The sequence below is a fragment of the Jatrophihabitans endophyticus genome, from assembly GCF_900129455.1.
GTDB lineage: Bacteria > Actinomycetota > Actinomycetes > Mycobacteriales > Jatrophihabitantaceae > Jatrophihabitans > Jatrophihabitans endophyticus.
In genome coordinates this window covers 847,950-962,249 of the sequence record NZ_FQVU01000002.1, presented here as the reverse complement: position 1 = coordinate 962,249, position 114,300 = coordinate 847,950, and the positions used below count along the sequence as shown (strand labels likewise).

The window sequence follows — 114,300 nt, the reverse complement described above, 5'->3', positions numbered from 1 at the left end:
CGCCGCACCCGCTACCCGCTCGCCGGGGCCTGGGCCGTCGCGTGCGCGGCCGTCGCCAACCTCTGGAGCGGCCGTGTGCCGTTCCTGCTCGGCGCGGCCCTCGCCATCGGCGCGGTCATCGCGCTGCGGCGTCGCAACCGGTCGCTGACGGTGGCGCTGACGCTGGCCAGCATGCTCGCCTCGCCGGTGTCGGGTGCGTTCCTCGTCATCGGGCTGTCCGGGACGTTCCTCACCACCCGCACCCGGGCGTGGCGGCCCATCATCGCGTGGGCGGTCGGCGCCACCCTGGTCGCGCTGGTCGCGGTGGCCGTCGTCTTCGGCACGCCGGGGCCGGAGCCGTTCTCGGCGTGGCTCGCGCTCGAACTGCTGGTGCTGCTCGCGCTGCTGTGGTCCGCGACCCCGCCCGACCACGTCCGCACGACGATCCTGTGGTCCGCGGCGGCGATCGTCGTGCTGTGGGCGGTGCCGAACGGCATGGGTTCGAACTTCGCCCGCTTCGTGTGGTTCTGCCTGCCCGTCGTGGTCCTCGCGACGACCCGTCGCCCCGTCCGGATCGCCGCCCTGCTGGTCGCGCCGGCGCTGATCGCCGGCGCGTCCGGCACGGTCGCGGACCTGCGCAACTCGGCCCGGCCGGTGTCCTCGGTCGAGTACTACCGCCCGTTGGCCGACCGCCTGGACCAGATCGGCGACCTGTCCAACTACCGGGTCGAGGTCGTCAACCACGGCGCCCACGCCGGCTACGACGCCCTGCTCGACCACGCGATGCTGGCCCGCGGGTGGGAGACGCAGCAGGACAGCGCGCTCAACCAGTCGCTGAAGCAGGACCCGCTCGCCCCGATCACGTACAAGCTGTGGCTGGACAACAACGCCGTCGGCTACGTCGCGCTGCCCGCCGCGTCGGTCGGCCCGTACCCCGAGTACGACCTCGTACGGTCCCGCACACCGCGCTACCTGCGACTCGTCTGGCGTTCCCCGGACTGGAAGCTCTACCGCGTGGGCAACCCCACGCCGATCGTCGGCGCCCCGGCCCGCATCGTCCGGCACACGCAGTCGACCATGTCGGTGTCGGTCCCCTGCGCCTGCCGCATCGCCGTCCGGGTGCGGTACTCCAAGTTCCTGCAGGCGAGCCTCGTCCCGGCCACCGGGTCCGGGCGGCGGCCGACCACCTCGCGCCCCGAGGTCGTGGCGCGGATCGGCGACGACGGCTCCGACTGGACGACGATGACCACTCCCCGGGCGGGGACGTACGAGCTCAGCGGCAGCCTGCGCGGCCTGCTGCGCTGACGACGGCCGCGTCAGCAGGCCCGCCGGCGGGTACGTTCCCGACGTGACGACCCCAGCCCAGCCCGACGGCACGGCCGAGCTCGACGCCCTGCGCGACGAGTTCGCCGAGGCCCTCGCGGCCGAGCGCGCCGACGCGGCCCGCCGCCTCGACGAGCAGCGGCGCGAGTTCGCCGAGGCCCTCGCGGCCGAGCAGGACGCCGCGGCCCGGGCGGACGCCGCGGCAGGCGAGCGCGAGCGCGCGCTGCAGGCCCGAGTCGACGACGCCGAGCAGGCGCTCCTGCGCGCCCGCGACGAGCGCGGCCGCATCGCCACCGAGCTCGACGAGATGCGCACGCAGCTGGCGGAGGTCGCCGCGGACCGGGTGGGTGCCGACGAGGCCGCGGCACGGGAGCGGTCCAGGGCCGACGACCTGCGCCGGCGGGCGCGTGACGAGCTCGCCGCCGTCGCCGACGGGGAGCAGGCGCTGGCGACGGCCCTGGCCGCCGCCGAGCAGGCCCGCGCCGAGCTCGCCACCCGGTTGCAGGCGGCCGAGCGCGGCCTGACGACCGACGACACCCCGGCCTGACCCCGAGCCGGGCGTGACGGACGTCACCGCCCGTCTTGGAAGTTGAGTCGGCCCCACTCAGTTCTTTTGACATGAGCCCGACGACCTGACCAGTATTGAGTCAGCGGGCCGTACGACCCGAACCACGGATTTCCACCCGTACCCAGCTACGAAGGAGCACCAGACATGGCACGAGCCGTCGGCATCGACCTCGGCACCACGAACTCCGCCGTCGCCGTCCTGAGCGGCGGCGAGCCGGAGGTCATCGCCAACGCCGAGGGCGCCCGCACCACCCCCAGCGTCGTCGCGTTCGCGAAGAACGGCGAGGTCCTCGTCGGTGAGGTCGCGAAGCGCCAGGCCGTCACCAACGTCGACCGCACCATCCGCTCGGTCAAGCGCCACATCGGCGAGGGCGACTGGACGGTCAAGATCGACGCCAAGGACTACACCCCCCAGGAGATCAGCGCCCGCGTGCTGCAGAAGCTCAAGCGCGACGCCGAGTCCTACCTCGGCGAGGACGTCACCGACGCGGTGATCACCGTCCCCGCCTACTTCTCCGACGCGCAGCGCCAGGCCACCAAGGAGGCCGGCCAGATCGCCGGCCTGAACGTCCTGCGCATCGTCAACGAGCCGACCGCGGCCGCGCTGGCCTACGGCCTCGACAAGGGCGAGACCGACCAGACCATCCTCGTCTTCGACCTCGGTGGCGGCACCTTCGACGTGTCGCTGCTCGAGATCGGCGACGGCGTCATCGAGGTCAAGGCCACCAACGGCGACAACCACCTCGGCGGTGACGACTGGGACCAGCGCATCATCGACTGGCTGGTCGACAAGTTCCGCAGCGGCCACGGCATCGACCTGACCAAGGACAAGATGGCGATGCAGCGGCTGCGCGAGGCCGCCGAGAAGGCGAAGGTCGAGCTCAGCTCGTCGTCGTCGACCTCGATCAACCTGCCCTACATCACGCAGGACGCCGAGAAGAACCCGCTGTTCCTGGACGAGACGCTCTCGCGCGCCGAGTTCCAGAAGATCACCAGCGATCTGCTCGAGCGCACGAAGCAGCCGTTCAACAACGTCATCAAGGACGCCGGCATCAGTCTCGGCCAGATCGACCACGTCGTGCTCGTGGGTGGATCCACCCGCATGCCGGCCGTGACCGAGCTGGTCAAGGAGCTCACCGGCGGCAAGGAGCCCAACAAGGGCGTCAACCCCGACGAGGTCGTCGCCGTCGGCGCGGCCCTGCAGGCCGGCGTGCTCAAGGGCGACGTCAAGGACGTCCTGCTGCTCGACGTCACGCCGCTGTCCCTCGGCATCGAGACCAAGGGCGGCATCATGACCAAGCTGATCGAGCGCAACACCACGATCCCGACCAAGCGTTCGGAGATCTTCTCGACCGCCGAGGACAACCAGTCCAGCGTCCAGATCCAGGTCTACCAGGGCGAGCGCGACATCGCGGCCTACAACAAGCGCCTCGGCGTCTTCGACCTGGACAACCTGCCGCCGGCGCCCCGCGGCGTGCCGCAGATCGAGGTCACCTTCGACATCGACGCCAACGGCATCGTCCACGTGTCGGCCAAGGACCGCGCCACCAACCGCGAGCAGGGCATGACGATCACCGGCGGCTCGGGCCTCACCAAGGACGAGATCGACCAGATGATGAAGGACGCCGAGGCCCACGCGGCCGAGGATGCCGAGCGTCGCGACCAGGCCGAGGTCCGCAACTCCGCCGAGGGGCTGCAGTTCACGACCGAGAAGTTCCTCACCGAGAACGGCGACAAGATCCCGGCCGACAAGAAGACCGAGCTCGAGGCCGCGCTCGAGGAGCTGCGCACGCAACTGCAGGGCGCCGACTACGACGGCATCAAGGCGGCGCAGGAGAAGCTCTCCACGCTCGCGACCGAGACCGGCGGCGCCATGTACGCGGCGGCGCAGGCCGAGACCGACGCCGCCGGCGGTGCCGCCGGTGCCGGCGCCGGCCCGGACTTCTCCAAGCCGGCCGACGCGGGCGACGACACCGTCGTCGACGCCGAGGTCGTGGACGAGGGACCGGCTGAGGAGAACAAGTGACCTCGGCAGAAGGCGCTCGCCCGGCCGAGCCGGAGGAGCCACCGATCCGCTTCACCGACAACCGCAAGATCCGCATCGACGACGACGCTCCGCCCGCGGCTCCGGCCGCGGGCGGCCCGCCCGCGGACGCCGCCCCGTCGGCCGACGAGACAGCGGCACCGTCGACGCAGGCCGAACCGGACGTGCCCACCGTCCCGCTGGAGGACCTGCAGCGGCTCTCGGCCGAGTACACCAACTACCGGCGACGCGCCGAGCGCGAGCGGCTGGCGGCAGGGGAGGTCGCGACCGGCAAGGTCGTCACCGAGCTGCTCCCGGTGCTCGACGACCTCGACCGCGCCAAGGCGCACGGCGACCTGACCGGCGCGCTGAAGGCGGTGGCCGACAAGCTCGACGCCGTCTTCGGCAAGCTCGGCGTGGCCGCGTTCGGCGAGGTAGGCGATCCGTTCGACCCGTCCCGGCACGAGGCCGTCATGCACGACGAGAGCGACGCCGTCACGGTGCCGACCTGCACCACGGTCATGCGGCAGGGTTACCTGCTCGGCGACCGGCTCGTCCGTCCCGCCATGGTCGGGGTCAGCGACCCGGTCGGCGGCGCGGGCCCGGAGGTCGCCGACGCGATCGAGGACGCCACCGCCGGCGCCGAACGCCACACGACCGAGGCCGACGACGCAGCAGAGCAACCCCAGCAGAGCAACTGACGATGTCGCTGCAGCGGTTCGGGACCGACCGTCTCCCCGGCCTGCTCGGACGGAAGAGCGTGTCCTCGCCCTGACGGCCGGGGAGCCAGTCCGTCCCGAACCGCTGCGGCCGGTCGACGGTCGACCTGCGGACCGTCAGAGGCGGACACGCTCTTCCGTCCGCCAGGTCCGCAGGTCGAGCGTCGACCGGACGTACCGCACCAGACACGACGAAGGAAGGTGACCCGCGCGTGGCCAACGTGGAGAAGGACTACTACGCGGCGCTCGGCGTCGCCAAGGACGCGTCGCAGTCGGAGGTCAAGAAGGCCTACCGCAAGCTGGCCCGCGACAATCATCCCGACACCCATCCCGGGGACACCGCGGCGGAGGGCCGGTTCAAGGACGTCTCCGAGGCCTACGGCGTGCTGTCGGACACCGCGAAGCGGGCCGAGTACGACGAGCAGCGCGCGCTGTTCGCCGGCGGCGGACCGCGCTTCGGGGGCGGCGGCGGGGGGTTCCCGGGCGGGGGCGCGTCGCAGTCGTTCGACATGTCCGACCTGTTCGGTGGGCAGAGCGGCAACATCAACGACCTGTTCGACGGGCTGTTCGGCGGGGGTGGCGGGGGCCGTACCCGCACGACGTCGGGGCCGCGGCGCGGCCGTGACGTGAACGCGACCGTCGATCTCGGGTTCGACGAGGCCGTCCGCGGCACCACGCTGCCGCTGAAGCTCTCCTCCCCGGGGGCGTGCCGCAACTGCCACGGCAGCGGCGCGCGCCCCGGCACGACACCGCGGCGCTGCCCGACGTGTGGCGGCAGCGGCTCGGTGGTGCGCAACCAGGGCGGGTTCGGGTTCAGCGAGCCGTGCGTCGAGTGCCGGGGCACCGGTCAGCTCATCGACGACCCGTGCCCGGTGTGCGCGGGGTCGGGCACGACGACCGAGACGCGGACCATCACCGTCCGCATCCCCGCGGGCGTGCGTGACGGCGCGAAGGTCCGCGTGCCGGGCAAGGGCACGCCGGGGGCCAACGGCGGTCCGGCCGGCGACCTGTTCGTCACCGTCGCGGTGGGCACGCACCGGCTGTTCGGCCGGGCGGGCAACGACCTGACGTTGGCGGTGCCGATCAGCTTCACCGAGGCGGCGCTCGGAACGACGCTGCGGGTGCCGACGCTGGACGCGCCCGTGAGCCTGCGGATCGCCCCGGGGACGCCGTCCGGACGTACCCTTCGCGTGCGGGGCAGGGGCGTGCCGACCAAGAGCGGCGCCGGCGACCTGCTCGTGACCGTGGAGGTTGCCGTGCCGCCCGAGCTCGACGACACCGCCCGCGCCGCGCTGCAGGCGTACGCGGCCACGCAGGCCGGGGATCCGCGCCCGGAGATCACGGCCGCATTGGGGGCGGCGACCGGGAGCGCCCCGTGACCCGGCACCAGCCACCGCCCGAGGACGCGCCGGTCTACGTCATCTCGATCGCGGCGGAGCTGGCCGGCATGCACGCGCAGACGCTGCGCCAGTACGACCGGTTGGGGTTGGTCACCCCGGGCCGGACCGCCGGCGGCGGCCGCCGCTACTCGCTGCGCGACGTCGCGTTGCTGCGCGAGGTGCAGCGCCTGTCGCAGGACGAGGGCGTCAACCTCGCGGGCATCAAGCGCATCATCGAGCTCGAGTCCCACGTCGACGCGCTGCGGCTGCGGGTCAAGGAGCTCGCCGACGAACTCGACCACGCGCGGGCCGAGCTGGCTGCCCGCTCGGGCGCCTCGACCGCGCTCGTGGTCTGGCAGCCGCAGCCCGCCCGGCGTCGCCGTCGCTGATCCGGCGTGGGCCTCGTGCCACGACGATGACACGCTGTGCGGCGTGAGCTTCGACGTGCTGTTCGTGTGCACCGGCAACCTGTGCCGATCCCCGATGGCCGAGCGACTGATGCTGGCGCGGCTGCGGGTGGGCGCCGACGTACGGGTGCACAGCGCCGGTACTCGCGCCGCCGTCGGCCGCGGCATGGACCAGCCCTCGGCGCAGGTGCTGCGCGAGCTCGGCGGCGACCCGGAGGGCCACGTGGCCGTGCAGCTGCAACCGGGCGACGTCGAGCGAGCCGGGTTGATCCTGACGGCCACGTCGGAGCACCGGTCGCGCGTGGTGCAGGAGACGCCGCGCGCCATGCGGCGCGCCTTCACCGTGCGGGAGTTCGCGCGGCTCGGCGCGCGCGTGGAGCCGCCGGAGTCACTCGTCGCGCAGGTGGCGGCCGTGGCCGCCCAGCGCGGGTACGTCGACCCGCCCGAGGCGGGCGCCGACGAGATCCTCGACCCGATCGGGCAGTCCGCCGCGTTCGTGCAGGAGGTCGGCCGGCAGCTCGACGACAGCGTGGCCGAGGTCGTCCGGATCCTCGGCCTGGACCGCTAGCGCCCCGGGACGGTCTCGTCGGTCGCGGTGTCGCGGTCCTGCGGCGTGAGCTGGTCCGGCGAGAGCTCGGCGGCGCCCTCGCCCCGCTTGCCGTGGCCGTCACGCTCCGGGCGATACGTGTAGTAGTAGTTGTTCTCGTAGTCGTAACGGCCGGTCGTCCGGCTGACCATGTTCAGGACGACCCCGACCGGCGCCTCGCCGACCTTCTCCAGCGCCGCCACCGACCGGCGCGCCTGCTCGCGGGTCGTCTTCCCCGCGCGGTGCACGACGACGGTCGCCTGCGACATCGCCGCGACCTCGGCACCGTCGGCGACGGGGAGCAGCGGCGCGGTGTCGATGACGGTGTAGTCGACGTGCGCGGCGACCTCGGCGATCACGTTGCGCGCCTGCTCGGAGTTCAGCAGCTCGCTGGGGTTCGGCGGCACCGGCCCCGAGGTGAGGACGGCGAGGTTGCGGCCGATGTTCTGCAGCGCGTCCAGGACCGACGTGCGGCCGATGAGCACGGTGGTGAAGCCGACGTCGGTCACCAGACCCAGCGTCTTGCCGATGGTGGGACGGCGCAGGTCGGCCTCGATCAGGCACACCCGGTGGCCGGCCTCGGCCAGGGCGGCGGCGAGATTCATCGACGTCGTCGACTTCCCCTCGCCCGGGATCGCGCTGGTGACGGCGATGATGCGCGGCGCGTTGTCGACCTTGACGAACTGCAGGTTCGTGCGCAGCTGCCGGTAGGCCTCGGATCGCGTGCTGTGCGGGTCGCCGCGGAACGCGACCGGGGTGCGTGCGGTGCGCTTGTCGAGCGGGATCATCCCGAGCACCGGCACCCCGACGTTCTCGAAGTCGGCCGGTCCCTTCACGGTGTTGTCGAGGAGGTCTCGCAGCACCACCAGGCCCAGCCCGACCAGCAGGCCCAGGACGAACCCGAGGCCGACGTTGACCGTCCGGTTCGGCTTCACCGGGCTCGTCGGGACGGTCGCGGGGTGGATCACGGTCAGCTTGACGACGGGCTTGCCGGCGGAGTCGGTCTGCTCGACCTTGCGCGCCACGACGGAGTCGAACTCCTCGGCGACGGCGTTGGCGAGCCGCGCGGCACGCGTCGGGCTGCCGTCGGTGACGTGCAGGTTGATGAGCGTCTTGTTCTGCGGCGCGTCGGCGGTGATCTTGTCGGCGAGCTGCTGCGACGTCAGCCCGAGGCGCGTCCGCGCGACCACGGCGTCGGTCACGTCCGGACTGTTCGCGACGCTCGTGTACGACTGCACCCGGTCGGAGGTGAAGGCGTTGCCCTGGGCCAGCTGCGAGGCGTCGCTGGTCGGCGACGTGGCGACGAAGACCTCGACGCTCGCCTCGTACACCTTGGACGTCGCTGCGGTCAGTCCGATGCCGGCGGCGACCCCCAACACGGTGCACACGAGCACCAGGGGCCAGCCCCGGCGGAGAATGCGCAGGAACTCACGTGGGTCCATCTACCGTCCTTCTGAGCGAGCCGGCACAGAATAACGCGAATCGCACGCAGTGGACCCGTCGCAGTGCCCGAGCGTGTCCTGCACGGACAGTTCGCTTCGCACCCGGACGATATGACCGTACGTGCACACGCCACCATGCGACATCAACACCGGGACGGTGTTAGGTTGTCGCGTCCCAGCGGGGAAGGACCTTCGGCTGATGTCACGAAGCATCCCGGGCTCGACGGTGCTGATCACCGGAGGGACCGGGTCGTTCGGCTCCACGATGGTCCGACGGCTGCTCACGGGCGACGTCGGCACGGTCAAGATCCTGAGCCGGGACGAGGCCAAGCAGGACGACCTCAGGCGCGCCCTGGGCGATCCCCGCGCGAAGTTCTACCTGGGCGACGTGCGCGACCGCGACAGCGTCGCCGAGGCGATGGACGGCGTGGACCACGTCTTCCACGCGGCCGCGCTCAAGCAGGTGCCCTCGTGCGAGTTCTTCCCGGCCCAGGCCGTGCGGACGAACGTCCAGGGCAGCGCCAACGTCATCGACGCCGCCGCCGACGCCGGCGCGGCGTCCGTCGTCTGCCTGAGCACCGACAAGGCGGTCTACCCGGTCAACGCGATGGGCATGACGAAGGCCCTGATGGAGAAGACCGCGCAGGCCTTCGCCCGCAACAACCCGGCGTCGGGCACCGTCGTCTCGGTCGTCCGGTACGGCAACGTCATGTACTCCCGGGGTTCGGTCATCCCCCTGTTCGTGGAGCAGGCGCTCGCCGGCCGGCCGCTCACGGTCACCGACCCGCACATGACGCGGTTCCTCATGTCGCTCGCGGAGTCGGTGCAGCTGGTCGAGTACGCCTTCGAGCACGCGAGCCCCGGCGACCTGTTCGTCCGCAAGGCACCCGCGTCGACGGTCGCCGATCTCGCCGCGGCGGTCTCGCGGCTGCTCGGCGGCGAGCAGGCGCCGGTGACCATCGGCACGCGGCACGGCGAGAAGCTCTACGAGACCCTCCTCAGCCGCGAGGAGATGGTCTACGCCCAGGACCGCGGTGACTACTACCGGGTCCCCCTGGACGCCCGGTCGCTGGACTACGGCCTCTACTTCGACGAGGGCGACCGTCGCCAGATCGACCAGGACGACTACACGTCGCACAACACCCGCAGGCTGGACGTGGAGGGCACCGTCGAGCTGCTGCACACCCTGCCCGAGGTGCAGGCGTTGCTCGGCGGGCGCGCCGGATGACCGTCGTCGTCACGGGTGCGGCGGGCTTCCTCGGCTGGCACCTGCGCTGCGCGCTGCGGGCGGCGGGGGTCACCGACGTGCGTACCGTCGACCGGGCGCAGTGGTCGTCACCGGCCGAGCTCGACGCGGCGACGCGGGGCGCCACGACGGTGTACCACCTCGCGGGCGCGAACCGTGCCGAGCCCGACGAGCTGCGCGATGCGAACTCCTCGCTGGCCGCGACGCTCACGGCGTCGCTCGACCGGACGGTGCCGACGCCGCCCACCGTGGTCTTCGCCAACTCGATCCAGGCCGGCAACGGGACGCCCTTCGGCGACGGCAAGTCGGCCGCGAGCAGCCACCTGGCCGACTGGGGACGCAGCCGCGGTGCACGCATCGTCGACGCCCGGTTGCCGAACCTGTTCGGCGAGCACGGCCGACCGCGCTACAACTCGGTGGTCGCCACGTTCTGCGACCAGCTCGCCCGCGGCGAGGAGCCCACGATCCACGAGGACCGGGAACTGCCCCTGCTGCACGTGCAGGACGCCGTCGACCGGCTCGTCTCGGCGGCCGACGACGGCTCCACCACCGATCCACGGTTCGACGTCGAACCGACGAGCGTCTCGGCCGTGCTCGGGACGCTGCGCGAGTTCAGCGGCCGGTACGCGACGGGCGACATCCCCGACGTCGGCGACCACTTCCGCCTCGCGCTGTTCAACACCTACCGTTCGTTCACGTTCCCCCACGCCTTCCCGATCCTGCCGGTGCTCCACGCCGACGACCGCGGCCGGCTGTTCGAGTTCGCGCGATCCGGTGGCCAGGGTCAGTCGTTCGCGTCGACGACGGCGCCGGGACGGGTGCGGGGCGAGCACTGGCATCGACGCAAGGTCGAGCGGTTCCTGGTGCTGGCGGGTACCGCGGAGATCAGGCTGCGTCGGCTCTTCGACGAGGAGGTCGTGACGTTCCGGGTCGACGGCGACACCCCCGCCATCGTCGACATGCCCACCATGTGGGCGCATTCGTTGACGAATGTCGGCGACGGCGAGCTGGTGACCCTGTTCTGGGCCAGCCCCCTGCTCGACCCGGAAGATCCCGACACCTTCCGCGAGCCGGTCGACCATCACCAGGTCGCGTAGCAGCATGATCACGGGAAAGCGGAGAGCTGGAACGCGCTCGTGACGCGATCGCAGAACGTCGCCATCGTGGGGCAGGGTTACGTCGGCCTGCCGCTCGCCATGTGCGGCGTGGCCGCGGGCCACCACGTCGTCGGAATCGACAGCGACGAGCGCAAGGTCGCCGGTCTGCGCGACGGGGTGTCCCACGTCGAGGACATCACCGACGCGCTCGTCGCCGATGCGCTCGCCGGCGGCCGCTACCGGCCGACGAGCTCGTACGACGACGCCGCCGGCTTCGACGTCGCCGTCATCACGGTGCCCACGCCGCTGCAGGACGGCCTGCCGGACGTCTCTCACATCGAGACCGCCGTGCGGCAGCTCGCGCCGCAGTTGCGACGGGGCGCGCTGGTGGTCCTGGAGTCCACCACCTACCCCGGCACCACCGACGAGATGGTGGCGCCGCTGCTGGCCGAGCTGACCGGCCTCTCGGCGGGAGCGGACTTCCTGCTCGGTTACAGCCCCGAGCGCATCGACCCCGGCAACCCGCAGTGGCACATCGGCAACACGCCCAAGATCGTGTCCGGCATCGACGCGCGGTCGCTGGCGGCGGTGGACGAGTTCTACTCCGGCCTCGTGGACGTGACCGTCCCCGTCGCCAGCACCCGACAGGCCGAGCTCGCGAAGCTGCTCGAGAACACCTTCCGCCACATCAACATCGCGCTGGTCAACGAGATCGCCGTCTTCGCCCACCAGATGGACATCGACATCTGGGGCACGATCGACGCCGCCGCCACCAAGCCGTACGGGTTCATGAAGTTCGTCCCCGGGCCCGGGGTCGGTGGCCACTGCCTGCCCGTCGACCCGAGCTACCTGTCGTGGCAGGTCAGGCGCACGCTCGGCCGATCGTCCCGGTTCATCGAGCTCGCCAACGACGTCAACAACCACATGCCCGACTACGTGGTGCAGCGCCTGATCGAGGGGCTGAACCGCCGCGAGAAGAGCCTGCGCGGCAGCCGCATCGTGGTCCTCGGCGCGTCGTACAAACGCAATAGCGCAGACCTGCGCGAATCTCCCACCATCCGGATCCTCGAACTGCTCAAGCAGTTCGACGCCGTGGTCACCGTCGTGGATCCGCTGGTCGCCGCCGATGCGCTGCCGGCCCACGTCGCGCGAGCCGACCTGACCGAGAGCGTCGTGCGCGGCGCGGACGCCGTGCTGATCGCGGTGGCCCACGAGGTCTTCGACTTCGACTTCGTCCAGCGTCACGCTGCCTACATACTCGACACCCAGAGAGTGACTGATGGACCAGCCACCGATCTGCTCTAGGACGGCTCGATGCTCAAGGTCATGACCGTGGTTGGCACCCGGCCGGAGATCATCCGGCTGTCCAGGGTCATCATCCGGCTCGACGACGAGTTCGACCACCAGCTCGTCCACACCGGCCAGAACTGGGATCCGCAGCTCAGCGACGTGTTCTTCCGCGAACTGGGGCTGCGGCAACCCGATCACTGGCTACAGGTCCCCGTCACCTCGCTCGGAGCCACGCTCGGCGGCGTCCTGTCGGGGGTGGAGCCGGTTCTGGCGGAGCAACGGCCGGACGCGGTCCTCATCCTGGGCGACACCAACAGCTGCCTGGCGGCGATCATGGCGAAGCGGATGGGAATCCCGGTCTTTCACATGGAGGCCGGCAATCGGTGTTTCGACGAGAACGTGCCCGAGGAGACGAATCGGCGCATCGTCGACCACACCGCCGACTTCAACCTCTGCTACACCGAACACGCCCGGCGCAACCTCCTGGCGGAGGGGCTCCCCGCCCGCCGGGTGTTCGTCACCGGGTCACCCATGGCCGAGGTCCTCGCCGCCTACCGGGACCAGATCGACGGCTCGGACGTCCTCTCGCGGCTCGGCCTGGAACCGGGTGACTACTACGTGGCCTCCCTGCACCGGCAGGAGAACATCGACGACCCGGCGCGGCTGGCGACGCTGCTGGCTGCTGTCGACGGGCTCGCCCGCGACACCGGCCGTCGGGTGGTGGTCAGCACGCACCCCCGCCTGCGACGTCACCTCGGTGCGCAGCAGGACGGCCACCACAGCGGTGTGCAGTTCCTCGAACCCTTCGGCTACTTCGACTACAACCAGCTCCAGCAGCACGCCCGGTGCGTGCTGTCCGACAGCGGCACGATCAGCGAGGAGTCCGCCATCTCCGGCTTTCCCGCCGTCACCGTCCGCGATTCGATGGAGCGCCCCGAGGCGCTCGACGGCGGCAACATCGTGCTCACCGGCGTCGACGAGGCCGCGATCCGCCGGGCCGTCCAACTCGTCAGCGCCCAGTGGGAGTCGGGCGTACGGCCGGCCGTCCCGGCGGCGTACGCGGTGCCCGACGTCTCGCTGCGGGTGAGCCGACTCATCGCCGGGCTCGCCGGCGTGCACGGTGGATGGCTCGGGCTACGTGCTCCCGCAACCACTGACCCGACTCGATGACCACGTCACTGCTTCTCGGCCTGATCCTGCAGGCCGTCGCCGTCGCCCTGTTGTTCGTCGTGTTCCGGCGATCGATGTTCCGCCGCACTGGCACGTACCTCCTGCTCGCCATGGTCGTCTTCCACGGCGTCACCGAGCTGCTCCAACTTGCCTCGGGCGCCCGGTCCCAGTACCGGTCCTCGATCCCCCAGCACTCCCTCGACGCCTGGTACCTCGACATCGGTGCCGCGTGCGTGGTCTACGCGGCTGCGTACGCGCTCGTCGCCCGGCGTAGCCCGGCGCCGGTCACGGCCGGCCAGGTGGCGCGCGTCCTGACCGTCTTCGACTGGCGCGTCCTGGCCGTGTTGACCGCGCCGCTCGTCGCCATCGTCGCGCGGGGCGGTTACCACGTCAGCGTCGCCGGCCCCGTGACGAACTTCGACCCGACGCAGTCCGGGCTCGCCGGCCAGTTCACGACCCTTGGTATCACGCTCACCAGCATCAGCTTCATCGCCCGGCACCCGCGCGCGTTCGTCCCGGCGTTCCTCGTCGAGATGGCCGCCGAGGTGCTCGTGGGTCAGCGGCTGGACGTCCTCACCGCCGCGCTGGCGACGGTCGTCGGACTGGCGGTCATCGGCCGACGGGTGCGGCTGCGAGCCGTCGTCGCCGCGGCGCTGATCGCCGGCTTCGTCGGGCTGTCCTTGAACGCGGCACGCGCGCAGTTCGGGCGCGATGAGTACAACAATGCGACCTCGGCAACCGCCCGACTCAGCCTGATCGCCCGGGGCTCCGCCGCACTCGTCACCGGCGCGTCGGCCAAGTACGACAACGCCACGCAGCCCACCGCGATACGCATCGACGGCAACACGTTCGCAGCCGGCGAGACGGCCGCGCTGGCCGGCGGCACGCGCCCGGCAGGTCTCGGGACCGTCGTGAACGACGCCAAGCTCGCAGTCCCCAGCTTCCTAGCCCCGGGCAAGCTCTCGACGTCCCTCGCGGACAGGTCGGAGAAGTTCGCGTTGCAGGACCACTTCTCGCTCAGCTACTCGGCGGACTTCATCCCCACGCAGATGGGAGCGGCTCTCGGCTACTTCGGGCCGATCGGGCTGCTGTTCTTTGCAGGCCTCTTCGCGGTCGGTTTCGGCCTCGTGGACCGGGCTGCCGGCCGCAGACTGACGGCCTGGACGTATCTACTGACCATCGGCTCGCTGATCGCGGCACTCTCGTACGAGGGCACCAACGAGACCTACTTCGTAACGGCGCGCGGCGTCGTCGCCGCGTACGTCCTACTCGCAGGACTCGCGTGGCTGCGGACCAGGCGTTCCGCGCCGCGTGACGAGCACCCGGATCTCGCGCCGGAGCGTGCTGCGCTGACGCCGGCGTAGCCCTACCGCTCGGTGGGTACGAGCGGCTTCGAGAAGACGGCGACGACGTTCTGCGTGACCAGATGACCGCGCAGCACGCCGGTCTCACTCGCGAGAGAGAGCTTCATGGCCAACGAGAACACCCTCCACACCAAGCCGCGGACGTTGCTGATCAGCCCGTGCCGGATCGGGTCGCAGGGGTGGACGTCGGCCTGGTCAAAGCCGGTGGCGGACCCGATCTGTCGCAGACTGCGAGCCGTGAAGGCCGTCTCGTGGGTGAAGTCGCCGAAGTGGTAGTTACCGGCGAACGGACTCACCATGTTCGGAACGCGCGCGATGAACCGACCGCCCGGCACCAGCAGGTCGAGCACGCGGTCGAAAGCCTCCACCACCTCGTCCTTGGACAGGTGCTCCAGGAAGTCCGTCGCCGTCACCACGTCGAAGCTGGCCGGCGGCAGATCGCTGCGGAAATCGCCCAAGGTCACCGACGCGATACCGGCAGCGTGGGCCAGCTCCACCTGCTCCGGACTGACGTCGATGCCCTCGGCCGCGGCGTAACCGCAGTCGCGCAGCGCGCGGACGAGACCGCCCTGCCCGCACCCGACATCGAGTGTGCGGATCGCACGGTCGGCGGGTAGATGGGGGTAGACGTCGCGTCGGAACGCCAAGTCGTCGTCGGCCGAGGCGCGCACGCCGGCATGGGTAGTCGCGTAAGCCCGGTAGAATCGCGACTTGGTCTGTTCGGACATTCCCATGGCGTCTCCTTCACATCCGACCGGGTTTCGGCGGACGGCCGTCAAGCGTGCAATTCGCCCAGCATGGCGGTCAGCCTGCGTTCGTAGGAGTGCTCATGGCGGGCGCGTTCGGATGCCGCGGCTCCGACGGCGCGCCCGACGTCCGGTCCGGCCAGCAGGGTCCGGCAGTGCCCCAGCAGCTCGTCGTAGGACGAGAACGCGAGCACCTCGCTCGGCTCGTCGAAGACATCGCCGAGTCCGTCGCGACGCTCGCACAACACGGCGCCACCCGAGGCCGCGGCCTCGAACAGGCGGCAGTTGACGCCCACCATCTCCCCCGGGTGCAGGTTGTTGAGCACGCCGCGCGCGCGACGGAAGGCCGCCGCCTTCTCTTCGCGGGCGATGTAGGCACCCCGCGGCACGTCGGCCAGGGCGCCCCCGGCCAGCCACCGCGGCAGCCCGTTGCCGTGAATCTTCAGCGGCACGCCGTCACGGATCAACCGCTCGAGCAGTCGGGCGCGCGTCGGGTAGACCGAGCCCACGACGACGATGTGCGGTTCGCGGCCGTAGTCGCCGATCGGCCGATGCCACGTCGGGTTGCACGCCTCGGGCAGGTAGTGGGCGGGCAGGCCGTAGACGTCGCGCAGCCGCTGCGCCAGCCAGCTGTCCTTGAAGAACAGCGCGTCGTAGGGCGCCGCAGCCATGGCCATGCGGCCGACGTTGGCGACCGCGTCCGGGTACCAGAGGCAGACCTTGTCACTGACGTCCTTGAGCGCGGCGACGATGTCGGGCATTAGACCGTGCAGGATCGAGATGACGACGTCGCAGCGCGCCCTCGCCGCCCGCGCGACGACGGCCCGCTGAGTCAGCTGCTCGGCCTCGGCGCCGAATCGGCGCGCCAACTCGGTGACCTTGGCCGACAACTTCCCGACGGGAAGGCCGGGGCTGCCGAGCGAAACGGCGTCGTATCCCATCTGCTGCAGCGTGACGACGACGTTCTCGGCGAAGCTGTCGTCGTAGATCGGCCCGACGACGCCTACGCGCACCGCCGCCTCCCAGGCAGCGAACGGCTGCGGTTCCGTACGTCAGGACGCAAAGCGTGCTCCGTTCACAGGGCTAGGGAGGCCGGCGTCGCGCTCCCGCAGGGCCCGTCGCAATGCCAGCCGCAACAGTACGTGCACCGCTACGTACACCGCGGTAGACGTCCACGCCGCGGCAACAGCGCCGTAAGTGGGCGCGAAGAGTGCCAAGCCGGCCACGGTGCCGACCACGCCGGTCCACTCACACCGGGACACGAGACCCGGCCGGCCGAGACCGCGCAGCAGGTCGCCGAGGACCTGGTTGACGGTGAATGCGACCGCGCCCGGGGCCAGGATCAGCAGCAGGTGCACCACGTCGCCGAACTGAGGGCCGAATAGGGCGGGCACGATCCAGGGCGCCACGACGACGATCACGATCTCGATGCCGAGCGCGAGGACGGTCGCCCCCCGGACCGATCTGCGGATCGTGTGCAGTGGATCGGAACCAGCGGCCAGTCTGGGGAAGGCCACGTTGCCGAAGGCGACGGCGAGCGGACCGGCGAGCAGGCTGAGCGTTACCGCCACGGCGTACTGCCCGAGCGCCGCCGCCGAACCCACGACGGCGAGCACGAGCTGGTCGAACCTGCCGTTGATGTTGTTGGGCGCGGTGGAGGTGACATTGAGCAGGCCGTAGCGGAGCAGGTCCCGCGCCACGTTCCGGTCCCACCGACCGCCGTGACCCCAGCGAGCGAACCAGCGGCGCGCGAACAGCGTCTGACCGAGCAGCGAGACAGCGAGCGCCCACATGGTGGTGGCGATGGTCAACGCGGACGCCGACCAGAGCACCGCGACCACCACCAGGAACAGCACCGGCTGCAGCAGCCGGGTGAGGTTCCATCCCGTCAGTGCGGTCGCCTGCAGCGCGAAGGTCGCGCCGGTGCCCGCGAACGAGACGACGATGCAGGCAGGCACGATGAAGAACGCCGTGCGGGCCGAATGCTCGTCGAACGCCGTGGCGCCGAGTACCACCGCGAGCAGGCTCGCCGCAACGCTCAGCGGGACAAGCAGCAGGCCGCACGTGCGCACCTGCGCGGCCCGGCGATCCGGGTCGCGCGCGGCGTAGTAGACCACGGCCGACCCGAGGCCCAGCTCGAAGAAGACGAGGGCGATGCCGAAGTAGGTCGTGGCCGCGGCGTAGACGCCGCGGCCCTCGGCGCCCAGGACGCGCGCCAGCCCGATGCTCGTACCGGCGGCGACGACGCTGGTGGCGGCGTTCGCGAGCGCGGTACCGCGCACCGTCCCGAACCCGATCACGGCCGAGGCCCGACGACCGACGCGGGCCCAGCTGCCGATCGGCGGCGTGTCCTCGGGTACCTGCGCCGTCATCGGGGCCGCGCGGTTGCCGTCAGCCGCTCGTACTCGTCGACGAATCGGCGTATCCCGGCCTCGGTCGAGAAGCGTGTCTCGCACCGCTCGCGGGCGATGCGAGCCATGGTGTGCCCCTCGGCGTCGAGGATGCCCGTGACCGCGTCGGCGACCGCCGCGGCATTGCCTGCGTCCTCGTTACCGACCAGCACGCCGGCCCGCTCGTCGCCCAGACACTCCTGCGCACCGGCGGTACGCGTGGCCACGACCGGAATCCCGCTCGCCATCGCCTCGAGCACCGACACACCGAGACCCTCTTCCTGCGAGGTCTGCAGGTAGACCGACGCCGAGCGGTAGAGCTGCGGCAACGCGTCGGCGGGCAGGTCCGCCCGCACCGAGATGCGGTCGGCGCATCCGCTTCGTGCGACGAGCGCCGCGAGGTCGTCGGGCACCGGACCACGGCCGGCGAGCAGAAGCGGCGGGGCGTCCGGCCGGCGTCGCGCGAGCTCGGCGTACGCCGCCACGAGCCGATCCAGCCGCTTACGACGCTCACCCAGTCGACAGACCGACAGCACGGGACCGGCGCTCTGCCATCCGGCCGGGTGCGGCCGGAAACGGTCGGTGTCCACGCCCGGGGGCGCGAGCACGGCGCGACGCGCTCCAGAGCGCTGCGCGTGGGCGAGCATCTCGGTGTTCTCGACGAACACGACGTCGGCGCGACGGAGCGCTCGATCCTCGACGCGCGACGTGGCGGCCGTCATCAGCCCGCGCCACCTGGCCACGGCCGCCGAGCCGTCCACCCCCTTGGCCGCGCGTTCCCACGCCACGGTGGTGGCCACCTGCAGCGCGACGGGGCGGCCCACCCGCGACGCGATCCAGGCCAGCGCCGGCGCGCCCGCCACCACCTGGACGAGGTCGTAACCGGCGAGCACGCGGGTGAGCTCGCGCCGCGGCCGGTAGCGCATCGGCTCGAGCTCGACGAGGTTCGCGCCCCACAGGGTGGCGTCGAGGTCGTCGGAACGGCCGCCGCGGAGCGACGGTCGCACCCAGGTGCGCGGCCGCGTGAGCCCGCGACTGTGCGGGTCGCGGCCCGACGTCGCCACGTCGTGGACGTCGACGGTGAACCCCTCGGCGCGCATCGCGTCGCGCAACCACCGCGCCACCGACGGGACGCCGCCGCCCACGCCGAGGCCCTGCGTCAACAGCGCGATCCGCGTCGTCATCGCGCGGCGGGCGTCGTGAGAGCGAGCGCGAGGACGCCGGGCCCCGACTGCTCGGCGAGCCAGGACGCGTAGGCGTCGCGTGCCTGCCGACGGCGGCCCACGCGCTCGTCCACCGACAGCGCGAGCCACCGGTCGAGGACCGCCGCGACGGCCGGCGGCGTCAGGTCGGGCAACACCTCGCCCCCACCGGCCGCCAGGCATGCGCTCCACGGGGTCCGGTCCGAGCAGATGACGGGACAGCCGACGGACAGGCTCTCGGCGATGACGTGCCCGAAGTTCTCCCCCAGCGTCGGCAGGACGAACGCGTCGTAGCGGGCGAAGGTGTCGGCCACCTCGGCCGGCGTGACCACGCCGCGGTACTCGACGGTCACCCCCGGTGGCAGAGCGGCGATCGCCTCCTGACAGCGCCGCCAGTACTCCCCGTCCTCGACCGGCCCGTAGACGTCGAGGGCGGCCGGGCCGCGGACGTGACCGAGCGCCGCCAGCACGGTGAGCAGGTTCTTCATCGGGACGATGCGGGAGACGAAGACCAGGCGGACCGGTCCCGGACGCGGTTCGAGCGGCGCCGTCGACGGCACGTGCGGGCTCGACTCGGAGACCACGAACACCCGCCGGTCGGCTCCGAACGCGCGGCGGATGTCCGCCTCGTCCATGGCCGACGAGGCGTGCCAGGACGGTCGCAGGACGCCGAGCAGGGCGCGCAGCACCGGCTTGACCACCTTCTTCTTGCGCGCCTTGATCGACAGCGCCCCGGCCGACAGCTCGCCGCGCGGCGCCACCAGCACGCGGCGCGCGGGTACCACTCGCAGCACCGACAGCAGCAACGGCAGGATCGTGAACCACGGGTCCCAGAGGCTGTTCACGTAGAGCAGGTCGACGGGGCCGCCGCGGATCGTCTTGATCGCCCGCCACCAGTGCCCGGGTCGACGCCGGTCGAGGTAGAGGATGTCGAGGTCGCCCCGGGTGACCGTGCGACCGGACAGGCCGGGGTACGGCGCCGTGTCGCCGAGGTCCCGGTCGTTGGTGAGGAGCAGGATTCGGATGCCCTCGGCCGAGCTGACGATCTGCTTCACCGACGGGATCGGGCCACCTGCCTTGTACCCCGGCTCGAAGTAGGCGCTGGTGACGACCACGCGGGGCCCGCTGCCGGTCACCGGCCGTCCTCGCCGCGAGCCCCGGGGGTCTGCCGAACGCCGGCCAGCAGGTCCGACAGCGCCCGCGCACCGGCACGCCGCGACAAATGGGCCAGGTAGTACTCGCGCCCCGCGGCTCCGCGCTGCGCCAGCGACGCGGTCTCGACCGTGGCGATCCGGGCCACCGCGGCCGCGAGTTCGGCGGCCTCGCCCGGAGTCGTCGTCCAGCCCGCTCCCGAACGCTCGATCAGGGCGGCGGCGTCGCCCTCGACGCAGCCGAGCACCGGTTGTCCGGCGGCCAACAGCGACTGGATCTTGCTCGGCAGGGTGCGCCGGAACAGCTCGGTAGGTCGCAGCGAGACGAGGTGCAGGTCGGCGACCGCCAGCACCGACGGCATCTCCGCCGGCGGCTTGGAGCCCAGGAAGTGGATGTTGTCGAGCCGGGCGTCGGCGGCCCGCCGGCGCAATGCCGGCTCGGCGACCCCGCCCCCCACCAGCGCCACGTCGATGTCGGCGTGCTCGCGCAGCAGGGCGGCGGCGTCGATCACGGTCTCGAGCCCCTGGGCCTCGCCGAGATTGCCCGCATACATGACGGTGAACGGCCGTGTCAGGCCGAGCGAGCTCTTGAGCCGCGAATCGAACGGCTGCGGCCGGTACCGGTCCTCGTCCACCCAGTTGGGCACGAAGTGCACCTTGTCGCGGTCGATCCCGCGGTCGGCGATCAGCTCGGCCATCCCCGGCGACGTGACCGCGATCGCGCCGGCGCTGCGGTAGATGGCGTCGCACAGCCGGTGCAGGGCGCGCTGGGCGGGGCCGTCGGCCGAGCCCTGCGACATCCCGCTCGCCGTGACGCTCTGGGGCCACATGTCCTCGACCAGGAGCACGAACGGCGTCCCCCGCCGCGCCTTGATCGCCATCGCCGGCAGGGCCGCGGTGATCGGGCTCGAGTAGACGAGGGTCGCGTCGGCCACCGGCAGGGTCGAGGCCGCGACCATGCTGGCGCTCGTCGCGAAACTCAGGTAGTTCGCGGCCCGTCGCAGCAGGCGCGTGTCGTGGCTGGGGTACAGCGGGGCGCGATGGACGGGCACCGAGTCCACGACGTCACGCTGGTGGAACCGCTGCCGGTACCCCGGGAAGACCTTGCCGTCGGGATAGTTGGGGAACCCCGTCAGCACCTGCATGTCGTGGCCGAGCCCGGCGAGGGCGGTGACGATCTCCTTCGGCACGCCGCCGTCACCGAACTCGGGCGCGTACCACTGCGACACGAACGACACCCTCATCGGTCACCGCCGGCCGGGTACACGCGTCCGCCCCTCACGACGCGACGTCCTCGGGCGCGAGCTCGGCGAAGCTCGTGATCTCGCGATCCACCTCGCCGCTGCGCGACGGCACAGCCGCGTGCAGTCCACCGGGCCGGGTGATCCGTACCGTCGTCCACCCGAGCCGGCGCGCCGCCACGAAGTCCTTGCCGGGGTTGTCACCGACGTAGGCGCAACGCTCGTGCGCGACGCCGAGGCTCGTCGCGACGTGGACGAAGGCGCGCACCGCGGGTTTGTACCACTCCGGCCCGTGCGAGTCGGTGACGACGATCGATCCCGCGGCGGCCTCGAGGCCGAGGGCCCGGATCTTGGCCCACTGGCTCGCCGCCGGCCCGTCCGTCACGATCCCGAGCCGGGACGGTGGCAGCGTCGCGACGAAGGCGGCCGCGTCGCCGCACGGCCGGATGGCCGGTGCGTGGGTCCGGTAGACCTCGACCATGGCCGCGACCTCCGGGGGCGAGAGCGGCCGTCCCCGCGCGGCGAAGGCGTCGGTCAGCGTCGACCGGCGCGTGCCGGCCAGGAAGAGCTGCCACGCGGTGTCGCCGACGCCCGTGACTCCGACCGCCGACGCCCCCCACTCGCCGACGGCGTCGAAGCCGCTGCGCACGTAGTCCCGTTCGAGGTAGACGGTGTCGTCGACGTCGAGCACCCAGGCGGTGATCGTCATGTGGTCAGGTCCGGGAAGCGGTCCGCCTCGGCGAAGACGGCGTCGTCGTAGCGCAGCATGACGAGATCGGGACGGGCGTCCGCCGGCACCGGCCCGCCGGCGCCGGCGACGAGCAGGGGGAAACGGCCGCCCGCCTGCCAGGTCAGCGGGAAGCCGCCGCCGAAGCGTGGGTTCAGCTCGAGGAACGTCACCGACCCCGTGCTGTCGTCGACGAACACCTGCACGTTGAGGACGCCGAACGCGCCCGGCAGCGTGTCGACGAACTGCTCGACGGCGCTGCGCAGCGCCGGGAGCTCGACGGTGACCGCCTTGGCGACCTCGCCCGCCCGCACCGCGAGCCGACGGCGCGCGCCCATGCCGACGAGCGCTCCGCGGCGGTCCACCCCGAAGTCGACCGTCACCTCGTAGCCGGGCACCTCGCCCTGGACGATGTAGTCGTCGGGCAGCGACGCCAGCATCGCGGGATCGCACCGCTCGGACCGGACCAACCCCACGGACGACGATCCGCCGCGCGGCTTCGCGACGACCGGGCCGACGAGCTGCCCGGCACGCTCGTCGCGCACCTCGAACGTCGTCGGAGACGCGAAGCCGTGCCGCGTCAGCCAGTCGTGGAAGAGCCACTTGTCGCTCCCCAGGCCGACGACCTCGGGAGACGAGACCCAGACCGTGCTGCCGGCCGCGGCGAAGCGATCCGTCGCCGCGGCGAGGACGGCGAGCTCCGGGTCGATGGTCGGCACGACGTGCGTGATGCGATGGCGGCGGCAGACGTCCAGCATCCGCTCGACGAAGGCGGGGTCGTCGGCCCGCGGCACCAGCTCGAACTCGTCGGCCAGCAGCCCCGCCGAGGACAGTGACGAGCAGTCCACCGCCACCACGGTCCCGCCGCCGAGCAACGCGCCGGCCTCGCGCAGGATGCGAACGAGGTGGCCCCGCCGGCCCGCGCTCGACACCAGCCAATTAGTCGACGACACGCAACGCCCCGTCGAACTCGGGCATCGTCACGTCGCCGTCGGCGGCGATGCCGTCGCGACGCAGGACCGAGCCGAGCGTGCGCCGGACGATCTGCAGGTCGAGCCGCAACGAGCGGCGGTCCACGTAGTCGACGTCGGCGGCGAACCTGGCCTCCCAGTCCAGCAGGTTGCGACCCGACACCTGGGCCAGACCGGTGACGCCGGGGCGCACCTCGTGGCGCCGCGCCTGCGCCGGCGTGTAGCGCTCGAGGTACCGCACGAGCAGGGGGCGCGGGCCGACCAGGCTCATGTCGCCGCGCACGACGTTCCACAGCGTCGGCAGCTCGTCGAGGCTGGTGCTGCGCAGGAACGCCCCGAACGGGGTCATCCGGTCGGCGTCGGTGACGAGCCCGCGCGCCGGATCCGGTTCGCGCATGGTGCGGAACTTGGTGAGCGTGAACGGTTGGCCGTGGCGTCCCGGCCGCGGCTGGCGGAACAGCACGGGACGGCCGAGACGGCGGGCGACCAGCACCGCGATCACGGCCTGCACCGGCGCCGAGATCACGAGGGCCGTGCCGCCGACGACGACGTCGAGGACCCGCTTCACCCGGTCGTAGGGTCGCGCGACCGCCGCGGCGGCCGTCACCGGGCGGCCAGGAAGTCGTCGATCGCGGCGCGGACGCGCGCGAGGTCGGGGTCGGTCATGCCCGATCCGCTGGGCAGCGTGAGGCCGCGCGCGAACAGCCGCTCGGCGGTGCCGTCGACGAGACGCTCCGTGTTGGCGAACACCGGCTGCAGGTGCATCGGCTTCCACATCGGCCGGCTCTCGATGCCCCGCGCGGCCAGGTGCTGCGACAGCTGCGTCGGCGACCACCCGGCGGTCGGGTCGACCACGATGCAGGTCAGCCAGCAGTTGTCGGCCGCGTCGTCGCCACCGAACACCTCGACCCCGACCACGCCGTCGAACTGCGCGCGGTAGGCGGCCCGCACGGCCCGGCGCCGCTCGATCATCCGGTCGAGCCGGGCGAGCTGGGCACGGCCCAGCGCGGCCAGCACGTTGCTGAGCCGGTAGTTGTAGCCGATGTCGGTGTGCTCGTAGTGCGCGACCGGCTGTCGCGCCTGGGTCGAGAGGTAACGCACCCGCTCGGCGAGCGCGCCGTCGTCGGTCAGCAGCATGCCGCCGCCGGACGTCGTCATGATCTTGTTGCCGTTGAACGAGAACACCGACGCGGCGCCGAACGAACCGGACGGCCGTCCGTCGCGCGTCGCGCCCACCGACTCGGCGGCGTCGACGAGGAGGGGCACCTCGAGCTCGGCGGCGAGCCGCTCGATCGCGGCGAGGTCGCAGCACTTGCCGAGCAGGTCCACCGGCACGATCGCGCCGAGGCGCCGCCCGCTGTCGACCACCGTGCGCGCGGCCTCGGCGAGCAGGCCGACGTCGACGTTGCCGGTCGCGTCCGAGTCGACGAAGAACGGGCTCGCCCCGGTGTAGGCGATCGCGTTGGCGGTCGCCGCGAAGGTCATGGTCGAGGTGAGGACGACGTCCCCGCGCCCGACGCCGAGGGTGAGCAGGCCGAGGTGCAGGCCCGCGGTGCCCGAGGACAGCCCGACCGCGTGGCCGACACCGACGCGGGTCGCCATCTCGGTCTCGAACGCGGCGAGGTCGGGCCCGGCCGGCGCCACCCATCCCGACGCGAGCGCCGCGGCGACGTACCTGCTCTCCAGCTCCCCGACGTCGGGGGCCGAGAGCAGAACGGCGGTCACCTGCTCAGCGAACCATCTGCCGGCGGTTCTCGCCCGCAGGCCCGCGGGACGCGGCCAGCCGAGCCCAGGGCTCGGCCGCGATGCGCCCCGGCTCCAGGGCGGGGACGTCGACGTGCGAGATCAGCCGGTGGAAAGGACGCTGCTCGGCCTCGCCGTCGGCCAGCAGCTCCTCGTGCAGCTTCTCACCGGGCCGCAGTCCGGTGAACACGATCTCGACGTCCTTGCCCGACATCGCGATCATGCGCGACGCGACGTCGACGATGCGCACCGGCTCGCCCATGTCCAGGACCAGCACCTCGCCGCCCCGACCGATCGCGCCGGCCTGGATCACCAGCTGGCATGCCTCGGGGATGGTCATGAAGTAGCGGCTGACACCGGGGTCGGTGACGGTCACCGGGCCGCCCTTCTCGATCTGCGCGGCGAAGGCGTGCAGCACCGAACCGCGGCTACCGAGGACGTTGCCGAAGCGCACCGAGATGTAGCGGACGCCGGGGTGCCGGCTCGCGAACCACGAGGTGAGCCGCTCCGCGAGGCGCTTCGAATGGCCCAGCGCGCTCGACGGGTTCGCCGCCTTGTCCGTCGAGATGTTGACGAAGTGCTCGACACCGTTGGCCGCAGCGGCCTCGAGGACGTTCAGCGTGCCCTCGACGTTGCTCTTCAGCGCCTCGTACGGGTAGCGCTCCAGCAGGGTCAGGTGCTTGAGCGCGGCCGCGTGGAAGACGACCTGCGGCTGGTGCTCGAGGAACACGTCGGCGACCGCCGCGCGGTCGCGGATGTCGACGAGCACGATCTCGGGCGACTCCAGCAGCGCCCGGCCGTGGATGGACAGCTCCACCGCGTGCAGCGCCGACTCGTCGCGGTCGAGCATCACGAGTTCCTCGGGTCCGAAGCGGTGCAGCTGACGGCACAGCTCCGAGCCGATCGAGCCGCCCGCTCCGGTCACGAGCACCCGGCGACCGGTGACGTACTGCGCGATCGCGCGCACGTCGGTGTCGACCGGCTGGCGGCCGATGACGTCGGCGACGTCGAGCTCGCGCAGCGAGGACAGCCGGACCTGCGGGCCGCGCAGCTGGTCCTTCAACGGCGGCAGCACGAGCAGCCCCACCCCGGCCTCGGCCGCGATGTCCGAGAGCCGACGCAGCATCGTGGCGTCCGCGTCGTTGACGGCCACGACGGCCCGCGTGGCGCCGGTGAGGGCCGCGACCTCGCCGAGCTCGGCGAACCTCCCGCGCACCCGGACGCCGTGGACCTGCAGGTGACGCTTGCCCGGGTCGTCGTCGACGAAGGCCACCGGGACGAACGGCGAGCTGGCGTCCTGCCGCATCCGCTGGGCCAGCGCGGACCCCACCCAGCCGGCGCCCATGATCACGACCTGCTCGGCGTCGTGGTCGTGCTTCACCGACGCGTGGATGATGAGCCGCTTCGCGACCCGCACCGCGGCCAGCCCCATCACCGCCAGCGGCCACGCGAAGAACGGCACCGACCGGGGGATGCCGTCCGGCTCCAACGCAGCCACCACGGTGAAGGCGAACGCCGACACCGCAGTCGCGCTGACCGCCACGTTGCGCATCTCGTCGAAGCTGCCGACTACGTAGCGTCGCCGGTGGATGAGTCCGATGGCGCCGAGCACCAGCTGGCCGCCGGCCAGGAACAGCGACAGGACCGACACCGGACGCCACGGCACCGTGCCGGGTTCGAAGTCGTATCGGGCGATCGCGGCGACGTCGGTCGCCACGATCCACACCACGACGTCGGTGAGGATCGCCGAGATCAGGCTCTTGGACTGGCCGAACGCGTTGTCGCCGCGCGGCCGCGCGTCGGACGGAACGCTCACGGGAGGGGCCTCTTTCACTACGGTCGTCGCAACGACGGGCCGCCCCCCGACATCCCGTACCGGTTGCGAATGTAGGTGACGTGTTTATGCGCGGCAACCGGAGAATCGGGGGACGGACGCGGCGCGACGAATTCCGACCGTGCCATCGGCAGGTCGCGGCCATTCCTGAGGTGACAGAATCCCCGCATGTCCGAACCGCCCGAACGACGCGCCGGCCTCGTCCGACGCGTGCGCGCCTGGGCCCGGGGGACCCCCAACGGCGACGCTGCGCTGGTCATGCTGGCGGCGGGCGGGATGCTGATCGTCGTCGCCGCCGTATTGGCGATCGTCGTTCTCTAGGGACTTTCCGCCCGCATTCGGGACTCCGACTTGCATGTAAGAAAACTGTTGTGTTAGCTCTGAGTCGGTTACTCTCAGATACGCCCCGTCCGGCTCCGCCCCCAGGCCGCCCAGGAAGGCCCCCCGCCTCATGTCCAAGATCACGCGCATCGTCGTCGCCCTCACCGGGCTGGCGCTGCTCGCCCTCGGCCTGGCCGTCCCGTCCGCCGCGGCGCCGTACACGCCCGGCGACGAGACGGCGGCCGTCAGCACCACCAACCCCGAGCCCGGGGGCAGCCTGACCGTCTCCGCGTCCGGCTTCGGTGCCAACGACCTCGTCACCATCGACCTCCACAGCCGCGTCTACCGGCTCGGCACCGCCCGGACGAACGCGAACGGCGACCTGTCGGCCACCGTGACGCTGCCCGAGGGCGTCACCGGCTCGCACGAGATCGTCATGACCGACACCGTCACCGGCCAGGTCGTCTCCACCGCGATCACCATCAGCGACAGCACCGCCGGCAGCACCGACTCCGGCTCGGCGAGCGGCGGCAGCTCCGGCAGCTCGGGCGGCACCGCGGCCACGGGCGTCGCCGTCGCCAGCATCGGCGGCGTGGGCGTCCTGCTGTTCCTCGGCGGCGCACTGCTGCTGGTCATGGGCCGGCGCCGCCGGGTCTCCGCCTGACCATCCTCGCTTCCGTCAGGGACGGCCGGTCTCCGGCCGTCCCTGATTACTGTCCGGTGCCATGACGACGCCCGCGGAGCCGGAGCCCGGCGCGGACCCGTTCGACGGGCCCGAGTGGGCGACCAGCAGGCAGCCCGACGTCGTCGACGGCGCCGACGGGACCGCCCGGTCGAGCCGGCACCGGCGCCGCGTGTCCCGACGCCGGCTGCGTCGACGGCGCCGGTGGGGCGTCGTGCTGATCACGCTCGGCGGCCTCGTCGTCCTCACCGGCCTGTGGATCGTCGTCACCGGACTGCTCGCCCGCGGCGAGCTGAACTCCGCGCGGGGCGACGTCGCCACGCTGCGCGAGCAGATCGCCCAGGGCGATCTCGCCGGGGCCCGCGCGACCGCCCGGACGCTGTCCCACCACGCCGACCGCGCGCACGGACTCACCACCGGACCGTTCTGGGCGGCCGCGGCGGCCGTCCCCGGCGACGGCAACCCGGTCCGGACCATCCGCGAGCTGACCGACCAGATCGACACCCTGGGCGACGACGTGCTGCCGCGGCTGGTCGACGCCAGCACCAGGCTGGACCCGCAGCGGTTGCGACGTCCGGACGGTTCGATCGACCTCGCCCGGATCACCGCCGTGGCACCGGTGCTCGACGACGCGCGGGGCGCCGTCGACCACGCCACCGCCGAGGTCGCCGCCCGGCCCGCGCGGACCTGGTTCGGGGTGGTGGACGCCGCGCGGGCGCAACTGCTCGCCCAGCTGCGCCAGCTGGGCGCGACGGTGCGCTCGGCCGACCTCGCCGCGCGCATCGCGCCCCCGATGCTCGGCGCGGACGGCGTGAAACGCTACTTCGTCGCGTTCCAGAACGACGCCGAGGCGCGCGGCACCGGCGGCATCCCCGGCGCGTTCGCCATCCTGCGCGTCGACCACGGCCGGTTCTCCTTCGAGCGCTTCGAGTCCGACGACCGGCTCGGCGAGATCCCCACCGGGTTGGACTTCGGCCCCGACTACGCCGACCTGTTCGACGGCGCGCGCACCACCAGCCTGTACGGCAACAGCAACCTGAGCCCGCACTTCCCGTACGCCGCGCAGGTGTGGATCGCCATGTGGCGCAAGGCGTCGGGCGAACGGCTCGACGGCGCTTTCGCCCTGGACCCGACCGCGCTGTCCTACCTGCTGCAGGTCACCGGCCCCGCTCCGCTGAAGGACGGCTCGCAACTCACGGCCGCCAACGTGGTCGCCCTGACGCAGAGCGACGTCTACGCCCGCTTCCCCGCGTCGTCGGACCAGACGGCTCGTAAGCGCTACCTGCTCGACGTCGCCGCCGCCGCGAGCCGGCGTCTGCTCGACAGCCGGGCCAGCGAGACGGCGTTGCTGCGCGCCGCCGGCCAGGCGGTGGGCGAGCGGCGCATCCTCGCCTACAGCACCGACGCCGCGGTCGAGGCCGACCTGGCCCGGACGGCCGCCGGCGGCATCGTGCCGCGGACGACCGCCCCCTACGTCGGGCTGTCGATCGTCAACGAGGGCGGCAACAAGCTCGACTACTACCTGGATCGCGCCATCACGTGGCGCGCCGACGGCTGCCGTCCGCGGCGGGCCGCCACCGCCACCGTCACCCTGCGCAACGACGCCCCGGCCCGCGGACTGTCCTCGTACGTGACCTCGCGCAGCGACCGACACGGCCCGGGCGTGCGGCCCGGTGACCAGCGGCTGCTGGTGTCGTACTACGCCACGCAGGGCGCGCAGCTGAGCTCGGTCACCGTCGACGGGAAGCCCGCGACCGCGTCCGCCGGCCACGATCTCGGCCACTCCGTCTACACCGTCGATCTCGAGCTGCCCCGCGGCACGACGCGCACCGTCGTCCTGCATCTGGACGAGCCTCGCGGCGCGGGCGCCCCGGTGGTCCTGCGCCAGCCCGGCGTCCGGCCGCTGCAGGTGGACGTCGCGGCTCCCGACTGCGGCTGACGGCCGGACGTCAGACGGTGAGCACGATGATCACCGCGACGGCGACGAGCACCAGCCCCAGCGCCATCAGCGCGCCGGCGATCTCGCCGTTCGGCGTGTGCCGCATCCAGCGCAGCAGCCGCCGGTAGGGCCGGCCCAGGCGGCTGCGCCGGCCGTGGCGCTCGTGTCGCTCGTGGCGGCTCGCGCCGTCCGGACGGGTCACCGCCGCGATCCTCGCGCCGCCGTTGCCATCCGCACGCGCCGATAGTAGGCCGCGCCCGCCAGCGGACGAGGCACACGAGACGGCCGATAAGGTTGAGCGGAACAGACTCAACCCTGGCGGCGTTGCACTGTGTGGAGCCCGTACCTACAGGAGATAGTGACGACATGGACATGACCACCCGCAGCCAGCAGGCGGTGAACGGCGCGATCGCCTCGGCGCAGCAGCGCGGCAACCCGACCGTGGAGTCCGCGCACCTCGCTCTCGCACTGCTCGACGACACCGAGACGCTCACCCGGCCGTTGCTGCAGGCGGTGGGCGCCGACGCCGACGCCCTGCGCGGCGAGCTCACCCGCGTCGTTGACCGGCTGCCGTCGGCGACCGGCACCTCGGTCGCGAAGGCGGTCGCCTCGACCGGCCTCTCGGCGGTGATGCGCAGCGCCGAGACCGTCGCGCGCGATCATTCCGACGAGTTCATCTCCGCCGAGCACCTGCTGCTCGCGCTGGCCGCCGTCCGCGACGGCGGCAGCGAGGTCGCCGACCTCCTCGCCCGCAACGGCGCCACCCCGGCCGCCCTGGACGAGGCGCTGACCTCGCTGCGCGGCTCCGCGCGCGTGACGTCCGCCGACCCCGAGTCGACCTTCCAGGCGCTCGAGAAGTACGGCAACGACCTCACGCAGGCGGCGAAGGACGGCAAGATCGACCCGGTCATCGGGCGCGACACCGAGATCCGCCGGGTGGTGCAGGTGCTCTCCCGCCGCACCAAGAACAACCCCGTCCTCATCGGCGAGCCCGGCGTCGGCAAGACCGCCGTGGTCGAGGGGCTCGCCCAGCGCATCGTCGCCGGCGACGTCCCCGAGAGCCTGCGCGGCAAGAAGGTCATCGCGCTGGACCTCGGCGCGATGATCGCCGGCGCGAAGTTCCGGGGCGAGTTCGAGGAGCGGCTCAAGGCCGTCCTCAACGAGATCAAGGACTCCGGCGGCCAGGTCGTCACCTTCATCGACGAGCTGCACACCGTCGTCGGGGCCGGCGCCACCGGCGAAGGCGCGATGGACGCCGGCAACATGCTCAAGCCGATGCTGGCCCGCGGCGAGCTGCGGCTGATCGGCGCGACCACGCTGGACGAGTACCGCGAGTACGTCGAGAAGGACCCCGCGCTCGAACGTCGCTTCCAGCAGGTGCTCGTCGCCGAGCCGTCGGTCGAGGACACCATCGCGATCCTGCGCGGGCTCAAGGGCCGCTACGAGGCGCACCACAAGGTGCGCATCAACGACGGCGCGCTGGTCGCGGCGTCCACGCTGTCCGATCGCTACATCACCTCGCGCTTCCTGCCCGACAAGGCGATCGACCTCGTCGACGAGGCCGCGTCGCGGCTGCGCATGGAGATCGACTCCAAGCCCGTCGAGATCGACGAGCTGCAGCGGGCCGTCGACCGCCTCCGCATGGAGGAGATGGCGCTGACCAAGGAGACCGATCCGGCGTCGGTCGAGCGACTGGCGCGGCTGCGCGCCGAGATGGCCGACCAGAACGAGCAGCTGGACGCCCTCAACGCCCGGTGGGAGCACGAGAAGAGCGGGCTCAACCGCGTCGGCGAGCTCAAGGAGCGCATCGACGACCTGCAGACGCAGATCGAGCGCGCCCAGCGCGACGGCGACCTGGAGACCGCTTCCCGGCTGCAGTACGCCGAGCTGCCCTCGCTGGAGAAGGAGCTGGACGCCGCGAGCGCGGCCGAGAGCGCGCTGCCCGCCGACGACGTCCTGGTCAAGGAGGAGGTCGGCGCCGACGACATCGCCGACGTCGTCTCCGCCTGGACCGGCATTCCCGCCGGCCGGATGATGGAGGGCGAGACCGCCAAGCTGCTGCGCATGGAGGACGAGCTCGGGCACCGGGTCATCGGGCAGCGCGGCGCCGTGCAGGCGGTCGCCGACGCCGTCCGGCGCGCCCGTGCCGGCATCGCCGACCCCAACCGGCCCACCGGGTCCTTCCTCTTCCTCGGCCCCACCGGCGTGGGCAAGACCGAGCTCGCCAAGGCGCTCGCCGAGTTCCTGTTCGACGACGAGCGCGCGATGGTGCGCATCGACATGAGCGAGTACTCCGAGAAGCACGCGGTGGCCCGGCTCGTCGGCGCCCCGCCCGGCTACGTCGGCTACGAGGAGGGCGGGCAGCTGACCGAGGCCGTGCGGCGCCGGCCGTACACCGTCGTGCTGCTCGACGAGGTCGAGAAGGCCCACCCCGACGTGTTCGACATCCTGCTCGCGGTGCTCGACGACGGCCGCCTCACCGACGGGCAGGGTCGCACCGTCGACTTCCGCAACACGCTGCTGATCCTGACCTCGAACCTGGGCTCGCAGGCGCTGGTGACCGACCTGCCCGACGACGCGAAGCACGCCGCGGTGATGGACTCGGTGCGCGGCCACTTCAAGCCCGAGTTCCTGAACCGGCTCGACGACGTGGTGGTGTTCGACGCGCTCTCGACCGACGACCTCACCCGGATCGTGGACATCCAGCTCGCCTCGCTGTCGGCGCGTCTCGCGTCGCGCCGGCTCACGCTCGACGTCACCGACGCCGCGCGGGAATGGCTGGCGCTCACCGGTTTCGACCCGCTCTACGGGGCCCGGCCGCTTCGCCGGCTGGTGCAGTCGGCGATCGGCGACGCGCTGGCCCGCGCGCTGCTCGGCGGCGAGATCCGCGACGGCCAGACCGTGCTCGTGGACGCGACCCCCGACCGGCTCGGGCTCACCGTCGGTGTGCCGGAGCCCGTCGCCGCCGATGCCTGATCCCGGCTCGCCCGAGCCGTTGTGGGGCGAGTCGGCCGACCGGCCGGTCGCCCCCCGGCGGTTCGCCGAGACCCCGGCCGTCCCGTCGCGCGCGACCGAGGAGCACGCCGCGGAGCGGGTAGGCGAGGAGCCGGCGCCGGCCGAACCTCGCGACCCCGTGGCCGTCGCCGCGGTGGCCGCGGGGTTCGCCGGCATCCTCGTCCTGGGGCTGCTGCTGGCCCTCGTGGCCGGCATCCTCGGGGCCTGGGCCGGGCAGCGCGCCCGGGACGCCCGGCGCAGCCTGGAGCTGCCCGCCCTGGCGCTCGTCCTCGCCGCGGTCGACGGCGTCGTCTGGATCGCCGTGCAGGCGAGCTTCGACGTCCCGCACTGGATCGGCTGAGCCGCCGGCGGAACTGCGCGTCAGCGCCCGCTGTTCGTCGCCAACCACCTGTTGATCGGGTTCGGGAAGGAGAACGCGAGTGACAGGATCGCGAGCGCCGCGAAGATGACGGCCCACACGATGTAGCCGTCACCGGCGTCGTGGAAGCGGTCGCCGTTGAAGCGCACCAGCCAGTACACCGCCGTGGCCAGCACGATCCCGCAGCCGACCGAGAGCAGCAGCCGGCCGCTCGCCTTGCCGCCGGTGAAGGTGACCGCGCCGGCGATGAGCAGACCGGCGGCGATGAAGTTGACCACGCCGTCGAGGGCGAACTCGGTGCCGTAGTCCGTTCCGCTGCCCGCGTTGTCCTCGATGTCGGACACGATCGCCGAGCCGAACAGCAGCAGCGCGCCGGCGAGGATCAGCATGCCGGCGTTGACGTACGCGAGGATCGACGCGGCGAGCACCAGACCGGGCCGCTGCGAACCGGGTTGCGACCCCGCCCCGTACGCCGGCGGGTAACCAGGCTGCTGTCCCCAGCCGTAGGGCTGCTGCGGGTACCCGTACGGCTGCTGCGTCGGGTACTGCGGCGGGTAGCCGTGGGGATCGTAGGGCTGCTGCTGGTACGGCTGCTGGTAGGACTGCTGCTGGTAGGGCTGCTGCTGCGGCTGGGACCGGAACTGCTCGGTGGGCGGCGGCCCGCCGTACGACCCCCGGGACGGGTCGGAATTGTCGTGCTCCGTCATTGCGTACTCCAGCGTGCGGCGGCGGTTGCGGGCAACAGTAGCGGTGATCGACACTCCGGGTCGTCGTCCGTGAGGCGGAATCGGCCGCCGTTCGGCACACTGTTCGCGCACACGTGTGACGCCGAGGCGCGATCTCGGACGGGGCAACGATTCCGACGGAGGGACCGCCATGAGCTACGACCAGCAACCCCCTGGCGCCGAGTACGGCCAACAGGGGTACGGCCAGCAGCAGGGCAGCGGCCAGCAGCAGGGCAGCGGCCAGCAGCAAGGCCACGGCCAGCCCTACCCGCAGCAGTCCTACGGCGCGCCCTACCCGCAGCAGCAGCACTACGGCCAGGGCTACCCGACGCCCGGATACCCCACCCAGCAGGGCAACGGCATGGCGACGGCCGCGCTCGTCTGCGGCATCGTCGGTCTCGTCCTGTTCTGGCTGCCGGTGATCGGGTGGATCCTCGCCATCCTCGGCATCGTGTTCGGCGGCGTCGGGTTGGCGCGCGCGAACCGCGGTGCGCCGAACAAGGGCATGGCCGTCGCCGGCATCGTCCTGGGCATCGTCTCGCTGGCGATCTACGTCGTCCTCGTCGTCATCGCCGTCAACACCTGACCCCACCACCCGGCCGTGCCGGCAGGACGAAAGGAACAACCGTGAGCTATCAGCCGTACCCGCAGGACCAGGGCCAGGGCTATCCGACGCCGCAGCAGCAACCGGGCAACGGCCTCGCCATCGCCGGCATGGTGTGCGGCATCGTGGGCCTGCTGATCTTCTGGTTCATCCTCGGGCCGCTCGCCATCATCTTCGGCGGCATCGGGTGGTCCAGGGCGAACCGGGGTGCCAAGTACAAGGGCATGGCCATCGCCGGCGTGGTCCTCGGCATCGTCGACATCATCGGCTACGTGATCCTCGTGGCCGTGGTCCTCGACAATCCGAGCGTCTTCGCCTAGCGCACGTCGCCGCCCGGTCCGGCGGCGAAGATGTTGTCGCGGACGCACTGGTTGAACCCGGGGTCGTCGCTGCCGGCCGCGCCGCCGCAGCGGTCGTAGGCGCGGAACGCGAAGATCGTCAGGACGGTGACCAGGACGACGGCCACGCCGGCACAGACGAGGCCGACGATGGCCTGGGCGCGGCCGGCGCCACCGCGCGACCTGGCCTCGGCGATGCCGAGCGAGCCGAACACGACGGCGGGCACGATGAGCAGCAGGTCGAGCAGCGACAGCCAGCACAGGACGACCGCGACGATGCCCAGCACCATCGAGGTGATCGCCTTGCCGTTGCCCTGCGACGCGGCGCCGGGTGGCGTGGGTCGCTGCGCGTAGGGGGCTTGCCCGTAGGGGGACTGCCCGTACGGCTGTTGGCCGTAGGGGGACTGCCCGTACGGCTGTTGGCCGTACGGAGCCTGCCCGTACGGGGACTGGCCGTACGGGGACTGGCCGTACGGGGACTGGCCGTACGGCGGTGCGCCGGTCGGGTACGCGCCGGGCGGCCCGGCCGGCGGCCGGCCGGGCGGGGTCGGCGGCACCGGAGCGGCCGGCGGGTCGGGCACGTAGCCCGGCGGCGCGTACTCCGGCGGGACCGGGAAGTCGGGCTTGCCGAAGCGGTACGGGTCGAACGGCACCTCGGACGCCTCCGCGGCGCCGGCGGCGTCGTCGGACTCCGCCGCGCGCTTGCCGAGCTCCACGGGCCGCTCGTCGTCGCCCGGGGACGTGGTCATCTGCACTCCGCTCCGCCGGTGGTCCGAGGTCCGCCCACGGATCGCCACGATGATCGCGCCGGCCCGTCGAGGGTAGCGAGCGCACCCGGGTCCCTCCTGGGAACCGGGCGGGGTCCACGGCTGCGCGACGTACACTCCCCCGCGTGACCGACACGCCCGGCGGCCCGTCCCTGCACAAGTCCCCTGCCACGGACCCCGCTCGCCCGCGCCCGCCCCGCCTGGTCCTCTACGCCATGGTGGCGCTGATCCTGTCCGGTCTCGGTGCCGTGCTGGCCTCGGCGTCGCTGTACACCGGCTCGGTCAAGACGTGGGTGCGCGACGGCGCCCGCGACTCGCAGGCCGACAAGATCGTCGACAAGCTCGACGACTACAAGAAGGCGGGGCCGACCGCCGGCAACCGGGCGAGCGAGCTCGCGACGCTGCGCACGCAGGTCCGCGACCTCAAGAAGGTCCCGAGCGACCAGCTCTCCCCCCGCATCGCCCAGCTCAAGCCGGCGGTCACCGCGCTGCAGACCGGTGCCAACAGCAAGCAGCGGGGCCTCGTCGGCGACATGCGCACGCAGTTCGACGACCTCGACAAGTTGCCCAAGCAGGTGTCCGCGCAGCAGAAGGGCGCGCTCATCTCCTCGCTCATCGTGCTCGTCGCGCTGGCGGTCGCGGCGTCGGCGGCCTACCGAGGCCGGTACTGGACGCGCTGGGCGGTGCTGGGCCTCTGGGTGCTGGCCACGTTCACCGGCACCCTCGCCGGGCTCGGCTCGGTCATGTCCGTGGCCGCCGACATCCCCGCGCTGTTCAAGGTGCCGGCCTTCGTCGCCGGCCTGGGGCTGGTCGTGGCCGTCGTCCTCGTCAACCTCCGCCCCAGCGTCGCGTTCTTCAACCTGACCCGTCCCGCGCGTCCCGCCGGCCAGCAGCGCCGCGGCCTGTTCCAGCCCGCCCCGCGCCCGAGCGGACCCCGCGGGGGCGGCGGCCTGTTCGGCGGGGGTGCGCGCGCCGCCACCCGGCAGCCGACGGTGCCCGAGCGCGAGACCTCGGCGGGCACGGAGCGCGCCCGCGCGAAGCAGCGCAGCAACGCCGAGGCGGTCGCCAAGGGCGCCGACCTCGCGCGGCGCCGCGCGAAGGCCAGCAAGTCGCGCCGTACCGGGGTCTGAGCGTGCCGCTGGCCCTCGTCACCGGCGCGTCCGCGGGCCTCGGCGCAGAGTTCGCCGACCAGCTCGCCGCGGCGGGCCACGATCTCGTCCTCGTCGCCCGCGACGCCGGGCGGCTGGCCGCCGCGCAGCACGCCCTGTCGGCGGCGCACGGCGTCGCGGTCGAGGTGCTGGCGGCCGACCTCGTCACCGACGCCGGCTGCGACGCGGTAGCGCAGCGTCTCGCCCGTGGCGACGTCGACGTGCTGGTCAACAACGCGGGGGTGGGCACCTACGCCGCCTTCGGCGAGGCCGACCTCGCGCGCGAGGAGGCGCAGCTCGATCTCAACGTGCGGGCGGTGCTGCGGTTGACCCACGCCGCGGTCCGCGCGATGACCGAGCGCGGGTCGGGTCGCGTCGTCAACGTCTCGTCGGTCGCGGGTTTCGTCCCCCGCCCCGGGAACGCGACGTACTCGGCGAGCAAGGCCTGGGTCACGACGTTCAGCGAGGCCCTGGCCCTGCAGACGGCCGGCACCGGCGTGCGCGTCACGGCGGTCTGCCCGGGCTTCACCCACACCGAGTTCCACGACCGAGCCCAGGCCGACATGGGTCACGTCCCCGCCCGGATGTGGCTCGACGCCCGCGACGTCGTGCGCGAGGGGCTGGCCGACGCGTTCGCGGGCAAGCCGGTGAGCGTCCCGTCCCGGCGCTACCAGGTCCTCGTCACCGCGGCCCGCACGATCCCGCGCCCGCTGCTGCGCCGCATCATGGGCGCCCGCGGCTACTGAGCCGCGGCGGCGTCTCTAGGCTCGTCGCCATGACCGAGCTGCCCGACTACAAGCGCGAGTTCATCGAGTTCGCGCTGGGGCACGACGTGCTGCGCTTCGGCGAGTTCACGCTGAAATCGGGCCGGGTGTCGCCGTACTTCTTCAATGCCGGACTGTTCAACACCGGCGCGCGGCTCGCCGGCCTCGGGCGCTACTACGCCGCCGCCATCGACGCGGCGACCGTCGAGTTCGACGTGCTGCTCGGGCCGGCCTACAAGGGCATCCCGATCGCGGCCGCCACCGCCGTCCAGCTGGCCGAGCAGTACGACCGCGACGTCCCGTGGGCCTTCAACCGCAAGGAGGCCAAGGACCACGGCGAGGGCGGGACGATCGTCGGCACGCCGCTGACCGGTCGCGTCCTGCTCGTCGACGACGTCATCACCTCCGGCGCGGCGATCCGCGAGGTCATGACGATCGTCGACGCCTCCCCCGCGCGGCTCGCCGGGGTCGTCGTGTCCGTCGACCGACAGGAGCGCGGCACCGGCACGCTGTCGGCGATCCAGGAGCTCGAGCGCGAGCGCGGAGTCCCGGTGCACGCCATCGTCACCGTCGGCGACCTCGTGACCTACCTGCGCGGGACGGGCCGGTACGCCGAGCACCTCGCCGCGATGCTCGCCTACCGCGAGCGGTACGGCGTGACCCGGTGAATCGCCGAGTGGTCGCTCCCGGCGGCGAGTGGTCGCGACTCCGGTGACCACCGGGGGCCGGGACGACCACCCGGCGGCCGGAGACGACGGTCGGACGCACTCCGACGAGGTCGGCGTCGGGCCGCACCCCGAGCCGTGGCCGGACGACCCGCGTCACGACCCCACCCTGTTGCGCGAGGGCGACCGCCGCAACGTCGCCGACCGGTACCGGTACTGGACGGTCGAGGCGATCGTGGCCGAGCTGGACTCGCGCCGCCACGACTTCGCGGTGGCGATCGAGAACTGGCGCCACGACCTGAACATCGGGACGGTGGTGCGCACCGCCAACGCGTTCCTCGCCCGCGAGGTCGTGATCGTCGGCAACCGCCGCTGGAACCGGCGTGGTGCGATGGTGACCGACCGGTACCAGCACGTCCGGCACGTCGCGACGACCGACGAGCTGGCGACCTACGCAGCCAGTGCGGGATACGACATCGTCGCCGTCGACAACCTGCCCGGCGCCGAGCCGCTCGAGTCGAGCACGCTCCCCCGCCGCGCCCTGCTGCTCTTCGGCCAGGAGGGCACGGGTTTGAGCGATTCCGCGCGAAAGACTGCGAGCGCCGTCTACTCGATCGCGCAGTACGGGTCCACCCGCTCGATCAACGCCGGCGTGGCCGCGGGCATCGCGATGCACGCCTGGGTCAGAACCCACGCGGCGCCGCCCGGCTGACCGCCGACCGATCAGTCCTGCGCGAGCAGGTACCGGCCGAAGTGCGGGACGGTGAACGCGATGCGCCCGCGCTGACCGGAGTAGACGAGTCCCTTCTTCAACAACCCGTCACGCGCCGGGGAGAGCGACTGCGGCGCGCGGCCGAGGACCTTGGCCACGAGCGCGGTCGGCACGGTGTCGCCGTCACCGGCCACGCCCGCGAGGTCGGCCATGGCCCGCAGGTACTCCCGCTCGGCCGGCGTCGCCCGCTCGTAGCGCGAGCCGAAGAACCCGACCGCGAGCTCGGCCTCGGCCTCGGGTGCGGCCACCGCGACGTCGGCCGCGGTGACCGGCGAGCGGGGGGCGACGTCCCAGACGACCTTGCCGTAGGCCTGGACGAAGTACGGGTAGCCACCGGTCAGCTCGTACATCGCGGCCAGGGCGTCGTCGTCGAAGTCGGCGTCCTCGTCACGGGCGGGTCCGCGCAGGGCACGATCGGCCGCCGCCCGCTCGAGCCGGTCGATCCGGGCGTAGCGAAAGAGCCGCTCGGAGTAGGACTTCGACGCCGACAACACGGCGGGCAGGTGCGGCAGGCCGGCGCCGACCAGGACCAGCGGCAGGCCCTGCTGCGAGATCTCGTGGCAGGCGGCGCAGATCGCCGACACGTCGTCCGGCCCGAGGTCCTGCATCTCGTCGACGAAGACCGCGACGCCGTGCCCGGCATCGGCGGCGAGCCCCGCGACGTCGCTGAACAGCTCGACGAGATCGATCTCGATGTCGCCGGAGTCGGCGCGGCCGGGCACGGCGGGCACGTCGATTCCCGGCTGCCAGGGGCGGGCCGCCCGCCCCTTGCCCTCGACGTCGCGCTGGGCGAAGGACTTGAGGACCCCCAGGACGTGACGCGACTCGTCCTCGTTGCGACCGGCGAGCTCGCGGATCGCGAGGTGCAGCGCGGCGGCCAGCGGACGCCGGACGGTCTGGTCGGGGCGGGCCTCGAGCTTGCCGGTGCCCCACCCGCGACGCACCGCCGCGGAGCGCAACGCGTTGAGCAGGACGGTCTTGCCCACGCCCCGCAGGCCGGTCAGGACCATCGAGCGTTCCGGCCGCCGCCGGGCGACCCGCTCGAGCACCACCTCGAACCCTGCGAGCTCGGCGTTGCGGCCGGCGAGCTCGGGGGGCCGCTGGCCGGCACCGGGGGCGTACGGATTGCGAACCGGATCCACGATCGGACTGTATCGGGGTTTCTAGCGAAATCCGGATAACCCGCGATACACACCGATCGGGTCCTCCCGTACCCGGTCCGCTGTGAGCCAGGACATGAAGCGTTTGCAGCCCCGCGTTTCCGGGCCTGCGTCACGCAACGGATACCTCTCGGCCCCCAGTGGACAGCTGACGGATACACATCGGTAACGCTCGGCCGTTACGGTCGAATCGAGACAACGGAGCAGCCAGCGGGGGCGCAACGGCTGCGAGACCACCCATGGTCGGCCGCGCTGGAGCCACCCGGCGACGACGACCGTGCAATGCGATGGGCGCGATATCAGGACGGTCGCGTCCCACCGGGGGAGTAATCCATGTCGGCTGTCGTCCGCAAGATCGTCGAGGAGATGACGGAGGTCGTGCCACCGGGCCAAGCCCGGCTCGACTACCGCTCACGCGAACACCTGCACCGCCTCACCACCCTGCTCGTCGACGCCGACGCCACGGCCGAGGCGGAGTACGAGCGCTACCTGGCCATCGCCGACCGGGGGCTCGACACGGCGCCGGTGCACGACCGGCTCGTCGCCGCCTACGGCGGACAGCGCGTCCTCGTCACCGGCGGCACCGGCTGCATCGGGTCGGTGCTGAGCCGCGAGCTGCTGGCCTTCGAGCCGGCCGAGGTCTTCTGCATCTACACGACGCACGACGACTTCGTGCCGGTGCCCGGCGTCGTCTACGTCGACGTCGACATTCGTGACGAGGCGGCGGTGCGCGACGTCGTCGGCCGGATGCGCCCCGACGTGGTCTTCCACTGCGCCGCCCAGCGTTCGCCGGGCCTCGCCGAGCGGGAGGTCGCGCGGACGCTGCAGGCCAACGTCGTCGGTACGCGCAACGTGCTGCGGGCGGCTCGCGACGTCGACGTCCGGCGCTTCGTGCACGCCAGCACCGGCAAGGCGATGCGGTACTACACGACCGACGTGTACGCCGCGAGCAAGAAGGTCGCCGAGTGGCTCGTCGCCGACTACGGCGCCGAGGGCCGCGCGACCGGAATGGCGCGCTTCACCCACGTCGTCGACAACGCCGTGGTGCTGGAGAACGTCGAGAACGCCCTGGCGCGACCCGACGGCGTGATCCGGGTGCACGACCCGGATCTCGAGTTCTACGCGCAGTCGGCCCGCGAGTCGGCCCAGTTGCTGCTGCTCGCCGGTCTGGACGCCGCGACCGACCGTCCGCACGGACTCGCGATCCGATCACTGGGCGAGCCGGCCCGCCTGCTCGACGTCGTGGTCGGCAAGATCAAGGCGAGCCCACGCGGCGACGAGGCCGCGATCTACCTGTCCGGCTACGACAAGGGCTACGAGCGCGGCAATCCGCCCGGGCTCTACGACCCGGAGAACGCGACGGAGCTGTCGCCGCTCGTCAACGCCATCGAGGCCGCGACCGCGGTCCCGCACGACGCGGCCGACAACGTCGACCGCTTCGAGATCGCGCTGCCGCCGAGCGGGGGCGACGTCGACGCGCTCGTGGACGCGATCGACCACGCGTGTGCCGTCGGCGACCCGCTCGACGCCTCGGCCGAGCTCGCCCGGGCGGCGAAGCAGGTGGCCGACGCGATGTTCCATCGCTGTCCCGACCCCCTGTTCACCCGCATCCACGCCATGGCCGCCCGGGCGGACGTGGCCCTGCCGACGACGCGGCGACCGGCCGCGTAACCCGTCCGACCCCACCCGCGAACCGTCGCCGATGCGGTTCGCGAGTCGCTCCCCCGTGCCCGTACCGCGGCCGCGTGCGTCCGCGAACACCGAAGGATCTGCCATGAGCCCCACGACCTACGACCTCAGCGTGGTCGTCCCGACCCGCCACGAGGCGACCAACATCGACGAGTGCCACCGGCGCGTCGCCGCTGCCCTCGGTGACGACGTCACCTGGGAACTGCTCTTCGTCGACGACTCCGACGACGAGACCCCGCAGGTCATCGAGGCCCTCTGCCGCCGCGACAGCCGGGTCAAGCTGTGCCACCGCAGCGGCGAGAGCCGGACCGGCGGCCTCGGCGGTGCGGTCACGCGCGGATTCGCGCTGAGCACGGGCGACGCCGTCGTCGTCATGGACGCCGACCTGCAGCACCCGCCGGCGGTCGTCCCGGAGCTGCACGCCGCCCTGCTGGAGGGTGCCGACGTCGCGGTCGCGAGCCGCTACGTGGGCGACGGCTCCACCGCCGGTCTCGACGGCCGCTACCGCCAGGGCGTGTCACGGCTGTCCAAGACGCTGGCGCGCCGGCTGCTGCCGCGCATCCGCCACACCACCGACCCCCTCTCGGGGTTCTTCGCGGTGCGCCGCGGCGTGATCGCCGGCGCGAGCCTGCGCCCGGACGGTTACAAGATCCTGATGGAGATCCTCGCGCGCGGCAGCTGGGACAGCCTGGTCGACGTGCCGTACACCTTCTCCGACCGGCACTCCGGCGACTCGAAGTCCGACGTGCGAGAGGGCCTGCGCTTCGTCCGTCACACGTTCGCGCTGCGGCGCCGGTCCCGCGGCCGTAGCGGCGACGCCGCCCGACGCGTCCGCGGCGAGTCGCCGGACGGGCTGCGGGTGCTCATCCTGACCTCCGAGGCGCCGCCGGTCGTGAGCGGCATCGCCAAGACCGTGGAGATGCTGCAGCGTGGGCTGCGCGAGCGAGGGCACGAGGTCGACATCACCAGCCGGCAGGACTTCCCGCGGCTGATGCGTCGCGAGATCCGGCTGTCGGCCTTCGCCTTCTTCTGGCCGCGGGTCGCCCGGGACCTGCCGACGTACGACGTCGTCAACCTGCACGGACCGGTGCCGACGATCAGCGAGACGTTCCTGCTGCTGATCCGCACGATGCGCCGGGCCGAGCGCCCCGCCGTCGTGTACACGCACCACAGTGACCTCGCGATCCCGCGACTCGAACGGTGGTGCGGCATCTACAACCGCCTCGCGAAGGCGCTCGCGCACTCCGCGGACGCGGTGGTGGTGAGCTCGAGCGCGTACCAGTCCAAGATCGGGCGCACCGACGGCAAGGCGGTCGAGGTCATCCCGTGGGCGGTCGAGGCACCGGCCAAGGCACCGGTGCGGGCGGCGTCCCCGCGTATGCGCGTGCTGTTCGTCGGGCAGCTGCGCAGCTACAAGGGCCTGCACGTGCTCATCGACGCCGTCGCCCAGCTGCCCGAGATCGACCTCACCATCGTCGGTGACGGCCCGCTGCGCGACGAGCTGTCGACGCGCATCCGCAGCCACGGCGCCGCCAACATCACCATGGCCGGACGACTGTCCGACGACGAGCTCTGGCAGTCCTACGGCAACCACGACGTCATCACGCTGCCGAGCCTGACCCGCGCGGAGGCGTACGGCATGGTGCTCGCCGAGGGCATGGCCGCCGGCTGCGTGCCCATCGCGTCCGACCTGCCCGGCGTGGCCGAGGTCGCCTCGCCCACCGGTGTCGTCGTCGAACCCGGTTCGGTGGACTCGCTGCGCGACTCGCTGGCCGAGCTGCAGCACGACCGCGGCAAGCTGGACCGGCTCAGCCGCGCCTCGGTGGAGCGGGCCCGCTCGCTCACGGTGGACGGGATGGCCTCCAGCTACGAGGCGGTCTTCAGCGACGGCGTCCGCACCCGCTCGCAGGAACGTGGTCGGCTGGCCGTCCCCGAGCGGTGGAGCGGCCCCCAGGAGGTCGTCCACGCGCTGGAGAACGCGCTGCCCGACGCGAAGGTCAGCGTCGCGCTGGTCACCCGGACGTCGCGGCAGTCCTCGATCCGCGTCTGGTGCGGCGGCGAGCAGATCGCGACGAGCGACTACGACGCGGCGCGGTACGCCTTCGACCTGAGCGAGCCCGAGGTCGTCGCCTCGGCCGGCGGGCTGGACGCCGGCGCCAAGATCCTGCTCGACGAGCAGGGTGCGACGTCGGCCATCTTCATCCCCATGCGCAAGAACCGTGGCACGGTCTCGGTCATCGGCGTCTCGAGCAGCGACGACGCTCGCCGGCTCGGCGACGCCGACCTCGACCGGGCCATGGCCGTCCTGCGCGGACTTCCGAAGGAGCGTTTCGCGGCCTGAGAAGTCGTCGCGACCCGCCCGGGTCGCCCACACGACTTCGGTAGCGTCGTCCACTTATGTCTGATCACGGGGAAACGACCGCACGCTGGTGGCGGCGGCCGGGCATCGTCACCCTGCTGCCCGCCGCGATCGTCCTGATCGTCTACGTCGTCAATCTGCAGAAGTCCTACGACTTCAGCCTCGACGAAATCACGTACACGACGGTGAGCCAGCGCGTCATCGGCGACAACGCCATCGCCACCGCGTCGCGGCCGTTCCTCGTCCATCCACCCTTCTACTTCCTGCTCGCCGGGCTGTGGGACCTCGTCACCGGCCACCGCGACTCGGACACGCTCGCGGCGCTGCGCTCGCTGCGCTACCTGCAGGCCGTGCTCGTCGCCGTGGCGGCGTGGGTGGTCGGTCTCGTCACCACGGCCGCGATCCGCTCCGCCGGGGTGCGTGTCCGGACGTGGATGCCGACGCTCGCCATGGCGATCTTTGCGTTCAGCAGCTTCGTCCTCTCCTTCGGCCGCGCGGTGCTGCTCGAGACCGGCGCGGTGCTCGCCAGCGGCCTGGTGGTGCTGGTCGCCCTGCGCGTGCGCACGCGACCGGCGCTGGTGCAGATCTGCGCGCTCGGCGCGCTCATCGGCGTCGGCTGCCTCGTCAAGCAGACCGTCATCTTCGCCGGCGCCGCTCCCCTGCTCGCATCACTGGTGCGCCGCGAGTGGCGCGCCGCGGCGACCCAGCTCGGGGCCGTCGCGGTCGGGGGGCTGGTCTGGAGCTCGTTCTTCGTCTGGTCGGTGACGCAGGGGCACGGCCGCGACTTCCTCGACCAGGAGTCGGTGTCGCTGCGCCGGCTGTTCGGCGTCCTGCACACCAGTGGGGTCAACAAGCCCAACCGCCCCGCCGGGACGGCCGGCCCGCTCGACGACATCAAGGCGACGTACGTGCAGTACCTGGCGGGTTACCTCGTGTTCGCCGCGGGAGCGCTGGCCCTGCTCGTGCTCGTCGCCCGCAGGCGGCTGTTCGCACGTACGGACCGGCTGCCGTTCGCACATCACCTGGTCCTCTGCTTCGGCGTCCTCGACTACGCGTTCGTCGCGTTCTCCTTCGCCTTCGGCCAGGGCAACGAACAGCTGATCATGTACAGCGCGCCGCCCGCGGCGATCGCGACCGTCTACGCCGTGGTCGTGGTCGGCGGCGCCGAGCGGCGACGCGGGTTCGCCGGCGTGATGCGCCCGGTGCTCGCCCTCGTGGCCCTCGCCGGCATCGTCGTCGGGGCCGGCACGTGGGGCTATTACTACGTCGCGCACGACGACGACGGCACCGCCCGGATGGCCTCCTACGTCAGCCGGACGACACCAGGGTGCGTGGCGATCAACGCGAGCGGCAACTCCGAGCGCTGGCGCGCGGTGCTGCCCGACGCGAACGTCACGGGGTACGACGACGGCCGCCGCGCCGTGGCGCGGGGAACCCGGCTGTTCGTCGTGTCCAGCAAGGACGCCTCGCACGCCTACGGCAACATGAGTCCGCAGTTCGCGGTGTGGGCCAAGCGGTACGGCACGCTCGTGCACTCGGTCGACAGCCGCAGCTACGGGACCATCTCGCTCTACCGGGTCGGTGCGGCGAGTGCGGTGCGCGCCGACCCCGCGGTCTGCCGCACCGCGGCCGCCGCCCGCGCGACGCGCATCACCCACACCGCGGCGTCGGCCCTCGTCTACTACTCGATCCTCGCCGGCGCGCTCGTCGTGGTCGGCGGGGTGGGCGTCGTCACCGCGCGCCGGTCGTCAGCCCCCGGCCGGCGCCGGGGGTAGCGCGTCGGGCCCGGCGAGCCGGCCGAGGACGTCGACGCTCACGGTGCCGTCGCGCACCTGGTCGTCGTGGGCCCAGTACAGCCCGAGGAAGCCGCAGCCCTTCGCCTGCGCGTAGGCGCGCGCCGCCAGACCGTCGTCGGACGGGTCGCGGTAGTAGGCGCGGCGCTTCGCCGAGTCACGCAGGCTGGGGACCTCGCCCGCCACGCTGAAGCCGTTGTGGCGGGCCAGCCGGCTGATCCAGCGCGCCGCGGACCAGTCCAGCACCGTGCGGGACTCGAGCCGCACCGCCTCGTCGTCGGGGCCGCACGCGTCGTCGTCGCCCGAGCCGTCGGCCACCGACGACACGTAGGCGGTGACGCCGTCGCGCACGGTCAGCCCGGCGTAGACCCACGACCACACGGCACCGCGGCCGAACAACCCGTTCGGCAGGCCCGCTGCGACCCGCGGGGCGACCTGTGCGGGACGGATGCCCTGGCCGGGCGTGAGCAGCTGCAGGTAGCCGGTGAAGCCGAGTCGGCGCAGCTCGCCCAGCTGCCAGTTCGCGACGTCGGTCAGGCCTGCGACGTACCACCTGGCCCACGCCTCGCGCTGCGCCAGGGCGGGCGAGGTGTCGCCGGTTCCGGGGCGCCACCCGGGCAGCGGGTTGGGGGCCATGGAGGCCGGACGCTGCGGACCGCCCTGCGCGCCGTCGCTGAACGCCCAGTACCGGTTGCCCCGCGGGTAGAGCAGCTCGGCATTGCCGCCGGCCGTGACGCGGACGGCCCAGAAGTGCTGGAGGCCGATCAGCTCGTCGATCTTCGCGAGGTAGCGGTCGGCCAGCCGCCGCAGGTCACGGTTGAAGACGAGATCCGGCTCGTCGGAGCGATGGCCGTCCTGGTCGACGAAGCGGCTGCCCGGGATGGCGAGCAGCCACGCCGGCGCGTAGTGCAGCCCCAGCCCCAGGGTGACCTGCATACCGGCCTGCTCGTAGGTGCGGATCCGTGCGCAGACACGGTCGGCGTAGGCCGCGTCGAACCGACCCTTGGCCGGCTCGAAGTCGCGCCACGCGAGCTCGACCATGGCCACCTTGATGCCGGCACGCGACTCGTCATCCGCCGTCTCGGGGTGGGTGCCCAACGTGCCGACGAACGGTGCCGCCGAGGGGGTGCCGACGCGGGAGATTCCCTGCCCGGCCGGCAGGTCGGCACAGGCGTCGGAGCCACCGTCGCGCGTCACCAGCACCACCACGAGCGCGACCGCCACCGCCACGGCTGCGAGCAGGCCGAGCAGCACGCGGGACCGGGCACGCCGGGCCACCTCACGTACCGGGGCGCAGGCTCGCGGTGACAGCCTGCTCGAAACGCCGGGCGAGCACGCTGTCGCGGTGGTCGCGCCTGGTGCGCAGCGCCGTCTCCTGCCGGACGTCCGGGGTGGGGGGTTCGGCCGCGAGCCGGTCGAGCGCGTCGGCGATCGCGTGCGCGTCGTCGGGGGTCACCAGCCGACCGAGCGGTTCGCCGGCGAGTACGTCCACGGGACCGCCCTGGTCGCTGGCGACGACGGCGAGACCGGCCGCGAGCGCCTGGATGACGACCTGACCGAACGGCTCGGGATGACGCGACGCGACGACCAGCACGTCGTGCTCGGCGAGCAGCGCGTCGACGTCGGCGACGTGACCGACGAAGTCGACGCGCAGCCCGGGCGGGTTCGCGTGGCGCCGGAGGTCGGCCGCGTAGTCGTCGTCGCCCGCCGCGACCGACCCGGCGACGGTGAGGCGGACAGCCGTGCCCCGCGTCGCCACCTCCACGGCCGCGTCGACGACGAGGTCGATGCCCTTCCACCGCGCGATGCGGCTGAGCGAGAGCACCCGCAGTTCGCCCGCGGGCGCGGCAGCGGACCCGTCGGCGGGTTCGACACGCGACGGCGGCTCCGCGGCGTCGATGCCGCACAGCGGGTGGGCGACCTCGACGTGCCGCCGGCCGCGGCGGCCCGGCGGCAGCGTCGAACCCGTCCACGCGCTGTTGGCGAGATAGCCGTCGAAGCGCGGGAAGGTGAGCCGGCGGACGATCCAGTGCCGCACCCCGGTGATCCACCCGTCGGCGAAGTCCTCGCGCATGTAGTAGACGAAGCGCCGGCCCCGCTTGGGCGTCGCGGCGAGCACAATCGCGGCCAGCAGGCTGTTGGCGACGACCACGTCGTCGGCGCGGCGCAGGTGGCGCCGGACCAGACCGAGCCACGCGAGCGGCAGGTGACGGCGGGTGCGGCCGGGTTGCAGGACGACGGCCGGCACGTCGCCGTCGGCCGCGGCGTCGGCGACGCGGTTGGGGGCGAGCAGGAGCAGCTGCCGGCGTCGACCGCTCGGCTGCCGCAGGTAGCGGCCGAGGCCGAGCTGGCCGCCGCCGTCGACCAACCCGTCGTCGACCAGTACGAGGAGGGGGTCAGCCACGACGCGCCGCCACGGCATCGCGGTACACCGAGACCAACCGCTCGGCCTGGGCGTCCCAGTCCCGGTCGACGAAATCGGGCCGGTCCCCACGCTTTTGCGCCGCTGCGCGCAAGTTGTTCAGTGCCGCGCGCAGCGTTTGCCCGTCGAGCGGCGGATCGTAGGTCGCGACCCAGTCGTGCCCGACCTCGTCGGCCAGGCCGTCGCCGAGCTCGGAGCGCGGCACGACCACCGGGCGCCCCAAGGTGAGCGCGAGCAGCAGCGAGCCGGAGTTGTACAGGTACTCGTACGGCAGCACGACCGCCTCCGCCGAGGTGACGATGCGGCTCAGCTCGTCGTCGGGCACCGGCTCGAGCCGCAGGTCGACGCGGGGGTCCGCGGCGGCGAGGGCGCGGAGCTCGCGTTCGAGCTCGCCGTCCACGACGCTGCCGGCGACCACGAGCCGCAGCGCCGCGTCGGGTGACTCCGCGACCGCGCGGAGCAGGCCGTCGACGTTCTTGTACCGGTGCACGCGGCCGAAGTGGACGAGCCGGCCGGGTTGCGCCGGTACCCGGGGGCGCTCGGCGTACCAGTCGTCGTAGTCGCCGTGCGGGAAGACGTGAGCGCGCGAGCGCGGGTCGGTGTCGCGGGTGTCGTGCAGATAGATGCGATCCCCCACGATCGTGTCGAGGCGACGCAGGAGCGCGGCGCTGATCCGGCTCGGCACCGCGTGCGGTTCGACGTTGTGGATCGTCTGCACGACGGCGATCCGTCGCACGCGGACGACGACCAGCAGCAGCGCGAACAGCACCTGCGCGACGGTGCGGCGCAGCCACTGCCGGTTGCCGATGAGGTGCTCGGGCCAGTGGCAGTGCAGGACGTCGTAACGGCCGGCCAGCGCCCGCGGCCAGGTGAAGCGGTGCACCTCGCAGCGCGGACGTAACGAGCGTTCGAGCAGGCTGGTGTACGGGTTGACGCTGACGTCGCCCCGGTCGGGGGTGAACGACTGCAGCACCCGCAGCGGTGGGGCGCTCACGTGTCGCCGCCGGCCGGGACACCGCGCAGCAACGCCCCGAGCTGTCCGGCGGCCCGCGTCCACGTCGCCTCCCGGGCCAGCGCCGCGCCGCGCTCGACGAGACGGGCCCGGTGGGCCGGGTCGCCGACGCGCTCGATCGCCGCCGCCCACCTGCCCGCGTCGCGCAGGGGCGCGAACTCCGCGGCGTCGGCACCGATCTCGCGGAACACCGGGACGTCGCTCGCGACGACCGGCGCGCCGGCAGCCATCGCCTCGAGCAGCGGCAGCCCGAAGCCCTCGGTGACCGACGGGTAGGCGAAGGCGTGCGCGTGCCGGTAGAGCGTCAGCAGCTCGGTGTCGGTGACCTCGGACAGGTCGTGCACGCGGTCCGCCACCCCGAGCTCGGCCGCCACCTTCATGGTGTGGTCCGGCCAGCGGTCGTCCGCGCTGCCGACGAGCGCGAGCTGCATCGACGGGTCGAGGCGGGCGAGCACGCGGACGAGGAAGGGCACCCGCTTGTGCGGCCGACGGGCGCCGACGTGCAGCAGGTAGGGCCCCGTCACCGGCGGCCGGGCCGTCGGGTCGGTGGGCGCGGCCGCGAACCGGGGCGACACGCCCCACTCCACGACGTGGTCCGCCGGGACCCGCACGCCGTAGAAGCGCTCGACGTCCGCAGCGGTCGCTCGGCTGGGCACGACCACCGCGGCACGGCGCAGCAGCAGGCCGGTGAGCCGGCGGTGCAGTGCGGCCACCCGGTGGGTCGGCGCGTACGTCTGGTTCTGCTCGAACAGGCAGTCGTGCACGATCGTCAGCTGCCGCGGGCCGCCGACCGGACATGCACCCAGCTGGTACGGGAAGAGCATGAGGTCGACCGGCTCACGACGCAGCACGAGCGGCCAGCGCGCGAACTGCACCGGTGAGGGCAGCGGCACCGGGAAGTCAACGAAGCGCACGTTCGGCCGGCGCAGCGACGAGACGTCGAAGCGGTGTGCGGGCTCACCGGGGTCCACGAAGATCACGAACTCGAGCTGCGGGTCGTCGACGAGGATCGACAACAGCTCGAAGGTCACCCGTCCGATGCCGTGGTAGCGGTCGACCAGGACCCGGCCGTCGACGCCGATACGCACCATTGCCTCGATGCTACCGAGGTTTCGTCAACGCACCCGCCGCTCAGCCCGCCCGCCGTGTGACGGTGGCAACGACGCGGCGCAGGTGAGCGGGACGCAGCTGGGCGACGGCCGCGCGACGCGTCGCCGCCGGGTCGGGGACGTCGATGCCGAACTCGGCCGCGCGCCGCCGGCCGAGCGGCACCCCCAGCATCGGTGCGCCGCTGCCGGAGTGGTTCTGCCCGTGGTTGACCGCGTACACCGCGGCCGGGAAGGGCACGGCCGCGAAGCCGTAGCGCCGCCGCAGCGTGCGGTGCGAGCCGAGCTCCTCGACCACCCGGTCGTGGCCGAAGGCGGCGAGCACGTCGTCCGCCGCGGGGTCCGGGCCGAGGTCGGCGTCGGGCATCAGGTCGCGCCGCCACACCAGCGACGTCCCGCACACGTCGTTGAAGTGCCGCTGCGGGCGGAACAGCCCGGTGACGACGTCGTAGCGGACACCGCGGTCCACGAACCACCCGGGCGCGTCCCCGCCGTGGTCGGCGACGAAGCCCACCAGCCGTCGGCTGACGAAGTCGTCGGAGTCCAGGCACATGGCGTGCGTCGCCCGGCTGCGAGTCATCGCGACGGCCAGCTTCAGCCCCTTGTCGAGCTTGATCGCCGCGTGCTTGTCGTCCTTGGTGGCGAACTCGCGCGGCGGCGCGGCGAAGCCGACCGTCGCCGTCGTCACGGCGAAACCCAGGCCGGGCGGCGGCGAGTACGGCCGGTTGGCGACGACGACGACCTCGAAACGACGGTCCAGCTGGGCGTCGAGCGAGCGCAGCGTCTGCCCGAGCAGGTGCTCGACCCCCGCGTAGTCGTCGGTGGTGTCGGGATGGCGCAGGGACGTGACGAAGGTCAACACGGTGTCGGCCATGAGTCGCTCCTCGGCTCGGGGCGGGTGGTCGGGTCCGTGCAACGATGCTGACATGCCGGGCGTGACCGTCGTGCACTGGAACCCGAGACGTATCGCACGTCTCGGGCTGCTGGGCGAGCTGCTGCCGGTCGGGCCGCGGGTCGGCAACTTCGGCGACCTGCTCGGCCCCATCGTGGTGGCCGGCCTGCTGCGGCAGCGTGGCATCGACCCACGCACCGCGCCCGCGCAGCGACGGCTGCTCAGCGTCGGGTCGATCCTGCACAAGGCGCGCGAGGGCGACACGGTGTGGGGCAGCGGCGTGAACCTCAAGGTGCGTCCGCGGGAGTACCGCTTCCGGCAGCTCGACGTCCGTGCCGTCCGCGGCCCCCGCACCGCGGCCTGGCTGCGCGAGCGCGGCATCGCCGTGCCGGACGTCTACGGCGATCCCGGGCTGCTCGCCCCGGTCGTGCTCCCGGAGCTGCGCGACTACGCGGCCGACAAGCGCCACGCGGTGACGATCGTGCCGAACCTGCACGACGCCGCCGCGACCGACACCACCGACGACCGCGTGCTCGACCCGCGCACGCCGGTGCACGAGTGCCTCGAACGCATCGCCCGCAGCGAGCTGGTGGTCGGTTCCTCGCTGCACGGGGCGGTCGTCGCCGAGTCGCTGGGCATTCCCGCCCGGCTCGTCCGTGCCGGTGCCGAGCCGCCGTTGAAGTACGTCGACTACTACGCCGGGACGGGCCGCTCGGACGTCGAGTTCGCCACGTCGGCGGAGGAGGCGATCGAGCAGGGCGGCGTCCGACCGCCGCAGTGGGATCCGCAGCCGCTGCTCGACGCGTTCCCCGAGGACCTCTGGCGCTGACCGTCGCGGGCCGCGACGCGCATGACAGAACCCCAAGCGAGACCCCCGCGGTGATCCGTCGGGGCCGATAGAATCGCGGGTCATGGGGACGAAGGGCATCCGACGGCGTCAGCACGGCTGAGCCATGTCCGCGTCCCCCATCCGGAGCCGGCCCTCCCCGGTTCCCGCACCGCGACGTCCGTCGCCGGTCCCCACCGCCGCCCCGTCACCCGCCCCGTCACCCGCTGCGCAGCCCGGTGCGCCGATCTCTCCGCCGCCCGATCCGCACGGTGATCTGCGTGGCACCGCGATCCGCTCCGCGCTGTGGGTGGCCCTGGGCAAGTGGGGCAACCAGCTCGCGACGCTCGTCGTCTTCACCCTGCTCGGCCGGCTGCTCGCGCCGTCCGAGCTCGGCCTGGCCGCGCTGGCGACCGTCTTCGTCACGCTGTTCCAGGTGCTCTCGGACCAGGGGTTCTCGACCGCGCTGATCCAGAAGAAGCACGTCGACGACGCCGACCGGAACACCGCATTCTGGATCTCGGTCGGCTCGGCGCTGGTCCTGATGGCGCTGGTCGCCGCGCTCGCGCCCCTCGCCTCCTCGGCCTTCGACCAACCGCAGCTCGGCGCCGTGCTCGTCGGGATGTCGCCGATGGTGCTGTTCACCGCGCTGGCCGGGACGCCGCAGGCCCTGCTGGAGCGGGACTTCCAGTTCCGCTCGCTGACGATGCGCACGCTCTACGGCTCGGTGATCGGCGGCGTCGCGGGCGTCGTGGTCGCCTTCCTCGGCGGCGGCGTGTGGAGCATCGTGGTGCAGTCGGTGGTGACGTCGTTCGTCGCCGTCGTGTTCCTGTGGACCGTCACCAAGTGGCGTCCCGGCCTGCGGGTGAGTCGGCGCTCGGCGCGCGAGCTGCGCGACACGGGGGTGAGCGTCCTCGGCATCCAGCTGATCGGCCTCGCCAACGCGCAGGGCGACAAGCTGATCGTCGGCGCCGCGCTGGGGCCGGTCCCGCTCGGCTACTACTTCGTCGGCACGCGCATCGTGACGATGCTGACCGACGTCCAGACGTCGGTGATCGACGCGGTGTCACTGACCACGCTGTCCAAGCTGCAGTCGACGCGGGAGCGGCTGCGCGACGCCTTCTACGGCCTCACCAGCATGGGCGCCGCCACCGCGATCGCGACGTTCGCAATCATCGCCGCGACCGCCGACGTCTCGCTGCCGTTCGTGTTCGGACCGCAGTGGGAACCCGCGGCGCCGGTCATGCAGATCCTGTGCCTGATGGGGTGCCTGAACGCGGTCATCGTCTTCGACCGGAACGCGCTCATCGCGGTCGGTGCCGCCCGGGCCGCGCTGGTCATCACGATCGTCCAGTGCGTCATCGGGCTCGGCGCCGTCGCCGCCGCCGTCCCGTTCGGCGTCATCGTGGTGTCGTTCGCGGTGGTGCTGCGGCAGTACGCGGCGTGGCCGCTGCGGCTGCGCACGCTGCGCCGCCACGTCGGCATCTCGATCCGCACCTACCTCGGGCACTGGTCGGGGCCGATGCTCGCCGGTGTCGTCACGTTCGGCGTGTGCTGGGGCGTCGGCCGCAGCTGGGATCCCGGACGCTCGGTCGCCGCGGTCGTGCTGTTCCTCGCCGTCGAGGCGGTGCTGGGCCTCGGCGTGTACGTCGCGTCGCTGCGGGTGACCGGGCCGCCCGCGTACCGCGAGCTGCGCGGGCTCTACCGCGCGCTGCGCTCCCGGGTCGCCCCGCGGCGCCACACCTACAACGCCTACGTCTCGCGGCACGCGCACTCCGGCGCCGACCAGCCGCCGGCCGCGGCCCCGATGGTCGAGCCGGACGGCGTCACCCCCATCCGGTGACGCCGCCCGGCTCAGCTCGCGAGGGCCGGCAGCGCCGCGCTCGTCGAGGAGTACTGGGCGAGCCGGGAGAGCGGGACTGTGCCGTCCCACACCTGGTCGTCGTGCGCCCAGTACAACCCGAGGAAGCGGCAGCCGCTGGCCTGGCGGTAGGCCGTGGCGAGCAGCCCGCTGTCCGACGCGTCGGCGTACGCCGCCCGGCCCGACGCCGAGGCGGGATAGCCGGGCGTCTCGCCGGCGACGGTGAAGCCGTTGACCGCCGCGACGCGGGCGAGGTAGCGGGTGGCGGAGAAGTAGTAGGCGGTCCCGGAGTCCAGCGCGACCGTCGCGTCCGAGGCCTGGCAGACGTCGTTGCCGGCCGACCCGTCCGCGACGGAGCTGACGTAGGCGGTGACGTGGGTGCGGTGGCGCAGCCCGGCGTAGACGACGCTCCACACCGCGCCGCGGCCGAGCAGGCCGTTGCTCAGCCCGGCGGCGACCAGCTTCGTGTACTGCGTGGGCCGCAGCCCCTGCCCGGGGGTGACGATCTGGAAGTAGCCGGTGAAGCCGAGCGAGGTGGCGACGTCCATCTGCCAGTCGGCGACGTCGTCGAGCGCGGCGAGGTACCAGTCGGCCCAGGCACGCCGCTGGGCCTCGCTCGCCGAGTCGCCGGGGCGCCAGCCGGGCAGCGGGTTCGCGGCCATGGTGACCGGCCGGGTGGGGCCGTTCTGCGCGCCGGCGGAGTAGGCCCAGTACGTCCCGGAGGCCGGGTAGAGCATCTCGGCCCCGCTGCCGGAGGTCACCCGGACGGCCCAGAAGTTCTCGAACGGGACGATCTTGTCGAGCGCGCGCAGGTAGTCGACGGCGAGGTCGCGCACGGTCTGGTTGAAGACCAGGTCGGCCTGGGCGGACACGGTGCCGGTCTGGTCGACCAGCCGGCTGCCGGCCAGCGCCAGCACCCAGGCCGGCGTGTAGTGCAGGCCGAGGCCGAGGGTGACGCGCATGCCGGCGGCCTGGAAGGCCTTGAGCTGCTTGACCAGGCCGGTGGCGTAGCCGCTGTCGACCTGCCCCTGCCTGGGCAGCAGGCTGCGCCAACTCACCTCGAGCATCGCCATCTTCAGCCCTGCCTGGGACTCCTGCCCGGCGGTGCCCGAGTGCGTGACCAGCGTGCCGAGGAAGGGCTTGCCGACCGTCGCCGCCGCGGTGGCGGTGGCCGACGGAGTCGAGGCGGCGGCCGCGGAGGCGCTGGGGGTGGCGGTCGGGCTGGTGGCGGTCGGGCTGGTGGCGGTGGCCGTCGGGCTGGTGGCGGTGGTGGGGCGCGCCGGCGCCGCGGTGGTGCTCGCGGCACGCGGGCTCGGCAGCGAGGTCGAGACGCCCTGACCGATGGCGTAGCCGCGGCCCTTGGCGTCGGCACCGCTGGTCACGGCACCGGCCACGAGCGTGCCGGTCACGCCGACGGCGAGTACACCGAGCAGCGGGTGGGGGATCCGGCGGCGGGTGCGGTGCATGGGCGGGTCCTTCGTCGAGGCGACCCCCGCCTTGTCGGCTAAGCTAACACAGATCTAACGCAAGGGACAATGGTCCCGCCGGGACTCGCGCTCGACCCGCGTGTCGCACCCGTGTCGCACCCAGGTCGCACTCAGGGCGCGCCCGCTCATGCCGCCGCTGGTGCCGTCGCCGAGGGTGAGGTGTAGGCCGCCAGCGTCCGCAGCGGCATCGTGCCGTCCCACACCTGGTCGTCGTGCGCCCAGTACACGCCGAGGAAACCGCACGACGTCGCCTGTCTCATCGCGGTCGCGAGCAGGCCCGCGGCGGAGCCGTCGCGGTAGTGCGTGAGCGCGGCACCGGCGGTCGCGGGTCGCCCGGGTGGCTCACCGGCGATCGTGAAGTGGTTGTAGTGGGCCACCCAGGCCAGCCAGCGGGCACCGGACCAGCGGGAGAAGTCCGTGCCCTGCAGCGGCTTGGCCGCGTCCGCCGCCGTGCACAGGTCGTCGTCCGCGGTGCCGTCGGCCAGCGAGGAGAGGTAGGCGGTGACGTGGGTGCGTTCCCGCAGCGAGGCGTAGAGCACGTACCAGGCGGCGCCGCGGCCGAGTGTGCCCTCGGCGAGCCCGGCCGCCATCTGCGCGTTCCACTGCCCGGGGCGGATGCCCTGCCCCGGTGTGACCGGCTGGAAATAGCCGCGGAACCCCAGGTTCGTCACCGTCGCCATCTGCCAGTCGGCGACGTCGGCGAGCGCGCCGACGTACCAGTGCGCCCACGCGTTGCGCTGGTCGCGGGTCGACCTGTCCCCCGGCCGCCAGCCCGGCATCGGATTCGCCGCCAAGGTCTTCGGCCGGTTCGTCGCGGTCTGCGCGCCGGGCGAGTACGCCCAGAACGTCGACGACGGGTACAGCAGCTCGCTCGACCCGCCGGAGGTCACGCGCACCGCCCACATGTTCTCCAGCCCGAGCCAGCGGTCGAGCTGCGCGAGGTACCAGTTGCCCCGGGCGCGCACCGCACGGTTGAAGACGAAGTCGGCCTGCGTCGAGTACGTGCCGTGGTTGTCGACCAGGTGGTTGGACTTGTAGCTCAGGATCCACGACGGGGTGAAGTGCAGCCCGAGCCCGAGGGTGACCTGCATGCCGGCCTTGCGCAGCTTGTCGAACTGCGCCTTGATGCCCGTCGCGTAGTCGGTGTCGACGACGCCCCGCTGCGGCTCGAACCGGTTCCAGTGCACTTCGAGCATGCCGACCTTGAGGCCCGCCGCCGACTCCTGGTCGGCGGTGTCGACGTGGGTGGCCAGGGTCGCGACGAACGGTGCGCTGCCGGCCGCGGCGGCCGCCGGACGCGGCGAGGCGATGGCTCCGGCGGCGATCGCCGTCACGGCGAGCAGGACGAGGGTGGCGACGATCGCGCCGGGCCGGTTGCGCATGCGCGGTCCTTTCGGGGGTTCCGCGGCATGGTGCCAGCCCGGCGGTCAACGCGGCGTAACGCGTACCGGACACGCCGTCGGCCACCTCGCCGCACGGCCGGCCCGGGCGTCTGCCGGCGTCAGTCGGACGGGCTGGTGAGGATCTCGACCCCGTCGTCGGTCACGACCACGGTGTGCTCCCACTGCGCGGCCCAGGAGCCGTCCTCGGTGAGCACGGTCCAGTCGTCGTCCCACATGTACCAGGCGTAGCCGCCCAGGGTGAGCATGGGCTCGACGGTGAAGGTCATGCCCGTCTCCAGCACGGTGTCCGAGCGGGGCTCGTCGTAGTGCAGGATCGTCGGCCGAGTGTGGAAGCTGGGGCCGACGCCGTGCCCGGTGTAGTCGCGCACGACGCCGTAGCCGAACCGCTTCGCGTAGGACTCGATGACGCGGCCGATGACGCTGATCGGACGGCCGGGCCGCACCGCCCTGATGCCGCGCAGCATGGCCTCGCGGGTGCGTTCGCCGAGGTCACGGACCTCGTCGCTGACGTCGCCGGCGTAGAAGGTGGCGCAGTTGTCGCCGTGGACGCCGTCGATGTAGGCGGTGATGTCGACCTTCACGACGTCGCCGTCGCCGAGCGGCCGGTCGTCGGGGATGCCGTGGCAGATGACCTCGTTGACGCTGGTGCACAGCGACTTCGGATAGTCCTTGTAACCCAGCGTCGAGGGGTAGGCGCCGTGCGCGATCAGGTACTCGTGCCCGATGCGGTCGAGCTCGTCAGTGGTGACGCCCGGGGCCACGTGCCGGCCGACCTCGACCAGCGCGTCCGCCGCGATGCGGCCCGCGACACGCATCCGCGCGATGGTGTCGGCGTCCTTGACCATCGGGTCGTCGAAGTCGGCACGGGTCTTCGGCCACGTCCCGACGTAGTGCGGTCGGACGATGGAACCCGGCACCTCGCGCCGCGGCGACACGGTGCCCTGCTCGAGCGGGGTGCTGACGGTCATGGCTCCATTGTGCCGCGCCGGGGGCGCACGTGACCCGACCGGCCGCCCGCGGCGGCGACGGCCGTCGTCCGGCCCCGACGGCCGCGCCGACGACCAGCGCTAGCGGCACGCTGCCGCCGACCCAGCAGATCGGGATCAGCCACAGGCCCACGGGTGTCCATCGGCAGGACGGCCGCCGACCTGAGCGATCACCGGCAGCGCAGGAGGTGGACGTGCCGGTCCGTGCGCGACGTGTAGGCGACGGTTCCGTGCGCGTCGACCGCCCGGGAGGGCAGCCCGACGTCGCGGAGGTACTGCTGCGGCAGCCGGGCGAGCGCACCGCGCGACGTGATCAGCCGACCGCCCCGACCCGAGGCGAGCACGAGGTCTCCCCGCGGGCCGACCGCCGACGGGAACCCGGGATACCTCGTCACGACCGTGCCGTAGATCGGTCCCGCGCCGGCCCCGCTCAACGTCCACCGGTGGACGCCGTCCTGCTCGGACGAGAACACCGCCCCGCTGCCGGCGAGCCGTGGGTAGAGGTAACGCGACACGTAGTCGGCGGAGGCGGCCGTCCCGAGACGCAACTGGTGCACGGTTCCGTCACGGAGCCGGGCGTAGGCGTATCCGTCGGATCGGGTCCAGACGACATCACCCTCGGCCGTGGCGGTGACGGTCGCGGGGACGCGTCCGAGGTCGGCGAAGACGTGCGGCTTGGCCGAGTTGGCACGGGCCCATCGCACCGCCCAGTAGTGCGGCTTCGTCGTGCTTCCGGTGATCGCGTAACCGACCACTGCTCCGGCACTCGTCACCGCGGTCGGCACGTAGGACCGCCAGGAGTGGCGGTGGGCGAGATGCTGCTTACGACCGTGGGCCCAGTACAGGCCCTTCACCGGCACCACCCCCAGGTCGGCGTCGCGCGGCTGCGGGTCCTCGACCGCGGCGACGATCGCCCCGGACGGCGTGACACCGACGGGAGTCACCGAGTACTGCGGGTCGAAGGGCACGTCGACGTAGCGATAGCTGGCGATCACCGACGCCCGGTGACCCGCGCGCCAGGTGATCAGGTAGATCCGGCTGTCCTGGTAGCGGTAGGCGGTGCCCGCCCACGAGCTGCCCCGGTTCACGGTGAGCTGGGCGAAGTCCACCTGTCGCAGCCCGCGGGCGGTCTTGGCGAACGGGAACGGGAAGGCGGCCCTGCTCGCCGTGCAGGACGCCTTCCTCGCGGCGGCAGTGGCCGTCGGCGACGTTCCGCCGGGTCGCGGGGCGGCGGCCGCGCTCGGCATCGTCCCCGCGACGACCAGCAGTGCCCAGGCGATCGCCGTGACGACGCGCTTCATCGCTTCCCTCCCTGACGGGTCGATGAAGTATCGCCGTTAGCTACCTGTTATGCCAGGGACGTCCGACTCGTTCCGCTCACACCTCGACGACCTGCGGCATCAGCATCGGCCGCCGCCGGTACTGCCGATCGACCCACCGGCCGACCGTCCGCCGGATCAGGTGCTGCAACGCGTCGGCGTCGCGGGTGCCGTCGGCGAGGGCCTTCTCGACGACCTCGACGAGCTCGGCGGTGATGGGGTCGAGGGCGGCGGGGTCGTCGCTGAACCCGCGCGCGGTGATCTCCGGGCCGAACACCACCTTGCCGGCGTCGAGGTCGACGGCGACGAGGATCGACAGGAAGCCGTCCTCGCCGAGGATCCGACGGTCCTTGAGCGTCGAGTCGCCGATGTCGCCCACCTCGAGGCCGTCGACGTACACGTAGCCGACCGGGATCTTGCCGGTGATGCTCGCGCGGCCGTCGACGAGATCGACCACGGTGCCGTCCTCGGCGAGCATGATCCGCTCGTCGGGCAGCCCCATGGACCGGCCGATCGCGGCGTGGGCGCGCAGGTGGCGCCACTCGCCGTGCACCGGCATGAGGTTCGTCGGCCGGACCGCCGCGATGAGGTAGCGCAGCTCGCCCGCCGGCGCGTGACCGGACACGTGGACGAGCGCCGTCGACTTGTGGACGACGGTCGCGCCGAGCCGGGACAGGCCGTTGATGACCTGCCCGACCGACGTCTCGTTGCCCGGGATGAGCGACGAGGCGAGCAGGATCGTGTCGTCGCTCGAGATCGTGACCGTCTGGTGGTCGCGGTTGGCCATCCGCGACAGCGCCGACAGCGGCTCGCCCTGCGAACCGGTCGAGATGAGCAGGATGCGCCGCGACGGCAGCTCCTCGGCCAGCTTGAGGTCGACGACCAGGCCGTCGGGGATGCGCAGCAGGCCCAGGTCGCGGGCGATCCCCATGTTGCGCACCATCGAGCGTCCGACGAAGGCGACCTGGCGATCGCTCGCGTGGGCGGCGTCGAGCACCTGCTGGACGCGGTGCACGTGCGAGGCGAAACAGGCGACGATGATCCGGCCCTGCGCCTTGTGGATGACGTCGGTGACGACCTTGCCGACCTCGCGCTCGGAGGGGATGAACCCCGGCACCTCGGCGTTCGTGGAGTCCGACAGCAGCAGGTCGACGCCCTCGTCGCCGAGACGCGAGAAGCCGGGCAGGTCGGTGAGCCGGTTGTCCAACGGCGTCTGGTCCATCTTGAAGTCGCCGGTGTGCAACACCGTCTGCCCACCCGCCCGGATCGCGACGGCGAGCGCGTCGGGGATGGAGTGGTTCACGGCGAAGAAGCGCAGCCCCCACGGCCCGACCTGCAGCGAATCCCCCTCGGCGACGAGCTGCCGCTCCACCTTCAGCTGCCGCTGTTCGAGCTTCGCCGAGACCAGCGCGAGCGTGAGGCGGGAGCCGACGACCGGGATGTCGGGCCGGTCGCGCAGCAGGTAGGGCAGCGCGCCGATGTGGTCCTCGTGCCCGTGGGTGAGCACCACGGCGTCGATGTCGTCGAGCCGATCGGCGAAGTGGGACCAGTCCGGCAGCGTGATGTCCACACCGGGCGAGTTGGTCTTGCCGAGCAGCATCCCGCAGTCGACGACCAGCAGTCGGCCGTCGAATTCGAAGACGGTCATGTTGCGGCCGATCTCCTTGATGCCGCCGAGCGCGACGAGCCGCAGCCCGCCCGCCGGAAGCGCCGGGGGATCGCCGAGGCCCGAGGTGCCGCCCTTGCTCATCGTTCGAGGCTATCGTTCGGCCGGTGAGGGGCGTGGAGGCGATCGATTCCGGCAGCGTCACGGGGGTGAGCGTTGCCGTCGTCGTCGTGCTGGTCGTGCTGGGGGCGCTGCTGGCCCTGCTCATCGCGAGGCTCGTCGCGCGGGTGGTCATCGCCCTCGTCGTCGTGGTGCTCGCGATCGTGGTGTGGCAGCAGCGCAGCCATGTCGAGGACGAGGTCGCCGAGCACGCCTGCCGGGTGGACACGACCTATTTCGGCATCCACGTGGACCCACCGGACCTGGCGCGGTGCCGCAACTGAATCAGGTTCGGCGGCGGCGCCCCTGCCACAGGTGGACGAGCACCGGCAGCAGCCCGATGACCACCACCGCGAGGACGACGTAGTCGATGTAGCCCTTGTTCCGGCGGACGAAGTCGATCTTGCCGAGCGCGTGGCCGAGCAGCAGGATGCCGTCGGTCCAGAGCAGGCCGCCCACCGCCGAGTACAGCGCGTACAGGGCGAAGCGCATGCGGCCGACGCCCGCCATCACCGTCGCGACCGTCCGCACGACGGGCACGAAGCGGCCCACCACGATCGTCCACGACCCGAACCGCTCGAAGAAGTCGTGCGCGCGCGTGACGTACTCGGGCCGGAACAGCCGTGAGTTCGGTCGGTCGAAGACCACCGGCCCGGCGCGGTAGCCGATCCAGTAGCCGACGATGTTGCCCAGGAAGGCCGCGATCGGCGCGATGACGAGGAACGCGGCCAGCGGGGTGTCGATGTCGCCGACGGACAGGTAGATCCCGGCGGCGAAGAGCAGGGTGTCGCCCGGGAGGAAGAAGCCGACGAGCAGGCCGCACTCGGCGAACAGCACGATGGCGAGGATCAGCAGGGCGGCGCTGCCCGAGAGCAGGTTGTCAGGACTGATCGGGTTCGCCAGCAGCACGTGGTCGGAGTCTACGGACGTCCCCTGTCCGTCCCCTGTCCGTCCGGTGTGCGTCGTCGATGCGGCCGGTCAGCGGGGCGCGTGCCGTCACGAGGACACGAACGGCGAGGTAGGCGCCGATGCGGTCCCGCGAGATGCCACACGGCCCGTGTGCGGCGCGTGTGCAGCGCGTGTACGGCCCGTATACGCGCTGTGTGACAGTCGCGTCAGCCGCGAGGGTCGCTGGAGCGACGGGACGCGGCGCGCACGGCCGCGAGCAGGATCGCGATGATCGGCACGGTGATGAGGAAGCGCGTCAGCACCTCCTCGACCGGCACGTTCTGCTCGACGAGGCCGCCGTAGAAGACGGGCAGGTTGACGAGCACCGAGAGCGCGAGAACCGACCAGCGCAACATCAGCAGTCGTCCAGGTCGGCGAGCCGGTCGATGAGCAGGGCGGCCCAGCGACCGCGGGTGGCGGGGGCGCCGTCGAGCGTCCCGACCGGCAGGCCGAGCTCCCACAGCGCGGCCGGGCTGGCGGAGCGAGCGGCCGACACGACGGCGAGCGCGGTCACCGGCCCGAACGCGGTGATGGTGCGGCGGACGTCGGTCACCCGGCACGTCGCGTCGACGACGAGGTGCAGCTGGTCGGGCTCGAGGGCGGCGACGATGTCGGCCGCCCAGGCGAGGTCGGCGCTGCCGCCGGCGTCGCCGGAGGAGTCGGTCGCCACCACCACGACGCACGGCTCGCCACGGCTGCCGCGCACCTCGAGCTCGAGCGCCGCGGCCTGCCGGCGGTGCCGGATGGACTCCGGACCGCACCCGGCGGTCCGGATCGCCGACGGGTCCAGGCGCAGCCGGCCGCAGATGCGGACGGCCTCGGCCTGGGCCTGCGCCGCCGGCCCGGCGACGACGAGGAGCTGGCCGGGGCCGAGGTCGGCCCGGCCGGGCTGCGGGATGCGCCGCACCAGCTGCTCGACCGCCTCGTAGGCGCTGGCGGTGCCCTCGACGATCCAGGTCAACGGGACGCCGATCTCGGCCAGTTGCCGCCGCAGCGTCAACGGCGTGCGCGACGGCGTCGCGACCGGAGCGGCGGCCACCGGCTCGACGACGGCGGCGGGAACGGGGGCCGGGGCGGGGGCCGGGGCCGGGGCCGGGGCGGGGGCCGGGGGAACCGGCGCGACCGCGACCGGCTCGACCGCGACCGGCTCGACGTAGTCGGCGGCACGGTGGGCGCCGACCGGGCGGGTCCGTACCCGGGCGAGCAGCTCGTCGCGCGTCTCCGCCACCGGGGCCGGCAGCTCGACCGGGCTCACCGCGGGCGCGGACACGAGCTCCGCGGCACCGATCGGGTCCGCGCCCACGAACGACGCGGCCGTCACCGGCGCCACCGCGGGGACGGGTGCGGCGACCGGGACGGGTGCGGCGACCGGCGATGCCACCGGCAGTGCCACCGGCGCGGGCACCGGCGGCTCGGCGGGAAGTGTCGCCTGCCGCTCGGCCGCCTTCTGCGCGGCCAGGTCGAGCAGCATGCGCGCGAACTCCACGTTGTCGGCCCCCGCCACGTCGCCACCCTCGGGCACGCGCCCGGACTCCACCATCTCGGCCACGGCCGCCGGCGACACCGGCGGCGACACCGGCACGGACACCGGCACGGACACCGGCACGAACGACGCCACGAACCCGTCGCCGGCGTCCGCGGCGCTCGTGATGTCGGCGATGGCGGTGAGGTCGTCGTCGAACACGACGGTGTCGGTGATGTCGACGCCCGGGACGTCGTCGTCGGTCACCACGTAGTGGACGCCGATGGTGCGGCGGGCGAAGAAGCCCATGACGCCGCCGTCGCGGCCGTAGTTGACGTCGACGACCCGGACCCGGCCGTCGTGCTCGGCGTCGATCTCGGCGAGGAGCTCCTCGAGATCGGGGCCCTCACGGTACAAGGTTGCGGACGTCATCGATGACCCCTAGCGCGTTGACGGACACCGAGCTGGCGGCCAGCTCGGGGTAGGACAGGACGGCCATCCCGGGCAGGGACAGGCGCAGCAGCCGCCGCAGCGGCATACGGATCTGGGCGGCGCAGACGAGGACGGGCTTGCTGCCCTGCGCCGAGTGGGTGGTGAACTGCTCGGCGATGCCGCTCATGAGCAGCTCGGCCAGGCCGGGTTCGATGACGAGCTGCGCGCCACCCTCGCTGGGGCGCACCGACTCGAGCAGGGTCTGCTGCAGCCGCGGTTCGATGGTGAGCACGTCGAGGGTCCCCGCCGTCGCCTGCCCGGCGACGAGGGCCGGGGCGAGGGCGGCGCGGGCGGCCTCGACGAGCCGGTCCGGATCGGTGCCGCCCTTGGCCGCCACCGACAGCGCCTCGAAGATGCGGACGAGGTCGCGGATCGACACGCTCTCGTCGAGCAGGGCGTGCAGCACGCGCTGGATCTCGCCCAGGCTGAGCAGCGCCGGCGTGAGGTCCTCGACGACAACGGGGTGGGTGCGCTTGAGCGCCTTCGTGGCGGCGGCGACGTCCTCGCGGCCGAGCAGCCGGCTCGCGTGCTGCCGCACGGCCTCGGACAGGTGCGTGATGATGAGCGACGACCGGTCGACGACGGTGGCGCCGAGCAGCTCGGCCTGACCGCGCATCTCGACCGGGATCCACTTGCCGTCCACACCGAACACCGGCTCGCGCGCCTCGCGGCCGGGCAGGCCGTCGATGCCGTCGCCGATCGCGAGCGCGGTGCCCGCCGGGGCGAGCCCGCGGGCCACCTCGACACCGTTGATGTTGATCGCGTAGGTCGACTGCGGCAGCGAGACGTTGTCGCGGGTGCGCACCGGCGGCATGACGACGCCGAGCTCGGTGGCGAGGCTGCGGCGCAGCAGCTTGACCCGGTCGAGCAGGTCGGCGCCGGCACCGCTGACCAGCGACACGAGGTCGGGCGAGAGCACCAGTTCGAGCGGGTCGACGGCGAGCTCGGCCCGCAGCGCGTCCTCGTCGGACTGCGCCGGAGCGGCCTGCGCGCCGGTCGCCGCCGTCTCGGCCTCGGCGGCCTCCACGGCCTCGGCCGCCTTGCGCTTGCTCGCCATGAACAGCAGGGCCCCGCCGACCAGCAGGAACGGCAGCTTGGGCAGCCCGGGCACCAGGCAGAGCCCGAGGGCGCCGGCGCCGGCGATCTGCAACGCCTTGCGGTTGTTGCCGAGCTGGCGGGAGACGACCGTTCCCATGTCGTCGGAGTCGCTGGAACGGGTGACGATCAGGCCGGTGGACACGCTCAGCAGCAGCGCCGGGATCTGACTGACCAGACCGTCGCCGATGGAGAGCAGGCTGTACTTCGACAGCGCCTCGGACACCGGGATGCCGTGTTCCAGGACCCCGATCGCGAAGCCGCCGATGAGGTTGATGAAGGTGATGAGGATGGCGGCGATGGCGTCACCCTTGACGAAGCGCGTCGCGCCGTCCATCGCGCCGTAGAAGTCGGCCTCGGAGGCGATCTCGGCGCGGCGGGTGCGCGCGGTCTGCTCGTCGATCAGCCCGGCGTTGAGGTCGGCGTCGATGGCCATCTGCTTGCCGGGCATGGCGTCGAGGGTGAAGCGGGCGCCGACCTCGGCGACGCGGCCGGCGCCGTTGGTGATGACGACGAACTGGATGACCAACAGGATCGCGAAGATCACCAGGCCGATGACCAGCGAGCCACCGATGACGAAGTGGCCGAAGGCGTTGATGACGTTGCCGGCGAACCCGTCGGTGAGGACGAGTCGGGTCGCGCTGATGTTGAGCGCGAGCCGCAGCAGGGTGGCGATCAGCAGCAGCGAGGGGAAGCTCGAGAACTCCAGCGGCCGCTTGACGTACATCGACGTCAGGACCACCAGCACCGCCCCGGTCATGTTGCCGGCGATGAGGATGTCGAGCAGGGTCGCCGGCATCGGCACGACGAGCATGACGACGATCGACACGACGCCGATCGGCACTGCCAGCTGGCTGAGCCTGCTCGGCTTCACGGGACCTCACTCGGGCGCGATCGTGCTGCGGCATCCGAGCCGTGGGGTCGCCGTCCTGGCATCTTGGCTATCGGCAGCCCGCAGCCGCACTTAAACGCCTTTCCCCGGCCGGCCGGTCACGGGTGGCGTGACCGGCGGACCGGGGAGGGAGCGGAGCGGGTCAGACGAGGACGACCGACCAGTGCCCGGTGCCGTACTTGGCGACCGAGACGGTCAGGTCGAGCCGGTTCGCCGGATGGCCGGCGAGCTCGGCGGCGTCACCCGGGGCGCCGACGACTCCGGGAGACGTGCCGACGAGGCGCTGGTGCTCGTCGGAGTGCTCGTTGAGCACGCTCGCGAACACGTTGAACACCTCGGCGACGTTGTCGAACAGGTTCTGCGCCAGGACGCCGTCCTCGACCGAGGCCTCGGCACCGCCGACCGGGATGAGCGCGATGGACGCGCCGAGGAAGGCCCCGAGCGGCAGGTCGGTCATGACGACGGCGGAGAGCTGGCCGAGGTCGGTGTGGAAGATGCCCATCGCGGCACAGTCCGTGGGCGCGACCGGGTTGCCGATGGCGACGTCGACGTCACGCCCGAGCATCCCCTCCAGCAGGTCCTTGATCGCCTTCGGGTCGGGCAGGGTCGTGGTCGGCATCAGACGTTCGCCGTGTCGAGGACGTCGCTGAACGTCTCGGGCGTGAACGGCTTCGCGATCAGGCCGAGGGCGCCCGCGGACGCGGCCTGACCGCGCATGTCCTCGGAGCCCTCCGAGGTCACGAACGCGAACGGCACGTTGTTGCCCGCCGCGCGCAGGGCGCGCAGGAACTGGATGCCGGTCATGTTCGGCATGTTCCAGTCCGACAGCACGAGATCGGGGTTCTCCGCCTGGACCTTGGCCAGCGCGTCGGCGCCGTCCTCGGCCTCGACGACGTCCCAGTCCTTGTAGCCGGACTGGCGCAGGGTCCGGATGACGATCTGTCGCATGACGCGACTGTCGTCGGCGACGATGACCTTCATGGCTTCTTCTCCGCTTCTTGCGTGGGGGGCGACGGGGGCGTCAGGGGATCAGGGTTGGTAGGGCAGACCGACGAAGAGGATGGCGCGGCCGTCCTCCCAGATGACATCGGCGGCGCACACGAGCCGGTCGCCGTTCTCGACCTCGCCGGAGGCGCCGACCGCGGGCAGCGTCAGCCGCGAGTCACCGAGACCCAGCGACTTCACGTTGCCGCCGACGATGTTGGCCATCTCGCCGAGGGCGTCGGCGACGTCCTCGTCGTCGGGCTCGACGCTGTCACCGAGGCGGAACAGGCGCCGGGCGAGCGCGGCGGCCGAGCTGGGGTCGCAGCGCACCACGACGCAGCCACTGGCGTCGCCCTCGATGACGACCCGGCTGGAGACGTCGGTCAGGGCGTGCAGCGGGACGTCGTCGAGCGGGAGCACGACGGCGTCCTCGGCCACGAAGCTCGTCCACACATCGGTCGTGATCGAGCCGAGCGAGTCGACGTCGACCTCGATCGCGGCCGTCATGACACACCGGCCGGCAGGAGGCCGAGCAGGCTCAGCTTGTCGAGCATCGCGTCGGCGGTGAACGGCTTGATGAGGTACTCGTGGGCGCCGGCGGCGAGGGCGCGCACGATCTGACCGTGCTCGCTCTCGGTGGTGACCATCATCAGGGTCATGGCGCGGTGCTCGGGCTGGGCGCGCACGGCGGTCACGAACTCGAGACCGTTCAGGACCGGCATGTTCCAGTCGATGCACGCGAGCTCGGGCCTGGCCCCCTCGGCGAGGAGGTCGAGCGCGTGCTGGCCGTGTTCGGCCTCCAGCGTCTCGAAACCGGCGCCGACGAGGATCGAGGAGACGATCCGGCGCATGGCGCGGGAATCGTCGATGACGAGTGCTAGCACGTCAGGCTCCTGTCGCGGGCTGGTAGAAGGAACTGCGGCCGGCGGCCGAACGGCGCCAGCCGTCGTCCACACCGATGGTTACCTCGGCCGATCCGAGGAAGAGATAAGCGTTCGGACGCATCACGGCACGAACACGCTGCAGGATCTGCCGCTTGGTCGGCACGTCGAAGTAGATGAGCACGTTGCGCAGGAACACCACGTCGAACTTGCCGATCGCCCCGAACGGCGAGGCCAGGTTCATCGTCTGCGTCCGCACCATCGAACGCAGCCGGGACGACACGACCCATTCGGTGCCCTCGCGGGTGAAGTGCTGGACGAGCCGGGTCGCCGGCATGCCGCGGTTGACCTCGAGCTGGCTGTAGCGGCCGGCCTTGGTGCGCTCGACCATCGTCGGCGACAGGTCGGTGGCGAGGATGCTCGCGTTCAGCGGCCGCCCGGACGCCATGTCGGCGATCTCCATTGCGATCGTGTACGGCTCCTGACCGCTCGAGCAGGCCGCCGACCAGATGCGCACCGTGCCGTCGAAACCGGGCCGGCCGACGATCTCGGGCAGCACCGTGTTGCGCAGCGCGGTGAACGGGTCGCCGTCGCGGTACCACGACGTCTCGTTCGTGGTCAGCGCGTCGATGACCTTCGCGCGCATCGCGAGGTCGCGGGCCACGCGGATCCGGGCGACGAAGTCGTCGACCGTCGTCGCGCCGGAGGACCGCGCGAGCGGCGTGAGCCTTGCCTCGACGAGGTACTCCTTGCCCGGGGCGAGCACGATCGCGCTGTCGCGATGCACCATCTCCCGGACGTAGTCGAAGTTCTCCGTGGTCAGCGTCATCGGGCGCCTGCCAGGGTCGGGCTGGCGGACACGCGGGTGCGGATGGCACCGGCGATCGAGTCCAGCGGGAGGATCTCGTCGGCGAGACCGGCGGCCGCGATGGCCCCCGGCATGCCCCACACGACGGAGGACTGCTCGTCCTGCACGAGGACGCTGCCGCCGACGTCGCGGATGCGACCGGCACCGGTACGGCCGTCGTGCCCCATACCGGTCAGGACCACGGCGAGCGTGCCGGCGCCGTACTGCGCGGCGACGCTCTGGAAGAGCACGTCCACGGCCGGCCGGCAGAAGCACACCGGCGGGCCCTGGTTGAGCGTGGTGACCGGCGGCGCCTTCGCCCCGGCCGCCGCCAGCTCCATGTGGTAGTCACCGGGCGCGATGTAGACGGTGCCCGGGCGCAGGGACTCGCCGCCCTTCGCCTCGACGACGGTGAGCTGGCAGGTGCGGTCGAGCCGGGCGGCGAACTGCGCGGTGAAGACCGGCGGCATGTGCTGCACGACCACGATCGGCAGCGGGAAGCTGCCGGGCAGGGCCTGCAGGACTCCGGTCAACGCCTGCGGGCCGCCCGTCGAGCAGCCGATGGCGAGGATCTTGGGCGCGCTGGTCGCGCGGGGCCCGCTGCGGGGCGCGGCCGCGACGTGGCCGACCTGCCGGCCGATCGTCCGGGGCGCGCTCGCGACCGGGGAGCCGGTGGCGGGGCGGGGGGCGACGCCGCGCGGCGGGGGCGGCGGGGTCGTTCCCCGGGTGATGCCGGCGGCCCGGCCGGCGAGGGCGTGGACGCGCGGGATGAGCTGGTCGCGCACGCTCGCCATCGACTCGCTGACGCTGCCGACGTTCGCCGGCTTCGTCACGTAGTCGCTCGCACCCAGCGAGAGCGCCTCGAGCGCGACGGCAGCGCCGGGCTCGGTGAGCGTGCTGAACATGATGACCGGCAGCCTGGCCCACTTCTCACGGATCGCCTTCAGGGCGGACAGTCCGTCCATCTCGGGCATCTCGACGTCGAGGGTGACGAGGTCGGGCTCGAGCTGGGCGATCTTGGTGAGGCCGACACGGCCGTTGACGGCGGTGCCGACGACGTCGATGTGCGGGTCCTGGGAGAGCACGTCGGTGACGATCTTGCGCACCACGATGGAGTCGTCGACGACGAGGACGCGGATGCGGCGGCTCGCGGTCACGACGTACTCGCTACGTCGGCGGCGGGGGTGGGGGTCACGCCGTCACCATCGGACGCCGGGTGGCGTACTTGAGCGCGGGCGGCGGGCCGATCGCGCACCGTCCCCGAGCTACGGATCGGGCCGCACCGGCCGATCCTAGGGGTGCCCGCCGCGCCGTAACCCTCGGCCGCGGCGGGCGTCTCGCGGACGGCTGCACCTGGCCGCCCGCCCGCGCACCAGGACGAAAGAGGCCCGACGTGGGTTTCAGCGACGTGATCGTCGGCAGGCAAGGAGTCCACCGTACGAGCGGCCTCGCCGGGTACGAGCTGCTGTTCCGCAGCAACGTGACGGCGAGCGGTCAGGCTCCGACGGCCGACCAGCGCACCGCCGCGGTCATGGTCGCCGCCGTGTCGATCGGCCTCGAACGTCTGGTGTCCGACCACGGCATCTTCTGCGCCGCCGACCGCGCGGTCCTCACCGGCGAGGTCCCGATGCTGCTGCCGCCCGAGCGCACCGTGCTCTCGGTCGCGGGCGGCGCCCGCGTCGACGACGAGGTCGTGGCCGGCTGCCGGGAACTGGTCCGGCGCGGTTTCACCCTCGCGGTGAGCCACGACAGCCCCGCGGCCGACGCGCCCGAGCTGCTCGAGCTGGCCGACATCGTGCGCGTCGACACGGCCTTGGCGTCCTCCAGCGCGGTGACCGACGCGGTGTCCGCGTACGAGGAGCACAAGGTCACGCTGCTGGCCGACCGCGTCGCGAACCGCACCGATCTGCCGCTGCTCGCCGACGCCGGCTTCGAGCTGTTCCAGGGCTTTGCGCTCGACCGGCCGACGGTCGTGGCGGGCAAGGCGGTGAGCCCGGGGTCGGTGCGCAACCTCAGCGCGCTCGCCGGTCTCATGGGCAGCGACGTCGACTTCGAGGAGCTCGAGGCGCTGCTCCGGCGGGACCCGGCGCTGGCCTACCACGTGATGCAGCTGGCCTCGCTCGGCCGCCCCGGCGAGACGCGGGTGGCGGTCGACTCGATCCGGACCGCGCTGGTGCGCGCCGGGGTGCGGCGCGTCAAGAACTGGCTCGCCGTGCTGCTGGCCCGGCCGAGCGGCCGCGAGACCGAGTGCTACGACCAGCTCGTCACCGTGCTGCTGCGGGCCCGCGCCTGCGAGCAGATCACGCAGTCGCGCTCCCCCGGCTCGGCCGGGATGGCCTTCGCGGCCGGCATGCTGTCCGGCCTCGACATCCTGCTCGAGACGCCCCTCGACGAGATCGCGGCCACCCTCGAGCTGACGCCCGAGCTGCACGACGCCGCGTTCGGCGGCGGCGGCGAGCTCTCGGACATCGTCCGCGGCGTCACCGCCTACCAGCTCACCGGCGCCGACACCGGGCACCTGCCGCGCGACCAGGTCGAGGACGCGTTCGCGTCCGCGTTCCCCTGGGCGTTCGACTGCGCCGACGCCGCCGTGCGCTGACGGTCGTCAGGCCGCGGCGAAGGCCTTGTCGCAGCTGTCGCCCAGGAGCTCCGCGGTCTCGCTCGACACGAGATCCCCGACGACGGTGGCCTGCACCGCGCCGCTGACCGCGTTCCACACCCCGTACGCGCCGTCGCGCGGGGTGAAGCCGGCGGCCGCGAACGCCCGGACGGCGAGCAGCTGCGCGGCCGCGGCGGGACGGAGCCGGTCGGTGAGGTACACCGCCCAGCTCGCGTCGTGCACGGCCGCCGCCCAGTGCGTGCGGGAGCCGTTGCCCCCGCTGGCGGCGCGCAGCGCATCGGCCTGCCGGCGGCTCATCCCGGCGATGCGGGCGAGCAGCGCACGCACCGCCGGCCCGCACGGGCCGAGCTCGACGTCGTCGGCGGTGAGCGGGCGGGTGAGCACCGCCGGCGGCGGGTACGAGCGCGGGTCGTACGGCGCCACCGCGGTGGCGCCGTCGCGCTCGGCCTGGCCGTAGACGCGAGCCATGGCGTCGGCGAGCACGTCGACGGCACCGACCGCGTCCGGCAGCTGCCAGCGCACCGAGCCGGCCTCGCTCCAGGTCCAGGACAGGATGTCGTCGCGGACGAGGCGCACCAGGCCGTCGAAGTCGCCGATCATGCTGCGTTCGAGCATGTGGACGGTGCGGGTCGAGGCGACCGGCGAACCCGGGTCGTCCTGCCACGCACGCAGTTCGCGCAATGCTCCCGCCAGCGCCGGCGCCTGGCCGGGCCGCCGCCGTGGCGGTCGTGGCGCCGTGGCGAGCTCGTGCAGGGCGCGCTCGTCGAGCTCGAGCGCGCGCAGCAGGATCTCCGCCAGAGCCGTCCCCCCGGACAACCGGCACAGATCGAAACCCAACACCGGCATGTTCACGAGCGAATAGGTCATCGGTCCCCCTTCCCTTTGACCAACGACCGCAGTCGTATCCGAACACGGTAGCGCGTCCGGCTCGTCGGCGTGGAGGGGCGACGACGCGAGGAGTCACCCGGCGTCCTGTCCGGGTGGCTCCTCGCGTCGGTGTCGGTCAGTCCAGGATGGCCCTGGTGACCGCGGCCTGCTCGGTGAGCACACCGCTGATCAACACCTGGGTCTCGTTGATCCGCTCGACCGATTCCTTGATGTCGCGCAGGGACACCGTGACCAGCTCGACCTGCCTCTGGATGGCCGAGACCTTGGCGTCGACGTCGGTCGTCGCCCGGGCGGTCTCGGTCGCGAGCTCCTTGACCTCGCCGGCGACGACGGCGAAGCCCTTGCCGGCCTCGCCGGCCCGGGCGGCCTCGATCGTCGCGTTGAGCGCGAGCAGGTTGGTCTGCGCCGCGATGCCCTGGATCACGTGCACGACGTTGCTGATCTCCTGGCTCGCGTGCCCGAGGGTCGCCATCTGGTCGTCGGCCTCGTCGGCCAGCCGACGCCCGTCCTCGGCCACCGAGGTGGCGGACACGACGTTGCGCTCGACCTCCTCGATCGACTGGGCGAGTTCGACGCCCGCCGTCTGCAGCCGGTCCGCCGCGGCGAGGCGTTCGAGGGTGTCGCCGAGCAGGAACGCGGTGTTGCGCAACGCGGCGGCCCGACTGTCGGAGATGATCAGCTTGCGGGTGGCGAAGAAGTCCATCGTTCCGACGACCGCGCCGTCGACGAGGACGGGCAGGCAGACGCCGGACTTGACGCCGGCCCGCTGCGCGACCGGTGCGCGCACGCAGTCGGTCATCTCGGCGAGGTCCTCGACGAAGTACAGGTCGCGACGTTCCCACGTCCGACCCGACAGCCCGACGCCCTTGGCGAACGAGGCCGACATCGTGACGTCGCGGAACTCCTGCCCCGCGTCGCCGGACTCGATCTCGAAGCGGAGCACGCCGGCAGCCTCGTCGAGCTGCCAGTACGAGCCGTACTGCCAGTCGAACTCGCTGCGGATCGTCTGCAGCGCCGCCGAGAGCGCCGACCCCTTGTCGCGGGCGTCGCTGAGCTTGCGCAGCACGGCGTTGACCGCCTCGGTGTCCTGCGCGGCCTTGCGCTGCCGCTCGGCGTCGCCGATGCGCTCCATCGCCTGGGAGACCAGGACGCCCACGCTGCGCAGCACGTCGAGCCGCTCGGGCGACGGGTTCAGGGTCTCGGTGGTGAAGAAGTCCATCGTGCCGACGACCTCGCCGGCGTCGAAGAGCGGGAAGCAGATGCCGCTACGCACCCCGGCCCGCTGGGCGGCGGGGCGGCGTACGCAGTCGGTCACCTCGCCGAGGTCGGCGACGAAGACGAGCTCGCGCTGCTTCCACGCGCGACCGTTCAGGCCCACGCCCTCGGCGAAGCTCGCCGTCGCCGTGATGCGGGCGAACTCCGTGTCGACGGTGCCGGACTCGGCGGCGAAGCGCAGTTCGCGCTGCTCGTCCACCGTCCAGTAGGACCCGTAGGCCCAGCCGAACTGGTCGCGGACGGTGTCGAGCGCGATACGCGCGGCCCCGTCGGAGCTGGTGGCCGTGGCCAGCGCCGCGACGATGCGTGCGATCGTCGCGACGTCGGCCCTGGCCTCGTCGAGTCGCGCGTCCTGGTCGGCCGCGCCTGCCTTTCGCTGGAACAACTCCAACACCCCCGAAGATGTTGTCGTAGGTGGTTCCGCGTCAGACGGTGAACTTCGCGACCTGCGCCCGGAGTTGGGTCGAGGTCGTCTGCACCGAACTGACGGCGGACTGGCTGGTGCTCAAACCCTCGGAGGTCGCGGATGCGGCCTGCGAGACCGAGACGATGTTGGACGCGATCTCGCCGGAGCCGGCGGCCGCCTCGGTGACCGAGCGCGCCATCTCGTTGGTGGTCGCGGTCTGCTCCTCGACCGCGGAGGCGATCGAGACCTGGAAGTCGTTGATCTGCGCGATGATCGTCGAGATCTCGCCGATCGCGGACACGGCGGCGTCGGTGTCGCCCTGGATCGTCTCGACCCGGCGGGCGATGTCCTCGGTGGCGCGAGCGGTCTCCTGCGCGAGCTCCTTCACCTCGCCGGCGACGACCGCGAAGCCCTTGCCCGCCTCGCCCGCCCGGGCCGCCTCGATGGTGGCGTTGAGGGCGAGCAGGTTGGTCTGCTCGGCGATCGAGGTGATCACCTTGACGACCGAACCGATCTCGGCCGACGACTCGCCGAGGCGGGAGACGGTGGCGTTGGTGTTGGCGGCCGCGTCCACGGCGGACGCCGCGACGCGGGCGGCCTCGGACGCGTTCTGGGCGATCTCGCGGATCGAGGCCCCCATCTCCTCCGAGCCGGCGGCGACGGTCTGCACGTTGCGCGAGACCTGCTCGGCGGCGGCGGACACCACCTGCGACTGCACCGAGGTCTCCTCGGCCGAGGCGCTGATGACGCCGGAGGACTGCGAGAGCTGGTCCGCGGCCGAGCTCAGCACCGTCGTCGACTGGCCGACGTGGCGCAGCATCTCGCGCAGCGAGTCCTGCGCCCGGGTGAGCGAGTGGGCCATGCTGCCCACCTCGTCACCGGTGTCGACCTGCGGCGTACGGGTGAGGTCGCCGCGGGCCATGGCCTCCAGGCTGCTCTCCACCTCGCGCACCGGACGGACGATGAGGTTCGCGATCCAGCGCGCGACCAGGGCGGCGAGCAGCAGCACGACGGCCGCCGCGACGAGCAGCATGACGACCGCGCTGTTGCCGTCGTCGTGGACGGACTGCAGGTTGGCGTTGAGGCTGCCACGCTCGGCCGCCTCGGTGGCGTCGAGCGCGTCGGCGGCCTTGCTCACGAGGTCCTGTCCGGCACCGGCGGCGAGGCCGCCGTACGTGGCGGCGGCGGACGCGTCGCCGACCTTCAGCGCGGCCGGCAGCATCTGCTTGTCGCGCAGGTCGACCCACTGGCTCCACACGTTCCGGAACGTCGTCCACGCGGCGGGGGTCGAGGTGCCCTTCTCGTACTGCGCGGCCGCGTCGGACAGTTCCTTGTCGTTGTCGGCGATCTTGCCCTGCCACTCCTTCTTCTGCGCCGCGGTCGTCGACGCCGCCACCTGTGCGATCAGCATCCGGGCCTTGAGCTCGTCCTGGTGCACGATCGACAGCGGCGCGATGTTCGTGTTGACCGCGTCGCGCACCTGCTGCGACGTGTCGGAGATGCCGCTGAGGCTGTTCCACGAGACGCCGACGACGGCGACGATGCCGATCGCGAGCAGCGCGGCGAGGCCGTAGATCTTCTTGGCGACGCCCGCGTTGCGCATCAGCGCGAGGGGCGAACGCTGAACGGTGGCTTCATTCATGTCCGGTTCCTGGGTGAGGTCTGGTGGTGGGAGGTGTCAGGCCGCGACGGTGACGGCGCGGTCGACGTCGAGCGCCAGCAGCAGGCGGTCGTCGAGCTTGTAGGCGCCCTCGATGAGCTCGCGGGCGACGCCCCCGAGGGTCTCCGGGGGCGACTCGAAGATGGCGGGGTCGACGTCCACGACGTCGCCGATGCGGTCGACGAGCAGGCTGATGACCTCGCCGTCGATGCGGATGACGACGCTCGTCGGCGTCTCCTCCGCGGTGCGGTCGGCCAGCGCCAGCCGGCGCCGCAGGTCGAGGACGAGCACGACCTCGCCGCGCAGGTTCATCAGGCCCGACACCGCGCCGGGGGCGAGCGGCACGCCGGTGGAGCGCTGGTCCTGCAGGACCTCCTGCACCCGGTCGACGGGCACGCCGTAGAGGTCGTTGCAGAGCGTGAACGTGGCGAGCTGGTGGGTCATGCCGGCACCTCGATGGCGAACTCGTCGGCGAAGTCGGCCGACTGGTAGAAGCGGGGGTCCGCCGCGAGGATCGCGGAGCGGACGTCGAGCAGTTCGGTCACGCGTTCCTTCACGATGAGCGAGCCGAGCAGCCCGCTGTCGTCGATGTCGCTGCGCGCGGCGGCGGAGGCGTCGACGATGTCGAGGATGCTGTCGACGCCCATCGCGACGCTGCGTCCCTCGCTCGCGTAGACGACGATCGGCAGCGTCTCGCGCTCCGGGTCGCCGTAGCCGCCGAGCAGCTGCTCGAGCCGGATGAGCGGCAGGATGCCGTCCTGGCGGCGGATGACCTCGCGGTGACCGACGTGCTCGATCTCGGCGATCCGCACCTCCTCGAGGCGCGTGACGCTCGCCAGCGGGATCGCGACGCGGCGGTCCTCGCCCAGGCCGACGACGAGCATGCGCTCCTGGTCGGTGCTGAGCAGGCCGTCGCCCTTGCCCGCGTGGTCGACGCGTTCCATGGCCTCGGCCCGCAGCGCCGTCCGGGCGATGCACTGGACGTCGAGGATGAGCGAGACGCGACCGTCGCCGAGGATGGTGGCGCCGGAGTAGATGCCGATGCTCTTGAGCAGCCGGCTCAGCGGCTTGACGACGATGTCCTCGGTGTTGACGACACGGTCGACGACCAGGCCGAAACGACGTCCCTCGGACTGCAGGACGGCGATGACGCCCGAGCGGCCCTCCTCGCCGCTGCGCTCGCGGTGCAGCAGCGCGTCGAGGCGGACGAGCGGAAGCAGCTGACCGCGCAGCCGGTAGACCTCGGCGCCGCCGACGTGCTCGATGGCGTCGCGGTCCTTCGCGGTCGCGGAGTCCAGCGCGACGAGCTCGAGCAGGTTGACCTGCGGCACCGCGAAGGTGTCGCCCGCGCAGTCGACGGTGAGCGCCGGCACGATCGCGAGCGTCAGCGGGATGCGCAGCCGGCAGGTGGTGCCGAGGCCGGGCTGCGACTCGACCTCGATGGTGCCGCCGATGTTCTCGATGTTGGTCTTGACGACGTCCATGCCGACGCCGCGGCCGGAGACGTTGGTGACGGCGGCGGCCGTGGAGAAGCCGGGCTTGAAGATGAGCTGCAGGACGTCGGTCGGGGACATGGCCGCGGCCTGGTCGGCGGTGACGAGGCCCTTGCGGACCGCGCTCTCGCCGATCTTCTCGGGGTCGATGCCGGCGCCGTCGTCGCCCACCTCGACGACGACCTGGCCGCCCTCGTGGAACGCGCGGAGCGTCAGCGTGCCCTGCCGCGACTTGCCGACGGCCTCGCGGGCCGCGGGCTCCTCGATGCCGTGGTCCACGGCGTTGCGCACGAGGTGGGTCAGCGGGTCCTTGACCGCCTCGAGCAGCGTGCGGTCGAGCTCGGTCTCCTTGCCGACCATCTCCAGGGAGACGGTCTTGCCGCACTGCGTGCCGAGGTCGCGCACGACGCGCGGCAGCTTCGACCAGAGGTGCTCCATCGGCTGCATGCGGGTCTTCATGACCTCTTCCTGCAGCTCGGTGGCGATGATGTTGAGCCGCTGGGTGGCCCGGACGAGGTCGGTGTCGGTCGACTGCGACGCGCGCCGCAGCACCTGGTTGCGGGTCAGCACGAGCTCGCCGACGAGGCGCATCAGCGAGTCGAGCAGCTCGACGTCGACGCGGATCGAGGAGTCGGCGATGGCGCGGCGGGCGCCGCCCTCGTCACCGGCGGCCGATGCCGCGGGGGCGGGCGCGGGCTTGGCGGCGGGCTTGGCGGCGGGCGCCGGCGCGGGCTTCGCGGCTGGCGCGGCGCTCGGCTGGGCCGCGGGAGGATTCGCCGCGGCCGCGGGGGTGGCGGGCACCGCGGCCGCGGGAGCAGGGGTGGGCTCGGCGGCGACCGCGGGAGCCTCGGCGGGGGCAGGGGTGGGGGCGGGCGCGGCCGGCGCGGCCGGTGCGTCACCGGCCTCGAGCACGGCGCGGACGGCCTCGACGGCGTCGGCGACATCGACCTCGGCGTCCGACCCGGTCGACTCGATCGCGGCGAGCAGCTCGCGCACCGAGTCCACCATCGCCAGGAGCACGTCGGTGGTGGCGGGGCTCATGCGCATGACACCGTCGCGCAGCCGGGCGAGCAGGTTCTCGCCCACGTGCGTGAGCTCCTCGAGGCGCGAGAACGCGAGGAAGCCGCTCGTCCCCTTCAGCGTGTGAATGGTGCGGAAGATGCTCGCGAGCAGGTCACGCGAGTCGGGCGCCTGCTCGAGCGCGACGAGGTCGCGGTCCAGCTGGTCGAGGTTCTCGTGACTCTCGACGAGGAACTCGGCGACGATCTCATCCATGCCGTCCACGGGGCATCTCACCTTCTCCCGGATCACGGAGCCGTTCGCCGTGGTCTTAGGGAGTCCATCGGCAGCCGGGCTGCGACCGTGAGGAGGCGGTGGCGATTGGGACGAAAGTCCTGCGCGGGCTGCGCGGGGCGCGGCCGCCTGCGCTCACGCGGCCGGCGGTGCGACCTCGGCGTCGGGCTGCCCGGACGCGCGCAACCAGCTGGCTATCGACCCGTCTGCTCTGCGGCGTTCGACGAGGTCGGCGACGTAGCCGACTGCGTCGGGCGGACAGGACCGTGGCAGTGCGACGGCCTGCCGGATCTGCATGAACCGTTCGGTCACGACCCGCTGGCCGGAATGCTGCGCTACGAAGCGCTGGACGGGCTGCCGGATCCCGGCGCCGACGTCGAGTCCGTCGGCGAGGTACACGTCGACGCCTTCGTCTCCGCGGACCAGTTCGGCATGCTCGAGCGTGCGAGTGAGGAAGAGGTCGTAGGCGGAACCGCGTTTGACGCCGATACGCAGGCCTGGGCGGTCGACGTCGGACGCCGACGTGATCGACGATGCTTCGGGCACGACGTACACGCCGTCGATCACCACGTAGGGCGGCGTGAACGCCACCTGCTCGGCCCGGGCCGGTTCCACGGCCAGGAAGGCGACGTCGACGCGGCCGCTCGTGAGTGCCTCGAACGAGTGTCGAGCCGCGTCGAAGCAGACCAGCTCGAGCGGCACCCCCAGCGCATCGGCGATCGCGCGAGCCAGGTCGACGGTGACCCCACGCGGCTGCTCGGCATCGCCCTGCGCCAGCACCGGGTTGCCGAGATTGATCGAGGCGCGCAACACCCTTCTCGGTGCCAGCACGTCACGCACGTCCGTCACGCTCTGGGTCCCCCTCGGCACGTCGGTCGACAACGGCCGTGCGGCGACCTGAGGCGCGGTTCCCGACTCGTCACGCGTTCAGTGTCCCGATTCCGACGGTCGGCAGGCCTCCCGGGTCGCCCGGAGGCCCGCCGACCTCGTCCGCGTGGGCTGAGTGGGGCGGGGGCTGCGAACAGCCGCGCGGTCAGTGCATGGCGGCCGGGGAAGCCGGCTCCGCGTCGCTGGAGCCGTCGGCGGCCGGGCTGTTGCGCACCAGGACGAACGCGATGACGGCGGCGGCTGCGCTGATCGCGGCGGCCCACCAGAACACGGTGGTGTAGCCGTCGATGGCCGCGCCCGCGGGGTTGGTGCGCGGGTTCTCGGCGAACGTGTCCTTGAGGCTGTCGGCGAAGATGGTCGACAGGAACGCGATGCCGACCGACCCGCCGACCTGTTGCGCGGTGTTGACCATCGCCGACGCCACGCCGGCGTCGTGCCGGTCGACGCCGGCGGTGCCCGCCGCGAACGTGGTCGGGAAGAGGAACCCGGCGCCGATGCCGGCGGCGAACAGGGCGGGCAGCACGCCGCCGACGTAGCCCGAGGACGTGTCCAGCTGCGCCAGCAGGACGGCGGCCACGGCGGCGAACATCAGGCCGGCGGAGATGAGGATCCGCGGCCCGACCTTGGGCAGGAGTTGGGTGGCGGTCACGCCCGAGACGGCGAGGATGGTCAGGTTCAGCGGCATGAACGCCAGCCCGCTCTTGAGCGGCGAGTAGTCGAGGTTCTGCTGCAGGTAGAAGGTGAGGAACAGGAAGACGCCGAAGATGGTGACGCCGAGCATGGCGATCGCGAAGTACGAGCCGGTGCGGGCCGGGTCGGCGACGACGCGCGGCGGCAGCAGCGGATGCGAGCTTCGCCGTTCGACGAGTGCGAAGACCACGAGCAGCGCGGCGCCGGCGACCAGGAACGCGATCGTCGAGGCCGAGCCCCAGCCGCTGGTCTCGGCGCGGGACACCCCGAACACGAGCAGGAAGAGTCCTCCGGTGGCGGTGACGGCGCCGGGCAGGTCGAGCACTCGGTGTCGGCTCACACCGCTGTCGTCGCCCTTCATGACACGGGTGCCGACGACGGCGACGAGTGCGAACACGATGTTGACGTAGAGGCACCAACGCCAGGACAGCAGGTCGGTGAGGACTCCGCCGAGCAGCAGGCCGGCCCCGGCGCCGACACCGGCGATGGCGCTGAAGATTCCGAATGCCTTGCCCCGCTCCGCGGGGTTGGTGAAGCTGGTCGCGACCGTGGCCAGCGCCGCCGGAGCCAGCAACGCACCGAACACCCCCTGCGCGATACGCGCGGCGATCAGGGTCTCGAAGTTGCCGGCCGCGCCGCCGACCGCCGAGGCGCCGGCGAAGCCGATCAACCCGAGGACGAGCAGCCGGCGACGCCCGAACAGGTCACCGAGGCGGCCGCCCAACAGCAGCAGCGCACCGAACGCGATCGCGTACGAGCTGACCACCCACTGCCGGTCGTCGATCGAGAACCCGAGGTCCCGCTGCGCCGAAGGCAGGGCGATGTTCACGATGGTGGCATCCAGCACCACCATCAGCTGCGCGACGCCCACGACGGCGAGGATCAGCCAGCGGTGCGGATCCTGGGCCGTGTCGTGCGAGGTGTGGGTCTGGTCAGACAAGGGCGAACGCCCTCCTCCCGGTCGACGGGCACGACAGCCCGTGGCGATGGTGTGGAGGTCGCGCTCTAGCCCCAGCGTGTAGACCAACCGGTGGGCCGACGTCAGTCGGAGAAGGCAAGGCCGGTTCGCCAAGAGGCTAACCCCGACAGCGCACGCACGGCTCGGACTGCAACCCACGTCGCAGCACTGCACCCCGCGTGCGCGCTGCCGGCACCCGTCTGCACACCGATGACGGCTGCGGCGGTGCGTACGCCGCAGCGGCTGTCGCTACGAACCGGTCCCGGTGACGAGGAACGCCGGCGACGACCAGTACGGGTAGAGCTCGGTGCGCTCGACGTGCTGGTAACCGCACCGGCGCAGCTGCTCGGACCACTGGTCGGCGGTCTGCTCGTAGGTCATGCGCGACGCGCCGGGCAGCAGCTGTCCCACCAGCACGGGCATGAGGAAGCCGGCTGCCACCAGGGCTCGGGCCTCGCCCTCGTACTCCGAGAGCCCCTGCTCGTAGCTGCTGGCGAGGAAGCGCAGATGCTCGGCACGGTCGGCGTCGGCCGTCCGGACGTCGAACTCGACGACGACGAGTCGCTGCACCCGGGTTCGCAGGGCGCGCAACACGTCGTCACGGTCCTCCTCGGGCAGCGCGTGGAGCGCGAACGTCGATTGCGCGACGTCCCACCGCGCCTGCGGATCGAGCTGGCGGACGAAGTCCTGCGCCGATCCTGCGAAGGCGGTCGACGGCAGTGCCAGCTCCTCGACGCGCTGCACCGCGGTGCGCAGCAGGGCGGGTGACAGCTCGACGAGGTCGGCGCGGGAGACGGTCCGGCCGGCCTGTTCGAGGGCGGGGACGAGCGCCATCCCGTCGCCACACCCGATGTCGAGCACGGCGGTCGGGGCGGTGTCGAGGTAGCGCGCGGCCAGCGCGGCGGAGGCCGCGGCGTAGAGACCCACGTTGCCGCCGCCGGTGATGAAGGCTTGGAAGGCTCGGGGATCGGTGTAGACCGACCCGTCCAGCGTCGGCCCGGCGGCAAGGTAGCGGTGCAGCGCGGTGCCCAGCACGCTCGACGAGGATGCGGTGCTGTGCAGGGCGGCGTCGGGGTCGCCCTCGGTCAGTGCCTGCAGGGCTCGGACCTCAGGGTCGAGTCTCGTCGTGTTCATGGCCGAGTCTGACACGCCTCCCGGCACACGGTTTTGGCGGCTGAGCGCAGCATGCTGCGCTCAGCCGCCAAAACCGGGGATTTTGGGGGTCAGACGGCGACCGGTACCGGTGCGGCGACCGGGTCGACGACGGTGCGCTGCCGGCGCGGGATGAGCACGGCCGCGGCCGCGCCCGCGAGCACCGCGATCCCGCCGACGGCCATCGCCGGACGCAGCCCGTCGACGAACGCCTGACCGCTGGTGAAGCCACCCCGGGCGGTGAAGATCGCGCCGAGGACCGCGATGCCGAGCACGCCGCCCAGTTCCCGGATGCCGTTGTTGGCCCCACTGGCGACGCCCTGCATCTCGGCGGGGACGCTCCCCATGACCACCGAGGCGACGGGGACGAAGAACAGTCCCATGCCGACGCCGGAGAGGATGAACGGCAGCAGCATCGCGCCGTAGCTCATGTCCGTGGTGATCTCCAGGCCCAGCCAGCCGAGGCCGACGCCCTGCAGGATCAGGCCGAGCACGAGCAGCGGCCGGCCGCCGATGCGGTCGGACAGCGGGCCGGCGAGCGGCGCGACGAGGACGGGCATCGCCGTCCAGGGCAGCGTGCGCAGGCCGGCGGCGAGCGGGTCGTACCCCTGCACGTTCTGCAGGAACTGCGCGAGCAGGAAGATCGAGCCGAACATCCCGAAGCTCATCACCAACGACGCCGTGTTCACCGCCGAGAAGCCGCGGGAGCCGAACAGCCGCAGCGGCAGCATCGGGTTCGCGGCCCGACTCTCCCAGGCCACGAAGGCCAGCACGAGGACGCCGCCGCCGACGAGCGCGACCAGCTCGCTCGTGCTCGTCCAGCCGTGGGCGTTGCCGCGGACCAGCCCGAGAACGAGCGCGAACAGACCGAGGCTGATCAGGCCGAGGCCGATCGGGTCCAGCCGCTTGGCCGGGCCGTGGGACTCGCCGAGACGGCGCACCGCGAGGGGGACCAGGGCGACCCCGATCGGCACGTTGAGCCAGAAGATGTACTGCCACGAGCCGCCCTGGGTGATCGCGCCGCCGAGCAGCGGGCCGAGCGCGACGGCGAGGCCGCTGCTGGCGCCCCAGATGCCCAGCGCCGCACCGCGCCGTTCCGGGGCGACCGCGCTGGTGAGCAGGGTCAGCGACAACGGCAGCACCGCGGCGCCCCCGAGGCCCTGCAGGGCGCGGGCCGCGACCAGCAGGTCGATGTTCGGTGCCAGCGCAGCGGCGGCGCTCGCGAGGGTGAACAGGCCCAGGCCGCCGACGAACACGCGGCGGCGGCCGAGCCGATCGCCCAGGACGGCGGCGGGCAGCAGGAACACCGCGAAGGTGAGCGTGTAGGCGTTGACCGTCCATTCGAGCTGGTCGATCGTGGCGTTCAGGTCGGCGCGGATGGACGGCAGCGCCATCGTCACCACCAGGTTGTCCAGGGCGACCATGAAGGCGGCGAGCGCCGTCACGAGGAAGGTCCAACCCACGGAACGGTTGCGGGTCATCGGCGTTCCCTTCGATAGTTGTGATTGGTCACTAGCAACTGCGGACGGCATCGGCCCCGGCCCGACTCGGGCCGGGTCAGGTGAGTGGGGAGCCCGCGGAGATCGGGTCGGCGGTCATCAGGTCCAGGACCACCGGCTTGGCGGTCATGCGACGGGCGAGGGCGTCGTCGGCGGCCTGGCTCTCGTCGACGCCGAGGGCGGCGGTGAGGTTGCAGAGCATGCCGTGGGCGACGAAGGCCTGCGCGAGCTGCTCGGACATGCCGCCGTCGGTCACGACGCGCTCCCACAGCCGGCCGAGGTGGCGACGGGTGACCGCACGGACCTCGTCGTCACCGCAGCAGGCGGCGTAGGCCTGCAGCTGCATGCCGAGGAAGGTGCGGTCCTCGCGCAGCAGGGTGTCGTAGGCCTCGCCCATGGCGTGCTTGGCCTCGAGGCCGGACAGCCCGGCGGCGGCCTCTTCGAAGACGCGGACGACCTCGGTGAAGGTGCGCTCGACCGCGGCGATGAACAGGGCGCGCTTCGAGGGGTACAGGCGGAACAGGTAGGGCTGGCTGATGCCGGCACGGGTGGCGATCGCCTCGGTGGAGGTGCCGTCCAGCCCGCCCTTGGCGAACTCGACCATCGCCGCGTTCAGCACGTCCTCGCGCCGCTCCTCGGCGCTGCCCCGGACTCCGCGTGGTGCCATGCGCAGTAAGTTAGTGACCACTCACAACTTTGTCAACGCCGGTCAGCTCGTCAGCCGGTGGGAGCGAGAGTCCGCACCGTGTGGACGCCGGCGGTCGAGCCGCGGCGACGCAACGTCATGATGAAGGCGATGACGGTCGCGACCGCCCGGTAGAGGTCCGGCGGGATCTCCTCGCCGACGGCGCATGCCGCGTGCAGGGCGCGGGCGAGCGGGATGTCGGCGACCATCGGCACGCGGTGCTCCTCGGCGACGGCGCGGATGCGCGCGGCGACGTGGTCGCCCCCCTTGGCCACCACGCGCGGCGCGCCCTTCTGCGGGTCGTAGCGCAGCGCGACGGCGACGTGGGTGGGGTTCACGACGACGACGTCGGCGGTGGGGACGTCGGCCATCATCCGGTTGCGGCGCATCGCCATCTGCGCGGCGCGGCGCTGACCGCGCACGTGCGGGTCGCCCTCGCTGCTCTTGAACTCGTCCTTGACCTCCTGCATCGTCATCTTGAGCTGCTTGTCGTTGCGCTTGCGCACCACCACGAAGTCGGCGAGGGCCATGAGCAGGCCGGCGACGGCCGCCCAGCGCAGCATCGTCATCACGCTGTCGATGCAGATCGAGACCAGCTCGCTCAACGGCAGTGACCCCGACCCGAGCAGCGTGGGGACGAGGTTGCGGATCGAGGCGTAGACGACCACGGCGAGCGCCGCCGTCTTCAGCAGCGACTTCACGAGCGTCCACGCACCGTGCTTGCCGAACATGCGCTTGATGCCCGAGAGCGGGTTGAGCCGCTTGAACTTGGGCTTGAGCAGGCCCGGCGCGAACCACAACGCGCCCTGCCCCGCCACCGAAGCGACGCCCACCGCGGCCGCGAGCAGTGCCATCGGCAACGCGTTCATGAACCCGTCGTGGAAGGCGTCGGACGCGATCGCCATGGCACGCCCCGCGTCGGGTGCGCGGATGACGCTGCCGATCATCACCACGCCGCGGGTCGAGGTGTCCATGAGCGACTTCGCGACGTGCGGAATGACGAAGGACGCGGCCAGCATGCCCAGCCACGCACCCAGCTCGGGAGTGTTGCCGATCTGCCCGTCGTGCCGCGCCTTCTTGCGCCGTTTCGGGGTGGCCTTCTCGCTCTTCTCACCCCCGGAGCCGCCGCTCACTGCGGATCACTCCCCCACGCCGGGGCGGTCACGAGGTCACCGCGGCCACGAGCTGGGTCGAACGGGTCGCGAGCTCGGTGACGGTCTGGGGCAGCAGCGTGAACGTCAGCCCGACGAGCAGCAGGGTCAGCCCGATCTTGACCGGGAAGCTCATCGAGAAGGCGTTGAGCTGCGGGGCGATCCGGTTGAGCACGCCCAGTGCGACGTCGGCGATGAAGAGCACGACGATGAGCGGCCCGGCGATCTGCAGCGCCGACACGAACAGGTCGGTGACGCCGCCGGTGATGTGCTTGGCCATCTCGTCCATCGAGAACCCGGAGTCGAGCGGCACCGTGGTGAAGGTCTGCAGGAAGCCACGGAAGATGACGAGATGGACGTTGGTGGCGAAGATCAGCGTCGTGCACAGCAACGCGTAGAAGCGGCCGAAGACCGAGTTCATCGTCGTGCTGAGCGGGTCGTACGCGGCCGACAGCGAGAAGCCGCCAAACACGTCGAGCAGGCCGCCGGCGGCCTCGACCGCGGTGAACACGAGCCGGGTCAGGAAGCCCAGCCCCGCCCCGAGCGCGATCTGGATGACCAGGGCCGACACGATCGGAGCCGCCTCCTGCGCCGGCAGGTGGTGCCGGACCACCGGGAGCACCGCGACCGCGAGGGCGACGCTGACCATCGCCTTGACCGTCCTGGGCAGACCGCCCGTCGCGAGCGGCGGCGCGACCAGCGCCCACGCGATGATCCGGGTGCTCGCCAGGACCAGCGCGAGCAGCCACGAACCGTCGACCTCGACGCGCACGGTCAGCCGTTCGCCAGCATGGCGGGGATGCCGTGGAAGAGCTCGGTGGTGAAGGTGACCATCGTGGTCAGCATCCAGTGACCGCTGACCAGCAGCGCGACGCCGCAGCCGACGGCCTTCGGGACGAACGCGAGCGTGAACTCCTGGATCTGCGTCGCCGACTGGAACAGCGAGACGGTGAAGCCGATGACCAGCGAGGTCACGAGCACGGGCGCCGCGAGCTTGCCCGCGACGAGCAGCACCTGCATGGCGAGATGCACGACATCGGTGTCGGTCATGGGGTCCTAACCACCTCGGTAGCTCTGCACGAGCGACGTGACGATGAGCCCCCAGCCGTCCACGAGGACGAAGAGCAGGAGCTTGAAGGGGAGGGACACCGACACCGGCGGCAGCATCATCATGCCGAGCGACATGAGCGACGACGACACGACCAGGTCGATGATCACGAACGGGATGAAGACGACGAAGCCGATGATCATCGCCGAGCGCAGCTCGGAGAGCACGAACGCCGGGATGATCGTCGTCAGCTCGAGGTCGGCCTTGTTGGGCGGGTTGGGCAGGTTGCCCGCGCGCAGCATGAGCGCGATCTCCTGCGGCCGGGTGTGTTCCATCATGAAGTCGCGCAGCGGGCGGACGCCGTCGGTCCAGGCGGCGCTGCGCGACTTCGTGCCGTGGATGTAGGGCTGGATGCCGAGGTCGTTGACCTTCTTCAGCACCGGCTGCATCACGAACAGGCTGAGGAACAGCGACAGGCCGGCGAGCACCTGGTTCGGCGGGACGGTCTGCAGCCCGAGCGCGTTCCGGGTGAGGGACAGGACCACGAAGATCTTGGTGAAGCTGGTGACGAGCAGCAGCAGCGACGGGGCGACGCCGAGGACGGTGACCAGCAGCAGGATCGAGACCGACTGGCTCGGCTTCTTGCCGTCGACGTCGACGCTGACGCTGCCGCCGTCGGACCCGTCGGACTTCGGTGCGGCAGGCGTGCTGGGGGCGGTGGGTGCGGTCGGCGCGGTCGGCGCGGTCGGCGCGGCGAGGAACGTGGTGGCGGCGGCGTGCGGCGCGACCGCCGCGGCCGAGGTGACCGGCGCCGCGGTCGCGGCCGAGGTGGCGAGCGTGCCGATGCCGACGACTGCTGTCGCGAGCATCAGCAGGATCGCCGCCCTCAGCGCGACGCGACGCAGGGTGGTCACGTCAGGGCCGCGCCGTCAGGTCACGCAGCGACTCGATGGTCTGCTTCCAGGTCTGCGGCGACAGCGCCGAACCGGCGAGGGGCCCGGTGGACCGGGTGGCCTCCGCCGCGCGCGCCGGCGCCGCCGGGGCGGGCACGGTGATGCGCGCGGTGGGCGCGACGGCGCGGGGGGCGGTGCGGACCGCGGTGCGGACCGCGGTGGGCGCCGCGGTGGTGGGAGCAGCGGCGGGAGCTGCCGTGGCGACCGGCCGGTCGGTGCCGGCGCGGCGGCGACCCCGGGCGGGCGCGGCCTCCTCGTGCGCCGCCTGGGCGGCGGCGAGGTCGGTCTCGCCGAGGATCGACACCTGCGACTCCGCGATGCCCAGGACGAACGCGCGATCGTTGACGCGCACGACGGCCACCGACGAGCCGCGGCTGAGCGAGGCACGGTCGAGGACCTCGATGACCCGCGCGTTGCGGCCCCGCACGCCCTTGCGGGCACGGCGGGCGATCAGCCACATCACGCCCAGCACCACGGCGAGCGAGACGAGCAGCCGGCCGACCATCTCGACGGTGTTCACGGCTCAGCGCCCCGGCTCGTCGGTGACGATCTGGGTGACGCGCAGGCCGTAGTTCTCGCCGATGACCACGATCTCGCCGCGGGCGATGAGCCGGCCGTTGACGAACAGGTCGGCGGCGTCACCGGCGGCCCGGTCGAGCTCGATGACGGCACCGTCGCGCAGCGAGAGCAGGTCGTTGATGGTCATGCGCGTCCGGCCGAGCTCGACGGTCGCCGCCATCTCGACGTTGCGCAGCAGGTCGAGGCGCTCGGACTGGCCGCCGGCCGCCGCGCGCACGGGCTGCGGCGCCGGCGCGGCGGTGACGGACTCGAGCCCGACCGCGACCGCGGCGCGGATCGCGCTGCCGTCGTCCAGGCCGACGACGGCCATGTCCTCGCGGGCGTCGATGCGGCTCTGGGCCAGCCGGGCGTCGACGCTCGTCGGCTCCCCGACGATGATCGAACCGAGGGCGGCGGCGATGCTCGACAGCGCGGGCGCGAGGGCGTCGGCGAGGTCGAGCTCGCCGACCTCGGCCTGCGTCAGGGCCCGGGCGAAGCTGTCCTCGACGAAGAGCGCGAGCTCACCGGCGACGTTGCCGCCGAGCTCGCACAGCACGGCGTACTCGAGGTTGAGCTCGACGGGGACGGTCTGGGCCTCGCCGACGTTCAGCGCGGAGCCCGGCGCCAGCGCCGGGGCGGCCGCCGCGGCCACGTCGGTCGCGATCTGCGCGGCCGCGTTGGCGGTCTGGGTGATCAACGGAGGGACTCCTTCTGCTGGGCGGTCCCGGCGGCGCCGGGGACTTCGACGACGAGGGCGGCCAGCCGGGAGCCGGCGCGGCCGGCGACGGCGCGGGCGTAGTCGACGCCGCCCGCGTACACGGTCAGCGGGGTGCCGACGCGCTGGGGCAGGGTGACGACGTCCCCGACGGCCATGGTCAGGATCCGGTCGGCGGTGAGCGGCACGGGCGCGAACTCGATGCTGACGTCGAGGGCGACGTCGTTGACCCGCTCGCTGAGCCGCGCGGCGATGCCCGCCTGCGCGGCGGGGTCGATGACGGTCTCGGTCGGGCCCTGGGCGTCGAGCAGCGGCAGCATCGGGGCCATCGGCAGCGAGACGAGCAGCGGGCTGGTGACCGCACCGATCTGCAGCGTGAACACGCCGACGATGACGGCGTCGGCGGGTCCGGCGGCCTGCAGGAACTGCGGGTTGTACTCGACCGAGCCGATCGTGCACTCGAGCGCGACGATGGGCTCCAGCGCGTAGCGCAGGACGCCGACGATCTGCTCGAGCAGCCCCTGCAGCAGCGGGAGCTCGATGTCGGTGAGGGTGCGGGTCGGCTGGGCCCCGCCGGGGCCGCCGAGCATGTGGTCGATCGCGGCCAGCGACACCGGCAGCGAGAAGTGGACCGTGCCGGTGCCGCCGAGCGGCGCGAGGCCCAGGGGCACCGTCACCGACGGGCTGGCGAGGGCGGCGGCGTAGTCGTCGTAGCTCTGCTGGGTGACCTCGTCGATCTGCACCTGGCAGACCTCGCGCAGCCCGCTCGTCAGCAGCGTCGTGAGACGTCGCGCCATCGTGTCGAAGGCCATCTGCAGCACGCGGACGTGCTCGCGCGAGACCTTGACCGGACGTCGGAAGTCGTACGCCACCACGCCGTTGTCGTCGGTGCGCGCCCCGGATTCCGGTCGCGCGCCGTCCGTGGGGTCGTTCGGCTGCCGGTTGGGCAGCTCGATCACCGAAGGAGGCGTCACGCCAGGTTCTATCGGCCGATCGCGCGCCAACCTGAGCGGCGGTGCCACCGGTGCGATCGGCCACCATCGGGACGGCTCCGTCCCGATCGGCGGCGCCGGCGGCGCCGCCCTCTCTCGCGTCCCCTACTGGGTGACGAACTGCGTCAGGAAGACGTCGAACACCTCGCCCTCGTACGCCTTCTTGATCTTCTTCTCGAGGTCCTCGACGAGCTTCTTGCGGTCCTCGCTCGAGGACAGCGAGGCGACGGTGCGGTCGCTGAACTCGTCGATGACGAGCTCCTGCGCCTCGCTGGTCTTGAAGTCGTCGGCGGTGGCCTTGCCCTGCACGACCTGGATCGCGACGGCCAGCTTCAGGTAGTGGCCGCCCTTGAGGTTGAGGGTGGTCGCGTCGAGGGCGACGATGTCGCCGCCGGTGACCGGGGTGGCCTTGGCCGGCGCCATGAACTTGTAGGCACCGCCACCGACGGCGAGCAGGGCCACGAGCCCGATGATCGCCTTCTTGGACTTGAGGAAGCTCTTCTTCTCTTCCTTCTTCTCGGCGTCGTCGGCCTTGTCTTTGGTTGCGGTTGCCATGGGAGTCTCCGGGGGTCTCGCCGGGTCAGTTGGAGCCGGTGGTCGAGTCGTTGCTCGACGGATTCGTGGACAGGACGACGATCTCGACGCGGCGGTTCAGCGTCACCGAGCGCGGGTCGCTCGCCGGGTACAGCGGTCGCTGGTCGGAGTAGCCGACGGCGGTGAGCCGGTCCTCGGCGACGCCGTGCGAGGCCAGGTACCGCACCACCGAGGACGCCCGTGCCGAGGACAGCTCCCAGCCACTGGGGTAGGGGCCGGTGCTGACCTTCTGCTGGTTGGTGTAGCCGTCGACCTCGATCGAGCGCTTCTCCTTGGCCAGCTGCGGCGCGACGATCTGCACGATGCGCTGACCCTTGCCCAGGAGCGTCGCGCTGTTGCCGCCGAAGACCAGATCGTCGGTGACGACGGTGATGACGAGACCGCGGTGATCGACCGAGAAGCGCACCGCCTTCTGCAGCCCGGCCTTCTCGAGCGCCCTGTGCAGCGCGGCCTGGATGCTCTTGAAGTCGGACTTCTCGTTCGCGGCGGCGGCCTTGGCGGCCATCGCGGCGAGCTGCGGGTCCTTCGCCGAGGTCGTGGTGCTGTTGCCCGAGCTGGTGCTGTTCTGGTTCGCGCCGGCCTGCGCCGCGACGGGCATGCCCGGCATGACGAGCTGCTGACCGGTGCCGTTCGCCTCGTTCTCCAGCAGGCCGGTGCCGCCGCTCATGATGCCGGGGCGGCCGTCCCCGAAGACCGCGGCGAGCGAGGTCTTGAGCGAGATGAACTTGGACGTGTTCACGACCGAGATCGAGAACAGCACGATGAACAGCACCAGCAGCAGCGTGAGCATGTCGGCGTAGGTCACCAGCCAGCGCTCCGAACCGCCCTCCTCGTGGCCGCCGGCGTGGGCGCGCTTGCGCCGCGTCCGGGCGGAGCCGGAGGCGTGCCCGTTCGCGGCGGGCATCAGGCTGCGTCCTTCTGCGGGGCGTCCGTGATGGTCATCATCGCGGTGAGCTTGCGCTCGATCACGCGCGGGTTGTTGCCGGCCTGGATCGCCAGCACGCCCTCGATCGCGACCTCCATCTGCTCGCACTCGGCCTCGCTGAGCCGCTTGATGCGGTTGGCGATCGGGAACCAGAAGACGTTCGCCGTCATGACGCCCCACAGCGTCGCGACGAACGCCGAGGCGATCTTCTCTCCCAGGGTCGAGGGATCACCGAGGTCACCGAGCACGTGCACGAGACCGAGGACGGTGCCGATGATGCCGATGGTCGGCGCGAAACCGCCCATGTCCTGGAAGATCTTCGCGGCCGCGGCGTCCTGCGCCCGCTTGGCGTCGACCTCGGAACCGAGGATCTCGGCCACCTCGTCGGCATCGGTGCCGTCGACCGCCATCTCGAGCGCCCGCTTCAGGAACGGGTCCTCGACGTCGGCGACCTCGGCCTCGAGGGCCAGCAGCCCTTCCCGGCGGGCCTTGTCGGCCAGCTTGACGATGGTCTCGACACCGTCATTGGGCTTGGGCAGCTTGGCGGTCATCGCCCGGATGATCGACTTGGGCAGCGCCTTGGCGTCGGCCATCAGACCACCGGCGACGGCGGCGCCGATCGTGCCGCCGAACACCAGGATCATCGGGGGGATCAGGAACATCGCACCGATGTCGCCACCCTCCATGATCGTCGAACCGACGATCGCGGCGAGGGCGAGACCGATGCCGATGATGCTTGCCGGGTCCATCACACGTCTCCCTGCTCTGCGCGCAGCATGACGACGGTGCCGTTGTCGGCGGTGTGACGCGGCGAGGAGCCGTCCCGCGCAGGGACACGCGGGCGGTGCGGGGCGACCGGCGGCACCCCGGCGCGGGACGCGTGGACGATGTCGGCGCGGTAGGCACGCACCAGCTCGATGAGCTCGTCCAACGTCTCCTGCACGACGTACTTGCTGCCGTTGACCAACGTCACGACGGTGTCAGGGGTGGCTTCGGCTCGCTCGATGAGGTCGGGGTTCAGAGCGAAGCTCTGCCCGGTGAGCCTGGTCAGTTGCAACACGGTATCCGTCCTTGGATTGCTGCGAGAGGCCGTCCATGGCTTCTCGTCCCTACAGTCGGCCAAAATGCGGGGAACTTGACCGGGGAGGCGGCGCCGACGACGGCGCCGCCTCGGCCCGGATCAGTTCTTCAGGTTGACGAGGGTCTGCAGGACCTCGTCGGAGGTCGTGATGACCTTGGAGTTCGCCTGGAAGCCGCGCTGGGCGACGATCAGGCCGGTGAGCTCCTTGGAGAGGTCGACGTTCGACATCTCGACGTAGCCGGACGCGATGTCGCCGAACTGGCCGGCGCCGGGGACGCCGGTCGACGCGGCGCCGGACTTGTTGGACTCGGCGTACTGGCTGTCGCCGATCTTGGTGAGGCCGTTCGGGTTGGCGAAGGTGGCGAGGCCGACCTGGCCGAGCGCGGTGTTGCCGCTGGCGTTCACGCCGTAGACCGTGCCGGTCGCGTCGATCGTGTACGACTTGTAGGTGCCGTTCTGCAGGGCGGAGAGGTCCAGCACCGTGCCGTCGGCGCCCTCGACCTGCGAGCCGTCGGCGGTCACGAGGTGACCGCTCTGGTCGAGGGTGAAGGCCCCGTTGCGAGTGTAGGTCTGCTGCCCGCTGGGCGACTGCAGCATGAAGAAGCCGTCGCCGCGGATCATCATGTTGCTGGCCACGCCGGTGGCCTGCTGCGAGCCCTGGGTGAAGTTCAGGTTCGTGCCGGTCACGGTGACGCCGAGGCCGACCTGGTTGGAGTTCGCGCCGCTGGCCGACAGGGTCTGGCTCAGCGCGTCCTCGAACACGGTGGTGGACGACTTGAAGCCGACGGTGTTGACGTTGGCGATGTTGTTCGCCGTGACGTCGAGCATCTGCTGGTGGGCGTTCAGACCGCTGATGCCGGTGTAGAGAGCACGCAACATGGGGGTTCCTCCTGGGGGTGGGTGGAGCGTTCTGGTGTGGGGGTGGGGTGGTTCAGCTCGTGGTGGTGGGCGAGGCGACCGAGACGATGCTCGACATGGCGACGGTCACGCCGCCGACCTGCAGGGTGGCGCCGGTGCTGGCGAAGTTGGCCGATTGCGCGATACCGCTGACCTTGGCGCCGGTGGCGTCGGTGTAGGTGACCTGCTTGCCGATCATGCTGGTCGCCGACTGCACCTGCTGCGCGGAGTTGAGCGAGCTCAGCGTGGTCGACATCGTGCCCATCGTCTGCACCTGGCTCAGCATCGCCGTCTGGTTCATGAACGACGACGTGTCGGTCGGGTTGGTCGGGTCCTGGTACTTCAGCTGCGCGACGAGCAGCTGCAGGAAGGCCTGCGGGTCGAGCAGGCTGTTGCTCGACGAGGAGGACGACGATCCGGTCGTGCTCGTGCCGGTCGAGGACGAGGACGACGTGCCCGTCGTTCCCGACGTGCTGCCCGTCGTCCCGGTGACGGCCGCGGTCCGGTAGACCGGCGTGGACGTGGTGGCGGCGACGCCGGCGATGGGATCGGTCATCTCGTGCTCCAGGTGGGGAAGGCGGTCGGCAGGACCGTGCTGTCGGTCTCGTCGGGGTCCGGTGGGTAGCGGCGGCGGCCCTGTTCGGCGTCGGTCTCGCCGGGGTCGGTGCCGTCGGCGTGCGCGCCGTGGCGGGACTGCTCGGACGACGCGTCCATCGGCCGGCCCTCGGGGCGGGCGGCGACGACGTCGACGGTGCCGAGGTCGCGCAGCTCGCGGTGCAGGGCGGGGAGCGCCGCCGTGACGGCCTCGCGGGCCGAGTCGTGCGCGCACGCGACGGTGACGTCCAGGGTGCCGGCGCGCAGCGTGACCTTGAGGCGCACCGCGCCGAGATCGGCCGGGTGCAGGGCGACGTCGAGCTCGCGGACGCCGTCCGGGCCGCGGCGCAGCTCGGCGAGCGCGGCGGCGAGGCCGGGCTGGGGCTGCTCGTCGGCGCCGAACGCCGGGGTCGCGACCGGGGTCACGGTGGCGGTGGGCGCGGCCGGCGCGGTGGTGGCGAGGGTCGGGCCGGCCGTGACGGTGACGGTGGCCAGCGCCGCGAGGTGCGCGGCCGGCATCGCGGGCGCGGTGGCGAGCGTCGTGGTCGCCGTGGTGGCGTCCGCGGCGGTGGATGCGTCGACGCCCGTGCCGCGGAGCTTGCGCTCGCTCGGCGGGGCGGTCGGCAGCGTCGTCGTCGTCGGCAGCACGGTCGCGGTCCCGCCGGCGACCGGGGTCGGCACCGGGTCCACCGCGGTGGTCGGCTCCGCCGGGGCGCCCGGCGTGGCCGTGGCAGCCGGGGTGGCCGCGGGGACGGCGGTCGGCGCGGTGGTCGCGGGGGCCGTGGTCGGCAGCGCCGTGGTCGGCAGCGCCGTGGTCGGGAGCGCCGTGGTCGGGAGCGCCGTGGTCGGGAGCGCCGTGGTCGGGAGCGCCGTGGTCGGGAGCGCCGTGGTCGGCAGCGCCGTGGTCGGCAGCGCCGTGGTCGGCAGCGCCGTGGTCGGCAGCGCCGTGGTCGGGAGCGCCGTGGTCGAGGGCACGGCGACCGACGGCGCGGAGGCGGTGCCGGCCGTGGCCGGGTCGGCCGAGGCTGCTGGGTCGGCCGGGGTCGCGGCGGTCGCCGCGGTGGTGGTCGGCCGCACCTGGATCGGCCCACGCGTGCGCAGCGGCGCCAGCCCGGCCGCGTCCGCCGGGAGGTCCCGCGAGCTCGCCGCTGCGGTGATCCCCGCCGTCGGCGCGGGAGCCGCCGGCGCGGTGACCGGCGGGGCAACCGGCGCGGCCGGCAGCGGCGCGGGTGACGCCACACCGAGCGGCAGCGGCTGCGCGTCGGCGGGCAGCGAGGTCGTCGACGCCGCCGCCTCGGTCGCCGGGCCCGACCCGGCGGACGTCGGGTCGGCCGTCGGGGTCGTCGCCGGCGTGGCGTCGGCCGTGGGCTGCCCGGAGTGAGCGGCGGCGCGGGCGCGCGGCCGTGCGGAGGTCGGGTGCTCGCCGGTCGCGTCGGCGGTCGGGTGCTCGCTGGTCGCGTCGGCGGTGGTCGCCGGCTCGGCCGGAGCGCCGGCGTCGGCGGCGCCGACATCGACCGGCGACGGCGTCGCGACCGGCGATGTCGTCCCGACCGACGGGGTGGCGACCGGCGCCACGGCCGACGGTGCGGTCGACGATGCCGGGACGGTCGACGATGCCGGGACGGTCGACGATCCCGGGACGGTCGACGATGCCGGGGCCGCCGGCGTCGCACCCGGCGTCACGAGCGTGGCCAGCAGCTGTCCGAAGGCGGGTCCGGACGGCGAGGACGGCGATGTCGCGCTCGTTGCGCTCGACGCGGTGGTCGGGCCGGTCGCGGCGGTGGCGGGCACACCGGCCAGCAGCGTGGTCACGGCGCTCATCCGCCGGCCGCCAGCGTCGCGGTGATGCGACGGACGTAGTTCTGCGTCTCGCTGTACGGCGGGATCCCGCCGTACTGGTGGACGGCGCCGGCACCGGCGTTGTAGGCGGCGAGCGCGAGCGGCACGGTGCCGAACTCCCTGAGGTTGCGCCCGAAGATGCGGCCGGCGGCCTTGATCGCCTGGGACGGGTCGAGGGCGTCGACCCCCATCCCGGCGGCCGTGGCGGGCATCAACTGCATGAGGCCCTGCGCACCGGCGGGGCTGACCGCGCGGGCGTTGCCACCCGACTCCTGCTGCGCGACGGCGGCGAGCAGCCCCGAGGGCAGGCCGTTGGCCTGCTCGGCCGCGGCGAACTGCGAGGCGTAGGCGGCGACCGAGGAGCTCACCCCCGCAGCCTGCAGCTGCGCGGCGCCGACCCCGCCGGACGTCGTGCCCGCGACCGGGGCGGCGTCAACGATGCGCCGGATGCTGGTCGGCGTCGTGTGCAAATCGGTGAGGTGCACGGTCTTGCCCGGCTCCGGGCTCTCGATGATCTGGTTGTTCCCGGCGTAGATCGCGACGTGGTACGCCGGGTCGCCGAAGAAGACCAGGTCGCCGGGCTGCGCATCGGCGAGCGACGACACCGCCGTGCCCTCCTTCTGCTGCTCGGCCGCGGTGCGCGGCAGGTCGATGCCGAGGTCGCCGAAGGTCTTCTGCACCAGACCGCTGCAGTCCATGCCCGAGGTCGACTCGCCACCCCACACGTAGGGGATGCCGAGGTACTTCTGCGCGGTCGAGACGACGTCGGCGCCGGTGACGCCGCTCGAGGTCGTCGTCGCGGTGGTCGCGGTGTCCGCCGTCCCGGTCGTGCCGGTCGTGGCGGCGAGCGTGGACGCGAAGTTCGCGGCCGAGACCGTGTTGGTCCGCGTCGGCGCGAAGGACGCGATGCGGGTCTCGATCTGCTGGATGCGCGCGGTGATGGTCGCGAGCGCGCTGGTGACGTCGGCCGGGGCGGTCACGACTCACCTCGCTGCTGCGCGCCGGTGCGGCGGGCGTGCCCGATCGCCGCGGTCTCGTCCAGGTCGCGCTGCGCGATCCGAGCGGCCTCGCGGTCGGCCTCGGCCCGCGCCCGGTCGCGCAGCTCCTCGGCGACGTAGCGCGACTTCGCGGCGTCGCTCAGCTCCCGCTGCCGGCCGACGACCCATTCGTCGGCGCGGAAGGCCTCGTCGACGGCGGCAGCGTGGGTGGCGGCCGCGGACTGCAGCGCGACGGCGGCCGCCACGAAGGCGCCGGCGTTGACCGCGGCCTCCTGGCGGGTCATCGCGTCGACGCGGGCGGCCTCGGCCTTCGCCTGGGCGTGGGCCCGGGCCTGCGCGCGGCGGGCGAAGGCGAGCCGCTGCGTGGCGGTGTCCTCCTGCGACTGGCGGGCGCGCACCAGATGGCTCATCCAGCGAGGGGTCATGCCGCACCGCCGATCGCGCGCGCCAGCGCGTCCCACGACTGCGCGGACGGGGTCAGATCGTGCAGGTCCTGACGCAGGAAGCCCTCGATCGCTGGCCAGGCGGCCAGCGCACGGTCCGCGTCGGGGTTGGTGCCGGCCACGTACGCGCCGATCTCGACGAGCGGCTTGACGTCGCGGCGGGCGGCGATGAGCCGACGCGCCTCGCGCAGCACCTCGCGCTGCGGCGCGGTGGTGACGGCACCGGCCACGCGCGACACCGACTGCAGGACGTCGACGGCCGGGAAGTGACCCGCGTTCGCGAGCGAGCGCTCGAGCACGAGGTGGCCGTCGAGGATCGAGCGGACCGTGTCGGCGATGGGCTCGTTGTGGTCGTCGCCGTCGACGAGGACGGTGTAGAGACCGGTGATCGACCCGGTCGCCGCCGCGCCGGCCCGCTCCAGCAGCTGCGGCAGCAGCGCGAACACCGAGGGCGGGAAACCGCGCGTCGTCGGGGGCTCGCCCGCGGACAGGCCGATCTCGCGCTGCGCGATGGCGAGCCGGGTGACGCTGTCCATCATCAGCAGGACGTCCTTGCCGCCGTCACGAAAGAACTCCGCGATGCGGGTGGCGACGAAGGCGGCGCGCAGGCGCACCATCGGCGGCTGGTCGGACGTCGCCACCACGACGACGGCGTTGCGCAGCCCCTCCGGGCCCAGGTCGTCCTCGAGGAACTCGCGGACCTCGCGGCCACGCTCGCCGATGAGCGCGAGGACCGTGACGTCGGCGGACGTCCCGCGCGTCAGCATCGACAGCAGGCTGGACTTGCCGACGCCGCTGCCGGCGAAGATGCCGAGGCGCTGGCCGCGGCCGACGGGGGTCAGCGTGTCGATCGCGCGCACGCCGGTCGGCATGGGCACGTCGACGCGGTCACGGGTGAGGGCGTCCGGCGGCGTCCCGTCGAGACCGACGCGCGCCATGCCGGTGGGCAGCCGCGAGCCGTCCAGCGGGCGGCCCAGACCGTCGAGCACCTGGCCGAGCAGCTCGTCGCCCACACGGACGCTCATCGGCGCGCCGGTGCTGACGACGGGGTCGCCGGCACCGATGCCGGTCAGCGCGCCGAGCGGCAGGCACGTCGACACGCGACCCTCGGCGGTGAGCTGCACCGCGACGACCTCGGCGAAGGTGTCCTCGCCGATGCGCACCAGGTCACCGACGCGGGCCTGGACCCCGGTGACCCGGATCGACAGGCCACGCACCTCGGCGACCCGACCCGACACCGCCGGGCGGGCGGCGTCGACGGCTTCGGCGACTCCGGCGAGCATGCGCTGCAGGACGGCGGTCATCGGCCGAGAACCTCCCGGACGCGGGCGAGCCCGGCGGCGATGCGGGCGTCGACGGTGGTGGCGTCGCCGACGGCGATCGCGTCGCCCGGGGCGAGCGAGGCATCGGCGACCAGCCGCACACCGGCGAACGAGCCGCTGGCGTCGATCGTCGCGAGGTCGGTCGGGTTCAGGGCGACGCTGACGTCGGTCGCGCCGTCCGGCACGAGGGCGAGGGCGCGCGTGATCGCGTTGGCACCGCGCTGCGGGTCGTGCCGCACGACCGCGCCGACGACGGCCTCGGCCACGTCGTAGGCCGCCGACACGACGAGCGACTCGACGTCGGCGAGGGTGACCGCGGTGCGGCCGGCCAGCTCGGTCGAGGCCGCGACCAGCGCGCTCGTGGCGCGCTCGACGGCGATGCGGGCCTGGACGGCCGCCCGCTCGGCGCGGGCGTGCTCGGCCGTCGCGTCGGCCTCGGCACGGAAGCGCGCCTCGGCGACGCCGCTGGCGAAGCCCTCGGCGTAGCCGGCGGACTGCGCGGCCTTGCGCGCGTCGGCCAGGACCGCGTCCGGGATCCCCGAACGCGGCGAGACGGCGAACGGCTCGGGCGCGGCGACGGGCGCGGGCGGGAAGGCCTCCTCGAACGACCAGGCGGCGGTGCGCGCACGACCGGCGCCCGAGACGGCCGGCGCGGTGGCGGTGAGCTCGACCGGCTCCCAGCGCACGAGCTCCGGCGTCGCGGCCGGCGTCGGGACGGACACGGCGGTGTCAGGCGACGAAGGCATCTTCCTCGCCCCTTCCGACCGTGATCTCGCCCGACTCCTCGAGCTGGCGGATGACCCGCACGACCGCGGCCTGCGCCTCCTCGACCACGTGCACGCGGGTCGGGCCGAGCACGTCGAGCTCCTCGGTCAGCCCCTGCGCCGAACGCTCGGACATGTTCTGCATGACCTTGGCGCGGACCGTGTCCGAGACGCCCTTCAGCGCGATCGCGAGCTCGTTGACCGGCACCTGGCGCACGACGAGCTGGATCGCGCGGTCCTCGAGGCCGACGATGTCCTCGAACATGAACATCTGACTGCGGACCCGTTCGGCGAGACCGGAGTCGAGCTCCTCCAGCCCGTCGATGATCATGCGCTCGGTGGCGCGGTCGGCGCGGTTGATGATGTCGACGAGCGGGCGCAGGCCACCGACGGTCGAGAGGTCCGAGCGGACGCCCATCGAGGACAGCCGCCGCTCGAGGCTCTGCTCCACCTGGCGGATCAGCTCCGGCGAGGTCCGGTCCATGACCGCGATGCGGTGGGCGACGCTGGCCTGCAGGTCGCGGTTGAGCCCGGCGAGGATCGGCGCGGCGATGGTGGCCGGCAGGTGGGCGAGCACGAGCGCGATCGTCTGCGGGTGCTCGTCGGCCAGGAACGACACGATCTGCCGGTGGTCGAGCTTCTGCAGGAAGGTGAACGGCATCTCGACGAAGTTGTGCGAGACCCGGTCGACGATGGCCATGGCCCGCTCGACGCCGACCGACGCGGTCAGCATGTTCATGGCCGCGTCCATGCCACCGCGGGCCTGCCCGCCCTTGATGTCGTCGAGCAGGTAGGCGAACTCGTCGAGCACGGACGCGGCGATGCCGGGGGCGACCGTGCCGAGCCGGGCGATCTCGATCGACAGCGCCTCGAGCTCGGCCTCGGTCAGCTCGGCGAGCACGCGGGCGGACTCCTCGCGGCCGAGCTGCAGCACGAGCACGGCTGCCTTCTGGCGCGGGTTGAGACCGACGGGCAGCGCCTCGACCTCGGTGGTCGGCGCGGTCGCGTTGCCGGGGAAGGCCAGGACGGTCATCGTCAGTTCTCCTTCGTGCTGAGCCAGCCGGACAGCAGGTGCGCGACCTCTGCCGGGCGGTTGTCGGCGGCGCGGACGAGCTCGCGGCGGCGCTCGGCGGCGCGCTCGGACTCGTCGGACTGGACGGCGGCCGGGAAGGCACGCACCGGCGGCTCGGGCTCGGTGGCCGGCATCAGGTCGTCCATCAGGTCGGGGCCGTCGTCGACCGGCTCCGGCTGCACCGGCGCACCGCCGCGGCGCTTGCGTGAGGCGAGCCAGGTGCCGACCACCAGCGCCAGCAGCAGCGCACCGAACACGCCCTGCTTGATCAGGCTGATCATCTGGTCGTGGCTCTTCGCCGCGGCCTCCTGCGCGGCGGCCGCCTTCGCCGCCTGTGTCGACTGCGTCAGCGCCGAGGTGTCGAAGGGCATGGCCTCGACCGAGAGGGTGTCACCCCGCTTGGCGTCGTACCCGACCGCGGACTTCACCAGGTTCTGGATGCCGACGGTGTCGAGGCCCTTGGCCTTGTCGTCGAGCATGACGGCGATGTGCTGGTTCTGCACCGCACCGGGCGCGGTCTCGGTGGTGTTCTCCTGGGTGCCGAGGGCGTTGTTCTTCGTCTCCTCGGTGCTGTCGTACCCGTTGCCGTTGCCGTTGCCGGTGCTGGTCGCGTTGGTGCTGCTCGTGCCGTTGGTGTCGGTGTTCGTGCCCGCGGTGCCGCCGGCGGTGCCGCCCGTGCCGGCGTACTTCTCGGTCTTCTTCGACTCCGAGACCGGCGGGATGCCCTTCTGGTACAGGTACTTGTTCGTCTTGGTCGTCGACTTGTCGAAGTTGAGCGTCGCGTTCACGATGACCTTCGCGTGCCCGGTGCCGAGGGAGGCGTCGATGGCCGACTGCAGCTGTGCCGCCGTCCGGGTGTTGTAGTCCTGCGCGGCCTTGGCCTGGGTCGCGGTGTTCACGGCGCCGGACATCCCGCCGTCGGGCGAGTTGAGCACGTTGCCGTTGGAGTCGGTGACCGTGACGTTGCCGGTCTTCATGCCCTGGACGCTGGAGCTCACCAGATAGACGACCGACTGCACCTGCGAGGCGGTCAGCTGGGTGCCGGGCGAGACGGTGAGCAGGACGGCCGCGGTGGGGGTGCTCGTCCCGTCGTTGAAGACGTCCTCCTGCGGGATCGCGAGGTGGACCGACGCGGCCTGCACGCCCTGGATCGACTGGATGGTCTTGGCGAGCTCGCCCTCGACCGCGCGCTGGTAGTCGACCTGCTGCTTGAACTGCGAGGTCGTCACGCCCTCCTTGTCGAGCAGCGCGTACCCGGTCTGGCCCGAGTTCGGCAGGCCGGCTGCGCTGACCGCGAGGCGGGCGGTGTCGACCTGGTCGACCGGCACGTTGATGCCCGCGCCGCCGTCGGTGAGCTTGTAGGGGATGCCCTGGGAGTTGAGCTTGTCGACGATCGAGCTGGCGTCGGTCGCGGCGAGGTTCGAGTACAGCGGCGCGTACGCCGGCTCGGACTTCCACGTCGCGAGGAAGTAGCCGCCGATCGCGAGCGCGAGCACCGCGAAGACCGTGACGGCCTTCTGACCCGGGCTGAAGCCCTGGAAGTCGGCCCAGCGCTTCTTCGCGAAGTCGGTGACCTGCGTCTTGATGTCCGGCTTGCCGCTCATTTCGGGGCCCCCGCGTCAACGTGGAGCGCCAGCGGAGCGTTGTCGAGGGGTGATCTCACGCTTGCATCCCCATGATGGTGTTGAAGGCAGCCACGGCCTTGCTCTGGACGGACGCGGCGAGCTGGGTCATCAGCTGCGCCTGGGTGGCGGCGACGGTGATCGCCGCGGGGTCGACGTTCTGGCCGGTCGCGGCCTGCACGGCGAGGCTGTCGGCGCTGTTCTGCGCGCCGGACACCGCGTCGAGGCCCTTGCCGAGCTGGGCGGCGAAGTCACTGCCGCCCGAGCCGGCGGCGGCCGCGGTCTCGCCGGACGGGGCGACGCTGCCGACGGAGCCGAGGCTGCCGAGCGAGGAGATGGGCGCGATCGCGCCGATGGGAGTCGTCATCGTCAGATGCCCTTGCCGATCCCGATGGCGGCCTCGTAGACCTCTTTGGCGCGGTCGACGACGTTGGCGTTGGCCTGGAAGGCACGCTGCGCGGCGATCATGTCGCCCATCTGGCCCGGCAGGTCGACCCGCGCGCGGTACACGTCGCCGTTCGCGTCGGCCTGCGGGTTCGTCGGGTCGTACTCGGCGTCCGCGGTCGCGGCGGTGTCCGAGACGGCGGCGACCTGCGCGACGTGCACGCCGTCGCCGACGGACCCGTTGCCGCCGTTCTCCTGCAGCACCACGTAGTGCTCGTGGAAGGCCGCGGCGCTCGTCCCGGCGGTGTCGTTGACGTTCGCGATGTTGTTCGCGATCGTGTCGAGCCAGGTGTGGTAGCTCTGCAGGCCGGTGCCGGCCGTGGTGATCGACTGGAACACGGTCAGACGCCCTTCAGCACGGTCGACATGTAGCCGTACTTGGTGGTGAGGGCGTTCGCCATCAGCTGCTCCTGCAGCGTGGTCTTGGTCGCGTTGACCATCTCGCGCTCGAGGCTGACGTTGTTGCCGTTGACGCCGGCGGCGTCGCCGGTCCCGGTCACCGAGGTGCGGGCCGCGGCGGGGTCGCCGGACGACACGGCGGCGGCGAGGCTGGACTCGAAGTCGACCTGCGAGGCGCTGAACCCCGGGGTCTCGACGTTGGCGATGTTGTTCGCCGTGGTCGCCTGACGCTGCGACAGCCCGGCGAGGGCGGTGCGCAGCGTGAGGGACGCGACATCGTCGAGCACGACGGACCTCCGGCGAGGGAACAACGCCGATCCGTCGGCTGTGCGGGGTGAGCGATCCGTGCTCACTCCCACCATCGGCACTGGGGTGCCGTACTTGAGTTCTTAACGCTGTCCACACACAAGAAGATCGTGCGCGTCTCGATTCGCGTCGTCCGGGCCGATCTTCCGGCACCACACGCACCCCGACACCGCCCGCGCAGGAAGGTCCGCGAGCGCCGGACGGTCAGAGCAGGCTGTCGAAGTAGTGCGCGGGCGAGGGCGCCACGACCGAGAGCACCGGGGCGCTCCCCGCCGCACGCACGGTGGCCGCGCGCAGCGCCGCCATCTCCTCGCGCAGCTGCGACTGCAGGGCGACGACACGGGCGCGGAGGTCGCGGATGCGCTCGGCGAGCTCCGGCGGGACGGGCGGCATGGCCGACAGCGGCGGCACCATGGGCTCGACCACCGGCAGCTGCGTGGCTGCCGGGGCGAGGTAGGCGAGGACGGCGTCGCTGACGTGCAGCGGCTCGTGCAGCAGTGCCTCGGTGCGGTGCACGTCGGCCTCGACGGTGGCCAGCACCTGCTCCCACGTCTGGGTCACGACGGCGTCCCGGTCGGTCGCCATCCCGGTCACCTACGCGGTCCAGGACATGCCGGCGAGAGCAGCCGGCTGCGCGGCGGCGGCCGCAGCCTGCGGCGCCACCTCCGCCGTGCCGGCCGCGCCGCCGGCGATGGCCGCCCACGCGTCGCGCAGGGTCCAGACCATGCTCTCGATCGCGGTCAGTCGACCGGTCTCGCCGGAGACCTGAACCTGCAGGATCTCGCGCAGCATGTAGCCGTACAGCGAGGACAGGTTGTCCGCCGGGCCGCCGGCGCTGAGGTCGAGGCTGCCGAGCAGCTCGGCGACGATGCGGTTCGCGTGGTCCAGGTGCTCGTCGGCTCCGGCGGCGTCCGTGCGCGCGCGGGCGAGGTCGAGCGCGAGCCGGTCGTAGAGCATGACGACTCGCTGTGCGGGGGAAGCGGTGAGTACCCGGTCCGTCAGGAACCGCTGTCTGATCGCGTCCACGGTGCGCCCTCCTTGGCTTTCGTGGTCGTGCGGGTGGGGGTGGAGCCCGGTCTCAGGAGCTCGAACTCGAGCTGGAGCCGGAGATGCTGTCGAACATCGACGTGAGGTAGGTCTGTTGCGACTCCAGTCGGGCGAGCGCGGTCTGCATGGTGGTGTACTTCGCCGTCATCGCCGACTGGATGTCGGCGAGCCGACTCGTCCAGTCCGAGATCTCGGAGGTCAGGCGGGTGCCGGTGGTCGTGAGGCCGGCCATGGCCTGCGTGATCGAGCCGACCTTGCTGTCGACCGCCGCGGTCGAGGTGGTGTCCAACCGCTTGGCGAACGCGTTGCCGACGGCGGTCTGCGTGCCGGTCGGGTCGGCGGCGTAGGCCGCGGCGAACGCGGTCGCATCGAAGGAGAACGAGCCGTCCTGGCCGATGTCGATGCCGTAGGTCTTGAGGCTGGCGCCGGTGGTGGTGCCGCGGCTCACCGACGAGCCCAGGTCGGACATGATCGAGCGCACGTCGTAGCGACCCTGCAACACCGCCCCCTGTGCGGTGTCGCTGTCGAGCTCGGTGTGCGCGGCGTTGGCGGCGTCGACCAGGCTCTTGACCGCCGAGCTGATCGTCGACGCGTCGCGGGTGACGGTGACGTTCACGTTGCTGGCGACGGAGCTGACCGAGAACGTGACGCCGGTGATGACGCCGGTGAAGGTGTTGGACGAGCTGCTCACGGTGTAGCCGTTGCTGCCGCCGACCTTGATCTGGGCGTCGGCGGCGTCGACCACGGACTTCGCACTGCTGTCGAACCCGGACGTGGTGAATCCGTTCGCCGCGCCGGTCTTGCTGCTGGCCAGTTGCAGGACGGTCCCGCCGTCGGTGTTGACCACCGAGGCGCGGACGCCGACGTTGGCCGAGTTGATCGCCGCGGCGACACTGGCCGCGCTGCCCGAGGTGAGCGAGATGGCGTGGTCCTTGCCGTCGGCACCAGTGATGGTGATGCCGGCGGTGGGATCGGTGACCACGGTGCCGTCCGAGGCCGCGGCGATGGTGCTGACCTGGGCGGCGGCGAGCTTGGTGACGTCGAAGGTGGTGGACCCCACGGCGGCGTCGGTGGTGCTGGTGGCGACGACCGAGGTGTTCGACGACGTCGCCGCGGTGGACTGCCACGTGGTCCCGGTGGTGAGCTTCTGCGCCGCGGTCTGCAGCGCGGTCAGCTTGGTGTTCACCGAGCGGTAGGCGGTGAGCTCGGTCGTCAGGTCGCTGAGCTGGTCCTTGAGCTGGCTCTGCGGGACCGCCGCCGCCGTCATCAGCGAGCTGATCAGCGACGTGACGTCGATCTTGCCGGCGGTGCCGCCGAGCAGACCGCTCACGCTGATGCTGCCCGTCGAGGACGTCATACCAGGCTCCGGGTCGATTGGGCACCGATGCCGGGCCGGGTGACCGCTGACGCGATCACGGCCGGCCCGGCATCAGGTGAGGTGGGACGAACGTCGCTGGTGCGACGGTGGCGCTACTACTGGAGCAGCTTGAGGATGGCCTGCGGGGCCGAGTTGGCCTGCGCCAGCACCGAGGTGGCGGCGTTCGTCAGGACCTGCTGCTGCGTCATCGCCGTGACCTGGGTGGCCAGGTCGGCGTCGGTCAGGTTCGACCGCGAGGCGCTGACGTTGGTGATGGCGGTCTGCAGGTTGTTGACCGTGTAGGACAACTGGTTCTGCGTCGCACCGATGGTGGCCCGCGTGCCGGAGACGCTGCTCAGGGCGGCGTCGATCGAGGCCAGCGCACCCGTGGTGGAGGCGGTGACGTCGATGCCGTTGGTGCCGAGGGTGGTGGAGTCGGTCCCGGCGCCGGTCAGGTCGAGCGACATCGTGTCGGACGCGTTGGCACCGATCTGGAAGGTGCCGTTGTACGTGCCGTCCAGCAGGTTCTTGGTGCCGAACTTGGTCTGCGAGGAGATGCCGTCGAGCTGGGAGTTGAGGGCGGTGATCTCGCTCTGGATCGCGGTGAGCGAGGTCTGGTCCTGCGTGCCCGAGTTGGACGCCTGGACGACCAGGGTCCGCATGCGCTGGAGGACGTCCTGCGCGGTACCGAGGGCGCCGTCCGCGATCTGCGCGACGTTGGTGGCGTCCTTGGCGTTGCTGGTGGCCTGGGTGAGGCCGTTGATCTGGCTGGTCAGACCCTGGCTGATGGCCAGGCCCGAGGCGTCGTCGGCTGCCTTGTTGATGCGCAGGCCCGAGGAGAGCTGGCTGAACGCGCTCTCGAGCTTGCTCTGGTTCGTCGACAGGTTGTTGTACGCGTTGAGCGCGGCGACGTTGGTGTTGATACGAAGACTCATTTAGTTTGCCTCCCAAACAGAGTCTCTGGGTGCCCGGGGTTGGGCTGCCGATCCATCCGTGGATCGGACATCTATGCAATCGGCCGATCGGCGGCCGACTTGAACGACTTCGGTGACTTTCTGCGGTGGTTCCGGCGCCCGTGCCGTCAGCCGACGGCGACGGCGGCGTGACCGGCCGCGACCGGCTCGCCGAGCAGGTTCGAGGCGGCCAGGCGGGACGCGAGCGTGGAGCGGGCGGACACGGCGGCGGCGTACGCGGCACGCGCGGTCTCGCGGCTGTTGAGCCGGCCCTGCTTGGGCACCTCGACGGTCTCGACCTCGCCGTCGGCGGCCTTCATGCCCGCGCGGAGCATGCCGAGCGCCTCGGAGCGCAGCTGGGACACCCGCGACTCGGTCACGCCGAGCTCGGCGGCGATGTCGACCATCTTGCGCTGCTCGAAGAAGTAGCCGCGCACGACGGTCCGCAGGCGCTCCGGCAGCTCCTCGACCGCGTCGCGAAGGTAGCCGAGCTGCTCGCGGCGGACGAGCAGACCCTCGGGGTCGTCGCCCGCGGCGGGCACCAGCTCGTCGCTGTCCTGCGGGGTCAGGGCCTGCAGGCTCAGGAGCGACGCGCGGTGGGTGTCGGCCTCGACGTTGTCGACCTCACGGACGGTGACGCCCATGCCCTGCGCGACCTCCTCGCGGCTGGGCAGCCGGCCGAGCGTGGTCGCCAGGTGGTTGCGGACCTGCTCGAGCTCGCGAGCCTTGCCGCGGACGGAGCGGCTGGCCCAGTCCCGGCTGCGCAGCTCGTCGGCGATGGCGCCGCGGATGCGGATGGCAGCGTAGCTCGCGAAGGTGACCGAGTGCGACGGGTCGAAGGCCTTGGCGGCGGCGGCCAGGGCGTACATACCGGCGGACACGAGGTCGTCGCGGCTCACGTGGGCCGGCACGCGGCCGAGCGTCTCGCGGACGATGTGCCCCACGAGCGGAAGGTGGCGGCGCACCAGGGCGTCGATCTCGCGGTCGGTGACCGGACGAGCCTGGTCGGCCGAACCGTTGAAAGCGCTCTCGGCGGCGGTCTGCTTGAACACTCGGTGCTCCCGGAGGTGTGGTGTCGCGGCCTGCGCCGCTTCGGTTGGTCCGGTCCAGCCGGTCGGCTGGATCGTGGCCAGCGCACCCCCCGGAGCGCTGTATCACTGGCGCGGTCCCCTGCTGCCCACCCGTAAATTCGAGGTGAGGCTCGCGTTAGTTCCGCGTTAGGTAAACTCAAGCACGGGTGACCAGTGGTGCGCAACCGAACCGGCGTAAAAACGATGCGAAAGAGGACCTAGGTCCCGCTGACGTTGCGCGCACGGTCCGAAATGGGTGGTGAATCGGCTTCAGGTTCGTCGCCGCGGTGCCGATGGTGCTGGCATGACTCCCACGAGCCTGTTCGGCGCCGGCGGCGACCCCGCCGCCGCGGTGCGCGAGAACGCCTGCTCGACCGTCGCGTCGACGCTGTGGCGCGAGCGGGAGCTGCTGGAGAAGCTGCTGTTCTGCCTGACCAGCCAACAGCTCGTGCTGTCCGCCGGCGCCGTCCGGTGGCTGACCGCCGCCGACGCGCAGGTCCGCGAGGCCGTCGACGCCCTGACCGGCTGCGAGCTCCACCGCGCGATCGAGACCGACGAGCTCGCCCGCCTGCTGGGCCTGCCCGGCGACGCGTCCCTCGACGACATCGTCACCCACGCCGACGAGCCGTGGAACTCGCTGCTGGCCGACCACCGCGACGCCCTGCGCGACCTCGTCAGCGAGATCACCGCCGTCACCGCCGAGAACCGCCGGCTGCTGCGCGCCGGTGCCGACGTGGTCCGCGAGACCCTCGAGCGGGTCGGTGCGGTCACCCCGACCTACGGACCGCGCGGCACCACCACCGCCGGCTCCATCTCGCTGCTGCTGGACCGGCAGGCCTGAGGCGGCCGGCGCATGAGCAACTGGTTCGCAGGGATCGGGCTGGCCGGCAGTGGGCTCGAGGCCGCCCGCTACGGGCTGACCGTCGTCGGCCAGAACATGACCAACGCCGCGACGGTCGGCTACACGAGGCAGACGGTGCAACAGGCCGCCGTCGACATGGGGACGGTGACCGCGGTGCAGACCGGGCGCGGCTCCCTCGGCGGTGTGACCGTCACCGGCACGGCTCGCAGCACCGACGCCGTGCTCGACGCCCGCGTCCGCTCCGAGCACGCGCTCGGTCAGCTCGCCGACACCTCGGCCTCGCAGCTCGTCAGCGCCGAGTCGATCTTCGGCGAGCCCAGCGACAGCGGCCTCGCCGCGCAGCTCGACTCGTTCTGGAAGGCCTGGGGCCCGGTCGCCTCGGCCACCACCGACGCCAGCGCGGCCTCGACGCGCACCGTGCTGCTCCGTGACGCCAGCACCGTCGTCACCACGCTGAACTCGATGAGCACGTCGCTGTCCAACCTGGTCGCCGGTACCGCGCAGAGCCTGTCCGCCGACGTCGACACCGTGAACGCCGCGGCAACCCAGCTCGCCCAGGTCAACGGCGCCATCGCGATCGGCACCGCCACCGGCGCCAGCGTGAACTCGCTGCTCGACCAGCGCGACCAGCTGCTCGACACGCTCAGCAAGACCGGCGGCGCGACCACCACCATCGAGACCAACGGGACCGCGACGGTCACCCTCGGCGGGCAGACCCTCGTCACGGGGGACACCGCGGCGGCGGTCAGCGTCGACGCGTCCTACACCGTCAGCGTGGACGGCGCCGCCGCGACCGTCACGAGCGGCACGATGGGCGCGCGCATCGGCGCGCTCACCACGACGTTCCCGTCCTACCAGAGCTCCCTCGACACCGTCGCCGACGCCCTCTCGAGCACGGTCAACAACGCGATGGCCGGCGGCTACGACCAGAACGGCAACGCCGGGACGGCGATGTTCAGCGGGTCCGGAGCAGCCGGCATCACGCTGGCGATCACCGACCCGTCCGCGGTGGCCGTGTCCGCGACCGCCGGCACGAAGGACACCTCCATCGCGCTGACGCTGTCGCAGTCCGCGCTCGAGGCCGGCTCGGCCGACTCGCTCTACAGCGCCTTCATCGGCAACATCGCGGCGTCCAGCGCGGCGGCCCAGCAGCGCAGCACCGCCCAGGGTGCGGTCTCGACGTACGTGGACGGCCTGAAGCAGTCGATGTCGGGCGTCAGCATCGACGAGGAGGCCGCGAACATGCTCGTGTACCAGCAGGCGTTCAACGCCTCGTCCCGTGTCCTGACCGCGATCGACAGCATGCTCGACACCCTGATCAACCACACCGGATTGGTGGGCCGCTCGTGAACGTCACCCGCGTCACCCTCATCGGGCAGTCCTCGCAGTCGCTGTCGAACGTGCAGTCGGCGGCGGCGCGCCTCGCGTCGATGCAGAACCAGCTCTCGTCCGGCAAGCGGATCACGACGTCGTCCGACGACCCGGGCGGCACCGTCACCGCGATGGGACTGCGCAGCACGCTGTCGCGCAGCGACCAGTACGCCGACGCGTCCAGCGACGCCCTCGCGTGGCTCTCGACCGCCGAGTCGGCGTACTCGCAGAGCGTGGACGTCCTCACCAAGGCGCGCACGCTCGTCGTGCAGGCCCTCAACAGCGGCACCAACGACGCGTCGAGCAACGCGGCGATGGCCGCCCAGCTGGACGGCCTGCGCTCGACGCTGCTGACCATGGCGAACTCGAGCTACGACGGGCGGCCGGTCTTCGGCGGGACGACGGCCGGCTCGGTCGCGTACGACGCGTCGGGCAGCTACGTCGGCGACGACGGCACGGTCGCGCGGGTCATCGCGCCCCGGACCACGGTCTCGGTGGCCGCCACCGGGCCGCAGGTCTTCGGCTCCGACGACGACGGCACGTCCGTCTTCACCATGCTGAGCCAGTTGTCCGACACCCTGCGCAACTCCCCCGGCTCGCTCACCGGCACCGCTCTCGACGACATGGACGCCGCCCTGAGCCGGGTCTCGAGCGCGCAGGCCGCCGAGGGCTCGACCTACCAGCAGGTCCAGCGCGTGACCACGGCCCGCACCACGAGCGACTCGTCGGTCACCGCCCGACTGAGCGAGATCGAGCAGGTCGACTACGCCGACATGGCGATCAAGACCGCGTCGGCGAACCTCGCCTACAACGCGTCGATCCAGACCACCGCCAACATCGGGCGACACTCGCTGCTCGACTTCCTGAGCTGACCGGAAAGGCCCTTTTCGATGACCACAAGCGTGCTCAGCGAGCCGACCACTGCGTCCACCGTCCGCCTCGTCGAACCGTTGCCCGGTTTCGACGACGAGCTCGACTTCACCCTGATCCCGATCGACCCCGACGGGGTGCTGCTCGCGATGCGTTCGATGCGCAACCCCGGGCTGCGCTTCGTGCTCACCCCGGCCGAGTGCTTCTTCGAGGGCTACCGGCCCGCGCTCGGCGACGCCGTCGCGACCGCGCTCGGCGCGGCGTCCGAGGCCGACCTGCGGGTACTGCTGGTGCTCACGATCGCCGGCGACCTGACCGATGCCACGGTGAACCTCCGGGCGCCGGTGATCATGGCGCGCGGCGGTTCGGCCGCGCTCCAGGTCGTCCTCGACGACGAGACGCTGTCGATGCACCAGCCGCTGCTGCCCACGGTGGCTCCGCACTGATCGGGGCCGTCGGACGTCCGCACCCGGCGGCGCCGGCGGGCACGAATCGTCCGCCGTCCGAGCCGAGCGGGCCGCTGGCATCTAGGGTGGACGGGTGCTGATCCTGACACGGCGGGCCGGGGAGAACGTGGTCGTCGGCGACGACATCGTGATCTCGGTGATCGAGGTACGCGGCGACGCCGTGCGCATCGGCATCCAGGCGCCGCGCTCGCTGGCTGTCCACCGCGAGGAGGTGTGGCTGGAGCTGCAGAAGGCGAACTCCGAGGCCGCGTCCCCGAGCGACGACGCGATCGGCGCCACGCTGGAACGGCTGCGGGCCCGCGCCGACCGGCCGAACGACCCGCCGAGGGGCTGACTCCGGGGCCCTCCGGCGACGCCCGCGGCGTGCGGGATACTGGCGCCCCGTTCCGGCCGACCAGTCGAGGAGCACGCCGCATGCCGATCGCAACCCCCGAGAGCTACGCCGACATGCTCGACCGCGCGAAAGCCGGCGGCTTCGCGTACCCGGCCATCAACTGCACGTCCTCGGAGACGATCAACGCCGCGCTCAAGGGCTTCGCCGACGCCGGCAGCGACGGCATCATCCAGTTCTCCACCGGCGGCGCGGAGTTCGGCTCGGGCCTCGCGGTCAAGGAGATGGTGACCGGCGCGGTCGCGCTCGCCGAATTTGCCCACGTCGTCGCCGCGAAGTACGACGTCCAGGTCGCCCTCCACACCGACCACTGCCCCAAGGACAAGCTGGACGCCTACGTCCGCCCGCTGCTCGCCGTGTCGCAGGAGCGGGTCGACCGGGGCGAGGCGCCGCTGTTCCAGTCCCACATGTGGGACGGCTCGGCGATCGAGCTCGAGGAGAACCTCGACATCGCGGCGGACCTGCTGGCGCGAGCGGCCCGGGCGCACATCGTGCTCGAGCTCGAGATCGGCGTCGTCGGCGGCGAGGAGGACGGCGTCCACGGCGGTGGGCCGAACAACGAGAAGCTCTACACCACGCCCGGCGACGCGCTGCTGACCGCCGAGAAGCTGGGCACCGGCGAGCGCGGGCGCTACCTGCTCGCCGCGACGTTCGGCAACGTGCACGGCGTCTACAAGCCCGGCAACGTCAAGCTCCGTCCCGCGATCCTGAAGGAGCTGCAGGACGAGGTCGGCGGCACGGTCGGCCGCGGTGCGCCGTTCGACCTCGTCTTCCACGGCGGGTCGGGCTCGACGCTCGACGAGATCCGCGAGGCCGTCTCGTACGGCGTCGTGAAGATGAACGTCGACACCGACACCCAGTACGCGTTCACCCGCGAGATCGCGGGGCACATGTTCACGAACTACGACGGCGTGCTGAAGGTCGACGGTGAGGTCGGGAACAAGAAGGCCTACGACCCGCGCTCCTACCTCAAGCTGGCCGAGTCCGGCATGGCGCAGCGCGTCGTCGAGGCCTGCGAGGCCCTGCAGTCGGCCGGCACGTCGGCCACTGGCGGCTGACCGCTCTACCGTTGACTGGCGACCTTCCTCGTCGACTGGCGACCTTTCGGCCGACTGGCGAGCTGTAGCTCGCCAGTCGGCCGGTAGCTCGCCAGTCGGCGCAGGATGTCGCCAGTCGATTCGAGACCCAGTCGATTCGAGACCCCGTGAGGACCGCATGACGCACTTCGGCAACCTGATGGCCCCGCCGACCAAGCTCCCCGAGGACCCGGCCGTCGCGCGCCTGGCCGCCGGGGACGACCCGGCCTCGGTCGCTGCGGCCTTCCCCACGTCCTCCGCGGCCTGGGCCACGCTCGCGGGGGAGGCGCTGGAGCACGGCCGCGCCGTCGAGGGGTACGCCTACGCGCGCACCGGCTACCACCGCGGTCTGGACGCGCTGCGGCGCGCCGGCTGGAAGGGTCAGGGCCCGGTGCCGTGGGAGCACGAGCCGAACCGGGGCGTCCTGCGCGCGATCCACCTGCTCGGCCGCGCCGCCGGCGAGATCGGCGAGACCGACGAGGCGCAGCGCTGCGCCCAGCTGCTCGCCGACAGCGATCCGGACGCCGTCACCGCCCTCGGCTGACCACCTGCCCTCCGGTGTGGTCGCTCCGCCCGCCCGGATCGCGACCACACCGAGGGGCAGGACGCGGCGTCAGGCGAGGCGCGACTTCTGGATCTTGCCCATGGCGTTGCGCGGCAGCGAGGCGACGAAGCGCACCTCGCGCGGCCGCTTGTGCACCGACAGCTGGGTCGCGACGTGGTCGATCAGCGTCTGCCCCGAGACCGCGTCCCCGATGCCGACCACGTAGGCGACGACGCGCTGCCCGAGGTCGTCGTCGGCGACCCCGACGACCGCGCACTCGGCGACGGCCGGGTGGTCGAGCAATGCCGCCTCGACCTCGCCGGCGCCGAGCCGGTAGCCGCCGGTCTTGATGAGGTCGTCGCGGGTCCGCCCCACGAGCTGCCAGCCCTCGGCCGTCTCGCGGGCGGAGTCACCGGTGTCGAACCAGCCGTCGGCGTCGAGCGCGGGCGGCCGGTTGCGGTATCCGTCGAACAGGGTCGCGCCCCGTACCTGCAGCTCGCCGATGCCGTCGTCGCCCGCGCCCACGAGCCGCGTCCCCACGCCGGGCAGCGCGACGCCCACGCGCCCGGCGTGCCGCGGGCCGTCCACCCGACCCGCGAGCGTGATGAGCGTCTCGGTCATGCCGTAGCGCTCCACCGGGCCCTGGCCGGCGCCGGCGGCGAGCGCGTCGAACACCGGGGCGGGCAGGGCCGCGCTGCCGGACACGAGCAGCCGGGCCGCCCGCAGCGCCGCCGCGGCCCCGGGATCCGCGGCGATCCGTCCCCACACCGTCGGGACGCCGAAGTACAGCGTGCCGCCCGCGCCCGCGTACGCGGCGGGGGTGGGCCGGCCGGTGTGCACCAGCGGCGACCCCGCCCGCAGCGCGCCCAGCACCCCGAGCACGAGACCGTGCACGTGGAACAGCGGCAGCCCGTGCACGAGCGTGTCGTCCGGCGTCCACGCCCAGGCGTCACGCAGGCCGTCCAGGCAGGCGGCGACCGCGCGACGCGACAGCACCGCGCCCTTCGGCGGCCCCGTCGTCCCGGACGTGTACATGATCAGCGCGGTGCCCTCGGCCGGCTCCGCCCACGAGGACGTCGAGCGGGCCGCGACGTCGACGGGCACGGCGCCGGACGCCTCGCCGCCGAGAACGAGCTCGGCGCCGGAGTCGGTCAGCAGGTGTTCCCGCTCGCGCGGGCCGGAGTCCGGCGGGACGGGCACGACGGGGACGCCGGCCAGCAGGCACCCCACGACGGCCACCACCGTCTCGAGCGACGCCGTCGCCTCGACCGCCGCCACCCCTGCCCCCGCGACCCGGTCCGCCACCGCCCCGGCGGCCTCGCGCAGGTCGTCGCCGGCGATGGTCCGACCCGCCACGCTCACGCTCGGCAGCGACGCGGGCAGGATGGTCACGCCGGAACGGTACGTCGCGCGGTCGTGGCCCGGGGACGTGGTCGTCTACGCTGCTCGGGGCCCACCGCGACCCGGCACCGACGTGAGGAGAAGACCGTTGCCCGCAATCGTGCTGGTCGGCGCCCAGTGGGGCGACGAAGGCAAGGGCAAGGCCACCGACCTGCTCGGCAGCCGCATCGACGGCGTCGTCAAGTTCAACGGCGGCAACAACGCCGGGCACACCATCGTCATCGGCAGCGGTGAGCAGCGGCAGAAGTACGCCCTGCACCTGCTGCCGTCCGGCATCCTCACGCCCGGCTG

Annotated in this window: 112 protein-coding genes and 2 pseudogenes (2 of these 114 running past the window's edge); 38 read left to right on the top strand and 76 right to left on the bottom strand. The window is 72.3% G+C overall.

Annotated features, from left to right (window positions below; all coding sequences use genetic code 11):
* The 7 genes from BUE29_RS09765 to BUE29_RS09735 all read left to right on the top strand — a co-directional run.
* Positions 1-1,284, top strand: the 3' portion of a protein-coding gene (locus BUE29_RS09765; RefSeq protein ID WP_073389158.1) for a hypothetical protein. The gene continues 369 nt to the left of window position 1, outside the view; 1,284 of the gene's 1,653 nt are visible here — the last part of the coding sequence; its start codon lies off the left edge, out of view; the stop codon is at positions 1,282-1,284.
* A 43-nt stretch (positions 1,285-1,327) separates the two neighbouring features.
* Positions 1,328-1,849 carry a hypothetical protein gene (locus BUE29_RS09760; RefSeq protein WP_073389155.1) on the top strand — a complete coding sequence of 174 codons (522 nt, stop codon included), beginning with the start codon at positions 1,328-1,330 and terminating at the stop codon, positions 1,847-1,849.
* Positions 1,850-2,014: 165 nt separating this feature from the next.
* Positions 2,015-3,895, top strand: a complete 1,881-nt coding sequence (gene dnaK / locus BUE29_RS09755) for a molecular chaperone DnaK (RefSeq protein ID WP_073389152.1) — start codon at positions 2,015-2,017, stop codon at positions 3,893-3,895.
* Positions 3,892-4,593 (top strand): nucleotide exchange factor GrpE, encoded by a 702-nt coding sequence (locus BUE29_RS09750; protein ID WP_073389149.1) that lies wholly within the window; start codon positions 3,892-3,894, stop codon positions 4,591-4,593. The genes dnaK and BUE29_RS09750 overlap by 4 nt, the downstream gene beginning before the upstream one ends.
* A 230-nt stretch (positions 4,594-4,823) precedes the next feature.
* Complete coding sequence (gene dnaJ / locus BUE29_RS09745) at positions 4,824-5,990, top strand: molecular chaperone DnaJ (RefSeq protein ID WP_073389147.1); 1,167 nt, start codon at positions 4,824-4,826, stop codon at positions 5,988-5,990.
* Positions 5,987-6,379: a heat shock protein transcriptional repressor HspR gene (locus tag BUE29_RS09740; protein WP_073389144.1), complete on the top strand. Its 393-nt coding sequence runs from the start codon at positions 5,987-5,989 to the stop codon at positions 6,377-6,379. The genes dnaJ and BUE29_RS09740 overlap by 4 nt, the downstream gene beginning before the upstream one ends.
* Before the next feature lie 43 nt (positions 6,380-6,422).
* Positions 6,423-6,965 carry an arsenate reductase/protein-tyrosine-phosphatase family protein gene (locus BUE29_RS09735; protein WP_084180889.1) on the top strand — a complete coding sequence of 181 codons (543 nt, stop codon included), beginning with the start codon at positions 6,423-6,425 and terminating at the stop codon, positions 6,963-6,965.
* On the opposite strand, the gene BUE29_RS09730 is transcribed toward BUE29_RS09735, so the two are convergent.
* Positions 6,962-8,425: a tyrosine-protein kinase domain-containing protein gene (locus tag BUE29_RS09730; protein ID WP_073389139.1), complete on the bottom strand. Its 1,464-nt coding sequence runs from the start codon at positions 8,423-8,425 to the stop codon at positions 6,962-6,964. The genes BUE29_RS09735 and BUE29_RS09730 overlap by 4 nt on opposite strands.
* Before the next feature lie 199 nt (positions 8,426-8,624).
* On the opposite strand from BUE29_RS09730, the gene BUE29_RS09725 reads away from it, so the two are divergent.
* The 5 genes from BUE29_RS09725 to BUE29_RS09705 are packed head-to-tail and all read left to right on the top strand — an operon-like array spanning position 8,625 to position 14,592.
* Positions 8,625-9,653, top strand: a complete 1,029-nt coding sequence (locus BUE29_RS09725) for a polysaccharide biosynthesis protein (protein ID WP_073389136.1) — start codon at positions 8,625-8,627, stop codon at positions 9,651-9,653.
* Complete coding sequence (locus BUE29_RS09720; RefSeq protein WP_073389133.1) at positions 9,650-10,768, top strand: polysaccharide biosynthesis C-terminal domain-containing protein; 1,119 nt, start codon at positions 9,650-9,652, stop codon at positions 10,766-10,768. The genes BUE29_RS09725 and BUE29_RS09720 overlap by 4 nt, the downstream gene beginning before the upstream one ends.
* A gap of 39 nt (positions 10,769-10,807) precedes the next feature.
* Positions 10,808-12,073, top strand: coding sequence for a nucleotide sugar dehydrogenase (locus tag BUE29_RS09715; RefSeq protein WP_073389130.1), 1,266 nt, complete (start codon positions 10,808-10,810; stop codon positions 12,071-12,073).
* 21 nt (positions 12,074-12,094) lie between these two features.
* Positions 12,095-13,228, top strand: coding sequence for a non-hydrolyzing UDP-N-acetylglucosamine 2-epimerase (gene wecB, locus BUE29_RS09710; RefSeq protein ID WP_234971404.1), 1,134 nt, complete (start codon positions 12,095-12,097; stop codon positions 13,226-13,228).
* Complete coding sequence (locus BUE29_RS09705; RefSeq protein WP_073389124.1) at positions 13,225-14,592, top strand: hypothetical protein; 1,368 nt, start codon at positions 13,225-13,227, stop codon at positions 14,590-14,592. Before wecB ends, BUE29_RS09705 begins: the two co-directional genes overlap by 4 nt.
* Before the next feature lie 2 nt (positions 14,593-14,594).
* On the opposite strand, the gene BUE29_RS09700 is transcribed toward BUE29_RS09705, so the two are convergent.
* Genes BUE29_RS09700 through BUE29_RS09650 form a run of 11 tightly spaced genes read right to left on the bottom strand, consistent with a single transcriptional unit; the run spans position 14,595 to position 26,579 of the window.
* Positions 14,595-15,326, bottom strand: a complete 732-nt coding sequence (locus BUE29_RS09700; protein WP_084180888.1) for a class I SAM-dependent methyltransferase — start codon at positions 15,324-15,326, stop codon at positions 14,595-14,597.
* A gap of 41 nt (positions 15,327-15,367) precedes the next feature.
* Positions 15,368-16,351: a CgeB family protein gene (locus BUE29_RS09695; RefSeq protein WP_073389118.1), complete on the bottom strand. Its 984-nt coding sequence runs from the start codon at positions 16,349-16,351 to the stop codon at positions 15,368-15,370.
* A gap of 39 nt (positions 16,352-16,390) precedes the next feature.
* Positions 16,391-17,710: an oligosaccharide flippase family protein gene (locus BUE29_RS09690; protein WP_073389115.1), complete on the bottom strand. Its 1,320-nt coding sequence runs from the start codon at positions 17,708-17,710 to the stop codon at positions 16,391-16,393.
* Entirely contained in the window at positions 17,707-18,912 is a 1,206-nt protein-coding gene (locus BUE29_RS09685; protein ID WP_073389113.1) for a glycosyltransferase, read from the bottom strand. Before BUE29_RS09685 ends, BUE29_RS09690 begins: the two co-directional genes overlap by 4 nt.
* Positions 18,909-20,066, bottom strand: a complete 1,158-nt coding sequence (locus tag BUE29_RS09680; RefSeq protein WP_073389110.1) for a glycosyltransferase family 4 protein — start codon at positions 20,064-20,066, stop codon at positions 18,909-18,911. The genes BUE29_RS09685 and BUE29_RS09680 overlap by 4 nt, the downstream gene beginning before the upstream one ends.
* Entirely contained in the window at positions 20,063-21,325 is a 1,263-nt protein-coding gene (locus tag BUE29_RS09675; protein WP_073389107.1) for a glycosyltransferase family 4 protein, read from the bottom strand. Before BUE29_RS09675 ends, BUE29_RS09680 begins: the two co-directional genes overlap by 4 nt.
* A gap of 34 nt (positions 21,326-21,359) precedes the next feature.
* On the bottom strand, positions 21,360-22,031 hold the full coding sequence (locus BUE29_RS09670) for an HAD family hydrolase (protein ID WP_073389104.1): 672 nt from the start codon (positions 22,029-22,031) through the stop codon (positions 21,360-21,362).
* Entirely contained in the window at positions 22,028-23,002 is a 975-nt protein-coding gene (locus tag BUE29_RS09665) for an ATP-grasp domain-containing protein (protein ID WP_143168092.1), read from the bottom strand. Before BUE29_RS09665 ends, BUE29_RS09670 begins: the two co-directional genes overlap by 4 nt.
* Complete coding sequence (locus BUE29_RS09660; RefSeq protein ID WP_200800117.1) at positions 22,989-23,588, bottom strand: sugar transferase; 600 nt, start codon at positions 23,586-23,588, stop codon at positions 22,989-22,991. The genes BUE29_RS09665 and BUE29_RS09660 overlap by 14 nt, the downstream gene beginning before the upstream one ends.
* 35 nt (positions 23,589-23,623) lie before the next feature.
* The gene (locus BUE29_RS09655) at positions 23,624-24,745 is read right to left on the bottom strand and encodes a DegT/DnrJ/EryC1/StrS family aminotransferase (RefSeq protein WP_073389098.1); all 1,122 of its coding nucleotides are present in this window, start codon (positions 24,743-24,745) and stop codon (positions 23,624-23,626) included.
* 4 nt (positions 24,746-24,749) lie between these two features.
* On the bottom strand, positions 24,750-26,579 hold the full coding sequence (locus BUE29_RS09650) for a polysaccharide biosynthesis protein (protein WP_143168091.1): 1,830 nt from the start codon (positions 26,577-26,579) through the stop codon (positions 24,750-24,752).
* A gap of 186 nt (positions 26,580-26,765) precedes the next feature.
* Here BUE29_RS09650 and BUE29_RS22450 point away from each other — a divergent pair, with 186 nt between their 5' ends.
* From BUE29_RS22450 to BUE29_RS09640, 3 genes are all read left to right on the top strand, one after another.
* Entirely contained in the window at positions 26,766-26,918 is a 153-nt protein-coding gene (locus tag BUE29_RS22450) for a hypothetical protein (RefSeq protein WP_159440855.1), read from the top strand.
* A 130-nt stretch (positions 26,919-27,048) separates the two neighbouring features.
* Positions 27,049-27,582, top strand: a complete 534-nt coding sequence (locus tag BUE29_RS09645; RefSeq protein WP_073389095.1) for a hypothetical protein — start codon at positions 27,049-27,051, stop codon at positions 27,580-27,582.
* Between the two features lie 61 nt (positions 27,583-27,643).
* Positions 27,644-29,539 carry a DUF4012 domain-containing protein gene (locus tag BUE29_RS09640; RefSeq protein WP_084180885.1) on the top strand — a complete coding sequence of 632 codons (1,896 nt, stop codon included), beginning with the start codon at positions 27,644-27,646 and terminating at the stop codon, positions 29,537-29,539.
* Between the two features lie 10 nt (positions 29,540-29,549).
* Here BUE29_RS09640 and BUE29_RS09635 read toward each other — a convergent pair whose 3' ends face one another.
* Complete coding sequence (locus BUE29_RS09635; RefSeq protein WP_073389093.1) at positions 29,550-29,741, bottom strand: hypothetical protein; 192 nt, start codon at positions 29,739-29,741, stop codon at positions 29,550-29,552.
* Positions 29,742-29,905: 164 nt separating this feature from the next.
* On the opposite strand from BUE29_RS09635, the gene clpB reads away from it, so the two are divergent.
* The gene (gene clpB, locus BUE29_RS09630) at positions 29,906-32,515 is read left to right on the top strand and encodes an ATP-dependent chaperone ClpB (protein WP_073389090.1); all 2,610 of its coding nucleotides are present in this window, start codon (positions 29,906-29,908) and stop codon (positions 32,513-32,515) included.
* Positions 32,508-32,894, top strand: coding sequence for a hypothetical protein (locus BUE29_RS09625; protein ID WP_073389088.1), 387 nt, complete (start codon positions 32,508-32,510; stop codon positions 32,892-32,894). Before clpB ends, BUE29_RS09625 begins: the two co-directional genes overlap by 8 nt.
* A 20-nt stretch (positions 32,895-32,914) precedes the next feature.
* Here the strand turns inward: BUE29_RS09625 and BUE29_RS22800 are convergent, their stop codons facing one another.
* Positions 32,915-33,619: a hypothetical protein gene (locus BUE29_RS22800; protein ID WP_073389085.1), complete on the bottom strand. Its 705-nt coding sequence runs from the start codon at positions 33,617-33,619 to the stop codon at positions 32,915-32,917.
* Between the two features lie 169 nt (positions 33,620-33,788).
* Between BUE29_RS22800 and BUE29_RS09615 the strand changes: the two genes are divergently transcribed.
* Positions 33,789-34,223, top strand: coding sequence for a DUF4190 domain-containing protein (locus tag BUE29_RS09615; RefSeq protein ID WP_084180884.1), 435 nt, complete (start codon positions 33,789-33,791; stop codon positions 34,221-34,223).
* 41 nt (positions 34,224-34,264) lie between these two features.
* Positions 34,265-34,561: a DUF4190 domain-containing protein gene (locus BUE29_RS09610; protein WP_200800116.1), complete on the top strand. Its 297-nt coding sequence runs from the start codon at positions 34,265-34,267 to the stop codon at positions 34,559-34,561.
* On the opposite strand, the gene BUE29_RS09605 is transcribed toward BUE29_RS09610, so the two are convergent.
* A complete protein-coding gene (locus tag BUE29_RS09605) occupies positions 34,558-35,328 on the bottom strand; it encodes a DUF4190 domain-containing protein (protein WP_143168090.1) in 771 nt (256 codons plus the stop codon). The two genes, BUE29_RS09610 and BUE29_RS09605, sit on opposite strands and share 4 nt — an antisense overlap.
* Positions 35,329-35,471: 143 nt before the next feature.
* Here BUE29_RS09605 and BUE29_RS09600 point away from each other — a divergent pair, with 143 nt between their 5' ends.
* The 4 genes from BUE29_RS09600 to BUE29_RS09585 are packed head-to-tail and all read left to right on the top strand — an operon-like array spanning position 35,472 to position 38,635.
* Positions 35,472-36,476 (top strand): hypothetical protein, encoded by a 1,005-nt coding sequence (locus tag BUE29_RS09600; protein WP_073389080.1) that lies wholly within the window; start codon positions 35,472-35,474, stop codon positions 36,474-36,476.
* Between the two features lie 2 nt (positions 36,477-36,478).
* Positions 36,479-37,240: an SDR family NAD(P)-dependent oxidoreductase gene (locus BUE29_RS09595; RefSeq protein WP_073389077.1), complete on the top strand. Its 762-nt coding sequence runs from the start codon at positions 36,479-36,481 to the stop codon at positions 37,238-37,240.
* A gap of 38 nt (positions 37,241-37,278) precedes the next feature.
* A complete protein-coding gene (gene pyrE / locus BUE29_RS09590; RefSeq protein WP_143168111.1) occupies positions 37,279-37,926 on the top strand; it encodes an orotate phosphoribosyltransferase in 648 nt (215 codons plus the stop codon).
* Between the two features lie 43 nt (positions 37,927-37,969).
* Complete coding sequence (locus BUE29_RS09585) at positions 37,970-38,635, top strand: TrmH family RNA methyltransferase (protein ID WP_084180935.1); 666 nt, start codon at positions 37,970-37,972, stop codon at positions 38,633-38,635.
* An 11-nt stretch (positions 38,636-38,646) separates the two neighbouring features.
* Here the strand turns inward: BUE29_RS09585 and BUE29_RS09580 are convergent, their stop codons facing one another.
* Positions 38,647-39,837: an ATP-binding protein gene (locus tag BUE29_RS09580; RefSeq protein WP_073389068.1), complete on the bottom strand. Its 1,191-nt coding sequence runs from the start codon at positions 39,835-39,837 to the stop codon at positions 38,647-38,649.
* Between the two features lie 351 nt (positions 39,838-40,188).
* Here BUE29_RS09580 and BUE29_RS09575 point away from each other — a divergent pair, with 351 nt between their 5' ends.
* The 3 genes from BUE29_RS09575 (at position 40,189) to BUE29_RS09565 (ending at position 45,678) form a co-directional block, all read left to right on the top strand.
* Positions 40,189-41,526, top strand: coding sequence for a polysaccharide biosynthesis protein (locus BUE29_RS09575; RefSeq protein ID WP_073389065.1), 1,338 nt, complete (start codon positions 40,189-40,191; stop codon positions 41,524-41,526).
* Positions 41,527-41,629: 103 nt separating this feature from the next.
* Entirely contained in the window at positions 41,630-43,885 is a 2,256-nt protein-coding gene (locus BUE29_RS09570; protein ID WP_073389062.1) for a glycosyltransferase, read from the top strand.
* A 56-nt stretch (positions 43,886-43,941) separates the two neighbouring features.
* Positions 43,942-45,678, top strand: coding sequence for a glycosyltransferase family 87 protein (locus tag BUE29_RS09565; protein WP_073389059.1), 1,737 nt, complete (start codon positions 43,942-43,944; stop codon positions 45,676-45,678).
* Here BUE29_RS09565 and BUE29_RS09560 read toward each other — a convergent pair.
* From BUE29_RS09560 to BUE29_RS09540, 5 genes are read right to left on the bottom strand one after another with little or no spacing between them, the layout of a single operon-like run.
* Positions 45,652-46,974: a beta-galactosidase gene (locus BUE29_RS09560; RefSeq protein ID WP_073389056.1), complete on the bottom strand. Its 1,323-nt coding sequence runs from the start codon at positions 46,972-46,974 to the stop codon at positions 45,652-45,654. The genes BUE29_RS09565 and BUE29_RS09560 overlap by 27 nt on opposite strands.
* A 1-nt stretch (position 46,975) precedes the next feature.
* Complete coding sequence (locus tag BUE29_RS09555; protein ID WP_143168089.1) at positions 46,976-48,100, bottom strand: glycosyltransferase family 4 protein; 1,125 nt, start codon at positions 48,098-48,100, stop codon at positions 46,976-46,978.
* The gene (locus BUE29_RS09550; RefSeq protein ID WP_073389050.1) at positions 48,093-49,112 is read right to left on the bottom strand and encodes a glycosyltransferase; all 1,020 of its coding nucleotides are present in this window, start codon (positions 49,110-49,112) and stop codon (positions 48,093-48,095) included. Before BUE29_RS09550 ends, BUE29_RS09555 begins: the two co-directional genes overlap by 8 nt.
* Positions 49,109-50,221: a glycosyltransferase family 4 protein gene (locus BUE29_RS09545; RefSeq protein ID WP_073389047.1), complete on the bottom strand. Its 1,113-nt coding sequence runs from the start codon at positions 50,219-50,221 to the stop codon at positions 49,109-49,111. Before BUE29_RS09545 ends, BUE29_RS09550 begins: the two co-directional genes overlap by 4 nt.
* 40 nt (positions 50,222-50,261) lie before the next feature.
* Positions 50,262-51,110, bottom strand: coding sequence for a hypothetical protein (locus BUE29_RS09540; protein WP_073389045.1), 849 nt, complete (start codon positions 51,108-51,110; stop codon positions 50,262-50,264).
* Positions 51,111-51,162: 52 nt separating this feature from the next.
* On the opposite strand from BUE29_RS09540, the gene BUE29_RS09535 reads away from it, so the two are divergent.
* Positions 51,163-51,957, top strand: a complete 795-nt coding sequence (locus tag BUE29_RS09535) for a polysaccharide pyruvyl transferase family protein (RefSeq protein ID WP_073389042.1) — start codon at positions 51,163-51,165, stop codon at positions 51,955-51,957.
* A gap of 124 nt (positions 51,958-52,081) precedes the next feature.
* Positions 52,082-53,797: a lipopolysaccharide biosynthesis protein gene (locus BUE29_RS09530; RefSeq protein ID WP_073389039.1), complete on the top strand. Its 1,716-nt coding sequence runs from the start codon at positions 52,082-52,084 to the stop codon at positions 53,795-53,797.
* Between the two features lie 11 nt (positions 53,798-53,808).
* Here the strand turns inward: BUE29_RS09530 and BUE29_RS09525 are convergent, their stop codons facing one another.
* The 5 genes from BUE29_RS09525 to BUE29_RS09505 form a co-directional block, all read right to left on the bottom strand.
* Entirely contained in the window at positions 53,809-55,281 is a 1,473-nt protein-coding gene (locus tag BUE29_RS09525; protein WP_073389036.1) for a hypothetical protein, read from the bottom strand.
* Positions 55,282-55,427: 146 nt separating this feature from the next.
* Positions 55,428-56,684 carry a hypothetical protein gene (locus BUE29_RS09520; RefSeq protein ID WP_073389033.1) on the bottom strand — a complete coding sequence of 419 codons (1,257 nt, stop codon included), beginning with the start codon at positions 56,682-56,684 and terminating at the stop codon, positions 55,428-55,430.
* 119 nt (positions 56,685-56,803) lie between these two features.
* Complete coding sequence (map, locus tag BUE29_RS09515; protein ID WP_073389030.1) at positions 56,804-57,673, bottom strand: type I methionyl aminopeptidase; 870 nt, start codon at positions 57,671-57,673, stop codon at positions 56,804-56,806.
* A 188-nt stretch (positions 57,674-57,861) separates the two neighbouring features.
* Positions 57,862-58,992: a hypothetical protein gene (locus BUE29_RS09510; protein ID WP_073389027.1), complete on the bottom strand. Its 1,131-nt coding sequence runs from the start codon at positions 58,990-58,992 to the stop codon at positions 57,862-57,864.
* A 76-nt stretch (positions 58,993-59,068) separates the two neighbouring features.
* A complete protein-coding gene (locus tag BUE29_RS09505; protein WP_073389024.1) occupies positions 59,069-60,760 on the bottom strand; it encodes a ribonuclease J in 1,692 nt (563 codons plus the stop codon).
* A 65-nt stretch (positions 60,761-60,825) separates the two neighbouring features.
* Here BUE29_RS09505 and BUE29_RS09500 point away from each other — a divergent pair, with 65 nt between their 5' ends.
* Positions 60,826-61,059: a hypothetical protein gene (locus BUE29_RS09500; protein ID WP_143168088.1), complete on the top strand. Its 234-nt coding sequence runs from the start codon at positions 60,826-60,828 to the stop codon at positions 61,057-61,059.
* A gap of 1 nt (position 61,060) precedes the next feature.
* On the opposite strand, the gene BUE29_RS09495 is transcribed toward BUE29_RS09500, so the two are convergent.
* The 10 genes from BUE29_RS09495 to BUE29_RS09450 form a co-directional block, all read right to left on the bottom strand.
* Positions 61,061-61,684 (bottom strand): DedA family protein, encoded by a 624-nt coding sequence (locus tag BUE29_RS09495; RefSeq protein WP_073389020.1) that lies wholly within the window; start codon positions 61,682-61,684, stop codon positions 61,061-61,063.
* 206 nt (positions 61,685-61,890) lie between these two features.
* A complete protein-coding gene (locus BUE29_RS09490; RefSeq protein ID WP_073389017.1) occupies positions 61,891-62,079 on the bottom strand; it encodes a hypothetical protein in 189 nt (62 codons plus the stop codon).
* A complete protein-coding gene (locus BUE29_RS22445) occupies positions 62,079-63,617 on the bottom strand; it encodes a hypothetical protein (RefSeq protein WP_159440853.1) in 1,539 nt (512 codons plus the stop codon). Before BUE29_RS22445 ends, BUE29_RS09490 begins: the two co-directional genes overlap by 1 nt.
* Positions 63,592-65,646 (bottom strand): flagellar biosynthesis protein FlhA, encoded by a 2,055-nt coding sequence (locus BUE29_RS09480; protein WP_073389012.1) that lies wholly within the window; start codon positions 65,644-65,646, stop codon positions 63,592-63,594. Before BUE29_RS09480 ends, BUE29_RS22445 begins: the two co-directional genes overlap by 26 nt.
* A 160-nt stretch (positions 65,647-65,806) precedes the next feature.
* On the bottom strand, positions 65,807-66,283 hold the full coding sequence (locus BUE29_RS09475; protein WP_073389010.1) for a hypothetical protein: 477 nt from the start codon (positions 66,281-66,283) through the stop codon (positions 65,807-65,809).
* Positions 66,283-66,645, bottom strand: a complete 363-nt coding sequence (locus tag BUE29_RS09470) for a response regulator (protein WP_073389007.1) — start codon at positions 66,643-66,645, stop codon at positions 66,283-66,285. Before BUE29_RS09470 ends, BUE29_RS09475 begins: the two co-directional genes overlap by 1 nt.
* A gap of 48 nt (positions 66,646-66,693) precedes the next feature.
* Positions 66,694-67,155 (bottom strand): chemotaxis protein CheX, encoded by a 462-nt coding sequence (locus BUE29_RS09465; RefSeq protein ID WP_073389004.1) that lies wholly within the window; start codon positions 67,153-67,155, stop codon positions 66,694-66,696.
* A complete protein-coding gene (locus BUE29_RS09460; RefSeq protein WP_073389001.1) occupies positions 67,152-67,532 on the bottom strand; it encodes a response regulator in 381 nt (126 codons plus the stop codon). The genes BUE29_RS09465 and BUE29_RS09460 overlap by 4 nt, the downstream gene beginning before the upstream one ends.
* 1 nt (position 67,533) lies before the next feature.
* Positions 67,534-68,358 (bottom strand): CheR family methyltransferase, encoded by an 825-nt coding sequence (locus tag BUE29_RS09455; protein ID WP_073388998.1) that lies wholly within the window; start codon positions 68,356-68,358, stop codon positions 67,534-67,536.
* Positions 68,355-69,533, bottom strand: coding sequence for a protein-glutamate methylesterase/protein-glutamine glutaminase (locus BUE29_RS09450; RefSeq protein WP_200800115.1), 1,179 nt, complete (start codon positions 69,531-69,533; stop codon positions 68,355-68,357). The genes BUE29_RS09455 and BUE29_RS09450 overlap by 4 nt, the downstream gene beginning before the upstream one ends.
* Before the next feature lie 236 nt (positions 69,534-69,769).
* Between BUE29_RS09450 and BUE29_RS09445 the strand changes: the two genes are divergently transcribed.
* Positions 69,770-70,975, top strand: a complete 1,206-nt coding sequence (locus BUE29_RS09445) for an EAL and HDOD domain-containing protein (RefSeq protein ID WP_073388995.1) — start codon at positions 69,770-69,772, stop codon at positions 70,973-70,975.
* Between the two features lie 6 nt (positions 70,976-70,981).
* Here BUE29_RS09445 and BUE29_RS09440 read toward each other — a convergent pair whose 3' ends face one another.
* The 39 genes and pseudogenes from BUE29_RS09440 to BUE29_RS09250 all read right to left on the bottom strand — a co-directional run bounded on the left by BUE29_RS09440 (position 70,982) and on the right by BUE29_RS09250 (position 107,009).
* Complete coding sequence (locus BUE29_RS09440; RefSeq protein WP_073388992.1) at positions 70,982-71,863, bottom strand: hypothetical protein; 882 nt, start codon at positions 71,861-71,863, stop codon at positions 70,982-70,984.
* A gap of 136 nt (positions 71,864-71,999) precedes the next feature.
* Complete coding sequence (locus BUE29_RS23100) at positions 72,000-73,544, bottom strand: GAF domain-containing protein (RefSeq protein ID WP_073389632.1); 1,545 nt, start codon at positions 73,542-73,544, stop codon at positions 72,000-72,002.
* Between the two features lie 40 nt (positions 73,545-73,584).
* A pseudogene (locus tag BUE29_RS23710) lies at positions 73,585-74,511 on the bottom strand (methyl-accepting chemotaxis protein); the annotation flags it as partial.
* 285 nt (positions 74,512-74,796) lie between these two features.
* A pseudogene (locus BUE29_RS23705) lies at positions 74,797-75,168 on the bottom strand (MCP four helix bundle domain-containing protein); the annotation flags it as partial.
* A 75-nt stretch (positions 75,169-75,243) separates the two neighbouring features.
* Complete coding sequence (locus BUE29_RS09425) at positions 75,244-75,669, bottom strand: chemotaxis protein CheW (protein ID WP_073388986.1); 426 nt, start codon at positions 75,667-75,669, stop codon at positions 75,244-75,246.
* Positions 75,666-78,002: a chemotaxis protein CheA gene (locus tag BUE29_RS09420; RefSeq protein ID WP_073388983.1), complete on the bottom strand. Its 2,337-nt coding sequence runs from the start codon at positions 78,000-78,002 to the stop codon at positions 75,666-75,668. The genes BUE29_RS09425 and BUE29_RS09420 overlap by 4 nt, the downstream gene beginning before the upstream one ends.
* Positions 78,003-78,146: 144 nt before the next feature.
* A complete protein-coding gene (locus BUE29_RS09415; protein WP_143168085.1) occupies positions 78,147-78,851 on the bottom strand; it encodes a transporter substrate-binding domain-containing protein in 705 nt (234 codons plus the stop codon).
* Between the two features lie 193 nt (positions 78,852-79,044).
* Complete coding sequence (locus BUE29_RS09410) at positions 79,045-80,529, bottom strand: MFS transporter (RefSeq protein WP_073388977.1); 1,485 nt, start codon at positions 80,527-80,529, stop codon at positions 79,045-79,047.
* Between the two features lie 267 nt (positions 80,530-80,796).
* Positions 80,797-81,681 (bottom strand): class I SAM-dependent methyltransferase, encoded by an 885-nt coding sequence (locus tag BUE29_RS09405; RefSeq protein ID WP_073388974.1) that lies wholly within the window; start codon positions 81,679-81,681, stop codon positions 80,797-80,799.
* An 89-nt stretch (positions 81,682-81,770) separates the two neighbouring features.
* A complete protein-coding gene (locus BUE29_RS09400; RefSeq protein ID WP_073388971.1) occupies positions 81,771-83,180 on the bottom strand; it encodes a DHA2 family efflux MFS transporter permease subunit in 1,410 nt (469 codons plus the stop codon).
* A gap of 76 nt (positions 83,181-83,256) precedes the next feature.
* Positions 83,257-83,865 carry a TetR/AcrR family transcriptional regulator gene (locus BUE29_RS09395; protein WP_073388968.1) on the bottom strand — a complete coding sequence of 203 codons (609 nt, stop codon included), beginning with the start codon at positions 83,863-83,865 and terminating at the stop codon, positions 83,257-83,259.
* Between the two features lie 50 nt (positions 83,866-83,915).
* Entirely contained in the window at positions 83,916-85,016 is a 1,101-nt protein-coding gene (locus BUE29_RS09390) for an EscU/YscU/HrcU family type III secretion system export apparatus switch protein (RefSeq protein ID WP_073388965.1), read from the bottom strand.
* Positions 85,017-85,044: 28 nt separating this feature from the next.
* Positions 85,045-85,806, bottom strand: a complete 762-nt coding sequence (locus tag BUE29_RS09385; protein WP_073388962.1) for a flagellar biosynthetic protein FliR — start codon at positions 85,804-85,806, stop codon at positions 85,045-85,047.
* 2 nt (positions 85,807-85,808) lie between these two features.
* The gene (locus BUE29_RS09380) at positions 85,809-86,084 is read right to left on the bottom strand and encodes a flagellar biosynthetic protein FliQ (protein WP_073388960.1); all 276 of its coding nucleotides are present in this window, start codon (positions 86,082-86,084) and stop codon (positions 85,809-85,811) included.
* 6 nt (positions 86,085-86,090) lie between these two features.
* Positions 86,091-86,996, bottom strand: coding sequence for a flagellar type III secretion system pore protein FliP (gene fliP, locus BUE29_RS09375; protein ID WP_200800113.1), 906 nt, complete (start codon positions 86,994-86,996; stop codon positions 86,091-86,093).
* A 1-nt stretch (position 86,997) separates the two neighbouring features.
* Positions 86,998-87,555, bottom strand: coding sequence for a flagellar biosynthetic protein FliO (gene fliO / locus BUE29_RS09370; RefSeq protein WP_073388957.1), 558 nt, complete (start codon positions 87,553-87,555; stop codon positions 86,998-87,000).
* A 3-nt stretch (positions 87,556-87,558) separates the two neighbouring features.
* A complete protein-coding gene (fliN, locus tag BUE29_RS09365) occupies positions 87,559-88,290 on the bottom strand; it encodes a flagellar motor switch protein FliN (protein ID WP_084180881.1) in 732 nt (243 codons plus the stop codon).
* On the bottom strand, positions 88,287-89,282 hold the full coding sequence (locus BUE29_RS09360; protein WP_143168084.1) for a flagellar motor switch protein FliM: 996 nt from the start codon (positions 89,280-89,282) through the stop codon (positions 88,287-88,289). Before BUE29_RS09360 ends, fliN begins: the two co-directional genes overlap by 4 nt.
* Before the next feature lie 123 nt (positions 89,283-89,405).
* A complete protein-coding gene (locus BUE29_RS09355) occupies positions 89,406-89,855 on the bottom strand; it encodes a flagellar basal body-associated FliL family protein (protein WP_073388954.1) in 450 nt (149 codons plus the stop codon).
* Between the two features lie 25 nt (positions 89,856-89,880).
* Positions 89,881-90,798 (bottom strand): flagellar motor protein MotB, encoded by a 918-nt coding sequence (locus tag BUE29_RS09350; protein WP_084180879.1) that lies wholly within the window; start codon positions 90,796-90,798, stop codon positions 89,881-89,883.
* The gene (locus BUE29_RS09345; RefSeq protein ID WP_073388951.1) at positions 90,798-91,568 is read right to left on the bottom strand and encodes a flagellar motor protein; all 771 of its coding nucleotides are present in this window, start codon (positions 91,566-91,568) and stop codon (positions 90,798-90,800) included. The genes BUE29_RS09350 and BUE29_RS09345 overlap by 1 nt, the downstream gene beginning before the upstream one ends.
* Complete coding sequence (locus BUE29_RS09340; protein ID WP_073388948.1) at positions 91,568-91,879, bottom strand: flagellar FlbD family protein; 312 nt, start codon at positions 91,877-91,879, stop codon at positions 91,568-91,570. Before BUE29_RS09340 ends, BUE29_RS09345 begins: the two co-directional genes overlap by 1 nt.
* 120 nt (positions 91,880-91,999) lie before the next feature.
* On the bottom strand, positions 92,000-92,779 hold the full coding sequence (locus BUE29_RS09335; RefSeq protein WP_073388946.1) for a flagellar hook-basal body protein: 780 nt from the start codon (positions 92,777-92,779) through the stop codon (positions 92,000-92,002).
* 52 nt (positions 92,780-92,831) lie between these two features.
* Entirely contained in the window at positions 92,832-93,353 is a 522-nt protein-coding gene (locus BUE29_RS09330; protein ID WP_084180933.1) for a flagellar hook capping FlgD N-terminal domain-containing protein, read from the bottom strand.
* Positions 93,350-95,212 carry a flagellar hook-length control protein FliK gene (locus tag BUE29_RS09325; RefSeq protein ID WP_143168083.1) on the bottom strand — a complete coding sequence of 621 codons (1,863 nt, stop codon included), beginning with the start codon at positions 95,210-95,212 and terminating at the stop codon, positions 93,350-93,352. Before BUE29_RS09325 ends, BUE29_RS09330 begins: the two co-directional genes overlap by 4 nt.
* On the bottom strand, positions 95,209-96,210 hold the full coding sequence (locus tag BUE29_RS09315) for an NlpC/P60 family protein (RefSeq protein ID WP_073388937.1): 1,002 nt from the start codon (positions 96,208-96,210) through the stop codon (positions 95,209-95,211). Before BUE29_RS09315 ends, BUE29_RS09325 begins: the two co-directional genes overlap by 4 nt.
* On the bottom strand, positions 96,207-96,653 hold the full coding sequence (locus tag BUE29_RS09310; protein ID WP_143168082.1) for a hypothetical protein: 447 nt from the start codon (positions 96,651-96,653) through the stop codon (positions 96,207-96,209). Before BUE29_RS09310 ends, BUE29_RS09315 begins: the two co-directional genes overlap by 4 nt.
* Positions 96,650-97,975, bottom strand: coding sequence for a FliI/YscN family ATPase (locus tag BUE29_RS09305; protein WP_073388931.1), 1,326 nt, complete (start codon positions 97,973-97,975; stop codon positions 96,650-96,652). The genes BUE29_RS09310 and BUE29_RS09305 overlap by 4 nt, the downstream gene beginning before the upstream one ends.
* The gene (locus BUE29_RS09300) at positions 97,972-98,739 is read right to left on the bottom strand and encodes a FliH/SctL family protein (RefSeq protein ID WP_143168081.1); all 768 of its coding nucleotides are present in this window, start codon (positions 98,737-98,739) and stop codon (positions 97,972-97,974) included. Before BUE29_RS09300 ends, BUE29_RS09305 begins: the two co-directional genes overlap by 4 nt.
* Positions 98,723-99,790, bottom strand: coding sequence for a flagellar motor switch protein FliG (fliG, locus tag BUE29_RS09295; protein ID WP_084180878.1), 1,068 nt, complete (start codon positions 99,788-99,790; stop codon positions 98,723-98,725). The genes BUE29_RS09300 and fliG overlap by 17 nt, the downstream gene beginning before the upstream one ends.
* A gap of 2 nt (positions 99,791-99,792) precedes the next feature.
* Positions 99,793-101,433, bottom strand: a complete 1,641-nt coding sequence (gene fliF, locus BUE29_RS09290; protein WP_073388929.1) for a flagellar basal-body MS-ring/collar protein FliF — start codon at positions 101,431-101,433, stop codon at positions 99,793-99,795.
* A 55-nt stretch (positions 101,434-101,488) separates the two neighbouring features.
* Positions 101,489-101,818 (bottom strand): flagellar hook-basal body complex protein FliE, encoded by a 330-nt coding sequence (locus BUE29_RS09285; RefSeq protein WP_073388928.1) that lies wholly within the window; start codon positions 101,816-101,818, stop codon positions 101,489-101,491.
* 2 nt (positions 101,819-101,820) lie between these two features.
* Positions 101,821-102,234, bottom strand: coding sequence for a flagellar basal body rod protein FlgC (locus tag BUE29_RS09280; RefSeq protein ID WP_200800112.1), 414 nt, complete (start codon positions 102,232-102,234; stop codon positions 101,821-101,823).
* Positions 102,235-102,236: 2 nt separating this feature from the next.
* A complete protein-coding gene (locus BUE29_RS09275) occupies positions 102,237-102,581 on the bottom strand; it encodes a flagellar basal body rod protein FlgB (protein ID WP_073388927.1) in 345 nt (114 codons plus the stop codon).
* Positions 102,582-102,804: 223 nt separating this feature from the next.
* Positions 102,805-103,185 carry a hypothetical protein gene (locus BUE29_RS09270; protein WP_143168080.1) on the bottom strand — a complete coding sequence of 127 codons (381 nt, stop codon included), beginning with the start codon at positions 103,183-103,185 and terminating at the stop codon, positions 102,805-102,807.
* A gap of 9 nt (positions 103,186-103,194) precedes the next feature.
* Positions 103,195-103,626: a flagellar export chaperone FliS gene (locus tag BUE29_RS09265; RefSeq protein WP_073388925.1), complete on the bottom strand. Its 432-nt coding sequence runs from the start codon at positions 103,624-103,626 to the stop codon at positions 103,195-103,197.
* Positions 103,627-103,678: 52 nt separating this feature from the next.
* A complete protein-coding gene (fliD, locus tag BUE29_RS09260) occupies positions 103,679-105,004 on the bottom strand; it encodes a flagellar filament capping protein FliD (protein ID WP_073388922.1) in 1,326 nt (441 codons plus the stop codon).
* A 116-nt stretch (positions 105,005-105,120) separates the two neighbouring features.
* Entirely contained in the window at positions 105,121-105,939 is an 819-nt protein-coding gene (locus tag BUE29_RS09255; RefSeq protein WP_073388919.1) for a flagellin N-terminal helical domain-containing protein, read from the bottom strand.
* 146 nt (positions 105,940-106,085) lie between these two features.
* Complete coding sequence (locus tag BUE29_RS09250; RefSeq protein ID WP_084180876.1) at positions 106,086-107,009, bottom strand: sigma-70 family RNA polymerase sigma factor; 924 nt, start codon at positions 107,007-107,009, stop codon at positions 106,086-106,088.
* Between the two features lie 322 nt (positions 107,010-107,331).
* On the opposite strand from BUE29_RS09250, the gene BUE29_RS09245 reads away from it, so the two are divergent.
* From BUE29_RS09245 to BUE29_RS09215, 7 genes are all read left to right on the top strand, one after another.
* Complete coding sequence (locus tag BUE29_RS09245) at positions 107,332-107,868, top strand: flagellar protein FlgN (RefSeq protein WP_073388916.1); 537 nt, start codon at positions 107,332-107,334, stop codon at positions 107,866-107,868.
* Positions 107,869-107,880: 12 nt separating this feature from the next.
* Positions 107,881-109,239: a flagellar hook-associated protein FlgK gene (flgK, locus tag BUE29_RS09240; protein ID WP_073388913.1), complete on the top strand. Its 1,359-nt coding sequence runs from the start codon at positions 107,881-107,883 to the stop codon at positions 109,237-109,239.
* The gene (flgL, locus tag BUE29_RS09235; RefSeq protein ID WP_073388911.1) at positions 109,236-110,132 is read left to right on the top strand and encodes a flagellar hook-associated protein FlgL; all 897 of its coding nucleotides are present in this window, start codon (positions 109,236-109,238) and stop codon (positions 110,130-110,132) included. The genes flgK and flgL overlap by 4 nt, the downstream gene beginning before the upstream one ends.
* Positions 110,133-110,150: 18 nt before the next feature.
* A complete protein-coding gene (fliW, locus tag BUE29_RS09230; protein WP_084180874.1) occupies positions 110,151-110,576 on the top strand; it encodes a flagellar assembly protein FliW in 426 nt (141 codons plus the stop codon).
* A gap of 94 nt (positions 110,577-110,670) precedes the next feature.
* On the top strand, positions 110,671-110,931 hold the full coding sequence (gene csrA / locus BUE29_RS23395; RefSeq protein ID WP_073388904.1) for a carbon storage regulator CsrA: 261 nt from the start codon (positions 110,671-110,673) through the stop codon (positions 110,929-110,931).
* Between the two features lie 80 nt (positions 110,932-111,011).
* Positions 111,012-112,046, top strand: coding sequence for a class II fructose-bisphosphate aldolase (gene fbaA, locus BUE29_RS09220; protein WP_073388901.1), 1,035 nt, complete (start codon positions 111,012-111,014; stop codon positions 112,044-112,046).
* 157 nt (positions 112,047-112,203) lie between these two features.
* Positions 112,204-112,608, top strand: coding sequence for a DUF3151 domain-containing protein (locus BUE29_RS09215; protein ID WP_073388898.1), 405 nt, complete (start codon positions 112,204-112,206; stop codon positions 112,606-112,608).
* Positions 112,609-112,677: 69 nt separating this feature from the next.
* Here BUE29_RS09215 and BUE29_RS09210 read toward each other — a convergent pair whose 3' ends face one another.
* Positions 112,678-114,000 (bottom strand): AMP-binding protein, encoded by a 1,323-nt coding sequence (locus BUE29_RS09210; RefSeq protein WP_073388895.1) that lies wholly within the window; start codon positions 113,998-114,000, stop codon positions 112,678-112,680.
* A 97-nt stretch (positions 114,001-114,097) separates the two neighbouring features.
* On the opposite strand from BUE29_RS09210, the gene BUE29_RS09205 reads away from it, so the two are divergent.
* Positions 114,098-114,300, top strand: the beginning of a protein-coding gene (locus BUE29_RS09205) for an adenylosuccinate synthase (protein ID WP_073388892.1). It continues 1,096 nt past the right edge of the window; the window shows 203 of its 1,299 coding nt (coding positions 1-203); the start codon lies at positions 114,098-114,100; its stop codon lies beyond the right edge, outside the window.

Bases quoted from the DNA above. Each gene is read 5' to 3' on its own strand.
- dnaK (WP_073389152.1), top strand. From the start codon at position 2,015: ATGGCACGAGCCGTCGGCATCGACCTCGGCACCACGAACTCCGCCGTC.
- BUE29_RS09730 (WP_073389139.1), bottom strand. From the start codon at position 8,425: ATGGACCCACGTGAGTTCCTGCGCATTCTCCGCCGGGGCTGGCCCCTG.
- BUE29_RS09725 (WP_073389136.1), top strand. From the start codon at position 8,625: ATGTCACGAAGCATCCCGGGCTCGACGGTGCTGATCACCGGAGGGACC.
- BUE29_RS09720 (WP_073389133.1), top strand. From the start codon at position 9,650: ATGACCGTCGTCGTCACGGGTGCGGCGGGCTTCCTCGGCTGGCACCTG.
- wecB (WP_234971404.1), top strand. From the start codon at position 12,095: ATGACCGTGGTTGGCACCCGGCCGGAGATCATCCGGCTGTCCAGGGTC.
- BUE29_RS09705 (WP_073389124.1), top strand. From the start codon at position 13,225: ATGACCACGTCACTGCTTCTCGGCCTGATCCTGCAGGCCGTCGCCGTC.
- BUE29_RS09700 (WP_084180888.1), bottom strand. From the start codon at position 15,326: ATGGGAATGTCCGAACAGACCAAGTCGCGATTCTACCGGGCTTACGCG.
- BUE29_RS09690 (WP_073389115.1), bottom strand. From the start codon at position 17,710: ATGACGGCGCAGGTACCCGAGGACACGCCGCCGATCGGCAGCTGGGCC.
- BUE29_RS09685 (WP_073389113.1), bottom strand. From the start codon at position 18,912: ATGACGACGCGGATCGCGCTGTTGACGCAGGGCCTCGGCGTGGGCGGC.
- BUE29_RS09675 (WP_073389107.1), bottom strand. From the start codon at position 21,325: ATGAGGGTGTCGTTCGTGTCGCAGTGGTACGCGCCCGAGTTCGGTGAC.
- BUE29_RS09670 (WP_073389104.1), bottom strand. From the start codon at position 22,031: ATGACGATCACCGCCTGGGTGCTCGACGTCGACGACACCGTCTACCTC.
- BUE29_RS22450 (WP_159440855.1), top strand. From the start codon at position 26,766: ATGTCCGAACCGCCCGAACGACGCGCCGGCCTCGTCCGACGCGTGCGC.
- BUE29_RS09645 (WP_073389095.1), top strand. From the start codon at position 27,049: ATGTCCAAGATCACGCGCATCGTCGTCGCCCTCACCGGGCTGGCGCTG.
- BUE29_RS09640 (WP_084180885.1), top strand. From the start codon at position 27,644: ATGACGACGCCCGCGGAGCCGGAGCCCGGCGCGGACCCGTTCGACGGG.
- clpB (WP_073389090.1), top strand. From the start codon at position 29,906: ATGGACATGACCACCCGCAGCCAGCAGGCGGTGAACGGCGCGATCGCC.
- BUE29_RS09625 (WP_073389088.1), top strand. From the start codon at position 32,508: ATGCCTGATCCCGGCTCGCCCGAGCCGTTGTGGGGCGAGTCGGCCGAC.
- BUE29_RS22800 (WP_073389085.1), bottom strand. From the start codon at position 33,619: ATGACGGAGCACGACAATTCCGACCCGTCCCGGGGGTCGTACGGCGGG.
- BUE29_RS09615 (WP_084180884.1), top strand. From the start codon at position 33,789: ATGAGCTACGACCAGCAACCCCCTGGCGCCGAGTACGGCCAACAGGGG.
- BUE29_RS09605 (WP_143168090.1), bottom strand. From the start codon at position 35,328: ATGACCACGTCCCCGGGCGACGACGAGCGGCCCGTGGAGCTCGGCAAG.
- BUE29_RS09575 (WP_073389065.1), top strand. From the start codon at position 40,189: ATGTCGGCTGTCGTCCGCAAGATCGTCGAGGAGATGACGGAGGTCGTG.
- BUE29_RS09570 (WP_073389062.1), top strand. From the start codon at position 41,630: ATGAGCCCCACGACCTACGACCTCAGCGTGGTCGTCCCGACCCGCCAC.
- BUE29_RS09565 (WP_073389059.1), top strand. From the start codon at position 43,942: ATGTCTGATCACGGGGAAACGACCGCACGCTGGTGGCGGCGGCCGGGC.
- BUE29_RS09545 (WP_073389047.1), bottom strand. From the start codon at position 50,221: ATGGTGCGTATCGGCGTCGACGGCCGGGTCCTGGTCGACCGCTACCAC.
- BUE29_RS09540 (WP_073389045.1), bottom strand. From the start codon at position 51,110: ATGGCCGACACCGTGTTGACCTTCGTCACGTCCCTGCGCCATCCCGAC.
- BUE29_RS09535 (WP_073389042.1), top strand. From the start codon at position 51,163: ATGCCGGGCGTGACCGTCGTGCACTGGAACCCGAGACGTATCGCACGT.
- BUE29_RS09530 (WP_073389039.1), top strand. From the start codon at position 52,082: ATGTCCGCGTCCCCCATCCGGAGCCGGCCCTCCCCGGTTCCCGCACCG.
- BUE29_RS09525 (WP_073389036.1), bottom strand. From the start codon at position 55,281: ATGCACCGCACCCGCCGCCGGATCCCCCACCCGCTGCTCGGTGTACTC.
- BUE29_RS09520 (WP_073389033.1), bottom strand. From the start codon at position 56,684: ATGCGCAACCGGCCCGGCGCGATCGTCGCCACCCTCGTCCTGCTCGCC.
- map (WP_073389030.1), bottom strand. From the start codon at position 57,673: ATGACCGTCAGCACCCCGCTCGAGCAGGGCACCGTGTCGCCGCGGCGC.
- BUE29_RS09510 (WP_073389027.1), bottom strand. From the start codon at position 58,992: ATGAAGCGCGTCGTCACGGCGATCGCCTGGGCACTGCTGGTCGTCGCG.
- BUE29_RS09505 (WP_073389024.1), bottom strand. From the start codon at position 60,760: ATGAGCAAGGGCGGCACCTCGGGCCTCGGCGATCCCCCGGCGCTTCCG.
- BUE29_RS09490 (WP_073389017.1), bottom strand. From the start codon at position 62,079: ATGTTGCGCTGGTCGGTTCTCGCGCTCTCGGTGCTCGTCAACCTGCCC.
- BUE29_RS22445 (WP_159440853.1), bottom strand. From the start codon at position 63,617: ATGACGTCCGCAACCTTGTACCGTGAGGGCCCCGATCTCGAGGAGCTC.
- BUE29_RS09475 (WP_073389010.1), bottom strand. From the start codon at position 66,283: ATGCCGACCACGACCCTGCCCGACCCGAAGGCGATCAAGGACCTGCTG.
- BUE29_RS09470 (WP_073389007.1), bottom strand. From the start codon at position 66,645: ATGAAGGTCATCGTCGCCGACGACAGTCGCGTCATGCGACAGATCGTC.
- BUE29_RS09465 (WP_073389004.1), bottom strand. From the start codon at position 67,155: ATGACGGCCGCGATCGAGGTCGACGTCGACTCGCTCGGCTCGATCACG.
- BUE29_RS09455 (WP_073388998.1), bottom strand. From the start codon at position 68,358: ATGACGCTGACCACGGAGAACTTCGACTACGTCCGGGAGATGGTGCAT.
- BUE29_RS09440 (WP_073388992.1), bottom strand. From the start codon at position 71,863: ATGACCTATTCGCTCGTGAACATGCCGGTGTTGGGTTTCGATCTGTGC.
- BUE29_RS09425 (WP_073388986.1), bottom strand. From the start codon at position 75,669: ATGACCCACCAGCTCGCCACGTTCACGCTCTGCAACGACCTCTACGGC.
- BUE29_RS09405 (WP_073388974.1), bottom strand. From the start codon at position 81,681: ATGAACACGACGAGACTCGACCCTGAGGTCCGAGCCCTGCAGGCACTG.
- BUE29_RS09400 (WP_073388971.1), bottom strand. From the start codon at position 83,180: ATGACCCGCAACCGTTCCGTGGGTTGGACCTTCCTCGTGACGGCGCTC.
- BUE29_RS09395 (WP_073388968.1), bottom strand. From the start codon at position 83,865: ATGGCACCACGCGGAGTCCGGGGCAGCGCCGAGGAGCGGCGCGAGGAC.
- BUE29_RS09380 (WP_073388960.1), bottom strand. From the start codon at position 86,084: ATGACCGACACCGATGTCGTGCATCTCGCCATGCAGGTGCTGCTCGTC.
- BUE29_RS09355 (WP_073388954.1), bottom strand. From the start codon at position 89,855: ATGGCAACCGCAACCAAAGACAAGGCCGACGACGCCGAGAAGAAGGAA.
- BUE29_RS09350 (WP_084180879.1), bottom strand. From the start codon at position 90,798: ATGCCCGCCGCGAACGGGCACGCCTCCGGCTCCGCCCGGACGCGGCGC.
- BUE29_RS09345 (WP_073388951.1), bottom strand. From the start codon at position 91,568: ATGGACCCGGCAAGCATCATCGGCATCGGTCTCGCCCTCGCCGCGATC.
- BUE29_RS09335 (WP_073388946.1), bottom strand. From the start codon at position 92,779: ATGTTGCGTGCTCTCTACACCGGCATCAGCGGTCTGAACGCCCACCAG.
- BUE29_RS09330 (WP_084180933.1), bottom strand. From the start codon at position 93,353: ATGACCGATCCCATCGCCGGCGTCGCCGCCACCACGTCCACGCCGGTC.
- BUE29_RS09325 (WP_143168083.1), bottom strand. From the start codon at position 95,212: ATGAGCGCCGTGACCACGCTGCTGGCCGGTGTGCCCGCCACCGCCGCG.
- BUE29_RS09310 (WP_143168082.1), bottom strand. From the start codon at position 96,653: ATGACCCCTCGCTGGATGAGCCATCTGGTGCGCGCCCGCCAGTCGCAG.
- BUE29_RS09305 (WP_073388931.1), bottom strand. From the start codon at position 97,975: ATGACCGCCGTCCTGCAGCGCATGCTCGCCGGAGTCGCCGAAGCCGTC.
- BUE29_RS09300 (WP_143168081.1), bottom strand. From the start codon at position 98,739: ATGCCTTCGTCGCCTGACACCGCCGTGTCCGTCCCGACGCCGGCCGCG.
- fliG (WP_084180878.1), bottom strand. From the start codon at position 99,790: ATGACCGTCCTGGCCTTCCCCGGCAACGCGACCGCGCCGACCACCGAG.
- fliF (WP_073388929.1), bottom strand. From the start codon at position 101,433: ATGAGCGGCAAGCCGGACATCAAGACGCAGGTCACCGACTTCGCGAAG.
- BUE29_RS09285 (WP_073388928.1), bottom strand. From the start codon at position 101,818: ATGACGACTCCCATCGGCGCGATCGCGCCCATCTCCTCGCTCGGCAGC.
- BUE29_RS09270 (WP_143168080.1), bottom strand. From the start codon at position 103,185: ATGGCGACCGACCGGGACGCCGTCGTGACCCAGACGTGGGAGCAGGTG.
- fliD (WP_073388922.1), bottom strand. From the start codon at position 105,004: ATGACGTCCTCGACGGGCAGCATCAGCGTGAGCGGTCTGCTCGGCGGC.
- BUE29_RS09255 (WP_073388919.1), bottom strand. From the start codon at position 105,939: ATGAGTCTTCGTATCAACACCAACGTCGCCGCGCTCAACGCGTACAAC.
- BUE29_RS09245 (WP_073388916.1), top strand. From the start codon at position 107,332: ATGACTCCCACGAGCCTGTTCGGCGCCGGCGGCGACCCCGCCGCCGCG.
- flgK (WP_073388913.1), top strand. From the start codon at position 107,881: ATGAGCAACTGGTTCGCAGGGATCGGGCTGGCCGGCAGTGGGCTCGAG.
- fliW (WP_084180874.1), top strand. From the start codon at position 110,151: ATGACCACAAGCGTGCTCAGCGAGCCGACCACTGCGTCCACCGTCCGC.
- fbaA (WP_073388901.1), top strand. From the start codon at position 111,012: ATGCCGATCGCAACCCCCGAGAGCTACGCCGACATGCTCGACCGCGCG.
- BUE29_RS09215 (WP_073388898.1), top strand. From the start codon at position 112,204: ATGACGCACTTCGGCAACCTGATGGCCCCGCCGACCAAGCTCCCCGAG.